Source organism: Streptomyces sp. NPDC048639 (genome assembly GCF_043199075.1).
GTDB lineage: Bacteria > Actinomycetota > Actinomycetes > Streptomycetales > Streptomycetaceae > Streptomyces.
The window spans coordinates 1-114,849 of the sequence record NZ_JBICVP010000009.1 but is presented as its reverse complement, the minus strand read 5'-3'; the positions used below and the strand labels follow the sequence as shown (position 1 = coordinate 114,849).

Below are 114,849 nucleotides of genomic sequence, written 5' to 3'. Positions count from 1 at the left end.
ATCCACGAAAGTTATCCACAGGCCCCGTTCCCGAGCTGGGGATAAGTCGACACTGCGAACCGACATCATCGACAAATCGCCCTACAACTCACAAGACCGCCCACAGGGCGCCGGATCACCCTTCGTCACCCCAATTCGCTTTGCCCATCCCTGCGGGTGAGCACTTCGGCATCATTGCCACCCGAACGAGGGTGTGGCCAAGGTTTGGAAGGGGAATTCTTCGCCCTGCACCACGACGCACGGAATGATCAATTCCAACTTCCACAGATCTTCCTCACAGCCTGTGGATAAACAGCGGGACCACCGAACCCCCTGTGGACAACCGGGCCGCGACGCGGCCTCAACTCCCGCTCCGCACAAGGGAAGTGAGTCAGCACGCGTGACGGGCGTGCCCCTATTCAGCGAATGCCGACCGAATTATTGACGTCCGGCTCCACCGAATTACGCGAATGACTCCAAAACGGGCAAAATGCCGCGTATGGGAAATGGAAGTCGAGGGGCGCAGCGCACACCGGTAGCCTGGTGGGGTGATTGACCTTCGTCTGCTCCGTGAGGACCCCGACCGTGTCCGCGCGTCCCAGCGCGCCCGTGGAGAGGACGTCGCACTCGTCGACTCACTGCTCTCCGCCGACGAGCGGCGCAGGTCGTCCAGCGTCCGCTTCGACGAACTCCGAGCCGAGCAGAAGTCGCTCGGCAAACTGATCCCCAAGGCCTCGGGCGACGAGAAGGCCGAGCTGCTGAAGAAGGCCGGCGAGCTGTCGGCCGCGGTCAAGGCCGCCGACGCCGAACAGGACGAGGCGGCCGCGGAGACCCAGCGCCTGGTGCAGCAGCTGGGCAACCTCGTGCACCCGGACGTTCCGGTGGGCGGCGAGGAGGACTTCAGCGTCCTGGAGACCGTCGGCACCCCGCGCGACTTCGCTGCCGAAGGGTTCGAGCCGAAGGACCACCTCGAGCTGGGCCAGCTCCTCGGCGCCATCGACGTGGAGCGCGCCGCCAAGGTCTCGGGCTCGCGCTTCTACTACCTGACGGGCATCGGCGCGCTGCTGGAACTCGCCCTGGTCAACGCCGCCATCGCGCAAGCCACGGCGGCCGGCTTCGTGCCCATGCTCACCCCGGCGCTGGTCAAGCCGCGCGCCATGGAGGGCACCGGCTTCCTCGGCCAGGCCGCGGAGAACGTCTACCACCTGGAGAAGGACGACCTCTACCTGGTCGGCACCTCCGAGGTCCCGCTCGCCGCGTACCACATGGAAGAGATCATCGAGGCGGACCGGCTGCCGCTGCGGTACGCGGGCTTCTCCCCCTGCTTCCGCCGCGAGGCCGGCACCTACGGCAAGGACACCCGGGGCATCTTCCGGGTGCACCAGTTCGACAAGGTCGAGATGTTCTCGTACGTCACGCCGGAGGACTCGGAGGCCGAGCACCAGCGGCTCCTGGAGTGGGAGAAGCAGTGGCTGACCGGCCTCGAGCTGCCCTTCCAGGTCATCGATGTGGCCACGGGCGACCTGGGCTCCTCGGCGGCACGCAAGTTCGACTGCGAGGCGTGGATCCCGACGCAGGGGAAGTACCGCGAGCTGACGTCCGCCTCGAACTGCACCGAGTTCCAGGCCCGCCGCCTGTCGGTGCGGATGCGCGACGGCAAGCACGTACGCCCGCTCGCGACGCTCAACGGCACGCTCTGCGCGGTGCCGCGAACGATCGTCGCGCTGCTGGAGAACCACCAGCGGACCGACGGGTCCGTGCGCGTCCCCGAGATGCTGCGCCCGTACCTGGGCGGCCGTGAGGTGCTGGAGCCGGCGGGCAGGTGAAGGCCGACGGCTCTGCCTCGCTCCCGTACCGGCTCATAGCCACCGACCTCGACGGCACGCTGCTGCGCGGCGACGGGACGATCTCACCGCGCTCGCGCGACGCCCTCGCCGCGGTGACGGCAGCGGGCGCGGCGCACATCGTCGTCACGGGGCGAGCCGTGCCGTGGGCCCGGCACATCCTGGACGACCTCGGCTACCGGGGCCTGGCAGTGTGCGGTCAGGGCGGTCAGGTCTACCACGCGGGAGAGCACCGGCTGCTGACGTCCGTGACGCTCGACCGCCGGCTCGCGGAAGTGGCGCTCGCCAAGATCGAGGCGGAGACGGGCCCGCTCGCTCTGGCCGCGAGCCGCGACGGCTTGCAGGGCGAGGTGCTGACGGGCCCCGGCTACCGCGTGCACGAGGGCCCGCTGCCGGTGACGCCGTTCGGTGACCGCGCCGACCTGTGGTCCGCTCCGCTGAACAAGATCTACATCCAGCACCCCGACCTGGACGACGACGAACTGGCCCGCACCGTGGCCGAAGTGGCCGGGAATCTGGTGGGTGTGACGGTGTCGGGCACGGGCATCGTCGAGCTCCTTCCGCTCGGGCTGACCAAGGCCAGGGGCCTCTCCCTCGCGGCCCGCCGCCTCGGCATGAAGCCCGCGGACACCATCGCGTTCGGGGACATGCCCAACGACGTCCCGATGTTCGGATGGGCGGCGTACGGCGTGGCCATGGCCAACGCCCACCCCGATCTCAAAGCGGTCGCCGACGAGGTGACCGCCTCGAACCAGGACGACGGCATCGCCCAGGTCCTGGAACGACTCCTCGCCGACGCGGCCTGAGCCCTCTCCCCGGGCACACCGGCGTGACAGTACGCCTGTCCGATCGTTGTCCACCCTGCGTGGAGGCAACAGGAGTTCGAGGCGTCGAGAGCATGTGAAGTGGCGGATTGCCGGGCGACAGAACCGGTCATGGAGTACGTGGCATACGTGAGCAGCTTCCGCTCCTGGTCCCTGGATACGGGCGTTCCTCAACCCTTTCCAGCATGAGTGGAGGGCATTTCCATGCCACCCGAATCCGCATTGATCGAGTCGCGCGCTCTGCGCGACAGCCTCACGGAACGCACCGACGTCCTCGACAAGGTCAAGGTGCTGGCGATGCTCCCCGACGGGCTGCACGTCACGACGCGCATGGTGGCGACCTACTTCGAGGTCTCGGAGGAGGCCGTCAAGAGTGTGGCCAGGCGCCATCGTCAGGAACTCGACGGCCATGGGATGAGCACCCTCCGGGGCTCTGACCTGCGGTTCTTTGAAAGGGTCAACTTGCACCTTTCAAAAGAGAGTTATCCACAGGGGCGTGCGCACCTCACCGTGTTCAGCCGCCGGGCCGTTCTCAACGTCGCGATGCTGCTGCGCGACAGCGAGGTCGCCCGGCGCGTACGCACCTACCTCCTCGACGTCGAGGAGGCGTCTCGCACGTGCGGAGGTCCCCCCGCCGAATACGTGTCGCTGGACGCGCTCGTCAGTGATGCGGCCTCGAAGGCCGCGGAGCGCATCCTCCAGGGGCCGGTCGGTGACCGGCTGACCGCTGTCGAGGCCCGTGTCGGCGAGGTCGGGTCCTCGCTGCGCGAGCTGGGGCCGGTGATCGCCGCGATCTCCGTCCGCCTGGACCGCATCGACCAGCGGCTCGATGCCACGAACCGCGTGGTGTGCGCCATGAGCGAACGGCTGTCCGGTCTCGGCGCGGACATGCGGGAGGTGCGCCAGGAGGTGTCCGTGCTCAGCCGGGACATGACCAGGCTGAAGCAGCGCTGCGGGCGGCCTGGTCACCGGCGCGGCAAGAGCAGGTGACCTAGGAGGGCCAGAAGGACCCGGAGGACTCCCAGCCTCCGATGAAACAGCGCTGCCCGGGCCTCGTGCAGGCCCGGGCAGCGCCCTTCCGGTTCGGATGGAGGCCGCTTACTCCTCGCCCGCCAAGGTCAGGGCGCGGAGCTTCTGGCCCGCGTAGAGCGTCGCCACCACCGTCACCGCCGCCAGCAGCGTTGCGGCGAGCGGGAGTCCGACGTCCGAGGTGACCAGGGAGCCGCCCGCCGTCTTCTCGGCGAGGGCGAGGGCCCACTGCTGGATGCTGAGGGTGCGGGCGCCCGGGACCAGGTTGCCGAAGAGCGTCTCCCACACCAGGGCGTAGACGAGTCCGACGACCACGGCGTGCCGGGTGAGTGTGCCCAGCAGCAGGAACAGCGCGGCGTACGCCACCGATGCGGCCATCGTGGCGACCGTGTAGGCGAGGGCGATCTGCTGGCTGTTGCCGTTCAGGAGGAAGCCGGCGATGAGGGTCGGGATCGCCGAGAAGGCGATGGTGACCCCGATGGCGACGATCAGCTTGGTGAAGATGATCGTCGGCCGCTTCACCGGCTTGGCGAGCAGATAGACGATCGATCCGTCGTCGATCTCGGGACCGATCGCGCCCGTCCCCGCGATGACACCGATCAAGGGCACCATCGTCGCCAGCGCGAAGCCGCCGAGGACGTTGGCCGCGGTCTGGTCGTCCACGCCGCTGAGCAGCCGTACGAGCAGGGAGATGGCCAGCAGAAGGGCAGGGAGCAGGAAGAGGATCAGCGCCCGGCGGCGGCCGAGCACGGCCCGGTACGTGAGCCGGGCGACCGTGGGGTTGTACATCGGTTCAGGCTCCTTCAGGCCGCGACGAGGTAGGAGAAGACGCTCTCGAGGGACTCGTCGGAGGGCGAGACCGTCAAGAGCCTGATGCCGTGCTCACGGGCGACCCGCGGCAGCAGTTCGGTGAACCGCGGGAAGTCGACGGCCTGGATGCGCAGTGCCTGCTCGGTGACGTCGACCTCGATGCCCGCGGTGGACGGGTCGGCGATCAGCGCGGCGGCGAGCGCACGGTCGTCGCTGGAGCGTACGAGGTAGCGGTGCGGGCGGTCGGTCATCAGACGGCGGATCCTGCGGAAGTCGCCGGATGCCGCGTGCCGCCCGGCGACGACGACCTCGATGTGCGAGGCGAGTTGCTCGACCTCCTCCAGGATGTGGGAGGAGAACAGGACCGTGCGGCCCTCCTCGCCCATGCTGCGCAGCAGGTCCATGAGCTGCATGCGCTGCCGCGGGTCCATGCCGTTGAAGGGTTCGTCGAGCAGCAGCACGGACGGCTCGTGGACCAGCGCGGACGCCATCTTCACGCGCTGCCGCATGCCCTTGCTGTACGTCGCGATCTTGCGCTTCTCGGCGTACTCCATCTCGACGGTGGCCAGCGCCTTGCGCGCGGCGGCCCCCGGGTTGGGCAGGCCGTGCAGTTCGGCGTTGGCGAGGACGAACTCATGGCCCGTGAGGAAGTCGTACATCGCCTCCCGCTCGGGGACGATGCCGATCTGCCGGTAGACCTGCTCGTTGCGCCAGACCGTGGCGCCGTCGAGGGTGACCGAGCCGGTGGAAGGGGCCAGGAAGCCGCCCATCATGTTGATGAGGGTGGACTTTCCGGCGCCGTTGGGGCCGAGCAGCCCGGTGACGCCGGGGCCGATCGTCATGGTGATGTCGTTGACGGCGACGACGTTCCCGAACCAGCGGGACGTGTGATCGATGCTCAGGGTTGTCACAGTCCGACCTTTCGGTAGCGGCGCATCAGCAGCGCGTACGAACCGGCGATCAAGCCGAGGACGACCGCGAGGTAGACGAGTCCGGCGAGGGTGCTCGGCGGGCCGAAGCCGCCGACGAAGCCCGATTCCGCGCCGAGGAACTTCGTCTGCACGCCGTCGATGAGGGTGATCGGCGAGAACAGGCCGAACCAGCCCACCGCGTCGTGGTTGCCCTGCTCGTAGGCGATGGCCTGAATGGTGGAGACGGCTCCGTAGGAGATGGTCAGGACACCGATGACGGCGGCGACGCCGAAGCCGCGGCGCGGGGTGAGCGCGGCGATGACGAGGCCGATGCCGGCGAAGAGGAGGGAGAGCAGAGCCACGGAGACCAGTCCTTGAGCGAACCCCTTGGTCTGGTCGGCGAAGTCGAGCTCGGCGAGCAGCGACCCGACGTAGAGGACGAGGAGGGGCGCCGCGGTCAGCACGAACAGGGCCGATGCCATGGCACCGAGCTTGGCGAGCACGTAGTCGACGCGCTCGATGGGGCGGGAGAAGTAGAGCGGCACGGTCCGGAAGCGCAGGTCGCGCGAGACGGACTGGGGTGCCTGGGAGGCGATGTAGAGGCCGATGACCGCCTGGAGGTAGAGCGCGTACTCGGTGTACCCCAGGGGCAGGTCCTTGGCCTTGGTGAAGACGGCGACCGCGACGATGATCGCCGCGGGCAGGCACATCACGGCGAACAGCAGCATCGGCAGGACCTTGGACTTCGCCGAACGCCCGAGGCCGTACGCGCCGCGCAGGCTCTGGGCGAACAGCGAGCGGCGCGCGTAGGCGCGGCCGAGGCGCTGCCCGTCGTAGCTGCGGTACCCGATGTTGTGGATGCGCGTGGGGTCCCCGGCCTGGGCCGGAACGGCGGCCGGGGTGGTGGTCTCATGCGCCACGGCGGCCTCCTCCAATCTCGTCCTCCGGGCGGAAGACTTCGGCGATGTGGTGGCGGCGCTGTTCCATGCGCACCAGTCCGAGTCCGAGGTCCGCGACGGTGTCGCGGACCGTGTCGTACGTGCTGTCGTCGGTCACGTCGAGCACCAGGACGTGGCCCGCGCCGGGCGCCCGCCCGCCCGTGTGCGTCTCGATGCCCGCGGCGGCGAGGGCGTCGCGGAGGGCCTGGGTGCCGTCGGCGTGCCGGTCGGTGTCGGTGACCTCGACCGCGATGGTCGCGGTGGTCTGGGTGAAGTCCTTGGTGGAGCTGGAGCGGAGCAGCGCGCCGCCGTCGATGACGACGACGTGGTCGCAAGTGCGCTCCAGTTCGCCGAGCAGGTGGGAGGTGACCAGGACCGAGATGCCGAAGTCGGTGTGGACACGGCGGATCAGGCCCAGCATCTCGTCGCGGCCGACCGGGTCCAGGCCGTTGGTCGGCTCGTCGAGGAGGACGAGCTGCGGGTCGTGGACGAGGGCCTGCGCGAGCTTGACGCGCTGCTTCATGCCGGTCGAGTAGCCGCCCATGGGGCGGTACCGCTCCTCGTAGAGGCCGACGTGGCGCAGGGTGTCCGCGGTGCGCTCCCGGGCGGCGGTCGGGGGCAGCCCCGACATGCGCGCCATGTGGACGACGAACTCGGTGGCCGAGACGTCGGGCGGGAGGCAGTCGTGCTCGGGCATGTAGCCCACGCGCTCACGGATGGCGCCGCCCTGGGTGGCGACGTCGAGGCCGAGCACGGCGGCACGTCCCTCGCTGGCGGGGGACAGGCCGAGCAGAATCTTGATCAAGGTCGACTTGCCGGCCCCGTTGGCACCCACCAGGCCGGTGACGCCCGGCGTGATGTCCACGGTGAGCCGGTCGAGGGCGGTCACCCGTGGGAACCGCTTGCTGAGGCTTTCGGTCGCGATCACAGTCACGTCCTCGACGGTAGTGGCGGGCGTCACCGGTCTCGTCAGCCTGGGAGGCTGGATCGGTATCAGCCTGGAGGGGGACGTGCCCGTAGGGGTTCGTCAACCTTCGTCGTTACCGCCGGTATCCACAGGCGGTGCAGAACCCTTGACGCAGCCGCCCGGCATTGTCACATTCATCGGTGTCACATTCGGCGAACGGGCGCTCAGGGACGGACGGTTGACCGATGGCCTCAGCAGTCGCGCGTGCACGGACAGCGGAGCTCCAGGGGTACAGAGACGTTCAGCGGCTCGCGTACGACTGCGCGGAGGCCGTGGCCGCGCAGCTCAGGCCCGGTGTCACCGAGCGGGAGGCGGCGCGGATGCAGCGGGAGTGGCTGCGCGGGCGCGGGGTGCGGGACTGGTTCCACCTGCCTTTCGCCTGGTTCGGTGACCGCACCGCCTTCGCCGGCTTCCGCATACCGCTGCAGTTCTTCCCGACGAACCGGCGGCTGGAGCCGGGGATGCCCTTCATCCTCGATCTCGCGCCGGTGCACGCGGGATACACCGCGGACATCGGCTACTCCGGCTGCCTGGGGCTCAGTCCGCTCCACGACCGGCTGCTCGCCGATCTGGTGGTGCACCGCGACCTGATCCTGCGCGAGGTGCGCGAGCGGCGCTCGCTGCGGGAGATCTACGCCGACGTGGACCGGCTCATGCTGAAGCAGGGCTATGCCAACCGCCATCGCGCGTATCCGTTCGGAGTGATCGCGCACAAGGTGGACCGGGTCAAGGAGCGCCGCTGGTCGCCGCATGTGCTCGGGTTCGGCACACAGAGCCTCAAGGGGCTGCTCTCGGACGCGCTCCACGGGCACCGCGAGGGCTGGTCGCCGCTGTGGAGCCCGTACCGCTTCTCCGACCATCCCCCGCGGCCGGGCGTATGGGCGGTCGAGCCGCACCTCGGCTTCCGGGGCACGGGCGCGAAGTTCGAGGAACTGCTCGTGGTCACCGACTCCCGGGACCCGGAGGAGAGCGCGTTCTGGCTGGATGACGATCTGCCGCATGTGCGGCGCCGACTGGAGGGAGCCGCATGACCGGGAATGCGACGGGACTGCCCGGGGCACGGGAGCGTCGGGTCCGCTCGGGCGGGGTCGACCTGTGCGTCGCCGAGCTGGGCGATGCGGCGGCGCCGACCGTGGTGCTGGTGCACGGCTATCCGGACAGCAAGGAGGTGTGGACCGAGGTCGCCCGCCGACTCGCCGACCGCTTCCATGTGGTCCTCTACGACGTGCGCGGGCACGGCCGGTCGACGGCGCCGAAGCCCCTGCGCGGAGGCTTCACGCTGGAGAATCTGACCGACGACTTCCTGGCCGTCGCGGACGCGGTGAGCCCGGACCGGCCGGTGCATCTGGTCGGCCACGACTGGGGTTCGGTGCAGGGCTGGGAGTTCGTCACGGTCCCGCGCACCGAGGGCCGGATCGCCTCCTTCACCTCGATGTCCGGCCCGTCCCTCGACCACTTCGCGCACTGGCTCAACAAGCGGATGGCGCGGCCCACCCCGCGCGCGGTCGCCCAACTGCTCGGCCAGACGGCCAAGTCCTGGTATGTGTACCTGCTGCACACGCCCGTACTGCCCGAGCTGGCCTGGCGCGGACCGCTCGGCAAGCAGTGGCCGAAGCTGCTGGAGCGGTTCGAGAAGGTGCCGGGCGACGGCTACCCGACGCCCTCCCTGCCGAACGACGCGGCGCACGGCGCCTGGCTGTACCGCGACAACGTCCGCCCCCGGATGCGCCACCCCCGTACGGACGCCTACGCGCATGTGCCCGTCCAGCTCATCACCCCCACCGGGGACGTCTTCCTTTCCGAGCAGCTCTACGACGATCTGGAGCGGTGGGCCCCGAAGCTGGTGCGGCGTACGCTGCCCGCCAAGCACTGGGTGCCACGCACCCGGCCGGACCAACTGGCCGCCTGGATCGGGGAGTTCGTGACCGCTCAGGAGGAGGGCGACCCCGCCCGCGAGGATCCCGCCAAGGGGCCGTACGCGGACCGCTTCGCCGGACAGCTCGTGCTCGTCACGGGCGCGGCAAGCGGCATCGGCCGCGCCACGGCGTTCGCCTTCGCCGAATCGGGCGCCCGGGTCGTCGCCGTGGACCGGGACGGGGACGGGGCGGCCAGGACGGCCGAGATGGCGCGGCTCATCGGATCGCCGGAGGCGTGGGCCGAGGCGGTCGACGTCTCCGACGAGCAAGCCATGGAGAAGCTCGCGGTGAAGGTCGCCGCGGAGTACGGCGTGGTGGACGTCCTGGTCAACAACGCGGGCATAGGGATGGCCGGGTCCTTCTTCGACACCACGACCGACGACTGGCGTGCCGTGCTAGACGTCAACCTGTGGGGCGTCATCCACGGCTGCCGGCTCTTCGGCAAGCAGATGTCCGAGCGCGGGCAGGGCGGCCACATCGTCAACACCGCCTCCGCCGCCGCGTACCAGCCGTCCAGGATGCTGCCCGCGTACAGCACCTCGAAGGCGGCCGTCCTGATGCTGAGCGAGTGCCTGCGGGCCGAGCTCGCCGGACAGGGCATCGGGGTGTCCGCGATATGCCCCGGCATCGTCAACACCTCCATCACGTCCACCGCCCGCTTCGCCGGAGCGTCGGAGGAGGAGCAGAAGCGCCGCCAGGACCGGACCTCCCGGCTCTACGGGATGCGCAACTACCCGCCGGAGAAGGTCGCGGACGCGGTGCTGCGCGCGGTCGCCACGAACCGGGCCGTCGTCCCGGTGACGCCCGAGGCGCGCGGCGCACGCTTCCTCTCGCGCTTCATGCCGCGTGCCCTGCGCGCGATAGCCCGCGTGGAACCGCGGATACGGTGAGGCCCTCGTGACGCGCCGACCGTCGCCCCGGCCGCAGCGGCCATCGCAACCGCCCCGGCCGGCCCGGCCGCGCCCGGGGGCCGAGGACGGTCGGTCGACCCAGCCGTCCGCGGGGGCCGAGGACGCGGTGCCGCCGCCCGGACCGGCGTACCGGATCGAGGACCTGGCGCACCACAGCGGTGCGTCGGTCCGGACGATCCGCGCCTATCAGGACCGCGGGCTGCTCCCGAAACCCGAGCGGCGCGGCCGGGCCAATGTGTACGGCGAGGAGCACCTCGCCCGACTGCGGCAGGTCGCCGCCCTGCTCGACCGCGGCTACACGCTCGCCAGCATCAAGGAGCTGCTGGAGGCGTGGGACGCCGGGCGCGGGCTGGCCGGTGTGCTGGGCCTGGTGGCGGAGGTGGACGGTCCGTGGACGGACGAGGAGCCGTCCCGTATCACCCGTGACGAGCTGTACGCGCGGTTCGGCGGGACGCAGGACGACGCGGCGGTGGCGGAGGCGGTCGAACTGGGCGTGCTGGAGCGCGTCCCCGGGCGGGACGACGAGTTCCGGGTGCCCAGCCCGCAGGAGCTGGCGGTCGCGGCCGAACTGCACGCGGCAGGCGTGCCGCTCCCCGCACTCTCCGAGCACCTGCGGGAGCTGCGCGGGCAGATGGAGCACATCGCCGCCCGGTTCCTGGAGTTCACGACCGAGCACGTCTTCATCCGCTACCTCGGCCATCCGCCCTCGGACACCGCGGCGACGGAGGCGGCGGAGCTCGTACGGCGACTGCGGCCGCTCGCCCGGCAGACGGTCGAGGCGGAACTCGCGCGGGCGATGCGGGAGTTGGCGACTGTGGAGCTCCGGCGACATCTGGGCGACCCGTCGGCGGGGACCTCGGGCGCCGACGACGCGGTGCACCATCCGGTGGCACATCCGGTGCCGCATCCGGTGCCGCATCCGGTGTCACTCCCCGCCTCCACGGTCCGCGCCGTCCAGGACCTGGTCGGCACACGGAACACCCCGGCCTTCATCGCGGCGGCCACCGAACGCGAGCTGGCGGCCCGCACCTTGGACGCGCTGACGGGGCGTGGAGCCAGGGACGCGCTGACAGGGGTTGTGGCCAAAGACGCGCTGACGGGGCGTGGCGGCTCACCGGGACCGGGCACCGGAGGAATCCCGGACACAGGGGGATTCCCGGGCGCCGGACGGGGCGCGGGGACCGACGGAGGCGCTGGGACCGACGGCGCGGGGGCCGGAGGGGGCTCCATGCCGGAGAGCCACTGTCCGTAGGGGCTTCACAGAGGCGCCTGCCCGCGCCGACCTCCACGGACCCGGTGGCGTGGCATCCCGTCACGCCGTCCGCGGACCGGATATCCACGCGACTGCGGCCGGAATGCCGGGCAAGCTGGGGCCCATGGACGACAGACGGACCGTCAAGGTCTCCAAGTACCTCGCCCGGCATCTGAGGCACCAGCCGGAGCGGATCGGGCTCGCCCTGGAGCCGGGTGGCTGGGTCGACATCGCGACCCTGCTGGCCGCCACCGAGGCGCACCGGTTCCCGATCACGCGAGCCGAACTCGATCACGTCGTCGCCGCCAACGACAAGCAGCGGTTCGCCGTCGACGGCGAACGGATCCGGGCCAACCAGGGACACACGGTGGAGGTGGATCTCGGCCACCCCGTCGCCACCCCGCCCGCGGAACTCTTCCACGGAACGGTCGCGCGCAGCCTGACGGCCATCCGGGCCGAGGGGCTGCTCCCGATGAACCGGCACCATGTGCACCTCTCGCCGGACCGGGAGACCGCGACCCGCGTCGGCGCGCGACGCGGCAGGCCCGTGGTCCTGAGGGTGGACGCCGGGGGGATGCACCGCGACGGGCACGCGTTCCGCGTGAGCGCCAACGGGGTCTGGCTGGTGGACGCCGTACCGCCCCCGTTCCTGCGCTTCCCCTGCTGACCGACCCGGCGGTCGACGAGCGCGAGCGCCCCCGGCACCTCCACTCGCCGCCGCCACCCGCCCCCCATCGCCGTGGCGGCGGGTGACTCAGTCCACCATCCCCGGCGCTCCCCAGACGGGGAACCAGCGCGCCAGGTCCTCCTCCACCCGAAGATCGTCCACGAGCAGTGCTCTGACCTGAAGCTCCATGGCGTTGTCCCGTTTCTCGGCGAAGCCGGGAAGGGGCGCGAAGGGGTAGAACGTGCCGCGCTTGTAGAGGTAGACGAGGGCCAGCGGGCGGCCCCCCACCGTCTCGCGGAAGCCGATGAGCGAGCACAGGAGCTGGGGCCCGAAGCCTCCGTCCTCGAGGAGCGTATTGACCGCGTGCAGATCGTTGACCAGGGAAGCGGTGTCGTCGGCCGGCTGCCGCACCAGCAGCCAGGTGTAGCCGTATGTGTCCTGGCTGAATTCGATCGGTACGCCGCCGCGGTCCGTATCGGCGTCGAGCAGGTCCCGTACGTCCCGCTGGAGTTGGGCGAAGGCGCCGCCCTCGACGCTGGCGAAGCACACCGATCCCAGGCCGGTCGGAGTGAACCCGGCCCCCGCCTGGAGCGTGATCGCCGCGGCGGGCACACCGAAGAGCTGGTCGAGGTCCGGGCGTACCGGCTTGCTGCGGCCGAGGATCGTGTCGAGAAGCCCCATGAACATCAGCCCCTTGTCTTGTCGGTGTCCCTCATGAGGGCCTCACAGCCCCTGGGCGTCCGCACCTGCTCCAGGGGAGCGCGCCCGGCGATGCGGGAAGCGATGCGGGAAGAGATGCCGGAAGCGCGCCGGTCCTGACGTTCGAGGCCCCGAGGCAACGGACGGCCGAGGCCCCCGGGCACGGACGGCCGAGGCGGCCGGGTGTGTGTGCGGGGCGGCCTCACGGGCGGCCCAGCTGCGCGGAGATCCGGCCCAGTTGGTCCAGCCGCTGCTCCAGCGTCGGGTGCGACGACAGCAGCCGGCCGAGGCTCTCCTTGGAGGAGAAGGCCGGTGCGAACCAGAAGGCGTTGTACGGCTCCGCCTTCCGCAGGTCCTCAGTGGGGATCCGGGACATCTGTCCGGTCACCTTCGTGAGGGCGGAGGCGAGGGCGGACGGTCGCCCGGTCAGCAGCGCGGCGGCCCGGTCCGCGGAGAGTTCTCGGTAACGGGAGAGCAGCCGGGTGAGCAGGAAGCTGATCACGTAGACGATCGCGCTGACCACGGGTATCAGCAGCATCGCGATCGCGGTGTTGCTGTCCCGGTTGCTGCTCGCGCGGCTGAGGCCGCCCCAGAGCGCGACGCGGGTCATCACGCCCGCCAGCACCCCGAGGAACGACGCGATGGTCATCACCGCGACGTCGCGGTGCGCGACGTGCGACAGCTCGTGCGCGAGGACGCCTTCGAGCTCCTCCGGTTCCAGCCGCCTGAGGAGGCCGGTGGTGGCGCAGACCAGGGCGGTGCGCTCGCTGCGGCCGGTGGCGAACGCGTTGGGCACATCGCTGTCCGCGATCGCCACCCGCGGCTTGCGCATGTCCGCGAGCGCGCAGATGCGGTCGACCGCCCCGTGCAGCTCGGGCGCCTGCTCGGGCGTCACCTCACGGGCGCCCATGCTGTACGCGGCGATCCGGTCGCTGAACCAGAACTGCACGATGAACAGGCCGCCCGCGACGGCGAGGATGATCGGCCACGCTCCCCTGAGGACGGCCAGCAGCACGCCCACGAAGACGACATAGAGCAGCCCGATCAGGAACATCGTCGTCACCATGCGTGCGGTGAGTCCCTGATCCGGGACATATCGGGAACGCGTCCGGGTCCCTGGCATCCGACACCCTCCCGTCTGCCGCACCTGTACCTCTGTCTAGATTGTGCTCCTTCCTGCGTTTACGCGGGATAAGTGCGGGCGGGCGACCGTACGGGAACGGATTCAGCTGCCCGCTCCCCGCGCTCCCCGCGCTCCCCGCGCTCCCGGCGCGCCCGGCGCGCCCGGCTTCCGCGCCTCGTACGGGTCAGGAGTCCCCGCCGGTGCCCAGCTCCTCCGCGGGCTCAGCTCACCCCCGGGTCGGCACACCGGGGCCGGCTCACCCGCGCGCTCGGCTCGCCCCGGCGGTCCGCCCACCCGGCTTCAGCTCACCTGGGCCAGGCTCTCCGTCGCGATGCGCTCGAAGACCGTCTCGTCCGCCGCGAAGATCGAATCGCGCACCGGCCAGTGCACCACGATCTCCGTGAAGCCGAGCTGCGCGTATGTGCCCGCGAAGTCCACGAACGCGTCCACGGAGTCCAGCAGCCGGTCCGGCGTGAACCCCGTGAGCAGGATCTTCTTCACCTCGCCGGGGTCGCGGCCGATCTCCTCGCAGGCGGCCGACAGCCGCTTCAGCTGGTGCCGGATCGCGTCCAGCGACTGCTCCGGAGTGTCGCGCCGCTTCGGATCGCCGGTGGTGACCCAGGCCTGGCCGTGGCGGGCCGCGAGCGCCAGCCCGCGCGGACCGGTCGCCGCGATCGCGAGGGGAAGGCGGGGCCGCTGGACGCAGCCCGGGATGTTGCGGACCTCGTTCGCGGAGTAGAACGCGCCGTCGTGGCTCACCACGTCCTCGGTGAGGAGGCGGTCGAGCAGCGGTACGAACTCGCCGAACCGGTCGGCGCGCTCGCGCGGCGTCCACGCCTCCTGCCCCAGCGCCGTCGCGTCGAAGCCGTTGCCCCCCGCGCCGATGCCCAGGGTGACGCGGCCCGCGCTGACGTCGTCGAGCGTGATCAGCTCCTTGGCGAGCGTGACGGGGTGGCGGAAGTTCGGGGAGGTGACGAGGGCGCCGAGCCGTATGCGGTCGGTGGCGGAGGCGGCGGCCATGAGGGTCGGCAGCGCGCCGAACCACGGGCCGTCGCGGAACGGGGCGCGCCAGGAGAGGTGGTCATAGGTGAAAGCGGTCCGGAAACCCAGCTCCTCGGCTCGCCGCCACACCTGCCGCCCGCCGTCGTGCCAGCGGTGGATGGGCAGGATCACGGTGCTCAGGCGCAGAGAGGACTCCATGGCGAAGAGCCTAAGCGGCACCTCCGACAGACCGGGATCCGGCCACCGGCCCTCCGCCACCCCCCGGGGTTCCGCCCACCAGGTCCTCCCGCGGTTCCGCCCACGAGATCCTCCCGCGGTTCCGCCCACGGTTCTCCCACGTGCTCCCTCAGGACCCTCACCCGCTGTCCCCCTCCGGCCCCGCCACGTGAGCTCTTCTGTGCACCCCATCGCACGCCTGTGCGCGCACATGCGGGAAGATGGGCGCGTGACCTCAGCTACCGAGCGGCCAGAGCCGCAGACGCCGGACTCCGACCGCTCGGCGCCCTCACCCCGGCGCGTACGGCTGATCGCCACCGACCTCGACGGAACGCTTCTGCGGGACGACAAGTCCGTCTCCGACCGTACGGTCGCGGCCCTCGCCGCCGCGGAGCGCGCCGGGATCGAGGTCTTCTTCGTGACCGGCCGCCCGGCGCGCTGGATGGATGTGGTCAGCGACCATGTGCACGGCCACGGCCTGGCCATCTGCGCCAACGGCGCGGCCGTCGTCGACCTGCACCGCGAGGGACTCGTGCTCGAGGTGCGGCCCCTGGAGCGGGCCACCGCGCTCACCGTCGTCCGCGCGCTCCGCTCCGCCGCTCCCGGTGTCTCCTTCGCCGTCGAAACGGTGAACGGCATCCACTACGAGCCGGAGTACCCCCCGTTCCACCTCGACCCCGGTGCGGACGTCGCCGCCGCCGAGAAGCTGCTCTCGCCGGAGCGCGAGGCCGCCGACCTGCCCGTGATCAAGCTGCTCGCGCACCATCCGGGCCTGGGTCCCGACGAGTTCCTCACCCTGGCCCGCTCGGTCGCGGGCGGGCACGCCTCCTTCACCCGCTCCAGCCCCACCGCCCTCCTGGAGATCAGCGGCCCGGGCGTGAGCAAGGCGTCCACCCTGGAGCGCTGTTGCGCCCAGCGCGGCATCACGCGCGAGGAGGTCGTGGCCTTCGGGGACATGCCCAACGATGTGGAGATGCTGACCTGGGCCGGTACGTCGTACGCCATGGCCAACGCGCATCCGGACGTGCTGGCCGCCACCTCGGCCCGAACCGTCGCCAACAACGAGGACGGCGTCGCGGTCGTCATCGAGCAGATCGTGGCGGCCCAGCAGGACGACGCCCCCCGCGGCTGACGTCGCGGCCGACGTCCGCGGCCCTCGCGGGGGCGAGCGGCGCTAGACCGGTCGGTCCGGCTGCAGCGGCGCCTCCCACATCACCGCCGTCCCCCCGCCCTCCTCGCCGATGCCGGGCCCGTGGGAGCTGGAGCCGCCGAGCGCCTCCGCCCGCTTCTCCAGGTTCCGCAGCCCGCTGCGCCGCCCGCCCGGCGCGATGCCGACGCCGTCGTCCGCCACCATCAGCCGTACGCCGTCCTGTCCGTCCGGCAGCTTCACCATCGCATCGACGACGACCTCGATGCGGGTCGCGGACGCGTGCCGGAAGGCGTTCGAGAGTGCCTCGCGCAGCGCGGCCACGAGGTTCTTGCCGGTCAGCTCCCCCACCCGCGCGTCGACCGCCCCGATCCAGCGCACCGAGGGCCGGAAGCCGAGCGGCACCGCCGCCATGCCGATCTCCCGCTGGATACGGGTCCGCAGGCCGGACGGGGCCTCGGCCGGTCCCTGCTGGAGAGCGAAGATCGCGGTACGGATCTCCTGCACGGTGAGGTCCAGCTCGTCCACCGCACGGTCGATCCCCACCCGCAGCTCCGGCACCGCCTCTCTGCTCCTGGCCGCCTCGAGCATCATCCCCGTCGCGAACAGCCGCTGGATGACCAGGTCGTGGAGGTCGCGGGCGATACGGTCGCGCTCCTCGTAGACCGCGAGGCGCTCCCGGTCGCGCTGCGCCTCGGCGAGGACCAGCGCCAGCGCCGCCTGGGCCGCGAACCGCGTCGCAAGGGTGCGGTCGATGTCGGTGAACGGGCGGCCGCCGCGCAGCCGCGGCAGGGCGAGAGTGCCGAGCACCCGGCCGCCGCTCCCCAGCGGCAGCATCATGCTGGGCCCGAAGAGGTGGGAGATCGCCGTGGTCATGCGGGGGTCGGCGGCCGAATCGTCGACGAACACCGGTTCCCCGGCCAGGAGTTGCCCGTACACGGGGCTGCTCGGGGCGATCACCATGCCCAGTCCTTCGAACGGCTCGGGCAGTTCCGAGGCCACCCGTACGATCTCCAGGCCCCCGTGCTCGTACGGCAGCAGGACGACGCCCGCCGCGGCGTCGGCGAGGCGGCGGCCCTGCTCCGCGACGACGGTGAGCGCGTCGTCGCCGTCGCCGGAGAGCAGGGCGGTGGTCAGGGCCGCGGCACCGTCGATCCAGTGCTCGCGGCGCCGGGCGGCCTCCCGCAGCCGGGCGTTCGCGATACGGATCCCGGCCTGGGTGGCGAACACCTCCAGCAGATGCAGCTCGTGCGGTCCGAACTCCGGTCCGCCCCCGGGCTCCCCGCCGCTCCCGGTCACGCGGACGACGCCGAGCGCCTCGCCGCCCACCTCTACGGGGATCTCCAGGCGGGACTGCGGGGCGGTGCCGCTCCGCTCCTCCGGCGGGGTGCCGTAGGCGACCGACTCGACCGGTCCGCCGCCCTGTTCGTCGAGGACGGCGATCTCCACGCAGCGGGCGCCGGTGAGACGGGCCGCGGATGCGGCGATGGGGGCGAGCGCCGCTCGGAGGTCGGGGTCCGGGCCGACGGAGACCATCGCTTCGAGGAGCCGGGGGAGGCGGGCGGTCACCGCGTCGGGCAGATCCTGGAGCTCCCGCACGGCCCGGGCCGCGCCGTCCGGCTCCGGGAGGGAGGGCCCGGAGCCTGCGGAGCCCTGGGGATCCGTGACGGCACCCATGATCCCGAGCGTAATCAGTCCCTCGGGCCGGAGAAAGCCGGAGAAGGCGGAGCCGACGACTGACCGGCGTCCGCCGCCTCCTCCCGGTCGAGCATCCGCCGGAACGGTCCGTCCACCGCGGCCAGCTCCTCGTACGTCCCCCGCTGCACCGCCCGGCCCCGGTCCAGCACCACCACCTCGTCCACCGCCGTGAGCCCGGCGAGCCGGTGGGTGATCAGAAGGGTCGTCCGGCCCACGGTGGCGGCGAGGAGATCCGCCGTGAGCGCGTCGGCGGTGGCCAGGTCGAGATGCTCGGCCGGCTCGTCCAGGACGAGGACGGGGAAGTCGGCGAGCAGCGCGCGGGCGAGTGCGAGCCGCTGCCGCTGGCCGCCGGACATCCGCGCGCCGTGCTCGCCGACGAGGGTGTCGAGGCCGTCGGGGAGCATGTCGACCCAGTCGAGCAGCCGCGCCCGGGCCAGGGCGTCCCGAAGGTCGGGGACGGTCGCCGAGGGCCTGGCCAGGCGCAGGTTCTCGCGGAGGGAGCTGTCGAAGATGTGGGCGTCCTGGGCGCAGAGTCCGGCCAGGCGCCGCACGGCGTCGCCGTCGAGCGCCGCGGCCTCCGTGCCGGCCAGGGTGTACGTACCGGACTCGGCGTCCAGGAACCGCAGAAGCACCTGCGCCAGCGTCGTCTTGCCCGATCCCGACGGGCCCACGACGGCGACCCGGCGCCCGGCGACGAGCTCCAGGTCGAGGCCGCTGAGGGCGGGCACACGCTGCCCGGGGTGGCGGGCGGTCAGGTTCCGCACGGCCAGCGGGAAGGGCGAGGCCGGCGGAACGGCCGGACGTACGGGCTCCCGTACGGGTGCCGGCGCGTCCAGCACCTCCCGTACGCGCTCGGCGGCGCGTCGGCTGCGGTGCCGGTACTGGACCGCGAGGGGAAGGCCCGTCACCGCCTCGAACGCGGCGAGCGGCGTCAGCACGACGACGGCCAGTGCCACCCCCGCCAGACGGCCGTCGTGCACGGCCTGCACCCCGGCCCAGGCGGCCGCCGCCACCGTGAGTCCGCAGACCAGCGCGGACAGTCCGGCGCCCGATCCCGCGGCGGCCGCGGACCGCGCCGCGGACCGGGTCAGCTCGCGGTCAGCCGCGCGCACCTGGTCTGTACGGGCGGGAAGCGCGCCGGCGACGGTCAGCTCGGCGGCGCCCGTGAGCAGGTCGACGATCCGGGTCGCGAGGGCGCCGCGGCCGGGGGCGAGCCGGCGCTCGGCGCGGCGCGCGACGGCGCCGGAGAGCAGCGGCACGCCGACTCCGGCAGCCAGCAGTCCGGCGGCGAGGACCGCACCGGCCTCAGGGAGCAGCCACGCCGTGAACCCGACCGACCCGGCGCCGACGAGTGCGGCCGCACCGGCGGGGAGCAGCCAGCGCAGGACATGGTCCTGGAGGGCGTCGACATCGGCGACGAGCCGGGAGAGGAGGTCGCCGCGGCGGGTCGTTCCAAGACCGGCCGGGGCGAGGCGCTCCAGGCGCCGGTAGACCGCCACGCGCAGGTCCGCGAGCATGCGGAAGACCGCGTCGTGGGCGACGAGGCGCTCGGCGTAGCGGAAGACGGAACGGCCGATGCCGAAGGTGCGGGTGGCCGTCACCGCGACCATCAGATAGAGCACGGGCGGCTGTTCGGAGGCGCGGGAGATCAGCCAGCCGGAGGTCGCCATCAGGCCGACGGCGCTCCCGAGTGCGAGGGCACCGAGCAGCAGGGCGAGCGCGAACCGGCCGCGGCGGGCCCGCGCCATCGACCGCACCCACGCCAGCGCATCGCCGCCGCTCCCGGGGCCGGCGTCCTCAGTGAGCTCCGCCCGGGCCGTCGCGGCCTGCCGCGCCCCCGCGCCCGCGGCCTCGGCGACGGTCCGCGCTTCGGCCTCCCCGCGTGCGGAGCGCAGGCCGTCACGCTCGCCGTGCTCACGGCCGCCGGTGTCGGCGGCGTCCGTGACCACGGCCCCCGCCGGCCCGGAGAGCACCGGCGACCCGGAGAACGCCGCCGGCCCGGAGAACGCCGCCGGCCCGGAGAACGCAGTCGGTCGTGCTCGCCGCTCGCCCTCCGGCGCGTGCGTCGGCAGCGCCCCGGGCACCCTCGCCCCCGGCAGCGTGATCACGCGGTCCGCCAGCGGCAGCAGGGCGGGCCTGTGGGCCACCAGCAGGACCGTACGTCCCTGGGTGAGGCGGCGGATCGCGTCGAGGACCGACGCCTCCGTCCCACCGTCGAGATGCGCCGTGGGCTCGTCGAGCAGCACTACCGGCCGGTCGGCGAGGAACGCCCGTGCCAGAGCGATCCGTTGGCGCTGCCCGGCCGAGAGTCCTGCCCCGCCCTCGCCGAGCACGGTGTGCATCCCGTCCGGCAGTGCGGCGGTGAAGTCCAGGGCGTCCGCCGCCCGCAGAGCCTCCCGTACGGCGGTGTCGTCGGCGTCAGGCCGCGCCGGCCGGACGTTCTCCGCGATCGTCCCGGCGAAGAGATACGGCCGCTGCGGAAGCCAGGTGACCTGGCGCCACCAGCTCTCCCGCGAGACCGACGCCAGGTCGGTGTCGCCGACGAGGACGCGCCCCGACGCGGGCTCGGAGAACCCGAGGAGCGCCCCGATCAGGGTCGACTTGCCGGCCCCGCTCGGACCCACGAGCGCAACCGTCTCGCCCGGCGCCACAGTGAACGACGTGGCGGGGAGCGAGGGTTCGGTCCGGCCGGGGTGGCATACGACGAGGTCCTCGACACGGACGGCGGCGAACCGCGCGTCCGGTGCCGCCGTGGACGGATCCTTCCGCGGCGGCGTCTCCAGCACCGCGAACACCTCGTCCGCCGCCGCGAGCCCCTCCGCCGCCGCGTGGTACTGCGCGCCCACCTGACGCAGCGGCAGATAGGCCTCGGGCGCGAGGACGAGGACGACCAGGCCGGTGTAGAGGTCGAGGTCGCCGTGGACCAGGCGCATTCCGACCCCGACCGCCACCAGCGCCACCGACAGGGTCGACAGCAGCTCCAGCGCGAAGGAGGAGAGGAAGGCGATCCGCAGGGTACGGAGGGTGGCCCGGCGGTAGTCGCCGGTGATCGCCCGGATCGACTCCGCCTGGACCCGCGCCCGCCCGAACACCTTGAGGGTCGGCAGTCCGGCGACGACATCGAGGAAGTGGCCGGACAGCCGCGACAGCAGCCGCCATTGACGGTCCATCCGGGCCTGGGTCGCCCAGCCGATCAGCACCATGAAGAGGGGGATCAGCGGGAGGGTGACGACGATGACCGCCGCCGACACCCAGTCCGCGGTCACGATCCGCGCGAGCACAGCGACCGGGACGACCACGGCGAGCCCCAACTGCGGGAGATAGCGCGCGAAGTAGCCGTCCAGCGCGTCGATACCGCGCGTGGCGAGCGCGGTCAGTTCACCGGTGCGCTGTGTGCCGAGCCACCCGGGCCCGAGCCGTAGGGCATGGTCCAGCAGGCGCCCCCTCAGCTCGGACTTCACGGACGCGGCCGCCCGGTGGGCAGCCAGCTCCGTCAGCCAGGAGACGAGTCCACGGCCGCCGGACACCGCAGCGAGGAGCAGCAGCGGGGTGCGCAGTTCGGCCACCGACAGGTCCCGCTGGAACGCCCCGACGACCACCTCGGCGATGAGCATCGCCTGCGCGACCACCAGCCCCGCTCCGGCGAGCCCCAGCGCCACGGCCGCGGCCAGGAAGACGCGGGTGGTGCGGGCGTAGCGGAGCAGGCGCGGGTCTACAGGTTTCACGTGAAACGTCCCAGGTCCATGGCGGCTGTCTCCGTGGTCCGCGACCGCGGCTCAGTGGGCGGGGTCGGCGATGTGCTGCGTACCGATGCGCTTGCGGAAGACCCAGTAGGTCCAGCCCTGGTAGAGCATCACCAGCGGGAGCGCGATGGCGCCGCACCAAGTCATGATCCTCAGCGTGTACGGGGTGGACGAGGCGTTCTCGACGGTCAGACTCCACCGCGGGTCCAGCGACGACGGCATGACGTCCGGGAAGAGGGTCAGGAACAGCATGCTGACCGCGGCCGCGATGGCCGCCCCGGACAGGGCGAACGACCAGCCCTCACGGCCCGCGAGATTGAAGCCGATCGCCGCGACGAGGGCCACCGCAGCGATGATCATCGCGATCAGGCTGCTGCCGTCACCGCCGTCGATCTGGGTCCAGGTCAGGAAGCCGAGCGCCAGCACCGCCGCCACCACCCCGAGCCCCGTGGCCGTCCGCCGGGCCCGCAGCCGGATGTCGCCGAGCGTCTTGAGCGCCGTGAACACCGCCCCGTGGAAGGTGAAGAGCGTCAGCGTCACCAGTCCGCCGAGCACGGCGTAGGGGTTGATCAGGTCGCCCAGCGTGCCGACGTACTCCTTGTTCGCGTCGATCTTCACGCCGTGCACGATGTTGCCGAAGGCGACGCCCCACAGGAGCGCGGGCAGCAGCGAGGCCCAGAAGATCGCATGTTCCCAATTGGTCTGCCAGCGCTCGCCGCTGCGCTTCGCCCGGTACTCGAAGGCCACGCCCCGGACGATGAGGCAGACCAGGATGAGCAGCAGCGGGAGGTAGAAGCCGGAGAAGAGAGTGGCGTACCACTCGGGGAAGGCGGCGAAGGTGGCCGCACCCGCGGTGATCAGCCAGACCTCGTTGCCGTCCCAGACCGGCCCGATGGTGTTGATGAGGACCCGCCGTTCCTTGCGGTCGCGAGCCAGCAGCTTGGTGAGGATGCCGACTCCGAAGTCGAAGCCCTCGAGGAAGAAGTAGCCGACCCACAGGACGGCGATGGCGACGAACCAGACGTCGTGGAGTTCCATGCCTCGCTCCTTGCGTTCTCCGGCCTCAGTACGAGAAGGCCATCGGCCGGTCGGCGTCCGTGTCGCCGCCGATCTTCGTGGGCGGGTTGAGATCGGAGTCGGTGAGCTCCGGCGGTCCTGCCTTGACGTACTTCACCAGCAGCCTGACCTCGACGACGGCGAGGAGCGCGTAGAGGGCGGTGAAGACGATCATGGAGGTGAGGACCTCGCCCTGCGAGACACCGGGGGATACGGCGTCCGTGGTGCGCAGCACGCCGTAGACCACCCAGGGCTGGCGTCCCATCTCGGTGAAGATCCATCCCCAGGAACTCGCGATCAGCGGGAACACGATGGTGAGCAGCGCGATCCGCCAGTACCAGGAGGTGAGTTTCGCGCCGAGCGTCCGGCTCGGGGTGAGGGCCAGCCGGGGCACCTCGTCCTCGCCTGTCCGGAGCTCGGGTGCCAGCCAGCGCTTCCGGCGGGTCAGCCAGAGCCCGACGGCGCCGATCGCGAACGACGCCATGCCGAAGCCGATCATCCAGCGGAAACTCCAGTACGCGACCGGGATGTTGGGCCGGTAGTCGCCCGGGCCGTACTTCTCCTGCTCGGCGCGGTTGACGTCGTTGATGCCCGGGACCTCGGAGTGGAAGTCGTCGTACGCGAGGAAGGACAGGAGGGCGGGGATCTCCAGGGCCACGTCGTTGTGGCCCTTGTCGACGTCGCCGTAGGCGAAGACCGAGAACGGCGCCGGCGCCTCGCTGTCCCACATGGCCTCGGCGGCCGCCATCTTCATGGGCTGCTGCTCGAACATGACCTTGCCCAGGCGGTCGCCGCTGATCGCGGTGAGCAGACCGGCGACGATCAGGGTCACCAGGCCGAGCCGGAGCGAGGTACGCATGACCGGGATGTGCTTGCCGCGCATCAGGTGGTACGCGGCGATGCCGACCATGAAGGCGCCTCCGGCGAGGAAGGCCGCGGTCAGCGTGTGGAAGACGACGACGAGGGTGGTGTTCTGGGTGATCACCTGCCAGAAGTCGGTGAGTTCGGCGCGGCCGGCCTCCTTGTTGAAGCGCCAGCCGACGGGGTGCTGCATCCAGGAGTTGGCGGCGAGGATGAAGTACGCGGAGAGCGAGCTGCCGACCGCCACGGTCCAGATGCAGGCGCAGTGGATCTTCTTCGGCAGCCGGTCCCAGCCGAAGATCCACAGGCCGATGAAGGTGGACTCGAAGAAGAAGGCGATCAGCGCCTCGAAGGCGAGGGGGGCACCGAAGACGTCCCCGACGAAGCGCGAGTAGTCCGACCAGTTCATGCCGAACTGGAACTCCTGCACGATGCCGGTGACGACACCCATGGCGATGTTGATCAGGAAGAGCTTGCCCCAGAACTTGGTCGCCCGGAGGTACTTCTCCTTGCCCGTCCGCACCCATGCCGTCTCCAGCCCGGCGGTGAGTGCCGCGAGCGAAATGGTCAGGGGAACGAAGAGGAAGTGGTAGACGGTGGTGATCCCGAACTGCCAGCGGGACAGCGTCTCCGGCGCCAACGCCAGGTCCATGACGCCCTCTCCTTACGTTGTTGCGGTCACGCTTGCACGACGCCCTTCGAAACGCAGCTTGTGAAAGCGTTCACATTCACAAGCCATTATGGCGCACAGGTGAGCGAGACCGATGACGGGGGTCCCCTACCAGCGGAAAAGGGGTCCCCCGCGACGACATCGCGGGGGACCCCCAGGTCGGAAGGCGTTGGGCGGGCCGGAAGGTCTAACGCCCCGAGCGAAACTCCTCGGCCACACGCAGTAGCAGGTCATTGGCCTCGGTCTCACCGATCGTGGCCCGTACGCCCTCCCCCGGGAACGGCCGCACGATCACGCCCGCCTTCTCGCACGCCTCGGCGAAGTCCACCGTCCGCTCGCCGAGTCGCAGCCAGACGAAGTTGGCCTGCGAGTCCGGGATGTTCCAGCCCTGCCCGGCGAGGCCCTCCAGCACGCGCTTGCGCTCGCAGACCAGCGAGCCGACCCGCCCCAGCAACTCGTCCTCGCTGCGCAGCGAGGCCACCGCCGCGTCCTGCGCGAGCTGGCTCACCCCGAAGGGCACCGCGGTCTTGCGCAGCGCCGCAGCCACCGGGGGGTGCGCCACGGCGAAGCCGACGCGCAGTCCCGCCAGGCCGTACGCCTTGGAGAAGGTGCGCAGCACGCAGACGTTCGGCCGCTGCCGGTAGAGGTCGAGGCCGTCGGGCACCTCGGGGTCGCGGACGAACTCCTTGTAGGCCTCGTCCAGCACGATCAGTACGTCGGAGGGCACCCGGTCGAGGAAGCGCTCGAGCTCGGCACGGCGCACGGCGGTGCCGGTCGGGTTGTTCGGATTGCAGACGAAGATCAGCCGGGTCCTGTCGGTGATCGCGTCCGCCATCGCGTCCAGGTCGTGCACATCGCCCTCGGTCAGCGGCACCTGCACCGGCTGCGCGCCCGCGATCCGCGTGATGATCGGGTACGCCTCGAAGGACCGCCAGGCGTAGATCACCTCGTCGCCCTCACCTGCGGTGGACTGGACGAGCGACTGGGCGATGCCGACCGAGCCCGTGCCCGTCGCCACGTGGTCCAGGGGCACGCCGAAGCGCTCGGACAGCTCCGCCATCAGCTCCGTGCAGGCCATGTCCGGGTAGCGGTTGAAGTTGCCGGCGGCGGCCAGCGTCTGCTCCATGACCCCCGGCAGCGGCGGGTAGGGGTTCTCGTTGGAGGACAGCTTGTACGTCGTACGCCCGGCTTCGGCAGCGGCGGGCCGGCCCGGCTTGTACGTCGGGATTCCGTCCAGCACATCGCGCAGCTTCGGGGTCTTGTCAGTCACCGCGGGGTCCTCCTCGACCATCCGGCACAGCAGCAATACTGCACACCTTATGAGGATTGAGTCCACCGGCGTACAGAGCCCTGGGGGCGCCCCTTGTAACAGCGTGCGCCCCTGGCGCGCGCCTTGGCGCGCGTCACCCGTGCAGGTGACTTGAGACCTCTTCGAGACATTGGCACATGCGCAGGCGAATGCCCGACAGGACCCGCCATCTCTCGCAGCTCGCCCCCAACTCTCTTGCTTTTCAAGGCAGTTGAGGCAGAATAGCCATGCAGAAACGTGACTGTGATCAGCGGATCAGGGGGTCCCGCTAATGGACCACCCGAGCCCTACTATCGGCTCGCCATGACAGCAGCAGGGAAGCACCAGGTGAGCCGGTCGTCCGGTCGTCGACTGGGGCGTGCAGGGATTCGGGACGTCGCCGCAGCCGCCGGCGTCTCGATCACCACGGTCTCGGACGCGCTCAACGGCAAGGGCCGGCTCCCGGACGCCACACGTCGCCATGTTCGCGAGGTCGCCGACCGACTGGGCTATCGCCCGTCGGCCGCGGCCCGCACCCTCAGGACCGGCCGCTCCGGTCTCATCGGTCTCACCGTCACCACGTACGGGAATGAACCTTTCACCTTCACCGAGTTCGCGTACTTCGCCGAGATGGCACGCGCCGCGACATCAGCCGCCCTGGACCGCGGCTACGCCCTCGTCATCCTTCCGGCGACCTCGCGCCACGACGTCTGGTCGAACGTCGCCCTCGACGGCACGGTCGTCATCGACCCGTCCGACCACGACCCCGTGGTGACCGAACTCGTACGCCAGGGGCTCCCCGTCGTCTCCGACGGCCGCCCCGCCGGCTCGCTTCCCGTCACCGCCTGGGTAGACAACGACCACCAAGCCGCCGTGATCGGACTGCTCGACCACCTCGCGGAGGCCGGCGCCCGGCGCATCGGCCTGCTCACCGGGACGAGTACCGACACCTACACGCGGCTGTCCACCACCGCGTACCTCTCCTGGTGCGAGCGCGTGGGCCAGGACCCGGTGTACGAGGAATACCCGGCCCACGATCCGCGTGCCGGGGCCGTCGCCGCCGACCGGTTACTCGCACGGCCGGACCGCCCCGACGCCGTGTACGGGCTGTTCGACCCCAACGGCACCGATCTGCTCGCCGCCGCGCGCCACTACGGTCTGCGCGTCCCCGACGACCTGCTGCTCGTCTGCTGCAGCGAGTCCACCGTCTACGCGACGACCGAACCACCCATCACCACGCTGTCCCTCAAGCCCCGCAGGATCGGCACCGCGGTCGTCCAACTCCTCATCGACGCCATCGAGGGCCTGGACGGCGGAGGTCCGGTCGAACAGGTCATACCGACCGAACTGATCGTGCGCACCTCCTCCCAACGGCGCCCCCCGCGCACGACGGTGAGTGCGCCACGATCGGCCCCGCAGAGCTGATTCGGCCGACGTGCGCTCCCTGGCGTAGTCTCCACGAGTCGCTACCAGGCAATTTCGGGAGAAATAGCCGACGTCTGCGGGAGCCGTTGTGATTGAGAGCCCCCTGGTGCGTCACAAGCCGCGAGCGGCATTCCTATGATGGGCGCACGACACTGCGGACCACCCGCCGACCAGGGGTTCTCCTGCTCGCTTCGCCGGGTGCCCCGGCACGGGGCAGGGGAAGGGGTCCGACGGGTGCACGGCGGCGCAAAGGTGGAGGGGTCGATGACTCAGGGGGCCGGTCAGGGACCCGCAGCAGGGGCCACGGCGGGGATGTCACTCGCGTCCGCGCACGGCGCGTATCCCGCGGTTCCACATCCGGCTGCCGTGTACCCGAACACCGCACCCCCCGCTCCGTATGCGGTGGGCTCGACGGACTCGACGGACCTCCCGCCGGAGTACACCCCGACCGAGCGCGACCTGCCGGTCATCGGCAGCGGCGTGCACGACGGGGCGACGCTCACCCTCAGCGGGGACACCTCGCCCGAGGCGGGCGGCGCCGTGGCACCGGAGGCGGGCCCAGGACCGCTGTTCGTGGTGGGCGACGTTCACGGGTACCTCGACGAACTGCGCACGGAACTGCACGCCCAGGGCCTCATCGACGACGAGGACCACTGGGCGGCCGGCACCGCCCGGCTCTGGTTCCTCGGCGACTTCACCGACCGCGGCCCGGACGGCATCGGCGTCATCGACCTGGTGATGCGGCTCTCGGCGGAGGCCGCGGCCGCCGGCGGCTACTGCAAGGCGCTGATGGGCAATCACGAACTGCTGCTCATCGGCGCCAAGCGGTTCGCCGACACCCCCGTCAACTCCGGTGCCGGGACTGCCTCGTTCCAGGCCGCCTGGCTCCTCAACGGTGGCCAGCGCAGCGACATGGAGCGCCTTGAGGACCACCACCTGCAGTGGATGTCCCGGCTGGACGCCATCGCCGAGGAGGACGGGCATCTGCTCGTCCACTCCGACACCACCGCCTATCTGGAGTTCGGCGACTCGATCGAGGCCGTCAACGACCGGGTCACCGAGATCATTCACCGCAACGACGCGGACGAATGCTGGGATCTCTTCCGCAAGTTCACCAAGCGCTTCGCCTTCCGCGACGACTCCGGGCCGCAGGCCGTCCACGAACTGCTGTCGCGGTACGGCGGGCGGCGCATCGTCCACGGCCACAGCCCCATCCCGTATCTGCTCGGCGAGGTCGGCTCGGAGGACGAGGAGGACGGTGACCGTCCCGAGATCCAGGGACCGCACGTGTACGCCGACGGACTCGCCATCGCCATGGACGGCGGCGTGACGATGGCCGGAAAGCTGCTGGTTGTTCAACTTCCGCTGACCGACTGAGGATTACGGACGCGGACATACGGGCACAGGTTGCCTCCGCGAAGCGGGCATTTTCCGGAAACCCCCTGTCACGGTGTGCCGGAACCGCTCTACCATCGGCATATCCGTAGCAGGCTCTCCTCCGTTTCCGCCCAACTGCCCGGTGAGAGCCGGCACACAGGCCTACGGAGCACCGGGGGATGCACATGAACAGCGCTCCGCATCTGCTTCCCGAGGACCGTCCGGAGTTCGAGCGGATCCTCGGTGAGGCGCTGCGCACGAGCCGGGAGCCGGATCCGGCCGAAGTCGGTCGGATCCGGCTCAACACCGAGCAGTTGCGCACGATGGCTCTCGCCGCATCGGCCGCCATATCCTCCTGCGCCGCGGCCGAGTACCAGGACTACGTCAAGCTGCGCGATCAGCTCCGCGCCCCGTCGTCCGACGCCGCCCACGACACGGAGCCGGAGGACGGCGCAGGGCAGGGCGACAGCGACTCAGTGGGACTGGCCGCCGCCATGGCCGGACCGACCGAGGCCACCGGCGCGGGCCTCGTCGCCATCGTCTGCGTCCTCGCTCCCCTGCTGGCGGCCATCGCCGCCGCGATCTTCCTGCTCCTCGGGTACACGCTGCGCGCCGTCGACGGGGACGAGCCCGCCGCCGCCTCTCTGATCAACACGGGCTGGGTGTTCGTGGCCCTGACCGCCGGGGGCATCGTCCTCGCCATGGCGGGGCTGCTGCTCACCGCCCTGCGCAACGGCTCCAGTTCGCTCCGCGCCTCGGCGCTGGACGAACAGGCGGTGGAGCTCGGCCGCGCGAGAGACGCATGGCGGCAGGCCCTGCTGGAACGCGGCGTACTGCCCTTCCTCCGCGAGGCCCTGGCCGATCCGGCCGCCCCGTCCCGCAGGAGCGGAGATGGCGCGTACGGCGGTGGGCAGAGCGCGTACGGGGGTGAGGCGGAGGTGCAGCACCGTACGCCGCAACTGGGCTACTCGCGGCCGTCGTTCAGCACGGAGGGCGGACCGGAGGAGACATCGGCCCGCCCGTCGTTCGAGAGTCCGGGCTACACGAGCCCGGACTACGGCGGGCCGGAGCACGAGCCGACATAGCGGCCGGGGAAGGCGCCCGGAAGCGGGGATCCGCGCAGGACCCCGGCGACGCGGGCCGGAGTTCGCAGGGACTCTCCATGAACGTCGCAGGGGACCCTCCATGAACAGGGAGGCCACCAGGCCGTCGTGGTCCGGATGCCCGGCACGTCTGTTCGTGGCCGGATTCGTATGGCAACCTCATGGGGTCGCACCCCCACGACTGAAGAGAACGCCGCTGTGCCGTCTCTGCATCTGATGCTGGCCGCCCGGCTCCTGCCGGTCGCCGTGCTCGCCACGGCAGGCTGGGCCATGGCCCGCCCCGCCGAAGAGGCCCGCTCCGGCGCCCCCGCCTCCGGTCCTGAGCGGACGGCCGCCGCGGCCCCCGAGATCGCCAAGCCGCCCTCGGCCTGCCCGGCCATTCCCGCGGCGACGGTGAAGGATCTGGTCCCCGGCGCGAAGACGGCGGGCAAGGAACTCGGCACCAGCGACCCCCAGCGTCGTACGGGCTGCGCCTGGAACGCGCTGAAGGGGTTCGACTACCGCTGGCTCGATGTGACCTTCGAGGTCACCGACGACAAGGCGGCCCGCACGATCTACGGCAACCGGGAGCTGGCGAGCGTCACCTCCGGCCTCGGCGACGAGGCCTCGGTCGGCTCGAAGCTCACCGAGGACGAAGGGCAGGAGACGCGCGAGGTCACGGTCATCGTGCGCAAGGCCAATGCCCTGGTCACCGTGACCTACAACGGCGCCGACTTCGACAACAAGAAGGCGCCGGGGGCCGGGGAGATGGAGAAGGGCGCGATCAGCGCGGCGAAGACGGCACTCGCCGCGCTGAAGTCCTGACCCTCTGATCCTCCTGCGTCCTCCCGGATCCTCCCGGATCCTGGACTGGGGACCTGCCGACTCCGTTGCTCTGCGGGCCGGTTGACCCGTCGGACGGACGGCGAGCGGCCAGGCGGCGAGTTCGGCCGGGCGGTCCGCATGGCCGGCTGCCCCGGAAGGGCACCGGAATCGGCAGCGTCCCCCGTACGCGTATGACCGGGGGCGGCGGGACACCGGAGGAGCAGTCCGTGATCGCTGCCGTTGCCATAGCCATAGCCAAAGCCGTGTCGACGCGATACGTCTCTGAAGCAGCGTGCTGCAAGCATTCCGCGGCGAGTCGCGACGTGCCCCGTGCGGATCTACCGTGAATGAGTGCCGCAGACGTGTTCTCGTCCCGGACGATGCCGCCACGATGCCCGGCCGATGGTGCCCGCGTCCTCTGAAGGCTGCTTGGAGCACCCATGAGCGCGACGATTCTCCCCGAGTGGTGGCCCCTGGTGGGGAGGGACGCGGAGCTGCGGGCGGCGATCGACGGCCTGCGGGCGCCCGGCGTCTCGGGGGTCGTCCTGTGGGGCGCTCCGAGCTCGGGCAAGACCCGGCTGGGCAGGGCCTGTCTTCAACGCATGCGCGGCCATGGCGTACCGGTCGCCGGCATCACCGCGACAGTCGCGTCACAGGACGTCCCCATGGGCGCTGTCGCGCCGCTGCTCTCTCCGCGCGCCGACGACGGATCCGCTACCCGGGCGGGCCCGACCGGTGTGCCCTTGAACCCCGCTCTGCGCCGCCGGCGGGGGCGCCCGGCGGCTGTGGTGCTCGTGGACAATCTGCATCTCCTCGACGAGGCGTCGCGCAAGGTGCTCCTCTCCCTCATGCGCGTGGGTGAGCTGAAGGTCGTCGGGACGGTCAGCGGGAACGGCGCGAAAGCCCCGTCCGCGTGGTTGCAGGACGGCGTCTGCTCCGTGCGAGCGGTACATGTGCCACCGCTGGATGAACCCACGGTGACGGCGCTTCTGGAGCGGGTTCTGGACGGGGTTGTCGAGGAGCGGTCCAGTCGACTTCTGCACAAGATCAGCAGTGGGCTGCCTCTCTATCTCGTCGAGTTGGTCTCCCATGCAGTCGCCACCGGTGCGCTGAACCGGGAGAGCGGCGTCTGGCGTCTCGCGCACGAGCTCACCCCGCCGGACCGCCTGGCCTCCATGGTCACGCATGAGTTCACCCTGCTCACGGAAGGTGAGCGGGATGTGCTGGACGACCTCGCGCTCGGTGGTCCGGAGACCCGGCAGAATCTTGATCCGGAGGTACTGGATTCCCTCATCCGCCAGGGCCTGGTGCACACGCTTCGCGAGCCGGGAGGCGAGACGGTGGCACTGGCGGACCCCGTGCACGGTCTGGTGATCCGGTCGACCACCTCTGCATTCCGGGCTCGCCGGCTGCTGCTCGATCGTGCCGAACGGGCCGAGCGGGACTCCAGCACCCCGTCGCTCACCGCCACCCTCTGGCGTTTGCAGGCCTCCGATCCCGTTCCGGTCGACCGCCTGGAGCAGTCGATAGGCCAGGCCCGCGCGGCATCGGACTTCTCCGCCGCTCACACGCTGGCGCAAGCCCTGATCCAACGGCACCCCGACGGGGTCTCCCACCTCCTGGCCGGTGAGTTCGGCTTCGAGTGCGGCGAACACCTCCAGGCCGAGGAGGCGCTGCAGAAACTCATGGGCCTGGAGACGGACGGGGAGATAAGGCTTCGCGGGGTAGTGGTCCGAGCGCAGAACCTGGCGCTGGGCATGATGCGCATCGACGACGCGCTCGCCGCCAACTCCGAGGCGCGGGAAGCCTTCAGCAGCGGTCCGGCCAAGGACGTACTGGACGCGAACGAAGCCGCTCTCTGGAGCACCGCCGGCCATATGCGCAACTCGCAACGTCTCATCGACGAACTGGACAGCGGTGAGGCGAACGTTCTCGCCCACATCATCGCCGCTGCACCACGCGTGTACATCCGGTCCGAGAGCGGCCGCGCTCCTGAACCCGAACCGTCCGCCCTGCAGCAGCGACCGGACGAAGAGCTGCTGATCGAGGGGGAGTACGGGACCCCCCAGATCGTCCTGGACAGCACCCGCGCCCGGGCACTGGCCGAGGCCGGTGAGTTCGCCACTGCCATGCCCCTGGCCCGCAGCGCCTACGAGCGAGCCGTAGCGGCCCGGGCGCACACGGCTCAGTACTGGCCGGCCATGCACCTCGGGTGGATCTGCTATCTGCGGGGAGACCTCAGCGGGGCCCGCTTCTGGTTCGCCACGCTCGTGGCCCTCAGCAGAGAACGGAGCTTTCTGCTGGGCCTGTGGTCCGGACTCCACGGGCAGGCGCTCGTGGCCGCGGTCACGGGAGAGCTGTCCGAAGCACAGAAGGCACTCCATGCCGCGGAGTCCTTGCAGTCGCACCAACCGTGGCGACCGGAAGCTCCCCTGGTACGAGCCTGGGTGTCGGCGGCGGAAGGCAGACTGTCCGATGCCCGGGAGGAATTGCTCAAAGGCGCACGGAATGCGGAGTCGTCAGGCCTTGAAGTGTCGCGTACCCACTTCTTGTTCGACGTCATGCGGCTGGGTGGTGTCGACCAGGCCTATGAGGAGCTCGCCCGAATCCTGAAGGACTCGGACAACCCCTTCGTTCAGCTCAGACTGCGAGCAGCTACGGCCCGGGCCCGCAACAATGCGGCGTCGCTGGAGAAATGCGCGGAGGAACTGGCCAGGACGGGCGCCTTCCTGCTCGCCGCGGAGGTGGCCACCTGGGGCGCCACGGTCTTCACCGAACAGGGCGAGACGCAGAACGCGACGCGGATGACGGCTCGCGTACAGGAGTTCGTGCAGGAGTGCGGACCGGTGGTGCGCACTCCGGGTCTGGCTCCGCCCCGCGTCCTGGCCCTTCTGACGACCAGAGAGCTCGAAATCGCCCTGCTCGCGGCCGACGGCCGGAAGAACGCCCAGATCGCGGAGGACCTGGGCATCTCCATCCGTACCGCGGGCAACCACCTGCAACGGGTGTACATGAAGTTCGGGATCAGCGATCGCAGGAACTTGCGCGCGGCGCTCGACATGACGCCGGGCGATCAGCTCTACGACGACGCCGGCTGAGCTGGTTCCATCACCGGACCGCCTTCCATGGGCCCGGACTCGCGCACACGGGACTCCTGCCGTACCCGATGACGGCGGCCACCGCACCGAAGCCCTGCTGCTTCATGCGTTGGTGAGGGACGCGCCACTGATGTAAGAGCAGCGATCAGCCTCCAGCCGCCCATCCTGAGCAATACATGGCTTAGGCAGTCCCTGGCTGATGGAGGCACACGTGACGGGTGCTCATTCAGCGCACACTTCGTCGTTGCTGACTTTCGGTGGCTCAGGTCAGCACTCTCTAGGTCAACAGCGTTGAGCCTGGGTTGCAACAGACCCGCATCCGAGCACGCCAACAGCATCGGTCCACCAGCACCGGGGTACCTATCAGAGGTTCTGTGGCCGGACCACCCGGAAGCTGTCCAATCTGAAGGGCGCTCGGCTTCTTACGTTGCAATGGCGCTTCGGGTCAGCTCAGGGCCTTGCGCACCTCGTGGATGGTCGGTCGATCCGCCGGAGTGTGGCTGAGCATGGCGTCGATCAGTTCACCCAGTTCACCGGGCGCTTCCACGGGACGACGCTTCCCGTTCGCCACGGCCTTTCTCTGCACGGGGCGTGGAGCGTCGTCCGGATACGCGACCGCCCGCCAGCCCGTGGCGGAGATGAGCAGGGACGCGCCGAGCGCGTAGATGTCGGCTTCCTGCGTCGGCTCGGCTTCTCCTGTCGCGAGCACGCTGAGGGCAATCTCAGGCGCTTCGTAGTGAACGAGGCAGCCACGGAATGGGAAGTCGTACCCCTCAGGTACGTGTCCGCCCCGGGCAAGGGCGAGGTCGATGAGGTGCGTCCGCTCGGACCCGATGATGAAGTGGGCGGGTTGTACGTCACCGTGGGCCCAGCCCTTGGCGTGCAGTTCAGCCAGAGCCTCCGCACACCCCAACGCCACGCTGGCCCGCGGTGCGACGGGCGAGCCTTGTCCACGGCAGGGCTCCCACAGTTGGTACAGGTCCGGCCCTTCATGCCACGGCTGGAAGTTCCACCACCCGTGTTCCCACTCGCCGTACGCAGAGTCATCCAAGCCGAGGCGATGCAGCACGGCCCCCTCGCGTGCGGGGGCGAGGGCCGTCCAGGGCTGGGCCGGCCAGTCGGCAGTGGCCTCGATGGGATAACCGAGCTTCACGGCGTAGTGGCCCAGATGGCTGTCCACCTCCCAGACCATCGAACCGCGGCGGTCCACGACCAACCGCTGAGACATGGGCATGAGCGCGTCGAGCAGCACCATCGGCAGTTCAGAGGGTGACCCGGGCAAATTGAGTTCTCCTTCCGGGCGAACGCGGCCGACCACGAGCGAGGCCGGCCGCGTCGCTACGGCTGCGTACTACGCCTGACCGTACGGACGGCCGCAGTCCGAGTCACACTGAGCGAGGTTCCTGCCGTCCACAGTCCACAGGTCATCGAAGACCATGAACCCGGCAGCCTTCATCGCCTGGGCCGAAGCAGCAACCATCTCCGAGTCACGCGCTCCCCCGCCAGGCTTCGGGTTGTGGTGCAGGAAGCGACCCGCGTACTTCTCACAGAGCTCCGCATACTCCCTCGTGTGCAGGATCAGCGCGTGAAGCCCGAGATCCACGTCGTCGGACGGGACCATGGGAACAGTGGCCGTTGCTGCCGTGACCAGAAATGCCACGGCCTGGTCCGCGATCCGCTCGGCACGCTCGGGTGACTGCCCGTTGTGGACGACCACGAAGCGGGCCAGGCTTTCGTGCAACTCCTCGCCAGCCACTGCGCGGCCGGTCCTCTGATCGTTCGCTGTTGCCGTCATGCCAATTCTCCTTGTTGTAGGGGTGCGTGGCACTTGCCGCCCGCATCCGTCGCTAGCCATGGCTCATGGACGACCAAGACGCGGGCCTTGAGGCTCGCCCCGAACGGGGACGGGGAGCCGGGGAACTGACACCCGTTCGGGGCAGCCGGTCTACTGGCCCATAGCGAGTGCCACGCCGATCACCAGGCCGCACGACCCGCTGATCATGACGATGAACAGGACTCCCGCATACCGGCCGATGACGCGCATCACAGCCCGGTCCGGCTGTTGCCGTTCCTGATTGCCAGGCGGGCGCTCAGTTCGTCGCGCGCCCGGAGTGCAACGACCTTGTCCGGCTTCGCATCCCATTCCGTGCCGCCGTTGATCGGTCGCAGTTGCACCCGTCCGCCGATCATGGCCATGACGACACCGATACGTCCGTTGGTCGTGTCCTTGGCCAGGTTCCCGATGCCTGGTCCGGCCTGCTGATTGCTCGCCATACCTAGGAGGATCGCTATGCGTGGGCCAGGTCAGAAAGGTCCGGCTGATTACCCAACTTGGGTAACATCACGGGAAGTAGAGATCGAGCGACGTTGCGTAGTCCTCACGTGTGGGAGCCTGCCCAATGCCCGAGTCGTGCCGCTCACGGGAACTGCCTGCCAGTCTGCTAACGAATCCTGAGATGGTCCGGGCCTGCCGGGCCAGGGACTTCGCGAGGGTCTTCAGGCTGGTCAAGGTGTACGCGGGCATCTATCCGTCCATGATCGCTCGGCGATGCGAGCTGACGCCCAGTCGTGTCGGTGAAGTGATGTCCGGTAGGCGCCAGTTACAACACATGGACGTGATCGAGCGCATTGCGGACGGCTTGCGCATCCCCGGTCACATGCTCGGTCTGGCCCGGCGGACGTGGGAGACACCGCTCGCTCTCGCTACGGATGGAAGGACTACGCCGCAATCCGTAGCGTCAGATCCTGTGGCTCCTGCCTCCCTGCCGGGGGCCGAAGTGGACAGCATCCTCACTCTCACGTCGCGGACCGACCCGAGCCCGTCAATGCTTCAGGCACTTCGGTCTTCGATCGAGGACTACTGGAGACGGGACGACCAGCACGGCGGCGAGGCCCTGAGGCCGGCCGTGCTCGGCCAGCTTCGATACGTCGTCGGCCTCCTCAAAGAGAACCGCCCGGCCGCCATACGGCACGGCTTGTACGGCGTAGCGGCAGAGCTCGCTCGCCTCACCGGGTGGACGTACTTCGATGCGCTCCAGTACAACCAGGCCCGCGCGTACTTCACCGAGGCGTTGCAACTCTCCAAGGAGATCGACGACCGGCAGTTCATGGCCAATGTGTTGGCCTGCATGAGCTTGCAGGCTACGTACCAGGAAAAGCCCGCGGATGCGCTCGCACTTGTCAACGCCGCCCAAGATGAAGCCCGGGCCGCTCCGGGTACGACACCTCGTGTTCTGTCGATGTTGTCTCTCAGGGAAGCCTTCGCGCACGCGAGTCTCGGCAACCGATACGCCACCCACGCGTCGATCGGCGAAGCACATCGCCACTTCGACCAGATCCAGCGAGGTGACACCGACCCAGCCTGGGTGACCTACTTCGATGAGCCAAAGCTCATTGTCGATACAGGCATCGCGCATGGGCGCTTGGGCGAAGCCGCCACGGCTGAACCATTGATCGCCGAAGCCTTACGCAGAGAGAACAGCACGAACCAGCGTGGCCGCGCGTTCCACGCGTTCTGGCTCGCTCGCACGCAGCTTGGCCTCGGTAAGCTGGATCAGGCGTGCCAGACCGCTACCGACGCGCTGGAACCCGCAGCCTCGGTGGCCTCTGAGCGCGTAGCCGGGCATCTCCGCGAGTTCTACGACGAGCTGGCTCCGCATCGTGAGGAGCCCGTAGCCACCGCCTTCGAGTCACGTCTGCGGGTAGCCCTCCCGATGCGGGTCAGCGGCTCGCCTCGTCCATGAGCACATACATCAGGCCGACGAGAGAACCGCTGCTGACGATCTCACGGCGGTCGATCATCTCTCGGACCTGCGCCAGCGGAACCCACTCGACGCGGTCAGACTCGTTCTGCTCGGTCGGCGGAGCCTCGTACGTGGCCCCGTCAGCACGGAACACATGGTGCTGCGAGTCCGTAATACCGTTGGCCGGTTCAGCGTAGATCAGGGGTTTCATCGGCCCCGGCCGCCAGCCCGTCTCCTCAAGCACCTCACGAGCGGCCGCCCCCATCGGGGTCTCATCGGCCTCTACCAGACCCATGGGGAGCTCCCAGGCCCAGGCGTCCGTAATGAACCGATGGCGCCACATCATCAGAACCTCATCACGGGCATTCACGACCACAGCGACAGCCAAGTGGCGGAGCTTGACGACGTGGTACTCCCACCGACGCCCATCCGGCTGCTCAACGTCAGTCAGCCACAAGTTCACCCAAGGGTTCTCGTAGATCGGACGTTCCCCATGGATCTTCCACTGCATTGCGGCAGCCCCTCTCGAAGTACCTCCAAGCATTCCAGAGCAGCGCCACCACGTGGCCGCCTTCCCCCAATTCACGTCACACTGACGAATATCGCTGCAGTGAAGACGGCAGCGTCCCCCGACACTTGCGCCGGGGGACGCGGAGATGCTAGAAGATCACTCCACAACGGGCAGGTAGACCCGGTTGCCCTGAGCCGCGAACTCGGCGGACTTGGCCATCATCCCCGCCGCAATCTCATCTTCGCTGGTCACAGGCGCGTCAGGGCCGAACTGCTCTGTGATGCTTCTACTGATCTTCATCGAGACGATCACTCCGCACCAGGAGGGCGGACTCGGTGCCCCTCTTCGGGGGGGGCTGGGCGTGCCCACAGGTCGTGCAGTACGGCTCAGCCGACCGGCCCGGATTGCGCCGGTACGAGAGAAGCTTCTGCGGGTGACGGGGCTCCCGGCCCGGCGGAGCGTGCCCGCTGGAATGCGCGCCGGCACGTGCGTGCCAGGAACGTGTAGAAGCGGTCCGGGAGGAAGACGGCATCCGCGACGATCATCGCGCCGGAGAAGAGCGGGAGCCCCAAGAGGATCGCGATACCGATGTGCATACCGAGCAGCACAGCCAGGACGGGGTACTTGAACCGGCCGAACTGGGTGAACGGGAAGGCCACCTGGAGAAGAACCGTCAGATATCCGACGGCGACGAGCATCATCGGATACCCGTCCGCCATGTGCGACAACGCGGGCCACGGCCGGAACAGGTCGAGGTTCAGGACGTAGTGGAGAGCCGTCCCGTTCGCCCAGGTTTCCCCCTGCACCTTGTACAAGCCCGTCGACGCGTAGAGGAGGCAGACCTGGACCGCGATGACGAACATGCCGCAGTTGTGCAGCGTCGTGACGAGGATGCGGCGTGCGGAGCCGAGTTGGGACCTGATCTCGGTCGCACTCGATCGGGACGGTAGCTGTACTGCGCTTTCCGAGGGGACGCCGAGCCGGGCCCTGCGGGCGTCGAGGGACCAGCGTCGACCGCAGGCGGTGAAGCAGAGGTACACGGCCATGAGGAGCATCAGGTTGTCTCCTCCGTCCGCCATGTAGATGGCCCTCGCGTGGAAGCAGGCCACCACGGCTGCGAACAGCACGGACACCGCCCTGGTGCGCCAGCCGAGCGCGAAGAGCGCGGAGATGACGAGGGCCGACGCGTAGCAGAACTCGAAGTACGCCCGGCTGTCGGACAGCGTGAGGAAGCTGAACCAGCCCGTCTGGTCGAACAGCTGGGTGGCCAGTTCGGGAGTCCACGGTGAACCGGGGCCCCAGATCTCGTCACGGTGCCCGAACTCCCGCAGGAGGAAAGCGAAATAGAGCAGGCCGTATCCGATGCGCAGCACTGCTGCCGCGTACAAGGAGATCGGTTGTTCTGTGAGCTTGGTGCGGAGCGCCACATGGAGGTCGTGCAGTCGCTGGGTGGCGTCGTCGGTCCGCGATGCCGTCGGGCGCGGCGAGGGTGTCATATCTGGTGCCTGCTCAGTTCGCATGGGATGGCGTCTTCCACCACGGCAGATACCGCGTGTCGACAGGGGCTGGTGCTGTCCGCTGAGGACTGCTCACTGAGCCGGTCGACGTGATCGGCAGCGTGATGACCCGGAGTTGAATGCTGTCAAATGCCTGGTGCCGGTGGGCGGCGACGCGCTCCGCCGCGATGTTGCGCAGATACTTCTTCAGCATCAGAGCCCGCTCTGTGCGTGACTGATCTTCACTGCCGTGCAATTCGAGATACGTGGTCCAGGCCCGGCGCAGCGTGTTCTGCGCGGTATGACTCGGGAACGGGTTGTGCCTGACCGCTGCATTGTCGACGGCTGTCAGGTCGAACCAGTCGCCGACCTCGACCGTGCCGTCAGCGGCAGTCAGCCTGGTCCTCACCGAGATGTGCCGATTGACCGACTCCGGTTCCGGAGCGAAGAGTCGCCAGTTCTGTTCGAACAGGGGATAGACCCACGCGTTGATCGGCTTGCTGTAAGACTTTGAAATCCTGTTCGAGGGGGCCACGTGCAGAAACAGCAGAAGCACGTGGACGACTGAGATTGCCAAGCACAGCGCGACCGCGAGGCTGATCGCCGTCCTGAGCGGTTGCGGTAGTCCGGAGAGCCCCTGGGAGGGACCACTCTGCCCGCCGGAGGACGGTGGCGCCGGTGGTGCACCGTTCGCGCCCCCCTCTTCCCCCCGTTCACGGGGTTCCTTCACATGAACTGACTCAATGCCACCCAGCACGGCCGCACCCGGTCCTTCCCCATCCTGACTGCACGCATCTGCTTCTCCCGAGCTTCCTGCGCACATCCGCGCCCCCGCCGACATGTTCGCGGCCCCTCGTTCAGAACGGGGCTGCGTTGCGGACCGGGGTGACGAGGGGCGTCATCCGTCTTCCCCGGTGCCTGATCCGGGGCGGGCACGCGGCGGAATCCGAGAGGATCCGCCGCGTGCCGCCCATTCATCCACTGCGAGCCGTCGCGTCGGAGGGCTCGCGCCCTCGTTGGAGCCGTCGTGTCGGACCGGCCCCCATAGGAAGCGAGAGGGCTGTCCGGCTTGCTGATTCGCCACCCTGTGGCTCGCGAATCAGCAAGGCCGTCCCGGTCCCGCTGTCCGTGCGACGAGGCTCGTCATCCCTGGTGTTTCGGCCGCTCTCCGTTGTTGCCGGAGTGCTGCCGGTGTCTCTTGGTCACCAGGAGAGTTGCTTCTGCGCTTCCTCGTAGCTGTCGCGCGCTTCCTTGTCACCCTTGTCACCGTGGTGCTCACCCGCGTCGCCAGGCTTCTGGCCCTTGCCGCCGTGGTGCTCACCCTTGTCACCGGGCTTCTGGCCCTTACCGCCGTGGTGCTCACCCTCGCCGCCCGGCTTCTGACCCTTGCCGCCGTGGTGCTCACCCTCGCCACCGGGATACTGGCCATGGCCACCGCCACCGCCCGGCCGACCGTGGTGGTCACCCTGGTCACCGTGATCACGGCCATGGCGGCCGTGGTGTCGTCCGTGGTCGCCGCCGCCGTTGCCGCCGGTGATGGAACCGGTAGTCGCGCCCGTGGTCGCGCCGGTCGTGTCACCACCCGTCGTGGCACCTGTTGTGGCACCGCCCGTCGTCGCACCGGTTGTCGCACCAGTGGTGGCGCCGGTGGTCTCTCCGGTGGTGGCGCCTGTGGTCGCTCCGGTGGTGTTGCCGGCGATGGTGCCGCCGGTGGTGACCCCGCCGGTCGTGAGTCCGCCCGAGGTGACCCCGCCGTTGGTGACACCGCCGGTGGTGATGCCGCCGATCAGTCCGCCGTCGGTGCCACCCGTCGTCGTGGTGGCGCCCGTTGTTGTCGCACCCGTGGTGGCGCCGGTCGTCGCACTGCCACACTGCGGGCGAGTGATCACATTGTTGATCATCGTGACGGAACCGTTCCGTGCCAGCGCCCGGCCGTTGATGGTCGCTGCGTCGTTCAAGGTGATCGACTGCAGCGCCATGATGGTGCCCACGAACCTGGTCCCCGAGCCGATGGTGGCGGAGGTTCCGATCTGCCAGAAGACATTGCACGGCGAGGCCCCGTTGATGAGGGACACCGAGCTGCCCGTGGCCGTCGTCAGCGCCTCTGGGATCTGGAACACCCAGACGGCGTTGGGGTCGCCTTGCGCGTCCAGCGTGAGCGTGCCGGTGAGGCCCATCCCTGCGGCGGCGGGGCGGCTGTAGACGCCCGGAACGAGCGTCAGACCACCGGCGTCCGGCGGGAGGGTGCCATCCGATGCCTGACCGGCGGCGTTGTTGTAGGCAGCGACCAGGTCGGTCTGGGCATCCGCGGGGACGGTACTCGGGGGTTGGTAAATGACCCCGTTCACGATGCCGGGCGGGAAAAAGCCGGTGATCGACGTCCCGGGACTCACTCCGAGATCGCCGTTGACCACGGAGGGACCAGTGTTGGTCACCGACTGGCCACCCAGAACCGCGAATGAGGTCGCCGTACCCAGGGGGACAGCGGTCGCAATGGCGTGGGCCTGCGTCTGTACGAAGCCCACGGCGCCTGCGATCATCACGGCGACCGCCGCGAACCAGGTCGCAAGTGTGCGCCGCTTGGGCGCTCCAAAGTATTTCAGCGTCATCGAGAGGCCCACTCCTGTGAGGAAACGCGGCGAATTCTTTTCTGCGACTCGTTTCGATGCCCGGTGAATCGCTCAACTCTTGCCGTTGCAATGCTAGCCCGCCGAAAACATGCACACGGGATTCATATGGGTGAATCCTGGAGCTAATCATCAACCGCGATACAGATAATCGAATAGTTACATCGGCGAGTTGCTGTCGGAGAAATCCTGTCCCCTTCACGGGGTCGGCCGGCCAGGAATCCCAACCAATTCGGAGCATGATTCGTCAACGCTCGTTATCCGGACGCGCGTTACGTGAACCGACCGAGCTTGGTGGTACAACCGCGGCGCGAGCGGCAGGAATCCCGCGTCTCAGCACTACCTTCGCCGGGTTGGGGCGCAACGCTGACGGGACTCTCGCGATGGCCTTCGCTTTCGCGGAGTGCTTCAGCGCTCTCAACTCCGGGCGCGTTTCCATGCATGCGTGAAGCGTGGAAGCTCCTCGTGCAGCAGACGCCCGGCCAGTGCACCGCCGAATACGACGACTCCCACGCCCACCAGCCAGGACTGGAGGACAAGGACGGTTCCGAAGGGACCGTAGGTGACGGCATTGGATGCGATCAGGGGCGAGAAGATGAGCCGGGAGAAGACCCTGAGGCCGACCAGGCCGATGACGGTGGCCAACGCACCGGGCAGCAGAGCCCGCCAGCGAACCCGCCCGCCGAGCAGAATGCGCTGCGACCACCAGAACAACAGGAGAGCGCTCAGCGCTGCGGCGAACCCGCCAGTCAGGGAGCCCCGCCACAGCCTGGTGGTGGCGGAAACGAAGAGATATGCGACGAGTACACAGAGCCACAGCACGTGCCGCCACCTCGCGTACCAGCGGGCCGAGGGCAGACCCCAGACCTTCTCGTAGCCGGTCTGCACCGCCGCCCCGAAGGTCAGACCGAATACGGCGAGGGCAGCAATACCGAAGGCAGTCGTGGTCCGCAGAGCCTGGCCGGGCCGGGCGAACAGCTCCTCGACCTGCTCTTTGGAGGCCATCGATACGCCGAGCCCGTCCCCGAGCCACTGCGCGAACCCCCGCCCGCGCTCCGGATCGGCCGCGGAGACAACGAGCAGCAACGGCACCAACGTGAGGAGTCCGAGCGCAGCGAACCCCAGCGAACGCGACCCCAGTTCAAGATCTGTGGAGCGCCGCCACCCCCGGCCGACAGGCGAGTCGCGGAATGCCCGGCGCAGCCGTCCGAAAAGGGATGTGCCGGCATGTGGAGACTTCTTCGGCATGCACGTGGACTATCACGGTCGACGACGTCCCGCGGTCTCACCTGTTGTCGGAAGTTGCCCTGCGCACTGCACATGCCTCACTGGGCGGGCAGAGCAGTGTCCCCCAACCCACTTTCCGAACGCGCCTGTTGGGGGACACCGAGAAAACGCTGGAAGATCAATCCGCAATGGGCAGATAGACCCGGTTGCCCTGCGCGGCGAACTCGGCCGACTTGGCCATCATCCCCGCCGCGATCTCTTCTTCGCTGGTCCCGGCAAGATCCGGGGCGAACTGCTCGGTGATGCTTCTGCTGATCTTCATCGAGCAGAACTTCGGGCCGCACATCGAGCAGAAGTGCGCGGTCTTCGCCGGCTCCGCCGGGAGTGTCTGGTCGTGGAAGGCGCGGGCCGTGTCCGGGTCGAGGGCCAGATTGAACTGGTCCTCCCAGCGGAACTCGAACCGCGCGTCCGACAGCGCGTCGTCCCACTCCTGCGCGCCCGGGTGTCCCTTCGCCAGGTCGGCCGCGTGGGCGGCGATCTTGTACGTGATGACGCCCGTCTTCACGTCGTCCCGGTCCGGCAGCCCCAGGTGCTCCTTGGGCGTGACGTAGCAGAGCATCGCCGTGCCCCACCAGGCGATCATCGCGGCGCCGATGCCCGAGGTGATGTGGTCGTAGGCGGGGGCGACGTCGGTCGTCAGCGGGCCGAGTGTGTAGAAGGGCGCCTCCTCGCAGATGTCCTGCTGGAGGTCGATGTTCTCCTTGATCTTGTGCATCGGGACGTGGCCCGGGCCCTCGATCATCGTCTGCACACCACGGGACTTGGCGATGCGGTTCAGCTCGCCCAGCGTCTCCAGCTCCGCGAACTGCGCCTCGTCGTTGGCATCCGCGATCGAGCCTGGCCGCAGGCCGTCGCCGAGCGAGTACGTGACGTCGTAGGCGGCGAGGATGTCGCAGAGCTCCTCGAAGTGCTCGTAGAGGAACGACTCCTTGTGGTGGGCCAGGCACCACGCCGCCATGATCGAGCCGCCGCGGGAGACGATGCCGGTCTTGCGGCGGGCGGTCAGCGGGACGTACGGGAGGCGGACGCCGGCGTGGACCGTCATGTAGTCGACGCCCTGCTCGGCCTGCTCGATGACGGTGTCCTTGTAGATCTCCCAGGTCAGTTCCTCGGCCTTGCCGTCGACCTTCTCCAGCGCCTGGTAGAGGGGGACGGTGCCGATGGGGACGGGGGAGTTGCGCAGTACCCACTCGCGGGTGGTGTGGATGTTGCGGCCGGTGGAGAGGTCCATGACCGTGTCGGCGCCCCATTGGGTGGCCCAGGTCATCTTGTCCACCTCCTCCTCGATGGAGGAAGTGACCGCGGAATTGCCGATGTTGGCGTTGACCTTCACCAGGAACCGCTTGCCGATGATCATCGGCTCGATCTCCGGGTGGTTGACGTTCGCCGGGAGTACGGCGCGGCCCGCCGCGATCTCCTCGCGGACGACCTCGGGCGCGACGTTCTCGCGGAGCGCCACGTACTCCATCTCCGCCGTGATCTCGCCCCGGCGGGCGTACGCGAGCTGGGTCACGGCCCGCCCGTCGCGCCCGCGCCGGGGCAGGCGCGGGCGGCCGGGGAAGACCGCGTCCAGGTTGCGCAGGCCGCCGCGCGGCGAGGTGTGCTTGATGCCGTCGTCCTCGGGGCGCACCGGACGGCCGGCGTACTCCTCCGTGTCGCCGCGGGTGATGATCCAGTTCTCCCGCAGCGGCGCGAGGCCGCGGCGGACATCGGTTTCGACATTGGGGTCGGTGTACGGGCCGGAGGTGTCGTAGAGCGTGACGTCCTGCCCGTTGGTGAGGTGCACTCGCCGCACCGGGACCCTCAAGTCCGGGCGCGAACCGGTCACGTGGTCCTTGTGCCAGCCGATCTCGGTCGAGTCGCCGCTGGCAGGCGTGCGTGCGTCCTGAATGGTCATGAGACCTACTCCCTACGCCGGCATTACCCGGTAACAGGTTCGGCGGTCGACGCAGCGGCTTCCGTGACGGTCCCCGGCATCGGCCGGACACCCCCTACGGAGGTCAGCGCCCTCTCAGCCCGGTGCTCCGAGCTCCCGCGTGTGCAGAAAGGCGCCACCACGGTAACGGGTCGTTCCGGTACGGGAAAAGGGGGTCTCCCGGAGCGGACGTCGCGCCGGGCCCCGGACCGGTCCCGTCGTCGGGACCGACGCCGGTGCGCAGGCGCGTGCGGATGCGGATGCGGATGCGGTCATGTTGCCGTCCGACCGCGGACCGGACGGCGGGCATCACGCCGCACACCGTCCTTGCGATGATCGGGCGGTGACGCCAACGCCCGAGCCCCACTCGCACAGCCACTCCCACAGTCACGGCCCTGCCGCGCCCGTCTCCCAGCATCTGCGCAAGATCATCGCCGCGGTGCTGATCCCGTTCGCCGTGGCCGTGGTCGCCGGCCTGATCGTGCTCTGGCCGGGCGGGGTGCCCGATCACGAACGGTCCGGGGTCGGCTTCGACCGGCAGACGGAGTCCGGCCGGGTCGTGAAGGTCGAGGAGGTCGACTGCAAGGACGTCAACGTCCAGCCGCAGCAGCCCCCGTCCGCCGACGGTTCGCGGACGCAGCCCCCGGGCGGCGCGGAGAAGTCTCCCGGCACCTGCAAGCGGGCGACGGTCGAGGTGACCTCGGGCAAGGACTCGGGCCGGAGGTTCGAGGAGATCGTGCAGCCCGACGCGCCGCGTCAACTGACCACCGGGCAGGGCGTCGTGGTGGCGTACGCGCCCGGCGCCCCCCGCGAACTGCAGTACTCCGTCACCGACGTGGACCGCGGATTCCCCATGGCGCTGCTCGCGGGGATCTTCGCGCTCGCCGTCGTGCTGGTGGGCCGGATGCGGGGGCTGATGGCGCTGATCGCCCTGGCCGTCAGTTTCGCCGTCCTGTCGTTCTTCATCCTTCCGGCGATCCTGCACGGTTCGAACCCGCTGATCGTGGCCATGGTCGGCAGCAGCGCGATCATGCTGATCGCCCTCTACACCTGCCACGGCCTCAACGCACGGACGTCCGTGGCGGCCCTCGGCACGCTGGTCTCCCTGCTGCTGATCGGGCTGCTGGGTTCGGTGTTCATCGGCTGGGCTCAGCTCACCGGGAACACCTCGGACGAGACCGGGCTGATCCACGGCCTCTATCCCGGCATCGACCTCAGTGGTCTGCTGCTGGCCGGTGTCGTCATCGGCTCGCTGGGCGTCCTGGACGACGTGACGGTCACGCAGACGTCGGTGGTGTGGGAGCTGAAGCAGGCCGACGAGGCGATGACGGCGCGTCAGCTCTACCGTGCGGGCCTGCGCATCGGCCGGGACCACATCGCCTCGGTGGTGAACACGCTCGTCCTGGCGTACGCGGGCGCTGCCCTGCCGCTGCTGCTTCTGTTCTCGGTCGCGCAGAGCGATGTGGGGACCGTGGCGAACAGCGAGCTCGTCGCGGAGGAGATCGTACGGACCCTGGTCGGCAGCATCGGGCTGGTGGCGTCGGTGCCGGTGACCACGGGCCTGGCCGCGCTGGTCGTCTCCGCGGACCGGCCGGCGCCGGGGGCGGAGAGCCGCCCCCGGGCCGCTAGCGGTCGCCGGAGGAGGAAGAAGTGAACTTCCGCACCACGTAGATGAGTCCGGCGACGAGAGCGACGAGCACCAGCGCCTTGAAGAGCAGCGCGATGACGACGCCGACCACCTTGAGGATGATGCCGCCGAAGACGAGGAGCGCGAGCAAGGGCACCGCGACCCACTTCACCCACCACGGCAGACCCGCGTAGATCTCCTTGACCGCCACGTCCGTCCCCTGCTTCCGCTTCTCGCTCCCGGTCCTTCCGGAAGGGTCGTTGCTGCGTTCGATGCTAGGCGGGCGGGGAGTCCCGCGGAGGGCCGCGGGCCCCCGTCCTTCCCTGACCGGTCCCCTAGGGACAGGGAGCCCGCGTCTCAGCTCTCAGGGGGAGAGAAGACGACCAGGACGCGCAGGTCCTCGGTGATGTGGTGGAACTTGTGGGCGACGCCGGCCGGTACGAAGACGACGCTGCCGCGCGCGACCTGGGTGGTCTCCATCCCGACGGTGACCGAGGCACGGCCGCTCACCACGAAGTACACCTCGTCCTGGCGGTGCGGCTGCTGAGGGTCGGCGGACCCGGCATCGAGCGCGTACAGCCCGACCGACATGTTCCTTTCGCGAAGAAACTGAAGGTATGCACCATCGTTGGCGGCGCGCTCCGCCTCCAGTTCATCCAGCCGGAACGCCTTCATCCCTGTCCCACCCTTAAGCATCGCCGATCAGGTCTGTCACGATCTCACCATGAAGCAATTCCTCGTCAAGACGATCGCGAACGCGGCGGCCCTGGCCGTGGCCATCTGGCTGCTCAAGGACATCACGCTCACAGGCGACAACACGGGCCGCGAGGTCCTCACCCTGATACTCGTGGCCCTGCTCTTCGGGCTCGTGAACTTCTTCGTCAAGCCGGTCGTCAAGCTGCTCGCGCTCCCGCTCTACATCTTCACCCTCGGCCTGATCTCGCTGGTGATCAACGCCCTGATGCTGCTGCTCACCTCCTGGCTGGCGGGTGAGTTCGATCTCTCCTTCCATGTGGAGGGCTTCTGGACGGCAGTCCTCGGCGGCCTGATCGTCGCGATCGTGTCCTGGGCGATGCACATGGTTCTCCCGGACGACGACGACTGAACCCGGTGACGGATGATGGGCCCATGAGCCCGTCCCCCCGTCCCCCGTACCGCGTGTGCTTCGTGTGCACCGGCAACATCTGCCGCTCGCCCATGGCCGCGGCCGTCTTCCGTGCCCGCGTGGAGGAGGCCGGGCTCGACGCGCTGATCGAGGTGGACTCCGCGGGCACGGGCGGCTGGTTCGAGGGCGAGGAGGCGGACGGAAGGACCATCGAGGTCCTGCTGGGTTCCGGCTACGCCTCCGGGCACGCGGCCCGGCAGTTCCGTGAGCAGTGGTTCACCGAGCGCGATCTGGTCATCGCGCTCGACCGCGGACACCTCCGGGAGCTGCGGGCCCTGGCCCCCACCCCCGAGGACGCGGCCAAGGTGCGGCTGCTGCTGTCGTATGTCGACGACACCGGCGACGGCTCCGACGTTCCCGACCCCTACTACGGCGACCGCGAGGGCTTCGAGCACTGCCTCGCCCTCATCGAGCCCGCCGCGGAGGCGCTGCTCGACGCGGTGCGCCCGTCCCTCGGCGACCACCAGGAGGCGGCACATGACCGGTGACGGAACCCGCGTCGTACGCGCCGGCCTGCCCGAGCCCGCGGCATACGAACCGGCGCTGCCCGGCCCGGTCTTCGCCGCCCACTACCACCTGCCCGGCGACGCCGTCGGCCCGTACACCTACGGCCGCGACGGCAACCCGACCTGGACCGGGCTGGAGCGGGCCATCGGCGAGCTGGAGGCCCCCGGCGCGGACGACGTGCAGACCGTGGCGTTCCCCTCCGGCATGGGGGCGATCTCCGCCGTGCTGCTCTCCCAGGTGCGCTCCGGCGACGCGGTGGTGCTCCCCGACGACGGCTACCAGGCGCTGCCGCTGGTGCGCGAGCGCCTGGAGGCGTACGGGGTCGAGGTACGCACCGCGCCGACCGCGGGCGACGCGCAGATCGAGCGGGTACGGGGCGCGAAGCTGCTGTGGATCGAGACGCCGTCCAACCCCGGCCTGGATGTGTGCGACATCCGGCGCCTCGCGGACGCCGCGCACGCGGCGGGCGCGCTGGTCGCCGTCGACAACACCCTTGCCACTCCGCTCGGTCAGCGCCCGCTCGGCCTGGGTGCCGACTTCTCGGTGGCCAGCGGCACCAAGGCGCTGACCGGCCACGGCGATCTGCTGCTCGGCTACGTCTCATGCCGCGACCCCGAACGCGCCGCCGCCGTACGACTGTGGCGCAAGACCGCCGGTGCCGTCCCCGGCCCGATGGAGGCCTGGCTCGCCCATCGCTCGCTGGCCACCCTCCACCTGCGGGTCGACCGGCAGGCGGCGAACGCCCTCGCCCTCGCCGAGGCGCTGCGCGACCGCCCGGAGATCACCGGCCTGCGCCACCCCGGCCTGCCCTCCGATCCCGCGCATGCCCTCGCGGCGCGGCAGATGCGCGGCGGCCGGTTCGGCTGCGTGGTGTCCTTCGCCCTGCCGGACCGGGCGCACGCGGAGCGATTTCTGGCCGCCCTGCGTCTGGCCGACGACGCGACGAGCTTCGGCGGCGTACGGTCCACGGCCGAGCGGCGCGGGCGGTGGGGCGGGGACGCGGTACCGGAGGGTTTCATCCGCTTCTCGGTGGGCGTCGAGGACGCGGAGGACCTGGTCGCGGACGTGCTGCGGGCCCTGGACGAGGCGGCGGGCGCGTAGCGGGGGGAGCGTGCGGAATGCGGACGGTCGCCCCGTTTCGGGCGGCTCGAGCCTCCCCCCTCGTGGCTCGAACCGCCCCGGTTCAACGCGCAACGAACCGTTGATTCCAGGCTAGTTGACTCTGCGTCAGTGTCCAATCACAGTAGCGACACATGCCTATCGACAAATTTATAGTTGGCAGCTGTCCGCGCGCCGTCGATCATGAGGAGTGGGCATGGATCTGGCCCTGCTCCGTACCTTCGTCGCCGTGCACCGAGCCGGGTCCTTCACCCGCGCCGCCGCCCTCCTCGGGCTCTCCCAGCCCGCCGTCACGAGCCAGATCCGGTCGCTGGAACGGCAGTTGGGGCGCCCCCTCTTCCTCCGGCAGGCCCGCGGCGTCACCCCCACCACCACCGGCGACGAACTGGCCCACAAGGTCGCCCCGCACCTCGACGCCCTGCTGGAGATCACCGAAGCGGGCCTCGACGAGGGCTCCGCGGAGCGCACGCTCCATCTGGCGGGCCCGCCGGAGTTCACCGCGCAGCGTGCGCTGCCCGCGCTCACCCCGCTCATCGGCCAGGGCCTGGACCTCCGCACCGCGTTCGGCAGTGCGGAGGACACCCTCGACGGACTGGCCGCGGGCCACCACGACCTCGTGATCACCACGGCCCGTCCCCGGGGCGGGCTGCTCACTTCCACACCGCTGTGCGACGAGGAGCACGTCCTGGTCGCCTCCCCCCGGTGGGCGGCGCGGATCGGCGCGACGGGCGGGGTGCAGGTGCACGGGGCGCGGGCGCTGGACGAGTTGCCCGTGGTGGAGGTCCACGAAAGCATGCCGCTGGTCTCCCGCTACTGGGCGGCCGTCTTCGACGCCAAGCCGGCCGCCCCGGCGACAGTCGTCGCACCCGATCTGCGGGCCGTCCTCGGCTGTGCCGTCTCCGGCGTGGGACTGGCCGTACTGCCTCGCTATCTGTGCGAGGACGCGCTGGACACCGGGGAACTCGTCGCCCTCCTCGATCCGCCGGTGCCGCCGCTGCGCACCTACTTCCTGGCCGTGCGGGCCGGGACGCTGGCGCTGCCGCACCTGGCCCGGGCGTACGAATGGCTGCTGCGTGCGGCCGCGGACTGGTGACGGGGCGGCGCCTCGGGGGGCGTGGCGGTCACGGAGCACCGAGGATGCGGGGGCGCGGGGCGCGGGGCGCGGGGCGCGGGGCGCGGCGACTGCCGACACGACTTTGCCCCGCGGCGGTTTCGGCGGGCCGGACCTGGGCCACATCTTCTCCATGACCGTTCGCCCCGTGGTCAAACGCACCGCTCGCGCCATCCTGCTCGACGGCGACCAGATGATCCTTATCAAGCGGACCAAGCCCGGCTACGCGCCGTACTGGATCACGCCGGGCGGCGGCGTCGAGCCCGGGGACGCGACCGTCGTGGACGCGCTGCACCGCGAGGTCGATGAGGAGCTGGGCGCGAAAGTCACCGACGTCGTACCGGTCTTCGTCGACACCGTCGAGCACATCAGCGACGGCGGGGTGACGGGCGTCAAGGTCCAGCACTTCTTCGTCTGCCGGCTGGAGTCGATGGACCCCTCGCGGCGGCACGGCCCGGAAGTGGACGAGCCCTGCGGGCAGTACGAGATCGTGCGCATCCCGTTCACGCGGGTCGGGATCGCCTCGGTGGAGGTGGTGCCGCTGTCGCTGCGGCACTACCTGGACGGCAACATCGAGGGCGTACGCGCGTTGCACGCGCCCGACCTCGGTTGAGGTTCGCCGTCCCACCCTGCCCAAGCCATGGCCCTCACGCCCTGACGCCCCGGCGCCCTGGGATCAGCGCCAGTGAGCGGGACGGTCGAGCCCCTTGGGCAGACGGGTCGCCGCGTCCCCCCTGGCCGCATTGGCCTGGGGCTGGGTGAGGAAAAGGCTCCCGGTCAGATCGGCACCGCACAGATCGGCGTCCCTGAAGTCCGCCCCGAGGAGATCGGCACCGCGGAGATCGGCGGTGCGGAGACGGGCCGCGATGAGGAGCGCGCCGCGGAGGTCGGCTCCCCGCAGATCGGCCCTGTCGAGGCGGGCACCGACGAGATCGGCTCCCCTGCGCTTCCTGCGCGGGCCGGGGACGGTGGCCCTGACCAGTTCGCTGGCCCGCTCCAGCAGGGCGCCCACGTCCCGGCGGACGGCGGCGACGTCCAGATCCACCAGGTCCTCCGGGCTGCCGTGGGTGAGGCGTTCGGTCGTGTCGAGCGCCCGGCGCAGGTCGTCGTGGACGGGGCGGGCCTGCGGCCAGGCGAGCGCCTCGGTGAGGTAGCGGAGCAGTTCCTGGAGCTGCCGCATCACGGGGAAGACCGCGAACATCCGCCGCGCAGTCTCCGGCGCCTTCCGCCAGTCCTCCCCGCCGAAGGTGATCTTCGAGACCTTCTGGCCCGCGCCGAAGCAGTCGAAGACCGTACAGCCGGAGAAGCCCCGCTCCCGCAGGTCGGCGTGGATACCGCAGCGGAAGTCCGTTCGCAGGTGGGTACAGGGCTCACCCGCGGCCTTGTCGGCCGCGAAGTCCGCGGAGCGGGCGAAGGGAAGCGCCGCACAGCACAGCCCGAAGCAGTTCGCGCAGTCCGCCCGCAGAGCGCCGGGGGCCGTACCGTCTCCGCCGTCTCCGTGCGCGGGAGCGGCCTGGTCCTTCGGGGCCAACGTGCGTGACCTCCTGCCGTGGGACGAGACGCCCGTACGTGATCGCGGGACGTCGTCCCATTGTCCCCGACGTCCCGCACCAGCCTGTCCGCCGGAGCGAGCGGGCGGCCTCGGGTCTAGACGAACCAGCCGGTGAACGGCTGCTGCTCGGGCTCCTCGGCCCGCCGCTTCCGCGCATCGGCCAGCACCTGCTCCGCAGCCGCGACGAACGAATGACCCGGCGCCGCCTGCCGCTTCTGGGGCTCCCGCTCCTTCGCCTCGGCGGCCGCACCGAAGAAGTCGCCGCCCTTGCGCTTGACGTCGTCCGTGCCCCAGGCCCGGCGCCCGCGCTCCTGCGGCGGGATCTTCTGCAGATGCGGGATGTGCTTGGCGCAGTGGATGTACGCCTCCTCGACCGTGACTTCGACCCAGAGCTGGGCGCGGCGGCCGGGGACCGGGTCCACCGGCAGGTCCGGGTGCGCCGCGCGCATGTCGGTGTCGGGCACGATGCGGGCGCGGCCGTTGACGTGCAGACCGATCCGGTCCCGCAGGAAGTCGACCATGAGGATGCCCAGATGGGGGTTCTCCTCGATGTTGCCGAGGCTGGCGAGCACGCCGTTGCCCCGGTACTCGGGGTAGACGAGCGTCTTCTCGTCCACGACCTGGAGGAAGCCGGGCGGGCCGGCGCGGAAGGTGGAGTCGCACTCGCCGTGCCGGTCGGCCGTGGCGAGGAAGAACATCTCCTGGCGCCCGACGAACTCCCGCATCCGGTCGTTCAGCCGGTCGAGCACCTGCTCCTCGTAGAAGCGGTCCGCTCGTCGGCTGGTGTCCATCCGCTCCTGGAGCGCGTGTTCGCCGTCGCTGCCCGGTCGTACGGCGGTACGCACCGTGACCGGAGTCGGGCCGTCGCCGACTGGTTCCGCCCCCACCAGAATCCTCCCTATGCGCCCTGACCGGGCGCGGACGCGACCAGCTCTTCTATGGAGTCGTGACGGATCCGGTGGGGCGGAATGCCGATCCCGACAAGGGTGTCGATGCCGTTGCGGACCATCCCGGCAGGTCCGGAGAGATAGGCGTCGTAGGTGTCCCAGGGGCCGAACTGGCGCACCACCTCGGGCAGCGGGCCGCTCAGAACCCCGGCCGGGGCACGGCCGTCGGCGACGACCGGGCGGACGCGGAGCCACGGGTGCGTCTGCTCGAGCCGCTGCATGGTGTCGATGTCGTACAGGTCGTGGTCGCTGCGCGCGCCGTAGAAGACGTCGACCGCGCGCTTGCGGCCGTGCTCGGCAACGTCCTCGACGAGCGCCTTGATGGGCGCGATCCCGGTGCCGCCGCCCAGGCACAGCAGACCGTTGTCGTTGTTGTGGTCGACGGTCATGGATCCGACGGGCGGACCGAGGCGGATGACGTCGCCGGGACGTGCGCGGTGGACGAGGGCGTTGGAGACCCAGCCCGCCGGGACCGCCCTGATGTGGAAGGAGAGCAGGCCGTCGGGGCGGGGCGCGGAGGAGAAGGAGAAGTGGCGCCAGACGCGCGGCCACCACGGGGTCTCCAGCGTCGTGTACTGGCCGGCGCGGAAGGCGTAGGGCTGGCTCGGCCGCACCGTGATGACCGCGATGTCGGAGGTGCGCAGGTCGTGGGAGACGACCTCGGCGTCCCACCAGGCGGGGGCGGTGCGCTCGTCCACCGCCGCGGCGTCGATCATGATCTGGGAGATCGCGGTGTAGGCGCGCACCCAGGCGGCCTCCGTCTCCGCGTCCCAGCTCTTCGTGGCGTAGCGCCCGAGCGCGAGGAGCAGGCACTCGCCGACGGCCGGGTAGTGCTCGGGCTGCGTGCCGTACTTCCGGTGGCCGCGGCCGAGACCGACGAGGTACTCGGTGAGCGTTCCGGCGTCGTCGACATGCTCGGCGGCGGTGAGCAGCGCGCGGAACAGCCGGTCGCGCTGGGTGTCCATGGCGGCGGGGAAGAGCTCGCGCAGATCGGGATGGCGGACGAAGAGCATCGCGTAGAAGTACGAGGTGACCTTGTCCGCCACGGGGTCGATCTCGGCCATGGTGCGGCGGATGAGAATCGCGTCGGGCGAAGGGGACCCGCTGTCCGTGTCTGCGGTGGCCCGGGCGCCGGCGGTGTCGGCGACCGTGCTGTCGGCGACGGCGGCGGCGTTCGTGCCGGGGCCGGGGGTCGCGGTGGGCGGGACGGCGGTTCCGGTGGCGGGGGTCCCGGCACTCGGGGTCCCGGCGTCCGGGGTCCCGGTGCGGTCCCGTCCGGCGTCCGCGGGCGGAGCGGTCGGGCGGTCGCTGCCCGGCCCGGGGCCCGGCGCGGGCTGCGGGACCGACTGGGGAGCGGGGGCCTGCGGGGGGACGGGCGCCTGCGGGGCCGCCTGTGCGGGTGCCTGTGGTGCGGACGAGCCGCCGAAGAAGGAGAAGCCCCCCGAGCGGTTGTCCGGCTGCGCGGAATCGTTCCGCCTGGACTCGGCCGGTCCGGCTCCCGCGGGCCCTGCCCCGTTCTGCCCCGGCACGGGCCCGGATCCGGGTCTCGGCCCGTAGAACGAGGAGGCGGGAGCGGTCTCCGCCGGGCGAGGGCCGTCATGGGTGGGCCCCTGGGGCACGGGATAAGGCGGCGGGGTGGCGAAGTACGAGCTGTGGGGCGGCTCTCCGGGTACCGGACCGCCGTTCCGCCCCGGCTCGGCGCCGTTCTGTCCTGGTTCCCCGTCGGATGTCCGCTGGTGTTCGTCCGCCCGCTGCCGCCCCGGGTACGCGCCCTGCGCGGTGTGCGGAGCCGGTTCCGGGCGACGGTCCGTGCCGGGCGTGCCCACCGGCCGTATCGCGCTCACCGGGCGGCTGGGTATCCGGTCTTCCCCCTGCTCCTGGTCCCCGCCCTCGGGAGCACTCTGCTTCCGACTCGGGGTCGGGGTGAACCAGCCCCTGTCGCCGCCGGAGCCATTGTTGTCGGCCGGCGTCGTGGTCGGAGCATCCATGGTCTGCCTCGCCTCGAACGTCTTTCGGTCGTCATTCCGTCGGTCTTGGCCGGTCATTGCACTTGCGGGCACTTCCGAACTCGGAATGTGCCGGCAAATTCACCGCTCCTTCTGGATCACTGCCTCACGAGTGTTGACCACAGGCACCAACCTCAGCAAGACCCCATGAAGCGGACAGAGGCCCCGTGCAGTGACATTGGCCGCGACTTCCCTCCCGTGCAGCGTGCCACCCCCACCCTCTCCGGCGGACAAAATGCCGGAAGTCCGGGCAACGGCGGCCCCGTTCCCGTTAGGCTGTCGCTTCCCCACGCCTTGTTGTCGCACGGCCTCACGGCAGAACCGGACTCGACCATACCGGGCCAGGTTGAATCCACAAGCCCCGATCTCGCGCCCCGACGAAATCGGTTGCGCACCCGGTGATCTCGCCCACATTCCACTGAATTCTCTTGTCACCTGACGAGTAGTGAATTACCCGCGGTTACGCAACAGTTCGTACGCCTCGCGCAGATCCCGCCCCGTGTACGCATACGAGGCGAGCCCGCTGACATGGTGGTCCGCGTTCACGGCGACCGACGACGGCAGCGCCGCGAACAGCTCCGCGTCCGACATCGAGTCGCCGTAGGCCACGCAGTCCGCGCGGCGCACACCGAACCGCTCGCACAACGCGTCGGCGACGGTCACTTTCGCGCCCGCGGACAGGATCCCCGCGGGATCGACCGGCTCGCGGAACGGCACCGCCGGGAAGCGCGACCCGTGCGTGGCGTGTGCGCCCCAGTCCCTCAGCCGGTCGACGAAGAAGCCGGGCGACAGCGAGATCACCGCGCAGTAGTCCCCGCCCGCGCGGATGTCCGCCCACACCTCGCGGATGCCCGAGAGCCACGGCGCACCCTCGAAGGCCGCCGTCACATGCGCCTCCGTGAGATCCGCCCACAACTCGCGCACGCGCAGCGCGAATTCCGGCGGTTCGATCCGCCGGGTCGCGAAGTCGCGCTCGAGTGCCGCGATCTCCTCGGCCAGGCCGAGCTGCCGGGATATCTCGACGGGGGCGGCCGAGCCGTACAGCAGCGTGCCGTCGAGGTCGAAGAGGTGGAGGCGGGGCATGCGGCGAGCCTAGGGGAGCGGCCGGACGGCGGGCGAGGTCGGGCATCGCCGCCGGGCAGGGGCCGAGGTGCGCGAACGACGGGCAACACGGTCCCGGCAACGACGCCATCGCCAACCCGAGGGCACGGGCCTCCTACGGTGGGAGGCCCCGCGAATACTCCCGCCGTGCGACGACCGACGGCGCCGGGCCCGCGACCGTGGGAGCCATGAAGCAGCTCTCCCGCCCGGCCCGCCGGGCCCTCCTCGTCGTCCACGTCGGCGTGTCCGTCGGCTGGCTCGGCCTGACCGTCGGACTGCTCGCCCTCGGCATCACGGCCGCGATCACGGGTTCGGCGGAGACCGCCGAGGCCTCGTACCGCTCGATGCAGGTCTTCGGCGATTGGCTGATCCTTCCGATCGCGGTGCTGTCCCTCGTCAGCGGGCTCGTGCTGTCGCTGGGCACCCGGTGGGGCCTGGCCCGGTACCGCTGGGTGTGCACCAAGTTCTGGCTCACGCTCGTCGCGACCGCCGCCACGGCCTTCTCCCTCCGCCCCGCGATCGACGACGCCGCGCGAGCCGTGGCGTCCGCGGAGCCCGTCGGGGCCGCGGCGACCGATCTGGTCGTCGCGCCGTCCGTCGCCACGGCGCTGTATGTGTTCGTCACCGCGATCTCGGTGCTCAAGCCCTGGGGGCTCACCCGGCGCGGGCGTCGCGCACGCGACACCGGCCGTTCCTCCGGCGTTGACGCAGCCGGTCGGCGGAGGAAGGCCACGTCGGACAGCCTGGCGTCATGACGTTGCTGAGGACCGCACCGATCCGCCGTCTGTCCCGCGCCGACCTCCCCCGCTGCCTCGACCTCTCCGCCGGTCGCGGCCGGCCGAGCGACGACCGCACCTGGCAGCTTCTGCTGTCCGCCGGTGAGGGCTTCGGCATCGACGACCCGGACGGTGACGGTCTGATCGGATCGTTCGTCCTCACCCGCTACGGCCCCGAACTGGCGTGTCTGAGCACGGTGCTGGTCGCGGAGCGCCATGCGCGGCGCGGCCTCGGCCGCCGGCTGGTGGCCCGTGCGCTGGAGGAGGCGGGCGGCACACCGGTCTTCCTCTTCGCCACCGACCCCGGCCCCGGCGACTCCGACCGCCGCTGCGCCCTGTACGAGCGGTTCGCCTTCCGTACGGTCGGCCGCGCGACGGCGTACACCGGCCGCTTCCGGCCCGCGCCCGCCGCTCCCGGAGCGCCGGAGGGAACCCGCCGTGCGACCGGGGCCGATCTCCCGGCGATCCTCGGGCTCGATGCCGAGGTCTTCGGCTCGGACCGGATGCATCTGCTGACGCGGATGCCCGCGTTCGTCGATCAGGTCCGCGTCACCGAGGGGCCGGGCGGCCTGACCGGGTTCGCGGCCGCCCGGCGCTGGGCCGGTGCCACCGTGATCGGACCGGTCGTCGCCGAGGACGACCCGTCCGCGCGCCGGCTGATCGCGGACTTGGCCGTCCGTACGGAGGGAGAGATCCGGCTGGATCCCGACGCCCGCCACCGCGCGCTCGGGAAGTGGCTCGACGCCCGCGGTCTGGCGCCGCGCACGTCCAGCGCCGTGATGCTCCGCGGCGCCCTGGACCTGCCCGGGGATCATCGCCGTCGCTTCGCGCCGATGGCTGTGACGCTGGGCTGACGCCGCCCCGCCCCCTCCGTCGGGTAGGGGAAGCCTCAGCCACGAGCCGATGCGGCGTGCCTGGAGTCGTTCGTGCTCCCCGCCACGATGCGGCTGTCAGCGGCGGCGTCCTTGCTGTCGCCGCTGTTCCTGCGCTCCAGCGCCCCGGAGAGGAAGGCGAGCACAAGGGCGGAGGCGGCGAGTGCGGCACCCACCCAGTTCGGGGCCGTGTAGCCGAAGCCGGCCGCGATGACCATGCCACCCAGCCAGGCCGCCAGCGCGTTGCCGAGGTTGAACGCACCGATGTTGACGGCGGAGGCGAGGGTGGGGGCGCCCGCCGCCTGGTCCAGCACCCGCTTCTGCAGCGGCGGCACGGTGGCGAAGCCCAGGGCGCCGATCAGGGCGATGCTGACGGCGGCCGCGATCTTGTGGTGCGCGGTCACGGTGAACAGCGCCAGTACCAGGGCGAGGGCGCCCAGCGTCACGTACAGCATGGGCATCAGCGCCCGGTCGGCGAACCTCCCGCCGATCAGATTGCCGCCGACCATGCCGAGGCCGAAGAGGACGAGAAGCCAGGTGACGGAGGCGTCCGCGAAGCCCGCGGCCTCGGTCATCATCGGCGTGATGTAGGTGATGGCCGCGAAGACGCCGCCGAAGCCGAGGACCGTCATCGCCATCGCGAGCAGGACCTGGACGTTGCGGAACGCGGCCAGTTCGTGGCGGAGCCGTACGCCCTCGGGACGCGGCTGCCGGGGGACGAGCCGGGCGATACCTGCCAGGCCGAGGACACCGAGCCCCGCGACGATCGCGAAGGTGACGCGCCAGCCGAGGTTCTGGCCGACCAGAGTGCCGAGCGGGACGCCTACGACGTTGGCGACGGTGAGACCGGTGAACATCATCGCGATGGCTCCGGCCCGCTTGTGCGGGGCGACCAGGTCGGCGGCGACCACCGAGCCGATGCCGAAGAACGCGCCGTGCGCGAGCGAGGCGAGCACCCGGCCCGCGAGCATCACGCCGAAGGCGGGGGCGAGCGCCGAGAGCACGTTGCCCGCGATGAACAGTCCCATCAGGAGCATCAGCATCCGCTTCCGCTCCACTCGGGTGCCGAGCACCGTCATCAGCGGCGCACCGATGACGACTCCGAGGGCGTAGCCGGTGACCAGGAAACCTGCGGTGGGGATCGAGACGCCGTAATCGGCGGCGACCTCCGGCAGAAGCCCCATGATCACGAATTCCGTGGTGCCGATACCGAAGGCGCCGATGGCCAGCGCCAGGAGTGCGAGCGGCATGAGTAGCGCCCTTCCTGCATGGTGTGATGCGCGTGCTTGTTTCCGGCGTTGACAATAATTGCAGACGCTGCCTATTTGCAAGCGCGGGATATTGTGAAGCTGGCCTATCCTGGTCGCAGGGAGCGCGAGCGCCGGGAGAGAGCGGTACCGGCCCGTCGCGTGCCGGCCCCGGGACGAACACGGGCCCGCGCCCGGCCGCGGACAGGACAAGACACCCAGGAGGGCACCGGATGACCGAACCGGAGCGGGACGGGCAGACAGCGCCCGAGCGGTACCTCGCCCAGAACTGGTGCGCCCTGTCCCTGCTGCACGGCAGGATCGAGGCGCACATCGAGCGCGCCCTGCAGGCCGCGCACGAACTGAGCGTCCGCGAGTTCTCCGTCCTGGACGTGCTCAGCGGACAGCACTCCGGCGAGGGCGGCCATCTGCGGATGAACCAGCTCGCCGACTCGGTGGTGCTCAGTCAGAGCGCGACGACCCGCCTGGTCAACCGCCTCGAGGACCGCGGACTGCTGACGCGCTACCTCTGCCCCACCGACCGGCGCGGCATCTATACGGAGGTCACCACCGCGGGCCGGAAGCTGCTGGATGCCGCCCGCCCGACGAACGACCATGCGCTGCGCGAGGCACTGGACCAGGCCGCGAAGTCACCGGAGCTGGCTCCGCTCGTGGCGGCGGTGGAGGGACTCGGACCGGGGTCGGTTCCGGTCCGGCGGGTACCAGGCCACGATGCGGAACCGGAGCCGCATGGACGGTCCGGCCGGATCGAGCCCGCCCCCGCGTAGGGCACGTACGGGGGGCTGCCGAGGGCCACGGCCACCTCACGCATCCGTCCTGCCGCCCCACAGGCCGCACCGCGGGAAGCCGTCCGGGCGACGCCCCGTAGCCTGCCCGCATGAGCGACCTCACCATCCGTCCGGCGGTCCCGGCCGACGTACCCGCCATCGTCGCGATGCTGGCCGACGACCCGCTCGGCGCGCAGCGCGAGTCCCTGGACGAACTCGCCCCGTACCACCGGGCCTTCGAGCGGCTGACGGACGACCCCAACCAGCGGCTGGTGGTCGCGACCCGCGACGGCCGTACGGTCGGCACGCTCCAGCTCACCCTGATCCCCGGCCTGTCCCGGCGCGGTGCCACGCGTTCGATCATCGAAGCCGTACGCATCCACGCCGACGAGCGCGGGAGCGGCCTCGGAAGCCGTCTCATCGAGTGGGCCGTCGAGGAATCACGGCGCCAGGACTGCCAGTTGGTGCAACTCACCTCGGACGCCAGCCGGACCGATGCCCACCGTTTCTACGAGCGCCTCGGCTTCACGGCCTCCCACGTCGGCTTCAAGCTCGTCCTCTGACAGCTCTCGCCTCACAGCGCTCACTGCCGGAGTGCCCTGCCGCGCTCGTGCTCCGGCGTACGGTGAGCGGAGGTGGGCCCGGCGGGGATCACGGAGGCAGGCGATGAGCGGTGGGCGGTGGATCGGCGCCGAGGAGCGCCGCGCCAGGATCGGCGTCCGGCACCGCCTCGCCGCGTCCCACCGTGCCGCCACCGCCGAGGAGACCGCGGACGCGGTCGTCGGCCTGCACGCCACCGATGCCGCGACGGTCTTCCTCTCCGCCGGTGCCCGGCTGACCTCCCCCGCGGTGACGGAGGTGGAGCGCGCGCTCTACGAGGACGTGACCCTGGTGCGGCTGCTGTGCATGCGTCGCACCATGTTCGCCGTCAGCGGGGACCTGGCTCCGGTGGTCGAGGCATCCCACGGCCGCGCCATCGCCGCGAAGGAACGGGCCACCCTCGTACGGCACTTGACGGAGTGGAACACCTCCCTCGACGCCGCCTGGCTCGCCGACGCGGAACGGGCCACGCTCAGCGCCCTCGACGGCCTCGGTGAGGCGACCGGCAGCGAACTCTCCGCGACCGTCCCCGCCCTCCGGCAGAAGATCACCGTCTTCCCCGGCACGTCATCCGAGACCATGCAGGGCGTCGCCACCCGTGTGCTGCGCTGCCTCGCGGCCGACGGCCGGATCCGCCGCTCACGGCCGCGCGGGGCATGGACGTCGAGTCAGTTCCGGTGGGTGCCGGCCGAGCCCCTGCCCGCGCTCCCCGAGGACGAGGCCAAGGCCGAACTCGCCCGTCGGTGGCTCGCCTCGTACGGTCCGGCGACCGAGGCCGACCTCGCGTGGTGGACCGGCTGGACGCTCGGCGCGACGCGCGAGGTGCTCAACGCAGTGGGCACCGAGGAGGTCCGTATCGACGAGGGGACCGGTCTGGTTCTGCCCGGCGACGACGCGCCCGCTCCGGAGGTCGAGCCGTGGGCCGCGCTGCTCCCGGGGCTGGATCCGACCGCCATGGGCCGGCGCCACCGCGCCTGGTTCCTCGCGGACGAGCACCGCCCTCCTCTCTTCGACCGCAGCGGCAACGTCGGGCCGACGGTGTGGTGGAACGGCGAGGTCATCGGCGGCTGGGCACAGCGCCCGGACGGCGAGATCGTGTGGCGGCTGTTCACCGATCGGGGGCGGGCAGCGGCGGAGGCGGTGGAGCGGGAGGCCGCGCGCCTGGCCGACTGGACCGCCACGGCCCGGATCACCCCGAGATTCCGCACTCCGCTGGAGCGCGAACTCGCGGCCTGATGGTCGATACGGCGACCTGTTTCACGTGAAACATGGCGTGACGACCGCGTGCTGATGGCGTGCGTCCTCCGCGCTCGGCCGACCGCCCCTCGTTACGACGCGGACGGGGCGGGCCGCCACCCCTCCGGGTCGACACCCCCGGGCACCACGGCCCCCGGGTCGTACGGCCGGCGCGTGAACACGAAGGACCCCAGGTCGAGATGGGTCACGGCGCCCGCATCCCCACCGTCCGCACCACGCACCGCGCGCAGCGTCTCCCCCGCGTAGTAGCCGTCCAGCCCCGTCCAGGTGTCACCCTCCTCGGCGCGGAAACGGGATGCACGGCCCGCGCCCGACAGGGGCACCAACTCCAGCCCGCGCCCTGCCGTCAGACGCACCAGAAACGGAGCCGGACCCCAGTACCAAGGGCCGGTGAGCTCCAGCAGCCCGTGATCGACGTCGGGCAGCGGCACCCACGGCGCGGGAATCCGGGGTTCGTGCTCGGCGGTGATCCGTACGAGGTCGGAGGCGAGCCCGCCGACGAGGGGACCGGAGGTGGAGTTGGCCATCGCGATCCCGGCCAGGCCGTCCTCGACACTCACCCACAGCGTGGCGAGGAATCCGGGCAGGGAACCGGTGTGCCCGACGAGCGTGCGCCCGTTCCTTCGGACGAGCTGCAGCCCCAGACCGTAACCGGCGTCCAGGCTGTCGGCATCCGGCGCGGACGCGGGCCTCCGCATCTCGGCCACGGTCGCCGGGCTCAGCACCCGCGCGTCGCCCTCGGCGAGGAAGCGCGCCCAGCGGCCGAGGTCCGCGGCGGTGGACCACAACTGCCCGGCGGGAGCCATCAGTCCGAGGTCCTCGGCCGGTTCGGGCAGCAGGACGTCCGCCCACGGGTGCACGGCCCAGCCCTCGGCGTACGGCGACCGGGGCTGTGCGGACGTACGATCCATGCCGAGCGGCGCGAGCACCTCGCGCCGGAGTACCGCCTCCCAGGGTTCTTCACGCAGCCTCTCGACGAGCGAACCGAGCACCGTGTAGCCGGGGTTGGAGTAGTGGTGCACCCGCCCGGAGGGGTGCAGCAGCGGATCCTCGCCGAGGACGTCGGCGAGGTCGGGGCGCAGCGAGCCGGGGGTCCGTTCCCACCAGGGGCCGGGTGTCTCGGCAGCGAGGCCGGAGGTGTGCGCGAGGAGTTGAGCGATCGTCACCTCGCCCACGCCGACGGTGTGGGCGGCGTCGGGGAGGTGCTTCTCCAGGGGGTCGGCGAGGTCGAGCACTCCCTCGTCGCGGAGCCGCAGGACGAGAACAGCCGTGAAGGTCTTGGTGAGGGAACCGATGCGGTACTGCGTATCGGCGTCCGGCTCGGGGCCCGCCGGACTGCCGTCGACCGAACCGCGGACTCCCGTCCAGACCGTCCGCCCCTCCCGGACGACGGCCCCGACGACCGACGGCGCACGCCCCTCGGCCTGGGCGGTCGCGATCCGGTGCTCCAGAGCCCGGCGGGTGGACGGCAGCAGTTCTTCGAAGGGTTCGCTCATGGAGCCCACTTCTACCGCCACGTCCTGTCCCGCGCACCTCCGTTCCGCTGTCCAGGACGCCGTGTTGGCGCTCATACGTCCTCGCATACGCTGCGGGACACGGACGGATGTGATCGGAGGCGGAGCTGCCATGACGGGAACGGACCCCCGACGGGACCCGGACGAGGACGCCAGGCGGCTGTCGGCCGAGTCGCTCGCCGACGACGATCCCACCGGCTGGTTCGAGCGTCTCTACGCTGCTGCGGAAGGGGGCGGGGCGATCGTGCCGTGGGACCGCGGCGGGCCTCACCCGATGCTCGTGGAGTGGCTGCGGGACCGGCCGCGCCCGGCCACCCGGAAGCGGGCCCTCGTCGTCGGCTGTGGCCCGGGCTTCGATGCCGAACTGCTGGCGGGGTACGGGTTCGACACGACCGCCTTCGACATCTCGGCCTCCGCGATCGCCGCCGCCCACCGCCGGTTCCCCGGCTCGGCCGTCCGCTACCGGGCCGCGGATCTGCTGGATCCGCCCGCGGAGTGGCGGGGGGCCTTCGACCTCGTCGTCGAGATCCTCACGGTGCAGGCCCTTCCGGATCCGGTCCGGCGAGCGGCAATCGACCGTGTCGCGGAGATGACCGGTCCCGGCGGGACCCTCCTCGCCATCGCAGCCGCCCGCGACGAGGACGGCGCCCCGGAGGGCGGGCCTCCATGGCCGCTCACGCGGCGAGAGATCGATGCCTTCGCCGCCGGGCCTCTGGAGGCGGTACGGGTCGAGGACGTCCGCCTGTCCGGTGAGCCCGGCCGGCGACGCTGGCGGGCGGAGTTCCACCGCCCGCGCCCCGCCGCGTAGTTCGGACGCGGGACCGCCCGCGGCAGCGGGTTCGTGAACTGCTTCCGCACACGCCGACGGGCGGCCCCCTCCCCAAAGGGGGTCGCCCGTACGGTCAGTGCTGTGCGTGGTCCTCCGCCGGAAGGAACCTCTGAGGCGTCAGTCGCGCTCAGGCAGTGAAGCCGCCGAGGGAGGGCGCGGCCGGAACGGCGGCGAACGAGGGCAGGTCCGCCGGAACACCGGGGGTGGCAGGCACGGCCGGGACGGCCGGGACCGCACCGAAGGCCGGCAGGGCCGGGATGTTGGCGGCGTCGGTCAGGTCGGCCGGAACGGCGGTCGGGGCCAGGGTCTGAACACCGGAGGCGGCGTTGCCCGCGACACCCTGCGCGTCGGTGGCGATGGTGATGACCAGGCCCTGCGCGTACGGGCTCACGTCGGCCACGACACCCTGGGCGAACGGGGTCACGTCACCGGCGACACCCTGCGCGAACGGGGTCACATCGGCCACAACGCTCTGGGCGAAGGGGGTCACGTCGCCCGCGATGCCCTGCGCCAGCGGGGTCACGTCACCGGTGACACCCTGGGCGAACGGCACCGTGCGGCCCGTGGCGTTGCCCGCCAGCTCGCCGACACCGCCGACGGCCTCCGCGGCGACCGGAACGACCTTGATGACGATCTTGTGGGCGACGGGGGGCAGCACGTCGGTGGCGACCTGGTCCACGGACGGGCGGACCGTGGCCACGGCGCCCTGGGCGGTGGCGGTGAGCTGCTCGGGGCGCACGCCCGCGGCGGCGAGACCGCTGAGCAGGTCATCGGTGTTGGGGGCGGAGGGCACGGCCGGGGTGGTGGGCAGACCCTCGGGCAGCTCCGGGGTGACCGGAACAGCCGGGACGGCGGGAACCGCGGGCACGGCGGGAACCGCGGGGACGGCCGGGGCGGCGGGCAGCTTGCCGGTCACGTCGCCGGCGGCGGGCAGCTTGCCCTTGGTCGCCTTGCGGGCCTCCTTGGAAACCTTGTCCGTGACCTGCTGGTGGTCCGCGACGTCGCCGAGGCCGCCACCGGTGACGGTGCCCAGCGTCTCCTGGACCGTGCCGGTCACGCCGTCGGCGGAGGGCAGGCCGCCGCGCAGCGTGCCGGTGACCTTGTCGGTGGTGCCCCGGACGGTCTCCTGGGCGGTGCCGGCCGCGTCACCCGCGGGCAGCTTCTTCGTCACGGTGCCGGTGGCGTCGCCGGTCAGGCCGGACGTGGTGCTCTTCACCGTGTCGGTGACGGAGCCGGTGTCGGGAACCTCGGGCAGCTCGGCCGCGGAGGCGGCGGCGGTACCGAGGGCCCACAGACCGGAGGCGGCAGCGGCGACAAGGATGGAACGGCGGATGTTCTTACGCATGAGGGGGGATCCTTCGAACTCGGACTCACGGGCTTCAGGGATGGGCAGACCTGTTCCGCCCCCGCGCGGCAGGTCCTATAGCGGGGGAACGGCCTGCCCTAGCCCGGGAATTCGAGAATTTCGGAGGATCGGTCGCGCGTCGGCGTCGTGCTCGCCGCGCGGATCGCGCCGGCCACGAGGCCGATGCGCGGGGCGCCGGACGCGGTGGCGGCGTTCGCGTCCCCACCACGGGGACCGTTGCCGTCTCCGGCGTGCTGGGACGCCTGCCCGCCGACGGGAGCGGGCGCCGAGGGCAGCTGCATCGGCAGCCCGCCCCGGTTCTCGTCCCCACCCGTACGGGCCTGCTCCGTCGCACCGGTGCCGTTGCCGGACACAGCGGTGGGACCGGTGAGCCCGGTGCCGGAGGTGTGGGTTCCGGCGCCGGTGGTGCCGTCCTGGCCGGCCGGGGCGTGCCCGGTCTGGCGTCCGGTACCCGGCCCGCTGTCGCCACCCCGGTCGTTCTCGGGGAGGTCGACCGGAAGACCGGCGGCGTCGGTGGTGTCCTCGACGAGGTCACGGACGGGGCGGGTGATGCGCTCCGTCCGGTCGGTGATCGGGCGCACCGTCTCGGCGACGGCGTCCTTCACGGCCTCCCGGCGCTCCGCGGACTTCTCCGCTTCGCGCTCGGCAGCCTCGGAGAAGTGCTTCTTCGCCTTCTCGTGCATCTCGGAGGCGGGTGCGAGCAGCTTCTCGGCGCCCGGCGAACCGTCGGACTCCGCGGCGTGCGCGCTGCCTCCGAAGAGGAAGGCCAGCCCCATCAGACCCCCGAGGAAGAGGGTCACGAGCAGCGCACGCCGCGCCATCGCCGTGCGCGGCAGGCGCACAGCTCCAGGCAGGGCGAACGATGCAGACACGGGGTGGGACCTTCCCTTACGGAAACCACTCGTTCCGGATGACGGGAGGATCCTTGCACGATCGGCAGGGGTCGGCGCAAGCCCCCTGTTACCGATGCGTCGTCATGTCCGGTATCTGAGGGGGGCATCGGGTGTTCGTACACGTCTTCTGATTCCGATTCAGGTTCCGCTTCCGGTCCGTGCTCCGGATTACCGACCCGACACCCCGGTGACACAGCGGTGAAACGTATCTGTGCACGGTGTGGACGAGACCCTCAGCACGTTCCGGATCCGCTCCCGTAAGGAGGCCGGAATACAGTGGAAGGCGCGGTCGCGGACGGGGGCGAGGACAGGATCGAAGACGGTGTCGAGGCACCGACGACGAGATCGCAGAGGTCCCGGAGGACGAAGCCACCCTCGCGTTCGGCCCGCTCGAACCGGCGCTCCCCGACTACGCCCGCGCGTAGGGCCGGTGGAGCGTGGCGCCGAACCAGGTGCCGTACGGAGCTCCCAAGCGGCAGGTCTTCCGCGCTGCCGAACGCGGCGCGGGCCTCAGGCCAGCTCGCGCAGCGCCTCGCCCAGCGCCGCCACGCCTTCGGCGACGACGCCGGGCGGGCAGGCCGCGTACCCGAGCACGAGGCCGGCCGGACCGGGCAGTTGCCGGTGCCACGACAGCGGCTGGCACTTGACGCCGCGCGCCAGCGCCGCGGCGGCGAGGTCGGTGTCGGGCACGTCCTGCCTGTACGTGACGGTCAAGTGCAGGCCGGCCGCCGCACCGTGCACCACAGCACCGGGCACATGCTCGGCGATCGCTCGGATCATCGCGTCACGGCGCCGGCGATGGCGGCCCCGCAGCATCCGTAGATGCCTCTCCAGGTCGCCCGACTCCATCAGCCGGGCGAGGACCAACTGCGGCAGCACAGCGTTGCCCAGATCGGTGAAGCGCTTGGCATCGGTCAGCGCATCGCGGTAGGCGGGCGGTGGTACCACCCAGCCGATGCGCAGTGCGGGCGCGAGCAGCTTGGAGACGCTGCCCATGTAACACACGCGGTCGGCGAGCAGCGCGCGCAGGGCGGGGACGGGCGGCCGGTCGTAACGATGCTCCGCGTCGTAGTCGTCCTCCACGATCAACCCGCCGTCCGCCACCCAGCGCAGGAGTTCACGACGGCGCTCGCCGCTCGTCACCACACCCGTGGGGAACTGATGGGCCGGCGTGAGCAGCACAGCGCGGGCGCCGGTGGCACGCAGTGCGTCGACCCGTACGCCGTCGTCGTCCACCGGTACCGGCGGAGTCACCAGCCCTCCGTGCTGCAGGTGCCGGCGGGTGCCGAACGACCCGGGTTCCTCGACCGCGACGGTGTCGATGCCGTCCGCCCGCAGAACGGGGTGGACCAGGGTGAGCGCCTGCGCGATACCGGCGACCACCAGCACCTCGTCCGCCTCCACCCGGATACCGCGACTGCGTGCCAGCCAGTCGGCGACGGCGCGGCGCAGGGGTGCGGCGCCGCGCGGGTCGCCGTAGCCGAGTTGCTCGGCGGACATCTCGGTGAGGACGGCCCGCTCGGCACGGAGCCAGGCCGCGCGGGGGAAGGCCGCGAGATCGGGCTGTCCGGGAGTGAGGTCGACGCGGGCGCGGGCGGATCGCAGCGCGTCGAAGACGCCGTCGTCGGGTTCGCCCGTGAACAGCACACCGGGCACGGTCCGTTGGCGGGCATGCGCGGCCGGGCCGGGCGATGGCTCGGATGCGGCAGGAGCGGCGGGTGGCCCGAGGGGCACCGCGACCACCACCGTGCCACCACGTCCGTGCCCCTCGACATGACCGTCCTCGGTCAGTCGCCGGTACGCCTCGGTGATCACCCCGCGGGACACGCGCAGTTCGGCGGCGAGTACGCGAGTGGGAGGCATCCTGCTGCCGACCGGCAGCCGGCCGTCCGCCATCGCCTGCCGCAGTCGCCCGGCAAGCCAGTCCGCCTTGCCGGCAGCGGGCACATCGGCGGCGTCGAGCTGCAGGAAGTCCGAGCCGTACGCCGCGGCTCCGCCGCCTCCCGCCCGTGCTTCCCTGCTCACCGGGCCCATGGTGTCACGCGACGCTACGGCGCCGGCGCTCCGGAAGCGGACGGGGCGTGGAGCACGAACTCCGGTGCGGACCGGGTGAGGACGGCTGCCTCGGGGGCGGTAACCCCATGTGCGGCCAGTTCGTCCGAGACGCTCGTCAGCAGTTCCCGCACCACCTCCGCCCCGCCGTGGTGCATGGCCTCGGCCACCACGAGGACCCGGCGAGTGCGGGTGGCAACGGCGGAGTGTGCGCTCTGCCGGTTGGTCCAGCGCCGCGCGTGCGCCTGTCCGGCGGTGTCGGCGAAGATCACCTCGCCGGGTGCGGGGTGCTCGCTGCCGCCGCCGAAAGGCACGTAGTCCTCGTCGCCGCGGGCGTAGCGCACTTCGAGCGACGGGCCGGCGACCCGGTCGGCGTCGAGAACCGCGACCGGGACGGCGTACGCGGCCGAGATCGCGTTGCACAGGTCGACCACCGGATGGATGCGCGGCAGTGATCCCTCCCTGCGCAACCGACGCAGCAGCGCCTCCGCGGCGCACCGGTACTGCGTCGGCTTCAAGCCCATCCGGGCGAAGGCCCTCCGCCAGGCCTGCACTTCGGGCAGATCGCTCTCGGTGGCGCCGCCGAGCCGGGCCGTGGCGCGTGCGGTGTAGGCGTCGACGCGGGAGCTGACACCGGCGGATGCGTCGACGTCGGCGCGGAGCACATCGACGTCGGCAACGAGCACGCCGGCGGAGAGCTCGGGGTGATCGGACCAGATGACGTCCGCGTGCCGAAATCGCATGCTCACGCCACCGCCAGCCGCACACCCAGGCCCACGAACCCGGCAGCGAACACCCGGCGCATGACGGTCATCACCCGCGGCCGGGCCAGCACACGGTCGCGCACAGCGGCGGCGCACCACCCGTACCCGACGAAGACGACGAGGGTCAGCGCCATGAAGACCGCGCCCAGCCGGAGCATCGCCGCGGAGGAACCCGACTGGCCTGTGGGGACGAACTGCGGGAGGAACGCGACGAAGAACATCGTGAGCTTCGGGTTGAGGACGTTGACCAGGACCCCGGAAGTGATCACGCGGACCGGGGAGCGTGGCCCTTCCTCGGCGGCGACCGCCAACGCCTCCTTGTCGCGCAGCGTCGCCCATGCCATGTACAGCAGGTATCCGGCGCCGAGGTACTTCACGATGTCGTAGGCCAGGTCACTGGTGCGCAGCAGTGCGGAGAGCCCGGTCACCGCCGCGGCCAGATGGGGAACGATGCCGAGGGTGCAGCCGAGAGCGGCGACCGCACTCGCGCGCCGGCCGTGGGACAGCCCGGCGGCGAGGGTGTACACCACACCGGTGCCGGGAGTGATGACCACGACCAGGGTGGTCAGCAGGAACGCGATACTCACGGGAACCTCCGCAGACGTCAGATCCCCTCACCCTGCCGCGGTCACGGCCCTGCCCACAGAGCCAAAGTGCCCAGGGTTGAGTGGTCCATAACTGGTCCGGAGGTGGTCCGGAGGTGGTCCGGAGGTGGTCGAGGGAGTGGCTTGGCGGGATGAGGCCGAGCAGTCGGGACAGGCAGACTCCGCTGCCCGCTGCCCGCTGCCCGCTGCCCGCTGCCCGCTGCCCGCTGCCCGCTGCCCGCTGCCCGCTGCCCGCTGCCCGCTGCCAGCGAACGACCGCGTCCCCCTGAACGGAGCCAGCCCCTCGACGTCACGTCCCTCAGGTCTGGGCCATGTCGACGAAGCGCGAGTAGTGGCCCTGGAACGCGACGGTGATCGTGGCCGTCGGGCCGTTGCGGTGCTTCGCGACGATCAGGTCGGCCTCACCCGCGCGCGGCGACTCCTTCTCGTACGCGTCCTCGCGGTGCAGCAGGATGACCATGTCGGCGTCCTGCTCGATCGAACCCGACTCACGCAGGTCCGACACCATCGGCTTCTTGTCCGTCCGCTGCTCCGGGCCACGGTTGAGCTGCGAGAGCGCGATGACCGGAACCTCGAGCTCCTTGGCGAGCAGCTTGAGGTTACGGGACATGTCCGAGACCTCCTGCTGGCGGCTCTCGGGACGGCGGGAGTTGCCCGACTGCATGAGCTGCAGATAGTCGATGATCACCAGCTGCAGATCGTTGCGCTGCTTCAGACGGCGGCACTTGGCGCGGATCTCCATCATCGACAGGTTCGGCGAATCGTCGATGTAGAGCGGCGCCTGGGACACGTCCGGCATACGGCGGGCGAGCCGGGTCCAGTCCTCGTCGGTCATGCTGCCCGAGCGCATGTGGTGCAGGGCTACGCGTGCTTCGGCGGACAGCAGGCGCATCGCGATCTCGTTGCGCCCCATTTCGAGGGAGAAGATCACGCTGGGCAGATTGGCCTTGATCGAGCACGACCGCGCGAAGTCCAGCGCCAGCGTCGACTTACCCATCGCGGGGCGGGCCGCGATGACGATCATCTGGCCGGGATGCAGACCGTTCGTCAGCGAATCCAGATCGGTGAACCCCGTCGGCACACCGGACATCTGGCCGCTGCGCGAGCCGATGGCCTCGATCTCGTCGAGAGCGCCTTCCATGATGTCGCCGAGCGGGAGGTAGTCCTCGCTGGTGCGCTGCTCGGTGACGGCGTAGATCTCGGCCTGGGCCGTGTTGACGATGTCATCGACGTCGCCGTCGGCCGCATACCCCATCTGTGTAATACGGGTGCCCGCCTCCACGAGGCGGCGCAGCACCGCGCGCTCATGGACGATCTCGGCGTAGTACTCGGCGTTGGCGGCGGTGGGGACCGACTGGACCAGCGTGTGGAGGTACGAGGCCCCCCCGACGCGGGCGATCTCGCCGCGCTTGGTCAGCTCGGCGGCAAGGGTGATCGGGTCGGCAGGCTCGCCCTTGGCGTAGAGGTCGAGGATCGCCTGGTAGATCGTCTCGTGCGCCGGGCGGTAGAAGTCGCTGCCCTTGAGGACCTCGACCACATCGGCGATGGCGTCCTTGGAGAGGAGCATGCCGCCGAGCACCGACTGCTCGGCGTCGAGGTCCTGGGGCGGCACGCGCTCGAAGGTCGTGCCGCCGCCTCCACCCGACCATCCGTCGGAACCGCGGTCGTGCCGCTCGCCGGATCGGCCGCCGCGCTCGTCGCCGCGTGAACGGGAGGCGGGGAGGCGGTCGCTGGGTCCCATGTCAGCCGCCCATGGGTCTTCCGTCTCCTGCTGGCTCACCCCGACACCTCCTCCCGTACGCGACGCGGGTCGTTCCGCCCCCGTGCACCCCTGAACGTCGTGCCTCTTTTCTTAGGGCACGCCTCTGACAAACAAGATGGCCCGGCTCCGGTTACGGCTCCACGGTCCGAGGGTCCGGAGAAAGCCCCCGGACGGGCACTACGAGGCCGGAACAGGCGGCGGGCGCCGCACTACGGTAGGGCTGTCGCCACCGTCAGCCAAGATGGTTATCCACAGGCCATGTGGACGACGGGGCCCATCCTGTGGAGAAGGCCGCCGATCCTGTGCACAGCACGGGGGACGACGCTGTGGACAAAGACACGATCACCTTTCACCTACTGCCCTGAGCTGCGGTTTTACCGTCCACTGGCTGTGCAGAAGAAAAACTTTCCCGAGCGGGGCAAGATCGCGACAAACGGCGCACACAAGATCGGCACAGATGAACTCAGGTAAGGAGTGCCAGCCGATTGCATCTCTTACCTGTGGAAGATTACATTGACGCCCATGACCTTGGCTCCCTCGACCGAGAAGCGCAGCCCGCGCCGCCACGACCGCGAGATCGTCTCCCTCGCCCTGCCCGCCTTCGGGGCCCTCGTGGCGGAACCGCTCTTCGTCATGGTCGACAGCGCCATCGTCGGGCACCTCGGCACCCCGCAGCTCGCAGGTCTGGGCATCGCCGCCGCGCTGCTGCTGACCGCCGTGAACGTGTTCGTCTTCCTCGCCTACGCCACAACGGCCGCCGTGGCACGGCGCGTCGGCGCGGGCGACCTCCCCTCCGCGATCCGGCAGGGCATGGACGGGATCTGGCTCGCCCTGCTCCTCGGTGCCGTCCTCGTCGCCGCGGCCCTCCCCACAGCACCGGCACTGGTCGACCTCTTCGGCGCCTCCAGCACCGCGGCACCGCACGCGGTCACCTATCTGCGCATCAGCGCGCTCGGCATCCCCGCGATGCTCATGGTGCTCGCGGCCACCGGCGTCCTGCGCGGCCTGCAGGACACCCGCACCCCGCTGTACGTCGCCCTCGGCGGCTTCACCGCGAACGCCGCCCTCAACGCCCTCCTGGTCTACGGCGCCGGACTCGGCATCGCCGGCTCCGCGTGGGGCACGGTCATCGCCCAATGGGCCATGGCCGCGGCCTACCTTGCCGTCGTCGTGCGCGGTGCCCGGCGGCACGGCGCCTCGCTGCGCCCCGACGCCGCGGGGATACGGGCTTCGGCGCAGGCCGGAGCTCCGCTGCTGGTCCGTACGCTCTCGCTGCGCGCGATCCTGATGATCGCCACCGCGGTCGCGACCCGGCTCGGTGACGCCGACATCGCCGCACACCAGATCATCCTCACCCTCTGGTCGCTGCTCGCCTTCGCGCTGGACGCCATCGCCATCGCCGGACAGGCCATCATCGGCCGCTACTTGGGCGCGGGGGACGTGGCGGGGGCGAAGGCGGTCTGCCGCCGCATGGTGTGGTGGGGCATCTGGTCGGGCGTCATCCTCGGCCTTCTGGTCGCCGCGGGCAGGCCGTTGCTGCTGCCGGTGTTCACCAGCGACTCCGCCGTGCACGAACTCCTGCTGCCCGCCCTGCTGGTCGTCGCTGTCACCCAGCCCGTCTCCGGTGTGGTCTTCGTCCTCGACGGGGTGCTCATGGGCGCGGGCGACGGGCCGTACCTCGCCTGGGCGATGATCGTGACCCTGGTTGTCTTCGCTCCGGTGGCGCTCGCCGTGCCGAGCCTGGGGGGTGGCCTGACCGCGCTGTGGTGGGTGATGGGCCTGATGATGCTCGTCCGGATGCTCACCCTGGCCTTCCGTACCCGTTCGGGCCGCTGGCTCGTCACGGGCGCCGTCCGCGGCTGAGGCTCCAAGGCCCCCGCCCGGGGGACGGCAGCACTTCGCCCAGCCGGGCGGGCAGGGCGGCCCCGTCTGCCGCCGGGCGGGGCAGCCCTGAACCGGGCACCCTGAACAGGGCGCATTCCACGGTGCGTTGGCGCATTGCGCGCGTTGGCCCGCGTTGGCCCGCGTTGGCCCGCGTTGGCCCCTATCGGCTCAGGTGCTCGTAGGTCCGGGCCGACGGGAGAACGACTCGGACCGCCCGGAGCAGCCGCGCAGGGAGCACGGAGCACGGAGCACGGAGCACGGAGCACGGAGCACGGAGCACGGAGCACGGAGCACGGGGCACGGGGCACGGGGCACGGGGCACGGACCAGCCACGCATGACCGGCCCCGGCGGAGCGCCATGCCAAGCCTTCCGTGACCGTGCTGCTGGAAGGGCCGCACCATAAGGGACCGAAGAGCACGGTTCGAAGAGGGCGACAGCGACCGGGAGTCCCAGCGGCTCGTCCCAGGCCGGTCGGGTGCCGGTCAATCGGCCGGTCGACCTACCGGCACCGGCTTCAGCGGTGTGCGCCGCGCACCGTGGCGGCGTGGCGTACGGCGCAGCGACCGCGGTCCGGCTCGACGCCACCCTCCGCCCTGGACCACAAACGAAGGGCCGCACCCAACGGGTGCGGCCCTTCGTCGCGTTGTACCGAACGCAGCGGTTACGCCGTGACGACCTCGACCGGGACCGTCGCGGAGACGTCTGCGTGCAGACGCACCGACACCTGGTGCGCGCCCAGGGTCTTGATCGGCGAACCGACCTCGATGCGACGCTTGTCCACGTCCGGACCACCCGCGTCCTTGATCGCCGAAGCGATGTCGGCCGGGGTGACGGAGCCGAAGAGACGACCGGCCTCACCCGAGCGGGTGGCCAGGCGGACCTTCACGGCCTCGAGCTGCGCCTTGACCGCGTTGGCCTGCTCGATCGTGGCGATCTCGCGGATCTTGCGACCGCGGCGGATCTGCTCGACGTCCTTCTCGCCACCCTTGGTCCAGCGGAGCGCGAACCCGCGCGGGACCAGGTAGTTGCGAGCGTAGCCGTCCTTGACGTCCACGACGTCGCCGGCGGCACCGAGGCCGGAGACCTCGTGAGTGAGGATGATCTTCATGATTCGGTCACCCTCCCTTAGCGAACAGTCGAGGTGTAGGGCAGCAACGCCATCTCACGGCTGTTCTTCACGGCCGTGGCGACGTCACGCTGGTGCTGGGTGCAGTTGCCGGTCACCCGGCGGGCACGGATCTTGCCGCGGTCGGAAATGAACTTCCGCAGCAGGTTCGTGTCCTTGTAGTCGACGTAGGAGATCTTCTCCTTGCAGAACACGCAAACCTTCTTCTTCGGCTTGCGAGCAGGCGGCTTCGCCATTGTCTCTCTCCAGTGTGATCAAGAAGTTTGTGCTGGTCGCCCTGACCAGGCCGCACGGGCCTAGAAGGGCGGCTCGTCCGAGTAGCCGCCACCGGAGCCGCCGGAGCCACCGGGGCTACCGCCCCAGCCGCCACCGCCGCCGCCCTGCTGGCCGCCGGCCGGTGCGCTGGTCGCCCAGGGGTCGTCGGCGGGAGCCCCGCCGCCGCCCTGCTGGCCGCCACCGGGGCCGCCGCCCCAGCCGCCGCCACCCTGGCCGCCACCGCCACCGCTACCGCCGCCGAAGCCGCCGCCCTGTCCGCCGCGGCCGGTGGTCTTGGTGACCTTGGCCGTGGCGTTGCGCAGGCTGGCGCCGACCTCGTCGACATCGAGCTCATAGACCGTGCGCTTGACGCCCTCGCGGTCCTCGTACGACCGCTGCTTGAGGCGGCCCTGCACGATCACGCGAGTACCTCGTGTGAGGGACTCGGCGACGTTCTCCGCCGCCTGACGCCACACCGAGCACGTGAGGAAGAGGCTCTCGCCGTCCTTCCACTCGTTGGTCTGGCGGTCGAAGGTGCGGGGAGTGGACGCGACGCGAAACTTCGCGACCGCCGCACCGGACGGGGTGAAGCGCAGCTCTGGGTCGTCGACGAGATTGCCGACGACGGTGATGACGGTCTCGCCTGCCATGGGTGAACCTCTCGGCGGGTGTTGCTGGCTGCTGTGCTACTCGAACCCGACTGACGCTGAGCTTCTGCTCAGTGGGTGTCGGGGCGGAGGACCTTGGTCCGGAGGACCGACTCGTTCAGGTTCATCTGACGGTCGAGCTCCTTGACGGCCGCAGGCTCGGCCTGCAGGTCGATGACCGAGTAGATGCCCTCGGGCTTCTTGTTGATCTCGTACGAGAGACGACGACGGCCCCAGGTGTCGACCTTCTCCACCTTTCCGTTGGCCTCACGGACCACGGAAAGGAAGTTCTCGATCAGCGGGGAGACAGCGCGCTCCTCGAGATCGGGGTCGAGGATGACCATCACCTCGTAGTGACGCATGTGGAACCCACCTCCTCTGGACTCAGCGGCCACGGTCTTTCCGTGGCAGGAGGGTCGTAATGCGTAGCACGGTATCGGCTGCCACTGACAGCGCGGTCCGTCCCGTGTAGGGGACCTCCGGCGGCCAGGACAGACACCTGTGCAGACGGTACACAGTACCTGCACCGAGCCTTCCGGTTGAAATCCGGCCTGGGGTGGCCGCAATCTGTACACATCGGGTGTGTGCGGCGCTACAGTGCGCCGCCCTTCGCCAGGAGGTGCCCCATGGCGCAGCCAGTTCGTCAACACCACGGCCCCCTATCCGCAGTCAGTTCGGTGCTCAACAGCGACGGCAAGGCCCACCCCGTCGAGAACACCCTCGTAGCGGCGACGCTGGTGCTGGGCGTGGTGGCGTTTGTCACCGCGCAGTTCAGCAGCCTCCACATGATCGCGTCCTGGACCGGTCTGGTCGGGGTGCTCACCGGCGCATGGGGCCAGATGATCTCTGCGACCACGAGCGAGCGCTTCCTGCTCATCATCGGCCTCGGCGCTGCCGCGGTCGGCTTCTACCTGGGCATGTCCCGGGGCGGGTTGTTCGGCTAGTACGGCCGGCAGGAACAGCGGGGAGCAGTCCGATCCATCGGGGGACGGCACCCGGACTGCTGGACCGTCCCCAGGGGGGCACAGGCCCTGGCGCAGTAGGCTTCCCGGCGAGAGCCGGAGCCCCGACCCTGGGGACACACCTGCCGAGGAGCGCCCCGCATGAGCCTGACCCTGAGGACCATCAGCCGCGAGCAGCATCTGGCGTACATCCAGAGCCTGCCCTCGGCCAGCCACATGCAGGTCCCGGCATGGGCCGACGTGAAGGCTGAGTGGCGCTCGGAGAGCCTCGGTTGGTTCGACCAGTCCGGCCAGCTCGTCGGCGCCGGGCTGGTCCTCTACCGGCAGCTCCCCAAGATCAAGCGGTACCTCGCCTATCTGCCCGAGGGCCCGGTGATCAACTGGTTCTCGCCGAACCTCGAGGACTGGCTCCAGCCGATGCTCGCGCACCTGAAGCAGCAGGGTGCCTTCTCCGTGAAGATGGGCCCCCCGGTCGTCATCCGCCGCTGGGACGCCGCGGCGGTCAAGTCGGGGATCCAGGACCCTGATGTGAAGCGACTGCGCGACGTCGAGGCGACGTTCATCGAACCGCGCGCCTTCGAGGTCTCCGACCGGCTGCGCCGCATGGGCTGGCAGCAGGGCGAGGACGGCGGCGCCGGATTCGGTGACGTCCAGCCCCGGTACGTCTTCCAGGTCCCGCTGGAGAACCGCTCCCTGGAAGATGTCCTCAAGAGCTTCAACCAGCTCTGGCGCCGCAACATCAAGAAGGCCGAGAAGGCGGGCGTCGAGGTCGTCCAGGGCGGTTACGACGACCTCCCCGAGTGGCAGCGCCTCTACGAGATCACCGCTGAGCGCGACCACTTCCGCCCCCGCCCCCTCGGCTACTTCCAGCGCATGTGGACGGCCCTCAACTCCGAGGACCCCAACCGGATGCGGCTCTACTTCGCCACGCACGAGGGCGAGGCCGTCGCAGCCGCGACCATGCTGATCGTGGGCGGCCACGTCTGGTACTCCTACGGAGCCTCCGCCAACCACAAGCGCGAGGTCCGGCCCTCCAACGCCATGCAGTGGCGGATGCTGCGCGACGCCTACGCACTCGGGGCCACCGTCTACGACCTGCGCGGCATCAGCGACTCCCTCGACGAGAGCGACCACCTCTTCGGGCTGATCCAGTTCAAGGTCGGCACCGGCGGCGAGGCGGCCGAATACCTCGGTGAATGGGACTTCCCGCTCAATAAGCTGCTGCACAAGGCGCTCGACATCTACATGTCCCGCCGCTGATCCCACTGACCCCGACGACCTCGCTGCCGGCCCGCCCGGCAGCACCGCCGCCGAGGCAACCATCCCCCACGCTCTCCGCTTCATATCTTCTATACACCGCAGCCACGAGAGAGGTTCCGTACCGGCTATGGCGCTCACCCTCTACGTCGACACCGCACGCTGGCGGGCGCATCAGCAGAAGGTGATCCAGCAGTTCCCCGGCATCGTCCCGGTCTGCAAGGGCAACGGCTACGGCTTCGGTCACGAGCGCCTGGCCGACGAGGTCGGCCGGTTCGGCTCCGACATGATCGCCGTCGGCACCACCTACGAAGCCGCCCGCATGAAGGACTACTTCAGCGGCGACGTGCTCGTCCTCACACCCTTTCGGCGCGGCGAGGAGCCCGTCCCGCTGCCCGACCGCGTCATCCGCTCGGTCTCCTCCGTCGAGGGCGTCCACGGCCTCGTCGGGGCGCGCGTCGTCATCGAGGTCATGAGCAGCATGAAGCGGCACGGGGTCAGCGAGCAGGACCTCCCGATGCTGCACGCCGCGATCGAGGACGTACGGCTGGAGGGCTTCGCCATCCACCTGCCCCTGGACCGCACCGACGGCTCCGACGCCGTCGAGGAGGTCATCGGCTGGATGGACCGGCTGCGCACCGCCCGGCTGCCGCTGCACACCATGTACGTCAGCCATCTGGCCGCCGACGAACTCGCCCGCCTCCAGCAGCAGTTCCCGCAGACCCGCTTCCGGGCCCGTATCGGCACCCGCCTCTGGCTGGGCGACCACGATGCCACCGCATACCGCGGAGCCGTCCTGGACGTCATCCGGGTCGTCAAGGGCGACCGCTTCGGCTATCGCCAGCAGAAGGCCGCCGCCGACGGCTACCTCGTCGTCGTCGCCGGGGGCACCTCCCACGGCGTGGGCCTGGAGGCCCCCAAGGCGCTCCATGGTGTGATGCCGCGTGCCAAGGGTGTGGCCCGGGCCGGTCTGGCGACCGTCAACCGCAATCTCTCGCCGTTCATGTGGGCGGGCAAGCAACGATGGTTCGCGGAACCGCCGCACATGCAGGTCTCCCTGCTGTTCGTGCCGCTCGAGGCGCCCGAGCCCAAGGTCGGCGAGGAACTGGTGGCACACCTGCGGCACACCACGACGCAGTTCGACCGGGTCGTGGACCACTGAGGCCGTTCCTCCGGCGCCATGCAACCGAGGCCGTGCAGCCCTCGGCCCGTTCATCGACCCCGAGGCCGTACGCCGACCCGCTGGGGCCGTTCAGGGACCGCTGAGGCGGTTCCCCGGCATGCTGGGCTCCCGGCCGCCCCGCACGCAGCGGGGCCCGCGCTCAGACCGAGCCGCCTCGCTGCGCCGTGCCCCACTGCACGTGCGTGCCCTCGTGGTGCGCCGCGTGCCGCGCGTGCCGGCGGTGGCCGAGGACCACGGCGTCCGGCGCCCCGTCGAGCACACCGCCCGAGGGGTCGTCGGAGCCGTCACGGCGTACGGGGTCCCGCTCGGGCATCAGCACGTCCCGGATCACCACGAGGCACAGGTACAGCGTCCCCAGCAGGTGCAGCAGGACCGCGAACTGGTAGCCCTCCAAGGGCAGTCCGTGGTGCTTGTCACCGCTGGAGGTGTACGCCAGGTACATCCAGATCCCGGTGAAGTAGAGGACCTCGCAGGTCTGCCAGATCAGGAAGTCGCGCCACCGCGGCCGGGCCAGCGCCGCCAGGGGGATGAGCCACAGCACGTACTGCGGTGAGTAGACCTTGTTGAGGAGAATGAAGACCGCGACGACCAGGAAGGCGAGCTGCGCGAAGCGGGGGCGCCGCGGGGCGTACAGCGCGAGGGCGCCGATGGCGGCGCACAGCAACAGGGTGAGCGCCGTCGCCCAGGTGTTCGCGCCGTCCAGCGGGCTCCCCGTGCGCTGGGAGATGATCAACCAGAACGAGCCGAAGTCGACCGGCCGCTCCTGGCTGAAGGTGTAGAACTTCTGCCACCCCTCGGGCGCGATCGCCATCACCGGCAGGTTGACGACCAGCCACGCGCCGGCCGCGCCGACCGCAGCCGTGCCCCACGCGCGCAGGCGCCCCGCACGCAGGCACAGCACGAGCAGCGGCCCGAGCAGCAGTACCGGATACAGCTTGGCGGCCGTCGCCAGCCCGATCAGGATCCCGGCGGCCAGCGGCCGGCTACGGGACCACATCAGCATCGCGGCGGCGGCGAGGGCGACCGCGAAGAGGTCCCAGTTGATCGTGGCGGTCAGCGCGAAAGAGGGCGCCAGGGCGACGAGCAGGGCATCCCAGGGGCGCCTGCGGTGCGTACGGGCCACGCAGACGGCGATCACCGCGGCGCAGGCCATCAGCATGCCCGCATTGACCAGCCAGTAGATCTGCTCGCGGTCCACGATGGACCCGCCTCCGGGCGTGAGCCATGAGGCCACCTCCATGAAGAACCCGGTCAGGACCGGGTACTCCAGGTACTCCATGTCCCCCGGCAGCCGGTCGAGGTACGGGGTCAGGCCGGAGGCGAACCCGCGGGCGTTGTAGAGGTGCGGGATGTCGGAGTAGCAGGCGTGGGTGTACTGGCTGGTGGCGCCGAAGAACCAGCCGCCGTTGTAGCAGGGCAGCTTCTGCACCATGCCCAGCGCGAACATGCCGATCGCGATGAGCGCGATGACCCGTACCGGTGTCCACCAGCCGGTGCCCGGCAGCATCCGCCGCCCGGCAGGGCCGCCGATCAGCTCGCTTCCGGCAGCGGCCACCGGATCCTCCGCTGTGGGCCGTACGGGCTGCCGGCGCCGGTCCTCGTGCACGCTCGTCATGCGCCACATATTGCCGCACGCGCGCCGACGACGAAGCCCCCGCCCGGTCGGACCGGGCGGGGGCGATGTCGTACGGCGGTCGGCCGCGGCGGTCACTCCCGGCGCGTACCTGTCGGGCCGCCGAAGATTCCGCCGCTGTCGTTCCCACCGGACGGTGGCGTCGGCGTGCCCGAGGGCCCGCCGTCGTTGCCTCCGTTGTTGCCGTTCCCGCCGTTGTTGTTGTTGCCGCCGTTGGGCTGGCACGCCGGGTCGAAGACGCTGCAGCTGTCCGAAGGGCTCGGCGACGTCGACGGCGTCCCGCTGGGCGACTCCGTGGGCTCCTCGGACGGAGAGGCCGTGGGCGTGTCCGACGGCGTCGGGGTCGGCGACGGGGCGCCGGCCTGGTCGACCGCCGGACCGATGGGCTCCGGCTCCGGGAAGGGAAGGTTCTCCTTGCCCTTGAGCGCCGCCTTCATGTAGTCGGTCCAGATCTCGGTCGGGATGGCACCACCGTGGATGGAGTCGAAGCCACCCGTGCCGTTCATGGAGAGCAGCTTCTTGCTCTCCGGATCGTTGCGGAACATGGCGACCGAGGTCGAGAGCTGCTTGGTGTAGCCCACGAACCACGCCGACTTGTTCTCATCGGTGGTACCGGTCTTGCCGGCCGCGGAGCGCCCGAGCGCCTTGGCCTTCTGCGCGGTGCCGTTCTCGATGACGTTCTCCAGAACCTTGGTCACGTTGTTCGCGATGTTGTTCTCGAGAGCCTGCTTCGGCTTGGGCGCGTCGAATCCTTCGAGCTCCTGACCCTCCTTCTCCACCTTGGTCACCGAGTACGGCTCGATGTGCTTGCCGGAGGTGGCGAAGGTGCCGTAGGAGTCGGCCATGCGGATCGCGCTGGGGGTGGACGTACCGAGCGAGTAGGACACGTTCAGCTTGTCCATGCTCGCCTCGAGGATGCCGGTGTCCATGGCGACCTGCTTGACGTTGCCCAGGCCGACGTCCACGCCGAGCTGCGCGAACGGGGCGTTGACGGACTGCTCCATCGCCTTGTTGAGCGAGATGTAGCCCCAGGGCCGCTCGCTCTCGTTCTTCTGGCGGAAGGGCTGGCCGTCCGGGCCGGGGATGGCATCGCCGTTGCGGTCCTTGATGACGAGCCGGTCGTTGCCGTTGTACTTGCTCGTGGCCGGGATGCCCTGACCGTCGCTGTCGTATTTGCCGTACTTCATCGCCGCGGCCAGCACATACGGCTTCCAGGTCGAGCCCACCGGGACACCGGAGCTGTCCGCGTTGTTGCTGAAGTGGTTCTCGTCGTACCCCTCGCCGCCGTAGAGCGCGACGATCTTGCCGTTGTTGGGATCGACCGACGCCCCGCCGAACTGCACGAACTTGTCCCGCGCGCGCTTCTTGTTGTCGAGGTAGGTCTTGCGTGAGGCGTTGACCGACTTCTCGAGCAGCTCGGTCTTCTTCTTGTCGAAGGTCGTGTGGATCTGGTAGCCGCCCTTGGACAGGTCGTCCGGGCTGAGGTTCGTCTGCTTGACGACGTACTTCTGCGCCGTCTCGACCAGGTACCCGTTCTGGCCGGACAGGCCCTTGGCCAGCTTCGGGTCCTTCGGCGTCGGGAAGCCGTCGGCGAGGATGCGGCTGCGCTCGGCGGCGCTCATCCTCTTGACCTGGACCTCACGTCCGAGCGTCCAGGCCCACCGCTCCTCGGCGCGCTGGGTGTTGAGCGCCTTGGTGGCGTTGTCGCCGATGCCGCCCGCCGGGTCGTAGAAGTTCGGGCCATTGAGGACAGCCGAGAGGAAGGCGCTCTCGCTGGCGGTCAGATCGTCGCAGTCCTTGTTGTAGTACGCCTGCGCGGCCGCCTGGATGCCGTAGGCGCCGCGGCCGTAGTAGGCGGTGTTCAGGTAGCCCTTGAGGATCTGGTCCTTGGTGAGATCCGAGTCCGCCTTGATGGAGATGAAGAGTTCCTTGACCTTGCGCGTGAGCGTCTGCTCCTGGGAGAGCATGGCGTTCTTCACGTACTGCTGCGTGATCGTGGAACCGCTCTGGGTGTCGCCGCCCCGGGCCATGTTGAACACGGCGCGCGCGATACCGATGGGACTCACACCGGAGTCTTCATAGAACGTGGCGTTCTCGGCGGAGATCACCGCGTTCTGCATCGACTTGGGGATCGAGGTGATCGGGACGATCTGGCGGTTGACGTCGCCACCGGTGGCGGCCATCTGGGAGCCGTCGGACCAGTAGTAGACGTTGCTCTCGGACGTTGCCGCCTGACTGGGGTCGGGCACCTTGACCACGAAGGCCAGGGCCAGACCGGCAGCGCCGATGATCAGCGCGAAGAAGCCGAAGGCCGAGCCGGCGATGAGCTTCCAGGACGGCACCCAGCGCCGCATCCCGGTCTTCCCGGCGCGCGGGTAGTCGATGAAACGCTTCGTCTGCGGCTCGCGGGCCATTGCTCGGCGTGCGGCTGCCCGTCCGCCCGCCTCGGCGGCCGCGCCGTCCGCGGCCCGACGCCTGCCGCCGCCGGTTCTCTGGGCGGCACGCCGGGCCTCCGCGCGCCCGCCGTAGGAATGCGTATCGCCGACCGGGCCCGCGCCGGACCGGTTGGCGCCGCGCTGAGGTGCGGCTCGGCGGCCGGACGGAGGCTGCCCGGCCCCGCGCCGGGCCGCGGCGCGTCCACCGCCATGCGACTGCGGCGGCTTGCGACGGTGCTCGCTCATGGAACTGTGACTCCTCGGGCAGGCGCTATCGCCTGAAAGCGACAGATGACTTCCGATTCCCCCGGCGCACGGACGCCGACATTCCGGTCAGCGACCGCACTGCACCAAGGACGAGGACGCTTCGCGGTGCTCCGTGGTTCCCGGTGGTCTGCATGGCGCACAGACTACGCACGTCCAAAACCCACCCAGGGCCCATGTTCACCCCAAATCAGGCAAGTTGATTCCTACGAATCAGTGATGTGACGCCGTTCACGGCTTCCCCACTTGTCGCAGCCGGGGGAGCGTTCTATCGTCTGGATGTATCGTTTCGATACATCACAGCGTCATAGGGACAGCAGGACCACAGGAGGCGAAGGATGAGCAGGCGCTCCGGCATCCTCGAATTCGCCGTTCTGGGCCTGCTCCGGGAGTCCCCTATGCACGGCTACGAGCTGCGAAAGCGGCTCAACACTTCACTGGGCGTCTTCCGGGCGTTCAGTTACGGCAGCCTCTACCCCTGCCTGAAGACTCTGGTCGGCCAGGGATGGTTGATCGAGGAGCCGGGCAGTGCACCGGAGGACGCGCTTGCTGCTTCTCTCGCCGGCCGCCGGGCCAAGATCGTCTACCGGCTGACGGCAGAGGGGAAGGAGCGCTTCGAAGAGCTGCTCGCCCAGACCGGTCCCGACGCGTACGAGGACGAGCACTTCGGCGTCCGCTTCGCTTTCTTCGGACAGACGTCACGCGACGTACGGATGCGGGTGCTGGAAGGGCGCCGCAGCAGGCTCGAGGAGCGCCTCGAGAAGATGCGCGCGTCCCTGGCCCGTACCCGCGAGCGCTTGGACGACTACACCCTCGAGCTGCAGCGACACGGTTTGGAGTCGGTGGAGCGCGAGGTCCGCTGGCTCAACGAGCTCATCGAGAGCGAGCGCGCGGGGCGTGATCATCAACGGTCCACCCCGGAATCTCAGGACCAGTCAGGGAGCACGGGCGGCCTGCCCCGGGACCGGGGTAGCGCCCGGCCGGATCCGTCCGACGACACCGCCAATTGAGTCCTGCATCCCGCAGGGCTTCGTCGAGAAACACAGGGAGCAACCGGAATGGGTTCGGTTCGTGTAGCCATCGTCGGCGTGGGCAACTGCGCCGCCTCGCTGGTGCAGGGCGTCGAGTACTACAAGGACGCCGACCCGGACAGCCGCGTGCCCGGTCTGATGCACGTGCAGTTCGGCGAGTACCACGTGCGTGACGTCGAGTTCGTGGCCGCCTTCGATGTGGACGCGAAGAAGGTCGGCCTCGACCTCGCGGACGCCATCGGTGCCAGCGAGAACAACACCATCAAGATCTGCGACGTGCCCTCCAGCGGCGTCACGGTGCAGCGCGGCCACACCCTCGACGGCCTGGGCAAGTACTACCTCCAGACCATCGAGCAGTCCGACGAGGAGCCGGTCGACGTCGTCAAGGTCCTCAAGGACAAGCAGGTCGACGTCCTGGTCTGCTACCTGCCGGTCGGCTCCGAGGACGCCGCCAAGTTCTACGCCCAGTGCGCGATCGACGCCAAGGTGGCCTTCGTCAACGCTCTGCCGGTCTTCATCGCCGGCACCAAGCAGTGGGCGGACAAGTTCACCGAGGCCGGTGTGCCGATCGTCGGTGACGACATCAAGTCGCAGGTCGGCGCCACGATCACGCACCGCGTGATGGCCAAGCTGTTCGAGGACCGGGGCGTCATCCTGGACCGCACGATGCAGCTCAACGTCGGCGGCAACATGGACTTCAAGAACATGCTCGAGCGCGAGCGCCTGGAGTCCAAGAAGATCTCCAAGACGCAGGCCGTCACCTCGCAGATCCCGGACCGCGACATGGGCGAGAACAACGTCCACATCGGCCCGTCCGACTACGTGGCCTGGCTGGACGACCGCAAGTGGGCCTACGTCCGTCTCGAGGGCCGTGCCTTCGGCGACGTTCCGCTGAACCTGGAGTACAAGCTCGAGGTGTGGGACTCCCCCAACTCGGCCGGTGTCATCATCGACGCCCTGCGTGCCGCGAAGATCGCCAAGGACCGCGGCATCGGCGGTCCGATCCTCTCGGCGTCCTCGTACTTCATGAAGTCGCCGCCGGTGCAGTACTTCGACGACGTGGCACGCGAGAACGTCGAGAAGTTCATCAAGGGCGAGGTCGAGCGCTAAAGGCCATACGGCGAGCCAGCATTGGCTCGTTGACCGCGGACCCCCGGGCAATACGCCCGGGGGTCCGCGTGCTGTGTGAGGCTGTGCGGCATGCCTGTTCTGCGTGATCTGCGCGTACTGCTGGGACTGCGCGGCTTCCGGCAGTTGCTGGCCGTCCGCATCCTGTCGCAGCTCGCCGACGGCGTGTACCAGGTCGCGCTCGCCACGTACGTCGTCTTCTCGCCGGAGCGGCAGACCTCACCGGCCGCCATCGCCTCGGCGATGGCCGTCCTGCTGCTGCCCTACTCCCTCATCGGTCCGTTCGCGGGCGTTCTCCTGGACCGCTGGCGGCGCCGCCAGGTCCTGCTGTACGGCAATCTACTCCGGGCCGTCCTCGCGTCCGGCACGGCAGTCCTGATCGTGGCCTCCGTACCCGACTGGCTCTTCTATGCCTCTGCGCTGTCGGTGACAGCCGTCAATCGCTTCGTTCTCGCCGGACTCTCCGCCGCACTGCCCCGCGTCGTCGACCGGGACCGGCTCGTCATGGCCAACTCCCTGTCTCCGACGGCCGGGACGCTTGCGGCCACAGCCGGCGGCGGGCTCGCCTTCGCCGTACGGCTCGCCGGCTCGGAGTCGGACGCCGTGACCGTACTGCTGGGGGCCGGACTGTATCTGTGCGCCGGACTCGCTGCGCTGCGGATGGGCCGCGAACTGCTCGGTCCGGATGGGGAGTTGGTGCAGCCCGGGCTCCGGAAGGCTCTGAGGAGCACGGCCGAGGGCCTGGCCCTCGGGCTGCAGCACCTCGGCCGGCGCCCTCTGGCCGCGCGTGCCCTGACCGCAATGAGCCTGATGCGCTTCTGCTACGGCGCTCTGACGGTGATGGTGCTGATGCTCTGCCGCTACACGTGGTCCGAGACGGAGTCGGATGGGCTCGCGCTCCTGGGCCTGGCAGTGGTGGTCTCGGGAGCAGGGTTCTTCGCGGCGGCCGTGGTCACCCCGTGGGCGATCGAACGGCTCGCCACCGTCAGCTGGCTGGGACCCGACGCACATGTGCGCTGGATCGTCACGTGCTCGGCCGCGGCCGCCGCTCTCGAACCCGCACTGAGCCTCCCCTTCGAGCCGGGACCGATACTGGCTGCCGCCTTCGTCCTGGCGCTGGCGACACAGGGCGCGAAGATCGCGACGGACACCATCATCCAGTCGTCCGTCGATGACGCCTACCGCGGCCGCATCTTCTCCCTCTACGACATGCTCTTCAACGTCGCCTTCGTCGCGGCGGCGGGGGTGGCCGCGCTCATGCTGCCCCCTGACGGCCGCTCGGCGGTCCTGGTCATCCTCATCGCAGTGATCTACGCGGCCGTCGTCTCGGTCGGCAGACCCATTCGGCCCAATCGGGAGTCCATGTTTCACGTGAAACACGGCTCATGAACCACGGTCACGCCGACCGGCGCTCCTCGGTCGCCGTTTCACGTGAAACGAGACCTGAGCGCACGATGCGGTGAGCGCTCCGCGGCCCTGGAGCGAGAAAGGGGCGCCGTGGGGAACGACGCCCCTGTTTCACGTGAAACACACGACCTCGACCGGCATCAGCGCTCGGCGCTCCACCACTCCTTGAGAGCGGCAACGGCGTCGTCCCGGCCCATGGGGCCGTGCTCCAGCCTCAGCTCCAGCAGATGCTTGTAGGCCTTGCCGACGACCGGCCCGGGCTTCACATCGAGAATCTCCATGATCTCGTTGCCGTCCAGGTCGGGCCGGATCGCGTCCAGCTCCTCCTGTTCCTGCAACCGCTCGATGCGCTCCTCCAGACCGTCGTACGCCCGGGAGAGGGCCGCGGCCTTGCGCTTGTTCCGCGTCGTGCAGTCCGAGCGGGTCAGCTTGTGTAGCCGGTCGAGCAGAGGTCCGGCGTCCCGTACGTACCGGCGGACCGCGGAGTCGGTCCACTCGCCGGTCCCGTAGCCGTGGAACCGCAGATGCAGCTCCACAAGACGGGAGACCTCCTTCACGAGCTCGTTCGGATACTTCAGTTTGATCATCCTCGACTTCGACTGCTTCGCACCCACCACCTCGTGATGGTGGAAGGAGACACGGCCGTCGCTCTCGAAGCGCCGCGTCTTCGGCTTGCCGATGTCGTGCAGCAGAGCGGCCAGGCGCAGGACGAGGTCCGGCTCGCCCTCCTCGAGGCCGATGGCCTGCTCCAGAACGGTCAAGGAGTGCTCGTAGACGTCCTTGTGCCGGTGGTGCTCGTCACGCTCCAGCTTCAGCGCCGGAAGCTCGGGCAGGAAGTGGTCCGCCAGCCCGGTGTCGACGAGCAGCTTCAGACCCTTGCGCGGGTGGGGGGAGAGGATCAGCTTGTTCAGCTCGTCCCTTACGCGCTCGGCGGAGACGATCCCGATACGGTCCGACATCGCCGTCATCGCCCTCACCACCTCGGGCGCCACGACGAAGTCCAGCTGGGCGGCGAAGCGGGCGGCGCGCATCATCCGCAGCGGATCGTCCGAGAAAGAGTCCTCCGGGGCTCCGGGCGTCCGCAGCACGCGGGCCGCGAGGTCCTCGAGGCCGCCGTGAGGGTCGATGAACTCTTTCTCCGGCAGAGCAACAGCCATCGCATTGACGGTGAAGTCACGACGGACGAGGTCCTCTTCGATCGAGTCGCCGTACGACACCTCGGGCTTCCGCGACGTCCTGTCGTACGCCTCGGACCGGTACGTCGTGATCTCGATCTGGTACTCGCGGTCCTCGCCACCGCTCCGGGACCTGCGGATGCAGCCGACGGTGCCGAAGGCGATGCCGACCTCCCACACGCTGTCGGCCCAGGGCCGGACGATCTTCAGCACGTCCTCGGGGCGGGCATCCGTCGTAAAGTCGAGATCGTTGCCGAGCCGTCCCAGCAATGCGTCCCGTACGGATCCGCCGACCAGAGCGAGAGTGTGACCCGCGTCCCGGAAGCGGCGGGCGAGGTCGTCGGCGACGGGCGACACCCGTAGCAGCTCGCTCACTGCCCGGCGTTGCGCCTCACTGAGAGGGCTCACCGGCGGAGCGGTCTGCGGGGTCTGCTGGGTCTGGCTGTCATGGTTGGCGTTCGGCACAACAGAACAGGGTACGTGGCCCGGCTTCTCGGAGCGTCCTCGATTCCCCGGGGACCGCTCAGGGGGCGATCCGATCATGTGGAGCACTCCCCAGCACTTCGCCCCGACGGGTCTCGTTACCATGCGGGGACGCACATCCGACGACCACCACTGACGACAGCGAGGGACGGGCAAACGCGTGGCCGAAGCGGCACAGTTCCAGGGAACGCGATCCGCTCCCGCCCGCCAGTGGCTGCGGCGGACGGTCGCCGGGCTGCTGGGAGCTCCGCTCCTCGTCGGCCTGCTGCAGATTCCCGCCGCCTCCCCCTCGCAGGCCGCACCGGCAGCCTCCACTGCGAGCGCCGTGGACGTCTCGATCGACTCGATGACGCCCACGACCCCCACTGACGACGACACGCTCACCGTCAAGGGCACCGTCACCAACAAGAGCAAGTCCACGATCACGGATGCCCACGTCGGTCTGCGCCTCGGCCAGACGCTCGACAGCCGCAGTGCCATCGACACCGCCTCCCAGCGCACCGGATACGCCTACGGCGCGGACGGCACGGAGGTCCCCGGCAAGTACCAGGCCGAGATCGACAAGCTCCCGTCCGGCATCACGGAGAACTTCAGCCTCAGCATCCCCGTCGAGGATCTCGATCTCCGTGGCGACGGGATCTACCAGCTCGGCGTCTCCCTCTCCGGCCAGACCCCGGGCAGGTCCTACGACCAGGTGCTCGGCATCGAGCGGACCTTCCTCCCCTGGCAGCCCGATACGGCCGACGGGAAGACCGGGATCAGCTATCTCTGGCCGCTGATCTCCACCTCTCACCTCGCCGCCCGGACCGATTCCGATGCGGAGCAGACGCGGACGCTCCGCGACGACTCCCTCGCCGCCGAGATCGCCCCGGGCGGGCGGCTCCAGCAGATGGTCTCCCTCGGGAAGAACCTCCCGGTGACATGGGTGGTGGACCCGGACCTCCTGGCGACGGTCGACGCCATGACGAAGAACTACAAGATCGCCAACCCCGACGGCACGACCACCGCGGGCAAGCACCAGGCCGTCGCCAAGCAGTGGCTCAAGGACTTCCAGGAGGCGACGGAGGACCGTGAGGTCGTGGCGCTCCCGTTCGCCGACCCCGACCTCGCCTCCCTGGCGCACCGGGGCAAGGACGTCGGAGGAGCCCTGGGCCAGCTCAAGTCCGCCACCGACCTTGCCTCCAGCACCGTGGAGACGGTCCTCGGCCGGAAGCCCCGTACCGACTTCGCCTGGCCTGCCGAGGGCGCCATCGACTCGTCGGTGGTGGATGTGGCCACCTCGGCCGGCGCGCACAATGTGATCACCCGCAGCGACAGCCTCCGGGAGCGTGGCGGCCTCCCGTACAGCCCGACCGCGGCGCGCCCCATCGGCCGCGGCAACACGGCAGTGTCCGCGGACGCCCGCCTCTCCACGGCCTTCCGCGGCGACCTCTCGCGCGCCGAGGACTCCACGCTCGCCGTCCAGCAGTTCCTCGCCCAGACCCTCATGGTCACCATGCAGGCGCCCGGGAAGCAGCGCAGCATCGTCGTCGCCCCGCAGCGCATGCCCACCGCGACCCAGGCACGGGCGATGGCCGAGGCGATCACCGGCCTCGAAGAGGAGCGGTGGTCGCAGGCAAAGGACCTGAGCGACGCGGCGAAGGCAAAACCCGACCCCGGCGCGACCACGCAGGTGCCCGGCGCCGGCGCCTACCCCCGTTCGCTGCGCAAGCAGGAACTGCCGACGGAGGCCTTCCGCGACGCCCGGACGACGCAGAGCTCCCTCGACCGGTTCCAGGTGATCCTCTCCCAGCCGGACCGCGTGGTGACGCCCGTCGGCAACGCGATCATGCGCGAGATGTCCAATTCCTGGCGCGGGAGCGCTCGTGACGCCACCAACTACCGGCGGTCGGTGCAGGACTATCTCACCGACCTCAGCCAGAGCATCCAGCTCGTCCAGAAGTCGACGCAGACCCTCTCCGGCCGCAGCGCCACGATCCCGGTGACCGTGCAGAACAACCTGGTCCAGGGAATCGAGGGCATGAAACTGGTCCTCACCTCGGGCCAGCCGAACCGGCTCGAGGTCAAGCAGGAGCAGGCCGTCCAGATCGAGGGCGGGCACAGCCAGTCGGTGAAGTTCGACACCACCGCTCACGCCAACGGCACAGCCTGGGTGACCGCCCGCCTCTACACCAAGGACGGCATGCCCTACGGCGCGCCGATGACGTTCCGTGTGAAGGTCACCGAGATCACGTCCACTGTGATGCTCGTCATCGCCGGTGGCGTGCTGCTTCTCGTGCTCGCAGGCATCAGGATGTACACCCAGCGCAAGCGGGCCGCGGCCCGCGGGGCCACGGACAGTCCGGATTCCCCCGAATCGTCGGAGCCCGGTGAATCTCCGCACCCCGAACAGCCCGAGGAGCCCGCGCCGGACGCGGAGTCCACGGAAGAATCCGCACAGGAATCCCCTCAGGAAGAACCCCCGGCCGAGGCGCCGGCGTCTCAGGACACAGAGCCCGACGCGTCGGACTCCCGCCCGGAGCAGCAGGGTGACGCGACGCCGGACACCGGTCCGGAAAGCGGCGAGGCATCCGGCATGGGTGAGAAAGTGGACCGTTGAGCGATGTCAGGGCCGGTCGGCCGGCGACGATGAGGTGGGGTAGCGATGAACGCGCCGTACGACGGTGAGCGCGGCCAGGGCCAGGGCGACGACCCGGCCGGCCATGCCCCGGCGCCCCCTCCCACGGACCCTTACGTCCAGGACGCCTACGCCCACGACCCGTACAGCTCCCAGGACCCCGGGGCGCAGGATCCGGTCGCCGAGGCGCTCTACGACCGCTCCGCACACCCGCCGCCGCCTCCGGGGACCTACCCGGACCAGCAGCCGCTCTACCAGCAGCCTCCGGCGCCCCCCCACGCTCCGGACCCGCGGCTCTGGGCCCCGACCCCGCCTCCGGAGCCGGACGGCCCGTCCCGCCACCTGCCCTACGGCGACAACAGTGCGGCGACCCAGTACGTGGGCGTGGACGACCTGGTCGGCAGCGCGGCGCCCGCGAACCAGCCCCCCGCGCCTCCGCAGGATGCCTTCGCGCATCTCTACCGCGACCAGCAGCAGCCCTACCAAGCCCCGCAGTCCCCACAGCCTCCCGCGGCCCAGCAGCCTCTCGTAGCCCCGCCGCCGTCCCAGCCGGCGGTGCAGGCTTCCATGGAGGCACCGCAGCCGCCGCCACCCCCGAGCCCCCCTCCTGCCCCCGCTCCGCAGCGCCCGGGCGGACGGGCCACGAGCATCCTCAGGTCGAGTGCCCTGATGGCTGCCGGGACGATCGTCTCCCGCATCACCGGTTTTCTGCGCACGCTGGTCATCGCGGCGGCGATCGGCGTCGGCACCTTCAACGACACCTACCAGATCGCCAACACCCTGCCGACGATGATCTACATCCTGGTGGGCGGCGGTGCGCTCAACGCGGTCTTCATCCCCCAATTGGTCCGGGCGATGAAGAACGACGACGACGGCGGCGAGGCATACGCCAACCGCCTGCTCACGCTGGTCGTGGCTCTTCTCGCCGGCGTCACCACCGTCTGTGTGCTGGCCGCCCCGGTCTTCATCCGCGTGATGTCCCCGAAGATCGCCTCCGATCCGGCGCAGATGGAGGTGGCGGTCGCCTTCGCCCGCTACTGCCTGCCGACCATGTTCTTCATGGGCGTCCACGTCGTGCTCGGGCAGATCCTCAATGCCCGGGAGCGCTTCGGCGCCATGATGTGGACCCCGGTGCTCAACAACATCGTCGTCATCGCCACCTTCGGCGCCTTCATCTGGGCCTTCGGCGGCTACACCTCGACCGGAGTCAGCGCCGCCACCGTCACGCCCGAGGGCATCCGCCTGTTGGGCATCGGCACTCTGCTCGGCCTCACCGTGCAGGCCCTGGCGATGATCCCGTACCTGCGCGACGCCGGATTCCACATCCGTCCCCGCTTCGACTGGCGCGGCCACGGGCTCGGCAAGACCCTCGCGCTCGCCAAGTGGACGTTCTTCTTCGTCCTCGCCAACCAACTCGGCATGGTGGTCGTGACCCAGCTCGCCACCTGGGCCGGATCGGTGGCCGAAGGCGAGGGGTACACGGGCACAGGCATCACGGCCTACAACTACGCACTGCTGCTCTGGCAGATGCCGCAGGCCATCATCACCGTCTCCGTCATGACCGCCGTGCTGCCCCGCATTTCGCGCGCTGCCCACGACCAGGACGCCGCCGCGGTGCGCGACGACATCTCGTACGGGCTCCGCACCTCGGCCGTCGCGATCGTGCCGTGCGCGTTCGCCTTCCTGGCGCTCGGCGTCCCCATCTCCACGCTGCTGTACGCAGGTTCGGGCGCGGAGGGCGCCCGCAACATCGGCTTCGTGCTGATGGCCTTCGGCCTCGGCCTGATCCCGTACTCGGTCCAGTACGTCGTCCTGCGCGGCTTCTACGTCTACGAGGACACCAGGACGCCGTTCTACAACACCGTCATTGTGGCGGCGGTCAACGCAGCGGCGTCCGGTCTGTGCTTCGTCGTCCTGCCGTCCCGGTGGGCGGTCACGGGCATGGCCGCCTCCTACGGGCTCGCGTACGCGATCGGCGTGGGTGTCGCCTGGAGCAGGCTCCGCAAGCGCCTGGGAGGCGATCTTGACGGGGCCCACGTCCTGCGCACCTACGCCCGCCTGGCCGGTGCGTGCATCCCCGCCGCCCTCGCGGCCGGAGGCGCGGCGTACGGCATCACCCAGGCCCTCGGCAGTGGTGCCCTCGGGTCGCTCACGTCCCTGGTCGCCGGCGGAATTCTGCTCATCGGGGTTTTCTATGCCGCTGCCCGGCGTATGCGCATCGAAGAGCTGACCGCCATGGTCGGAATGGTTCGCGGACGACTCGGACGCTGACCGAGCACAACCATTGGCCGCCATTGTGTGTCGTGCATAGCGGCGGACTGTGGGCACAATTGTCTTTGCTGTGGTGCGATAGCGTGCAACGGATGGGGAGGCAGGAACGACGGTGGCGGAACGGAGTACGGCTGCCGTCGACGTGGCAGACACCGGCGGCGAGGAGCCGCTGACCGCCCAGGCGGGCAAGGCCACGGCCGACGGGGCGGACGCGCAGGAAAAGACCGGTGCGGATGCGGAGACCGCTGCCGCCGACGCGACTGGGAGCGCGGGCGAACATCCGAGCCCCCCGCCCGAGGTGGAACCCCCCGAACTGCACAGCGGCCACAAACTCGCCAAACGCTACCGGCTCGAAGAATGCGTCACCCGGCTGGACGGATTCAGCAGTTGGCGTGCCGTGGACGAGAAACTCCGTCGCGCCGTCGGCGTACACCTCCTCCCCGCCGAGCATCCGCGGGCCCGTCCGGTTCTCGCCGCTGCACGTTCTTCCGCGCTTCTCGGCGATCCCCGGTTCGTGCAAGTCCTCGACGCCGTCGAGGACAACGACCTCGTCTACGTCGTGCACGAGTGGCTCCCCGACGCCACCGAGCTCACCGCCGTCCTCGCCGCCGGGTCTCTGGAGGCCCATGAGGCGTACCAGCTCGTCAGCCAGGTCTCCCAGGCAATGTCCGCGGCGCACCGTGAGGGGCTCTCCCACCTCCGGCTCACGCCCAGCTCCGTGCTGCGCACCGATTCCGGGCAGTACCGCATCCGCGGCCTCGCCGTCATGGCCGCGCTGCGGGGCATCCGCTCCGAGCACCCGCAGCGCAGCGACACCGAGGCGATCGGCGCACTGCTGTACTCCGCCCTCACCCAGCGCTGGCCGTACGAGGAGGACGCCTACGGTCTGTCCGGTCTGCCGAAGGGCGTCGGACTGATCCGTCCCGACCAGGTGCGTGCCGGCGTTCATCGCGGCTTGGCGGACCTCGCCATGCGCGCACTGGTGAACGACGGAGCCACCGCATCCCGCCAGGAACAGCCCTGCACCACGCCAGAGGAGCTGGCGAAGGCGGTCGCGGCGATGCCGCGCATCCGCCCGCCTGAACCGTCCTTCGTCTCGTCCGCGTACCAACCCACGGCGTACCAGCAGGGCGCCTACCGGCAGCCGCCGAACCACGGCCGCCCTGCGGCCCCCTCGCGCCCTGTCCCAGTGCCGCCCCCGCCTCTCCAGACTCGTACCGGCCAGGTGCTCAAGTGGACGGTCGCGGCGCTGCTCATCGCTGCGCTCGGGCTCGGAAGCTGGCAACTCGCCGACACGTTGATGGATCGCGAACACCGGAGCGACGACTCGGGCTCATCTCAGTCCACCGGTGACGACGGCAAAAAGAACGCGGGAAGTCCTCTCCGCATCGAGGACGCCACCGAGTTCTCCCCGCTGGCCGCCCCGACCGCACCGGAGAAGGTCGGAGACGCCGTGGACGGCGCCCCCGGCACGGCCTGGGTCACGCCCCGGTACGAGGGCTACGCCAACTTCGGCAATCTCCCCCAGCGCCGGCAGGGCAGCGGTCTGATCCTCGACCTGGGCAGCGTCAAGGACGTGTCCGGGCTCGACATCCGCATGTACCGCCCCGGCCACACGGTGGAGGTGCTCGCGGCCGACAGCTCGGCAACAGCGCCCAGTTCGCTGGACGACTTCTCCCAGCGTCTGACGAAGCCGGAGAGCGTCGGCGAAAGCCTCCGGACTACTCTCGACAAGTCGGTGCGAACGCGATACGTACTGATCCACATCACTGAGCTCCCCTCGGAGGGAACGGGCGGATTCCGCGGCGGGATCTCGGAAATCAAGATCACCGGTTGACCAACCGGGGATCACCGGCCGGTCGGCTGACCGGACCGAGGCGAAGGGGAGGGCCCGACGGTGGACGACGCCATACGCGGCGCCGCGAGCGACCAGGACCTCCTCGCTCGTCACGTGGTGGGCGATCCGGAGGCCTTCGGGGAAATAGTCCGTCGGCATCGTGACCGGCTCTGGGCGGTCGCTCTGCGCACCCTGGGAGACCGCGAGGAGGCCGCCGATGCTGTCCAGGACGCGCTCGTATCGGCCTACCGGGCCGCCCACACCTTCCGCGGCCAGTCGGCTGTCACCACCTGGCTGCACCGGATCACCGTCAATGCCTGCCTCGACAGGGCACGTAAGGCGTCCTCCCGCCGCACCTCGCCGATCGCGGAGACCGAGCGGCTCGAGCAGCTCCTCGAACCGCATGAGTCCGCTGCGGCACCAGCGGAGCGCGGCGATCTCCACCGGGAACTGATCGGAGCTCTCGCCACACTCCCCACCGAACAACGTGCGGCCCTGGTCCTGGTCGACATGCAGGGCTACCCCGTGGCTGAGGCCGCGGACGTCCTCGGAGTCCCCACCGGCACCGTGAAGAGCCGCTGCGCGCGCGGACGGGCCAGACTCCTGCCGATGCTCAAGCATCTCCGCCCGGACGACGGGGGTAATCCGAATTCGGGCGGGGGAGGGAACCGGACGCAGGGGACGTCCGTCCCAACGGCAGGACCGAGGGATACAGATGCCGTGAAGGGCGGAGGTGGACGGGCGTGACTTCCTCGACCGGCACGGACCAGCACCCCGATGTCGCGGATATCTCCGCTCTGGCCGAAGGCATCCTTCCGCCGGACCGTACGTCCGAGGTGCGCGAGCATCTCGCCGACTGCGAGCTGTGTGCGGACATCCGCGATTCACTCGAAGAGATCCGCGGGCTCCTCGGCACGCTGCCGGGTCCGGTGACCATGCCCGCCGACGTCGCTCGGCGCATTGATGCTGCCCTCGCGGCGGAAGCCCTTCTCGACGCGACGGCGCCGGCGGTTTCACGTGAAACCGACAGCGACGCGGCCGGAGAGGCCGCTCTGTCCAGAGACGCCGGCAGGGCCGAGGGGGCGGATGCTGTTTCACGTGAAACAGCGCCGTCCACGCGCCCGCCTCGCTCCGCAGACCGCCCTCAGGGACGTCCGCATGCCGCCACCGGTCCGGGCCGCAAGGCCCGCGGGCGCCGCACATGGCGTACTGCTGTTTTCGGTGCGGCCTGCGCCCTCGCGGCCGTCGGGCTCGGAGGCGTCGTGGTGAACTCCATCAACGACTCGGGAAGCGACGCCGCGACCAGCCCGGCCCTGGCGGACCGCTCCGAGACGGAGAAGAGCGACCTCGCTGGGAGCGGCCTCGGCCCCAAGGTTCAGCGGTTGCTCGAGAGCGCGGACACCAAGGCACCTCCGTCTGCAAGCAGCAAGGACCTCGGCTCCGACTCCAGCCCCGATCACACGATGCGCGGGGACGACGCCGTCGTGCCCTCGTGTGTGCAGGCCGGTATCGGACGCACCGATGACCCCATCGCCTCCCAGGAGATCACCTACCGCGGCACCGAGTCCTACCTCGTGCTGCTGCCCCGCCCCTCGGACTCCTCACACGTCGACGTGTACGTCGTGGATGCCGCGTGCACCGGAAAGTCGCCGCAGGGACCTGGCGAGGTTCTCCTCAAGGACGTCTACCAGCGCGGCTGAGCCGTGCCGAGTGCGCCGTACCGCTCCGGGAATGCTGGCCCCGTAGGATCCGTTGGGTGGGATAAGAGTCCCGCTTGGACCAGCCAGCAGTCTGCAGAGACGAGGAAGACACCCGTGAGCGACGTCCGTAACGTGATCATCATCGGGTCCGGGCCGGCGGGCTACACCGCGGCGCTGTACACCGCACGTGCCTCCCTGAAGCCCCTCGTTTTCGAGGGTTCCGTCACCGCCGGCGGCGCGCTGATGAACACCACCGATGTGGAGAACTTCCCCGGCTTCCGGGACGGCATCATGGGGCCGGACCTGATGGACAACATGCGGGCCCAGTCGGAGCGTTTCGGCGCGGAGCTCATCCCGGACGACGTCGTCGCCGTGGATCTGTCCGGTGAGATCAAGACGGTCACGGACTCGGCCGGTACGGTCCACCGTGCTCACGCGGTAATCGTCAGCACCGGATCCCAGCACCGCAAGCTGGGCCTGCCGCGGGAGGACGAGCTGTCCGGACGCGGCGTCTCCTGGTGCGCCACCTGTGACGGCTTCTTCTTCAAGGACCAGGACATCGCCGTGGTCGGTGGTGGTGACACCGCGATGGAGGAGGCAACGTTCCTCTCGCGCTTCGCCAAGTCGGTCACCGTGGTGCACCGCAGGGATGCCCTGCGTGCCTCCAAGGCGATGCAGGACCGTGCCTTCGCCGACCCGAAGATCTCCTTCGCCTGGCACAGCGAGGTCGCCGAGATCCACGGGGACCCGAAGCTCTCCGGCCTGACCCTGCGCAACACCAAGACCGGCGAACGGTCCGAACTTCCCGTGACAGGGCTCTTCATCGCGGTCGGCCACGACCCGCGGACCGAACTCTTCAAGGGACAGCTCGACCTCGACGTCGACGGCTACCTCAAGGTCGACGCTCCCTCGACACGCACCAACGTCACCGGGGTCTTTGCGGCCGGCGACGTCGTGGACCACACCTACCGCCAGGCGATCACCGCGGCGGGCACCGGGTGTGCCGCGGCGCTCGACGCCGAGCGGTACCTGGCAGCTCTCACCGACTCCCGGCCCGCGGAGCCCGAGAAGGCCGCCGCCGCTCTCTGATCCTGCTTTCTCTCACGCAACGACCAACAAGGAGACCGCCATGGCCGGCGCCCTGAAGAACGTGACCGACGCATCCTTCGATGAGGATGTCCTGAAGAGCGACAAGCCTGTGCTGGTCGACTTCTGGGCAGCCTGGTGCGGTCCGTGCCGCCAGATCGCCCCTTCGCTGGAGGCCATCGCCGCCGAGCACGGCGACAAGATCGAGATCGTCAAGCTCAACATCGACGAGAACCCGGCCACGGCTGCCAAGTACGGCGTCATGTCCATCCCGACGCTGAACGTCTACCAGAACGGCGAGGTTGCCAAGACCATCGTCGGCGCCAAGCCGAAGGCTGCGATCGAGCGCGACCTGGGGGACTTCATCTCCTGACCGCCCCCGGTTTCACGTGAAACAGGCCCGCCCCGTCTGAGGGGCGGGCCTGTTTGCGTGCCGCGATGCCTCTGGGACGCACCTGTCGGTTGGTGCGGCTGTGGGCAGCTATAGAGGTCGCAGGGCCGGTTCCTTCTGTACGGCGCCCAGCAGCCGGTCCAGCGCCAGCTCGACGTCCTCCTTCCAGGAGATCGTCGTTCGCAGCTCCAGCCTTAGGCGTGGGAAGCGGTGGTGCGGCCGCACGGTTTTGAACCCGACCGCCAGGAGATGCTCAGCGGGCAGCACACACGCCGGTTCCTTCCACCGGGCGTCACCGAAGGCCTCGATGGCTTTGAATCCTCGCCGCAGAAGGTCCTTGGCGACGGTCTGCACAATGACCCGCCCGAGTCCCTGCCCCTGGTATCCGGGCATGATCCAGCCCGTCATCAGTTGTACGGCGTCAGGCGACACCGGGCTGGTGGGAAATGCTGTGGAGCGTGGTACATAGGCCGGGGGAGCGTACAGAACGAAGCCCACCGGCACCTCGTCGACATAGACGACCCGGCCGCAGGAGCCCCACTCCAGAAGAACCGCCGAAATCCAGGCTTCCTTCTCCAGCTCCGGGCGACCGGCCTTTAGTGCGGCTTCGCCGCTGACCGGGTCGAGCTCCCAGAAGACGCAGGACCGGCAGCGTTTGGGGATGTCCGGAAGATTGTCCAGTGTGAGCGGTACGAGCCGACGCCCCATGAAGCCTGTTCCTCACTTCCATCGACGGCCGCTCCACGAGCAGCCGCAAGCGCTCCACGCTCTCTGATGAGGCTGCCGACGAACCCACCGACCGCCCCCAGGCTCAATCCTGCTGCCACGAGTCCCGCGCGGCTCACCGATCGCATGGCCCGCTCCTCCAAATGAGGTATCTCCACGTGGATGCGCCATACCCGAACGCATCGTACCCACGTCGCGATTGCGCCGATACTGCGGAAAAGGAAAGGGCGGGCCGTGTCCCGGTGACAGGGCTTCTCCAGAAGTCCCGTGTGTCACTGTCGGTACCGTGGCCCGCCCCATCGGTTCACGAGGAACCGGAGACTCAGTCTTCGTCGTCCTGGACGCCCTGCTCGGCCTCCTCCGCCAGCCCCTGCTCCAGCACCCGGCCCTCACCGGGAGCCAGCGTGCCCAGGATTCGCTCAAGATCGTCTATCGAGGCGAACTCGACGACGATCTTTCCCTTCTTCTGACCCAGGTCGACCTTCACCCGTGTTTCGAAGCGATCCGACAGCCGGGAGGCGAGGTCAGTGAGCGCCGGCGACACCCGTGCGCCCGCCCGGGGCCCCTTGGCCTTCGGCGAGCTGCTCGGCCGCGTCCCCATCAGGGTGACGATCTCCTCGATCGCACGGACCGACAGCCCTTCGGCCACGATCCGGTGCGCCAGACGATCCTGCTCCTCCGAATCCTCGACCGACAGCAGTGCACGAGCGTGCCCTGCCGAGAGCACCCCCGCAGCAACCCGGCGCTGAACGGACGGAGAGAGCTTCAGCAGCCGCAGCGTGTTGGAGACCTGCGGGCGCGACCGCCCGATGCGGTCCGCAAGCTGATCGTGGGTGCAGTTGAAGTCCTTGAGGAGTTGGTCGTAGGCGGCCGCCTCTTCAAGCGGGTTGAGCTGTGCCCGGTGGAGGTTCTCCAGGAGGGCATCGAGAAGAAGTTTCTCGTCATCCGTCGCCCGGACGATCGCGGGGATCCGCTCCAGGCCGGCCTCACGGCAGGCCCTCCAACGGCGCTCACCCATGATGAGCTCATAGCGCTCGGCCCCAAGCTGCCGTACGACAACTGGCTGGAGGAGGCCGACTTCTTGGATGGAGGTAACGAGTTCCGCCAGGGCGTCCTCGTCGAAGACCTCACGAGGCTGCCGCGGGTTCGGCGTGATCGCGTCGAGCGGCAACTCGGCGAAGTGGACTCCCTCTGGCTGGCCCACACTCGCGTCTACGGATGCTTCGTCCGCAACAGGAGCTTCCGTTTCACGTGAAACTCCGTTCGACGGAAGCGCGGTCACCTTGGCTGCCGCAACTCCACGTTCCGGTGCGATGGTCGGTACCGCCGTCGGCGAGGTGGCCCCCACGCCGACCGCAGGCGCAACCGCGCCCGAGCCCTGCGGAGCCGCGGGGATCAGCGCGCCAAGACCCCGGCCCAGTCCTCTACGTCGATCACTCACTGCGTCCCCTCCGACATGCTGTGCTGGTCCTGCTGAGCGTTCTGGCCCGCCGCATGTGCGAACTGCGGGTCATAGTTCACGCCAACGCCCCGCAAGGCGATCTCGCGCGCCGCTTCGAGGTACGAGAGCGAGCCGCTCGAGCCTGGATCATAGGTGAGCACGGTCTGGCCATAGCTGGGGGCCTCCGAGATTCTCACCGACCGCGGAATGCTGGTCCGCAGCACCTCATTGCCGAAGTGGCTCCGCACTTCCTCCGCGACCTGCGAAGCAAGTCGCGTCCGGCCGTCGTACATGGTGAGCAGGATCGTCGACACATGAAGCTGAGGGTTGAGGTGGCCCCGCACCAGATCGACGTTTCGCAGCAGCTGCCCCAAGCCCTCCAGCGCGTAGTACTCGCACTGGATCGGGATCAGCACCTCCGCGCCGGCCACGAGGGCGTTCACCGTGAGGAGTCCCAGCGACGGCGGGCAGTCGATGAGGATGTAGTCCAGGGGCTGCTCATAGCCCTGGATCGCCCGCTGCAGTCGGCTCTCCCTCGCTACGAGCGAGACGAGTTCGATCTCAGCACCGGCCAGATCGATGGTGGCGGGGGCACAGAACAGCCCCTCCACGTCCGGCACGGGCTGAACGACCTCCGAGAGCGGCCTACTCTCGATGAGGACGTCGTAGACCGAGGGGACCTCGGCGTGATGGTCGACCCCCAGAGCAGTGGAGGCGTTCCCCTGCGGATCGAGGTCGATCACCAGCACTCGCGCGCCATGCAGCGCAAGCGAGGCGGCGAGGTTGACCGTGGTGGTGGTCTTACCCACGCCGCCCTTTTGGTTGGCGACCACGATCACACGTGTCTGCTCAGGGCGCGGCAGACCTTCGCCCGCGCGGCCCAGCGCTTCCACCGCAAGCTGGGCGGCGCGGCCGATGGGGGTGTCGTCCATCGGGGGTGGCGTTTCACGTGAAACGCCGTCCCCCACCGATTCGGTACGGGGACCGGGGACCGGGTCGGTCATCGGTCCCGCGATGTTGGCGTCGGACCGCAAGGATTCACTCTCCTCGACATCAGGCTCGCAATGAACAGAGCCTGCCATGCTTTCGGGGTTGTGAACCAGCGCGGTCCGTTCACCTGTGGATGAATCCACATCGACAGCGCCATCTGATGGCGCAGAATCCGGTCTTCGGGTCGGTAGAGGATGGTCGCGAGTCGCGGCAGCCGCGCGACCACGGCTGATGATTCCCTGCAGCAGTGAGCGGCGTTTCACGTGAAACACGATGCACGGGTCGGCACCCTAGATCGTCGCGACACTCCGATTCGAGTCGTCTTGGCAGCTTGTATGGAGCATTGTCCCGATCGGTGACACACCTAACGGCGGCGTCGAGTCCGGCTGGTGCGGGCCGCCTTGGCCCTCTTGGCCGCGAAGCGCACACCGCCCGGACTCTCACCCACCTCAGCGCGGACGACAGTTGACGACGGGTCCACCACGCCCTCCCCGACGTGAAGAATCGACGACTCCACGACACCGAGCTTACTGAGGGCGGCACGTGCACCCTTCAGCTCTTCCTCAGCCGTGTCGCCCTTGAGCGCCAGCATTTCGCCGTAGGGGCGCAGCAGCGGTACACCCCAGCCTGCGAGCCGGTCCAGTGGCGCCACCGCGCGCGCAGTCACGACATGAACCGGCGGCAGCGTCCCCAGCACCTCTTCGGCCCGGCCCCGAACCACCGTGACGTGATCGAGGCCCAGCAGCTCGACGACTTCCTCCAGGAACGTCGTACGCCTCAGGAGTGGCTCGAGCAGCGTGATCCGCAGATCAGGACGCACCAGCGCGAGCGGGATTCCGGGCAGGCCGGCACCCGAGCCCACATCGCACACGGAAACGCCCTCGGGCACCGCCTCGGACAGCACCGCGCAATTCAGCAGGTGCCGCTCCCACAGCCGCGGTACCTCGCGCGGTCCGATGAGCCCTCGCCTGACCCCCGCATCCGCGAGCAATTCGGCGTACCGCACTGCCTCTGGGAGGCGCTCACCGAAAATCACCTCTGCCGCTTTGGGCGCCGGGGGGAGCTCCGCTGCCTCCGTCACGGTGACCGTCCTTCCATACAGGCTTGTTGTGCATCTGAATGTCCAGGCTGACAAAACGCGGCCCCGCCTGGCGATCAGGCGGGGCCGCGACGCTACGGGACCGGGTGGGTCCGGTCAGGCAGGGAGTACGACAACGCAGCGCTCGGGCTCCTCGCCCTCGGACTCGCTGCGCAGGCCCGCACCCGCCACCGCGTCGTGGACCACCTTGCGCTCGAACGGTGTCATCGGCTTCAGCTTCACCGGTTCACCGGAGCCCTTCGCCTCCTCGACCGCCTTGACGCCCAGCGCGGTGAGCTCCTCCCGCTTGCGAGCCCGGAAGCCGGCGACGTCCAGCATCAGGCGGCTGCGGTCGCCCGTCTCCCGGTGCACCGCGAGCCGCGTCAGCTCCTGGAGCGCCTCCAGCACCTCGCCTTCACGGCCCACCAGCTTCTGCAGGTCACGGCCGGTCGAGTCGCTGATGATCGAGACCGAGGCCCGGTCGGCCTCGACATCCATGTCGATGTCACCGTCGAGGTCCGCAATGTCCAGCAGCCCCTCGAGGTAGTCGGCCGCGATCTCCCCCTCCTGCTCGAGGCGGGTGAGGGTGTCGCCACCCTCGGTGGCAGAGGTCGTGCCTTCCGTCACTGGAGGCTCCTTACTTCTTGGACGGGTGCTTGGGCCGCTGTGAGCCCTTGCGCTGACCGGCCTTGGATCGGGCCGAGCCACCTGCCGGCTTCGGCTTGGTGTCTTCCGGCTGGTCCTGCTTCTCCAGAGACAGCTTCTCGGACGAGTCCGTGGACGAGTCCGTGCCCTTGGCCGCCTGGCCGGAGCCCGGGCCCGAGTGCTGGCGCTTGGACTTGCTCTGGCGCTTGGGCTGCTGCCGCGACGCTCGTGCGGACTCCGCGGCCTTCTTGGCCTCGACCTCCGCCGGGTCCTCCTTCAGCTTGCCCTGGGCGCGCAGACGCTCCTGGCGCGCCTTGAAGGCCACGCTGCCAGGAGTGGGGTTCCGGTGGATCACGAACATCTGCTGGCCCATGGTCCACACGTTGGTGGTCAGCCAGTAGACGAGGACACCGACCGGGAAGTTGATGCCGAACACGGCAAACATGATCGGGAAGATGTACATCAGCATCTTCTGCTGCTGCATGAACGGCGTCTTCACCGTGAGGTCGACGTTCTTGGTCATCAGCTGGCGCTGCGTGTAGAACTGCGACGCCGACATCATGACGATCATGATGACCGTGACCACGCGGACATCCGTCAGCGTCGCGCCCAGCGACTCGATCTTGCTCGCGCTGTCCAGGAACTTCGACGCGATCGGGGCGCCGAAGATGTGGGCGCTCCGCGCGCTGTCCACCAGCTGCTGGTCCATGACACCGACGGCATGGTCACCGGCGATCTTGTTCAGCACCTGGTAGAGGGCGATGAAGAACGGCGACTGCGCCAGGATCGGGAGGCAGCTCGAGAGGGGGTTGGTACCCGTCTCCCGATAGAGCTTCATCATCTCCTCGGACTGGCGCTGCTTGTCGTTCTTGTAGCGCTCCTGGATCGCCTTCATCTTCGGCTGGAGCGCCTGCATGTTCCGCGTCGCCTTGATCTGCTTCACGAAGAGCGGGATCAGGCAGATACGGATCAGCACCACCAGGGAAACGATGGACAGACCCCAGGCCCAACCGCTGTCCTCGTTGAAGACGAGGCTGTACAGCGAGTGGAACTGGACGATGATCCAGGAAACTGCGGTATAGAGAGGACCGAGGATCGTGTCCACGAATCAGACTCCTTGGGCGTTGGGCTGAGTCTCGGGCTGTTCCGCCGGCGCTTCCGCGGAGCTACCGCTCCACCGGCTCCGCAGCCGTTGGTGCCAGACCGGATGCTTCCGGGGTGGGACGTGGTCGACGCCGCCGAGCGACCACGGGTTGCAGCGCAAGATGCGCCAGGCGGTCAGGGCAGTGCCCTTGACCGCGCCGTGCACGTCTATCGCTTTGTACCCGTAGTGCGAGCACGACGGGTAGTACTTGCAGACCGGCCCGAGGAGCGGGCTGATGGTCCACTGGTACAGCTTGATCAACCACAGCAGCGGGTACTTCATCGCTGCACCCTCCCCTGGGCTTCGCCATGGGTGGCCCCACCGAGCAGCCGCTGCAGCGCAGTGTCCAGGTCACGGGCCAGCGCGTCGTGGTCCGCCTCGCCGGCACCGGGCAGCGCCCGTACGACAACCAGGCTACCTGCGGGCAGCAGGGACAGCCGATCCCGCATGAGATGCCGGAGCCGCCGCTTCACCAGGTTGCGGACGACCGCACCGCCGACCGCCCTGCTCACGACGAAACCCGCACGTGCCGGGGGAGCGTTTTCCCCAGACGCATGCGGGTCCGTACTCCTCGTTTCCGAGGGAGGGGCGCTGCGAAGGTGGACGACGAGGAGAGGGCGCCCGGCCCTGCGTCCTCGGCGTACCGCGGCCGCAAAGTCCTCGCGCCGCCTCAGCCGATGCTCGGTAGGCAGCACTACAGGGACCTTGAGGTCAGGCTGCTCAGGCCGACAGGCGTGCGCGACCCTTGCCACGGCGGGACGCGAGAATCGCGCGACCGGCACGGGTGCGCATGCGCAGCCGGAAGCCGTGGGTCTTCGCGCGGCGACGGTTGTTCGGCTGGAAGGTGCGCTTGCTCACTCGGGGGCTCCAGAAATGAATCGTTGGTGGCGGGACATCGCCTGGCTGTCACCGTGCGCCCACGAGTAGCTCGCAATACGCCCGAGTGCACCGCTTCTTGATCACGAAATGTGATCCATGCCCATCGGAGGCAGGCGGCAGCAGCCATCGACAACTCGACCTGGTTACGGTACGCGCGGCTACGCCATCCGGTCAAACCAGCAGTGCCCTGGCGACACGCGCCGTGAGGACACCCTCGGGCACAACCCGCGTCCAACACCTGGCACATTTGTACACACCCTGTGGACAACGACTTGAACCGCGTGCGCTGCCCTGACTACCGTTGCTGAGCTTCGATTCCTTCCCGCCCGTCCCGAGAACCACACATTGGTGGGACCTGTCGGCGCCACCCCACCCAGCGAGTGAGAGAGCGTGCCTTGTGGCTGATGTACCTGCCGATCTTGCCGCAGTGTGGCCACACGTACTGGAGCAGCTCCTGAGCGAGGGGCAGGGCATCGAACCGAAGGATCAGCGCTGGCTCAAGGACTGCCAGCCTCTGGTCCTCGTCGCCGGCACCGCCGTGCTCGCCGTACCCAACGAGTACGCGAAGGGCGTCCTGGAAGGCCGCCTCTCCCCGCTGATCAGCGACGCGCTGAGCCGCGAGTGCGGCCAGTCCATCCGCTTGGCGATCACCGTCAGCGCCACCGAGACCGCCCCTTCCTCGCCCGCCCCGCCGCAGAGCCCTGCGCCGCAGCCGCCGCAGCGGTACGAGGAGCCACCGCGCCAGGGACCGCCGCACGACCTTGAGCTCGACCGTGGCGAGGACCGGGAGCGGGGCCGCGACCGGGACCGCGAGCCCGAGCGGGGCGCGTACGACGGCTACGACCGCTACGACGCCTACAGGCGCGGCGCGGACCAGCTTCCGAACGCCCGGCCTGCCTATCCCGAGTACCAGCAGGGCCGCCCCGAGCCGGGATCCTGGCCGCGCCCGCCCGGCGGCATGCCGGGTCCCCGGGACGACTACGGCTGGCAGCAGCAGCGGCTCGGCGGCTTTCCCGAGCACGATCCGTACGCGGCCCCGCGCCCCGGCCCGCAGCAGGAGCGGCCGCCGCTCTACGAGCAGCCGCGCCCGCAGTCCCCGCAGAACGACTACCGCCCGCCGGGCGGCGACCGGCCACCGTACGACGGCCAGCACCGCGACCTGCCCGAGCAAAGCGGACCCGGCGGGAGGTCCCACACAGGCGGCCCGGCCCACGGGAACCCGACTCACGGGAACCCGGCCCGCGGCAACCCTGCCCACAGCCGCCCCCCTGCGCCCAGTGGCGCTCCCGGCCCACTCGCCGCGCAGCCCGCGCCCGCAACCGGCCCCGGTGAGCCGACCGCGCGACTGAACCCCAAGTACCTCTTCGACACCTTCGTCATCGGCGCGTCCAACCGCTTCGCGCATGCCGCAGCGGTCGCCGTCGCCGAGGCGCCGGCCAAGGCGTACAACCCTCTCTTCATCTACGGGGAGTCGGGCCTGGGCAAGACGCACCTGCTGCACGCGATCGGGCACTACGCGCGCAGCCTCTACCCCGGCACGCGCGTGCGCTATGTGAGCTCCGAGGAGTTCACCAACGAGTTCATCAACTCCATCCGCGACGGCAAGGCGGACGCGTTCCGCAAGCGCTACCGCGACATGGACATCCTTCTCGTCGACGACATCCAGTTCCTGGCCAGCAAGGAGTCGACGCAGGAGGAGTTCTTCCACACGTTCAATACGCTCCACAACGCGAACAAGCAGATCGTGCTGTCCTCGGACCGGCCGCCCAAGCAGCTCGTCACGCTCGAGGACCGGTTGCGCAACCGCTTCGAGTGGGGCTTGATCACGGACGTCCAGCCGCCGGAGCTGGAGACCCGGATCGCGATCCTCCGCAAGAAGGCCGTACAGGAGCAGCTCAACGCCCCTCCGGAAGTCCTGGAGTTCATCGCCTCCCGGATCTCGCGGAACATCCGCGAGCTCGAAGGGGCGCTGATCCGGGTCACGGCCTTCGCCAGTCTCAACCGTCAGCCGGTGGACCTCGGACTCACCGAGATCGTGCTCAAGGACCTGATCCCCGGCGGTGAGGACGCGGCTCCGGAGATCACGGCGACCGCCATCATGGCGGAGACCGCCCAGTACTTCGGGCTCACGGTGGACGATCTGTGCGGCTCCTCGCGCAGCCGCGTGCTGGTGACGGCGCGGCAGATCGCCATGTACCTGTGCCGCGAGCTGACCGACCTCTCTCTGCCGAAGATCGGCGCGCAGTTCGGCGGCCGCGACCACACGACCGTCATGCACGCGGACCGCAAGATCCGGGCGCTCATGGCGGAGCGGCGCTCCATCTACAACCAGGTCACGGAGCTCACCAACCGCATCAAGAACGGCTGAGCGGGGCCGGCGGGAGCCGTACGACGCGTCCGAGGGGCGCTCCGGGGATATTCGCGGAGCGCCCCTCAGTGCTTCTCTGAGACACATTCTCCGCGTCCGGGGCCAAGCTCTCACTCGCTTCCGAAACGGCCTCCGAACCGCTCCCGCATCACTTACCGGCCGCTTCCGGAGGTACGTGCGCGCCGCTTCAGGGCCACCCGCTGTTCGAATCCAACGGCACTCGCGTGTCTTCTCCACAGCAATCGGCCGGATCGCCCGTCCACACCCTGGGGACTGCCGAGTTGTCCAGATCGCGTCCACAGGGGGCAGTCGCCGGATGCCGTCACAGGAGGTCAGCCACGTGTGGAAATGTGGTCAACCACGTTCCACAGACTGTGGACGGCGAGGCGGCCCCCGGAGTCCACATCCCGTTGTCCACTGCCCGCCCACAGGCTAGGGCGAGTTGCCCACAGCTTCTCCACACCCTTGTCCACTGTTCGGCAACTCAACACCCGTGCTCACTGGGGCGAGTGAAAGGCGTCACACCAACGTGGCCGGTTGGGCTGGGGAGAAGGTGGGTATTCCTGGGGATGGCACTGGGGAGAACCCGCCGTGGCCTGTGCACCGCGTGTGCAGAACTTTCGCGTGTCCACAGCGCAAGCCACTTTTCCACGAGCTGCGCCCACAGGCCCCGTGGACAAAAAATCCGCTCTGACCTGCGCCGACGCGGTTATCCACGGTATCCACAGGGCCTACTACTACGACCAAGTAGATCTACCGGGAAACTCATCCGGAAACGGGGCCTGTGCACAACTCGCCTCCGGGCCGCCCGACACCCGAGCCGCTGACTTGACCCCGACGGGCAACGACTGTCGGCGGCGTACGTCAGACTGGTCTCCGGCATCGGCCCTGCCTTCGGCTGGGAGACTCCGTGCCGACGAAGACGAAGAAGGCCAGCAGGGCGAGCCAGACACAGCAGGAGGCGGTTCCGGTGAAGATCCGGGTGGAGCGCGATGTACTCGCGGAGGCGGTGGCCTGGGCAGCCCGCAGTCTCCCGGCCCGTCCGCCGGTGCCCGTTCTCGCGGGCCTGCTCCTGAAGGCCGAGGACAGCAGCCTGAGCCTGTCCGGCTTCGACTACGAGGTCTCGGCCCGCGTCTCCGTCGAGGCGGATGTGGAGGAGGACGGCACCGTCCTCGTCTCCGGCCGCCTCCTCGCCGACATCTGCCGTGCGCTTCCCAACAGGCCTGTGGAGATCTCCACCGACGGCGTCCGGGTCACCGTGGTCTGCGGCTCCTCGCGATTCACACTCCACACGCTGCCTGTGGAGGAGTACCCGGCCCTGCCGCAGATGCCGACCGCCACGGGCACTGTCCCGGGTGAGGTCTTCGCCGCTGCCGCTTCCCAGGTGGCCATCGCCGCCGGGCGGGACGACACCCTGCCGGTGCTCACCGGTGTCCGGATCGAGATCGAGGGCGACACGGTCACGCTGGCCGCGACCGACCGCTACCGCTTCGCCGTCCGCGAGTTCCTGTGGAAGCCGGAGACTCCGGACGTGTCCGCCGTCGCCCTGGTGCCCGCCAAGACCCTCCTGGACACCGCCAAGTCGCTGACCAGTGGTGACACCGTCAGCATCGCGCTCGCAGGCTCGGGCGCGGGCGAGGGCCTGATCGGCTTCGAGGGCGCCGGGCGCCGCACGACCACGCGTCTGCTCGAGGGCGACCTGCCGAAGTACCGCACGCTCTTCCCGACCGAGTTCAACTCCGTCGCCGTGATCGAGACCGCGCCGTTCGTCGACGCCGTCAAGCGCGTCGCGTTGGTCGCCGAGCGGAACACCCCGGTCCGGCTCAGCTTCGAGCAGGGTGTCCTCATCCTGGAGGCCGGGTCGAGCGACGATGCGCAGGCTGTGGAGCGGGTCGACGCCCAGCTGGACGGCGACGACATCTCCATCGCGTTCAACCCCGGCTTCCTGCTGGAGGGTCTGAGCGCCATCGACTCCCCGGTCGCCCAGCTCTCCTTCACGACCTCCACCAAGCCCGCGCTGCTGAGCGGCAAGCCGGCGATGGATGCCGAGGCGGACGAGGCGTACAAGTACCTGATCATGCCGGTCCGACTGAGCGGCTGACCAGGCCGGATGCTCCGGGCTCCCCGTCGTATGAGCGCGGGGAGCCCACAGCTGAGCGTCGGGGTGCGGGCGTAGGCTCGACCGCAGGTACGCACGTCGGCACTACGTCACAAAGGATCACTGATGCAGCTCGGTCTCGTCGGTCTCGGCAAGATGGGCGGCAACATGCGCGAGCGGATCCGCCGCGCAGGCCACACCGTCGTCGGATATGACCGCAACCCGGACCTCGCCGATGTCCACAGCCTCAAGGAACTTGTGGACACGCTCGAGGCACCGCGGGTCGTCTGGATCATGGTCCCGGCCGGCAGCCCGACCCAGAGCACCATTGACGACCTGGCCGAGCTTCTCTCGCCCGGAGATGTCGTCGTCGACGGCGGGAACTCCCGCTGGACGGACGATGAGAAGCACGCCGAGCAACTCGGCGCGAAGGGCATCGGTTTCGTCGACTGCGGCGTCTCCGGCGGCGTCTGGGGACTGGAGTACGGCTACGCGCTGATGTACGGCGGCGAGCCCGAGCACATAGCCGCTGTCCAGCCGATCTTCGACGCGCTCAAGCCCGAGGGCGACCGCGGCGCCGTCCACGCCGGCAAGGCCGGTGCGGGCCACTTCGCGAAGATGGTCCACAACGGCATCGAGTACGCGATGATGCAGGCCTTCGCCGAGGGCTGGGAGCTGCTGGAGGCGGCCGGTTCCGTCACCGATGTCCGCGAGGTCTTCCGCAGCTGGCAGGAGGGCACGGTCATTCGTTCCTGGCTGCTCGATCTGGCCGTCAATGCCCTGGACGACGACGAGCACCTCCAGAAGCTCCGCGGCATCGCCCAGGATTCCGGCGAGGGGCGCTGGACCGTCGAGGCGGCGATCGACCACGCGGTGCCGCTGCCCGCTATCACGGCGTCGCTGTTCGCCCGCTTCGCGTCCCGCCAGGACGACTCGCCGCAGATGAAGATGATCGCCGCGCTCCGGAACCAGTTCGGCGGGCACGCGGTCGAACAGGCGTAGGACGCACGAGCCCTACGAGCATCGAGGGGAGGCCGGCGGCGCAGGCCGCAGCGCGCCATGCACGTATCGCATCTGTCGCTCGCCGACTTCCGCTCGTACGCCCGGGCCGAAGTGCCGCTGGAGCCGGGGGTCTCGGCCTTCGTGGGTCCCAATGGCCAGGGCAAGACCAACCTCGTCGAGGCGGTCGGCTATCTGGCCACCCTGAGCAGTCATCGGGTCTCCTCCGACGCACCGCTGGTGCGGATGGGCGCCGACCGGGCGGTCATCCGGGCCTCGGTTGTGCAGGGCGAACGGCAGCAGCTCGTCGAGCTGGAACTGAACCCGGGCAAGGCCAACCGCGCCCGTATCAACCGCTCTTCGCCGGGCCGACCGCGCGACATCCTCGGCATCGTCCGGACCGTCCTCTTCGCACCGGAGGACCTCGCCCTGGTCAAGGGCGACCCGGGGGAACGCCGGCGCTTCCTCGACGAGCTGATCACCGCCCGTTCGCCGCGGATGGCGGGGGTCCGCTCCGACTACGAGCGGGTCCTCAAGCAGCGCAACACCCTGCTCAAGAGCGCCGCCATGGCACGGCGCCACGGCGGCCGTTCCATGGACCTGTCCACCCTCGATGTCTGGGATCAGCACCTGGCGCGGGCCGGTGCGGAGTTGCTCGCCCAGCGTCTGGACCTCATTGCGGCGCTGCAGCCGCTCGCCGACAAGGCGTACGACCAACTGGCGCCCGGCGGCGGCCCGTTGGCGCTCGACTACCGCAGCTCGGCCGGCGAGGGGCTCGCCGCCGCGAACAACCGCGAGGACCTCTACGCGCTGCTGATGACCGCCCTCGGTGAGGCCCGCAAGCAGGAGATCGAGCGCGGGGTGACCCTCGTCGGACCGCACCGGGACGATCTGCTGCTGGCACTCGGGCGCCTTCCGGCGAAGGGGTACGCGAGCCACGGCGAATCCTGGTCGTATGCGCTGGCTCTGCGCCTGGCCTCGTACGACCTGCTGCGTGCGGAGAGCCCGCTGGCGCACGACACCTCGTCGGAGAGCGGGCGGCGGGTGGGTGAGCCGGTGCTCGTTCTGGACGATGTGTTCGCCGAGCTGGACGAGCGTCGCCGCGAGCGGCTTGCCGAGCTGGTCGCCCCGGGTGAGCAGGTGCTGGTGACGGCGGCGGTGGACGACGATGTGCCCGGTCTGCTGGCGGGCGCACGCTTCACGGTGGCCGACGGCAGGGTGGCACGGGCATGAGCGGTCCCGCGGAGCCCACCCCCGACGGGCCGGAGCCCCGTCCACAGCCGGAGACCTCGGGTGTGGATCTGGCGCGGGTCGCGTTGCGGGCCGCCAAGGAACAGGCCCGGGCCCGCGGTGCCGCCGTACAGCAGAAGAAGCAGGCCCGGCGTGGAGGCCTGCGCTCCGGTGCGCGGGCCGACGGCCGTGATCCGCTGCCGCTGGGCGCGGCGATCAACCGCCTCATCACCGAGCGGGGCTGGGAGGCGCCGGCCGCGGTCGGCGGGGTGATGGGCCGCTGGCCGCAGATCGTGGGGCCCGAGGTGGCGCAGCACTGCGAGCCGATGAAATACGACGAGGACGCGCGGGTGCTGACCGTGCAATGCGATTCGACGGCCTGGGCGACCCAGCTCCGCCTGCTCGCTACGCAGCTCGTCGCCCGTCTGAACGGCGATCTCGGGCAGGGCACCGTCAAGTTGATCAAGGTACTGGGCCCCGGCGGGCCCCCGCAGCGCTACGGGCGGCTGCGCGCTCCCGGCAGCAAGGGTCCGGGCGACACCTACGGGTGATGGGGCGCACAGAAGCCGGGGGTCCCTCACGGTAGTGGAGGGTTGACAGTCGGAAGCGCTGAGCGCCTCTGTGAGCCTCTTGGTCCCCTGGGGCGCATATGGGGAGTCGGCGGATGGCGGTTCAGGGCGGCACATGCGGACTCAGGCGCCCGCAAACCCCCATTCATGTCCGCGCTACCGGTAGACTAGAGAGCAATCCCGCCCAATCGCGGAACATACCGAACGACGCAGCCGCTCCCGTATGCCCTGGAGACGGCTCGTGCTGTGCCAGAAAGGGCGCTTCGTGGCCGAGTCCGGCGATCTCAACGAGAACAACACCGCATCCACCCCCGGCAAGCCGTCGTACGACGCGAGCGCGATCACGGTCCTCGAGGGCCTGGACGCGGTGCGCAAGCGACCTGGCATGTACATCGGGTCGACGGGTGAGCGGGGCTTGCACCACCTTGTGTACGAGGTCGTCGACAACTCCGTCGACGAGGCATTGGCCGGGCATGCCGACACCATCGATGTCACGATCCTCCCCGACGGCGGGGTGCGGGTCGTGGACAACGGCCGCGGTATCCCGGTGGGCATCATCCCGTCCGAGGGGAAGCCGGCCGTCGAGGTCGTGCTGACCGTGCTCCACGCCGGCGGCAAGTTCGGCGGCGGCGGTTATGCCGTCTCCGGCGGTCTGCACGGTGTGGGTGTCTCGGTGGTCAACGCCCTGTCCAGCAAGGTGTCGGTCGAGGTCTGCACTGACGGCCACCGGTGGACGCAGGACTACAAGCTCGGTGTGCCGACGGCGCCGCTGGCGAAGAACGAGTCGGTGGATATCACCGGAACTTCCGTTATCTTCTGGGCAGATCCGGACATTTTCGAGACAACCGACTACTCCTTCGAGACGCTGTCCCGGCGCTTCCAGGAGATGGCGTTCCTCAACAAGGGCCTGACCATCTCTCTGACCGACGAGCGCCCCGACCACGTCGACGAGGACGGCAAGCCGCTCGCGGTCCGGTACTACTACGAGGGCGGCATCGTCGACTTCGTGAAGTACCTCAACTCCCGCAAGGGCGACCTCGTCCACCCCTCGGTGATCTCGATCGAGGCCGAGGACAAGGAGCGGATGCTCTCGATCGAGGTCGCGATGCAGTGGAACTCGCAGTACAGCGAGGGTGTCTACAGCTTCGCCAACACCATCCACACTCACGAGGGCGGTACGCACGAAGAGGGCTTCCGCGCCGCGCTCACGGGTCTGATCAACCGCTACGCGCGGGACAAGAAGCTGCTGCGGGAGAAGGACGACAACCTCACGGGTGAGGACATCCGCGAGGGTCTGACGGCGATCATCTCGGTCAAGCTGGGCGAGCCGCAGTTCGAGGGTCAGACGAAGACGAAGCTGGGCAACACCGAGGCGAAGACCTTCGTTCAGAAGATCGCCCATGAGCACCTGACGGACTGGCTCGACCGGAACCCCAACGAGGCCGCGGACATCATCCGCAAGGGCATCCAGGCCGCCACGGCCCGTGTCGCCGCCCGCAAGGCCCGGGACCTGACACGACGCAAGGGCCTGCTGGAGAGCGCGTCGCTCCCCGGCAAGCTCAGCGACTGCCAGTCCAACGACCCGGCGAAGTGCGAGATCTTCATCGTCGAGGGTGACTCCGCCGGCGGCTCGGCCAAGTCCGGCCGTAACCCGGAGTACCAGGCGATCCTTCCGATCCGCGGCAAGATCCTCAACGTCGAGAAGGCGCGCGTCGACAAGATCCTCCAGAACCAGGAGATTCAGGCGCTGATCTCGGCCTTCGGTACCGGAGTCCACGAGGACTTCGACATCGAGAAGCTGCGCTATCACAAGATCATTCTGATGGCGGACGCCGATGTCGACGGCCAGCACATCTCCACCCTGCTGCTGACCTTCCTCTTCCGCTTTATGCGTCCGCTGGTCGAGGCGGGCCACGTCTACCTCTCCCGCCCGCCGCTGTACAAGATCAAGTGGGGTCGTGACGACTTCGAGTACGCGTACTCGGACCGTGAGCGCGACGCCCTCCTCGAGCTCGGCCGGCAGAACGGCAAGCGGATCAGGGACGACTCGATCCAGCGCTTCAAGGGTCTTGGCGAGATGAACGCCGAAGAGCTGCGCGTCACCACGATGGACGTCGATCACCGCGTCCTCGGCCAGGTCACCCTGGACGACGCGGCTCAGGCGGACGACCTCTTCTCGGTGCTGATGAGCGAGGACGTCGAGGCCCGGCGCTCGTTCATCCAGCGCAACGCCAAGGACGTCCGCTTCCTCGACATCTGAGTCGGCCTGCTTCTCCCCGGCCCGCCCGCCGCCAGGGACCGAACTGCGAAAGGACGTTGACCAGCAATGGCCGACGACACCCCTACTCCTGACATCCCGGAGACCACCGTCACGCCCGAAGGCACGCCCGCTGCCGTCGAGGGCGTGGGCATGCGCGTCGAGCCCGTGGGGCTCGAGACGGAGATGCAGCGCAGCTATCTCGACTACGCGATGTCGGTCATCGTCTCGCGTGCGCTGCCCGACGTCCGTGAC

98 protein-coding genes, 1 pseudogene and 1 riboswitch are annotated in these 114,849 nt (G+C 69.9%); of the genes and pseudogenes, 47 read left to right on the top strand and 52 right to left on the bottom strand.

All coding sequences use genetic code 11. The features are described 5' to 3' along the window. Positions 1-527 precede the first annotated feature (527 nt). The 3 genes from serS (at position 528) to ACGFNH_RS24450 (ending at position 3,637) form a co-directional block, all read left to right on the top strand. The gene (serS, locus tag ACGFNH_RS24460) at positions 528-1,805 is read left to right on the top strand and encodes a serine--tRNA ligase (RefSeq protein WP_393657067.1); all 1,278 of its coding nucleotides are present in this window, start codon (positions 528-530) and stop codon (positions 1,803-1,805) included. Further along, on the top strand, positions 1,802-2,629 hold the full coding sequence (locus ACGFNH_RS24455; protein ID WP_393657065.1) for an HAD family hydrolase: 828 nt from the start codon (positions 1,802-1,804) through the stop codon (positions 2,627-2,629). Before serS ends, ACGFNH_RS24455 begins: the two co-directional genes overlap by 4 nt. A gap of 222 nt (positions 2,630-2,851) precedes the next feature. Beyond that, positions 2,852-3,637, top strand: a complete 786-nt coding sequence (locus ACGFNH_RS24450; protein WP_393657063.1) for a hypothetical protein — start codon at positions 2,852-2,854, stop codon at positions 3,635-3,637. Positions 3,638-3,745: 108 nt separating this feature from the next. Here ACGFNH_RS24450 and ACGFNH_RS24445 read toward each other — a convergent pair whose 3' ends face one another. Genes ACGFNH_RS24445 through ACGFNH_RS24430 form a run of 4 tightly spaced genes read right to left on the bottom strand, consistent with a single transcriptional unit; the run spans position 3,746 to position 7,269 of the window. Beyond that, positions 3,746-4,465 carry an ABC transporter permease gene (locus tag ACGFNH_RS24445; RefSeq protein ID WP_393657062.1) on the bottom strand — a complete coding sequence of 240 codons (720 nt, stop codon included), beginning with the start codon at positions 4,463-4,465 and terminating at the stop codon, positions 3,746-3,748. 14 nt (positions 4,466-4,479) lie between these two features. Continuing rightward, positions 4,480-5,397: an ABC transporter ATP-binding protein gene (locus ACGFNH_RS24440; protein ID WP_393657060.1), complete on the bottom strand. Its 918-nt coding sequence runs from the start codon at positions 5,395-5,397 to the stop codon at positions 4,480-4,482. Then, positions 5,394-6,317, bottom strand: coding sequence for an ABC transporter permease subunit (locus ACGFNH_RS24435; protein ID WP_393657058.1), 924 nt, complete (start codon positions 6,315-6,317; stop codon positions 5,394-5,396). The genes ACGFNH_RS24440 and ACGFNH_RS24435 overlap by 4 nt, the downstream gene beginning before the upstream one ends. Continuing rightward, positions 6,307-7,269, bottom strand: a complete 963-nt coding sequence (locus ACGFNH_RS24430; RefSeq protein WP_393657056.1) for an ATP-binding cassette domain-containing protein — start codon at positions 7,267-7,269, stop codon at positions 6,307-6,309. The genes ACGFNH_RS24435 and ACGFNH_RS24430 overlap by 11 nt, the downstream gene beginning before the upstream one ends. A 218-nt stretch (positions 7,270-7,487) precedes the next feature. Between ACGFNH_RS24430 and ACGFNH_RS24425 the strand changes: the two genes are divergently transcribed. The 4 genes from ACGFNH_RS24425 to ACGFNH_RS24410 all read left to right on the top strand — a co-directional run bounded on the left by ACGFNH_RS24425 (position 7,488) and on the right by ACGFNH_RS24410 (position 12,048). After that, entirely contained in the window at positions 7,488-8,333 is an 846-nt protein-coding gene (locus tag ACGFNH_RS24425) for a M24 family metallopeptidase (protein WP_393657054.1), read from the top strand. After that, the gene (locus ACGFNH_RS24420; RefSeq protein ID WP_393657052.1) at positions 8,330-10,108 is read left to right on the top strand and encodes an SDR family oxidoreductase; all 1,779 of its coding nucleotides are present in this window, start codon (positions 8,330-8,332) and stop codon (positions 10,106-10,108) included. Before ACGFNH_RS24425 ends, ACGFNH_RS24420 begins: the two co-directional genes overlap by 4 nt. A 127-nt stretch (positions 10,109-10,235) precedes the next feature. After that, the gene (locus tag ACGFNH_RS24415; protein ID WP_393657050.1) at positions 10,236-11,381 is read left to right on the top strand and encodes a MerR family transcriptional regulator; all 1,146 of its coding nucleotides are present in this window, start codon (positions 10,236-10,238) and stop codon (positions 11,379-11,381) included. A 124-nt stretch (positions 11,382-11,505) separates the two neighbouring features. Beyond that, a complete protein-coding gene (locus ACGFNH_RS24410; protein WP_393657048.1) occupies positions 11,506-12,048 on the top strand; it encodes an RNA 2'-phosphotransferase in 543 nt (180 codons plus the stop codon). 87 nt (positions 12,049-12,135) lie between these two features. Here the strand turns inward: ACGFNH_RS24410 and ACGFNH_RS24405 are convergent, their stop codons facing one another. The 3 genes from ACGFNH_RS24405 to ACGFNH_RS24395 form a co-directional block, all read right to left on the bottom strand. Next, positions 12,136-12,729 carry a hypothetical protein gene (locus tag ACGFNH_RS24405; RefSeq protein ID WP_393657046.1) on the bottom strand — a complete coding sequence of 198 codons (594 nt, stop codon included), beginning with the start codon at positions 12,727-12,729 and terminating at the stop codon, positions 12,136-12,138. A 220-nt stretch (positions 12,730-12,949) separates the two neighbouring features. After that, positions 12,950-13,870, bottom strand: coding sequence for a zinc metalloprotease HtpX (gene htpX / locus ACGFNH_RS24400; RefSeq protein WP_393657044.1), 921 nt, complete (start codon positions 13,868-13,870; stop codon positions 12,950-12,952). 300 nt (positions 13,871-14,170) lie between these two features. Further along, a complete protein-coding gene (locus tag ACGFNH_RS24395) occupies positions 14,171-15,070 on the bottom strand; it encodes an LLM class flavin-dependent oxidoreductase (RefSeq protein WP_393657042.1) in 900 nt (299 codons plus the stop codon). 229 nt (positions 15,071-15,299) lie between these two features. On the opposite strand from ACGFNH_RS24395, the gene ACGFNH_RS24390 reads away from it, so the two are divergent. Beyond that, positions 15,300-16,220 (top strand): Cof-type HAD-IIB family hydrolase, encoded by a 921-nt coding sequence (locus ACGFNH_RS24390; RefSeq protein WP_393657568.1) that lies wholly within the window; start codon positions 15,300-15,302, stop codon positions 16,218-16,220. Between the two features lie 42 nt (positions 16,221-16,262). Here the strand turns inward: ACGFNH_RS24390 and ACGFNH_RS24385 are convergent, their stop codons facing one another. The 5 genes from ACGFNH_RS24385 to hisC form a co-directional block, all read right to left on the bottom strand. Next, positions 16,263-17,912, bottom strand: coding sequence for a GAF domain-containing sensor histidine kinase (locus ACGFNH_RS24385; RefSeq protein WP_393657040.1), 1,650 nt, complete (start codon positions 17,910-17,912; stop codon positions 16,263-16,265). Positions 17,913-17,926: 14 nt separating this feature from the next. Beyond that, on the bottom strand, positions 17,927-21,658 hold the full coding sequence (gene cydD / locus ACGFNH_RS24380; RefSeq protein ID WP_393657038.1) for a thiol reductant ABC exporter subunit CydD: 3,732 nt from the start codon (positions 21,656-21,658) through the stop codon (positions 17,927-17,929). A 51-nt stretch (positions 21,659-21,709) separates the two neighbouring features. Further along, positions 21,710-22,714, bottom strand: coding sequence for a cytochrome d ubiquinol oxidase subunit II (gene cydB, locus ACGFNH_RS24375; RefSeq protein WP_393657036.1), 1,005 nt, complete (start codon positions 22,712-22,714; stop codon positions 21,710-21,712). 25 nt (positions 22,715-22,739) lie between these two features. Then, positions 22,740-24,245 carry a cytochrome ubiquinol oxidase subunit I gene (locus ACGFNH_RS24370; RefSeq protein WP_393657034.1) on the bottom strand — a complete coding sequence of 502 codons (1,506 nt, stop codon included), beginning with the start codon at positions 24,243-24,245 and terminating at the stop codon, positions 22,740-22,742. Between the two features lie 205 nt (positions 24,246-24,450). Then, positions 24,451-25,533 carry a histidinol-phosphate transaminase gene (hisC, locus tag ACGFNH_RS24365; protein ID WP_393657032.1) on the bottom strand — a complete coding sequence of 361 codons (1,083 nt, stop codon included), beginning with the start codon at positions 25,531-25,533 and terminating at the stop codon, positions 24,451-24,453. Positions 25,534-25,875: 342 nt separating this feature from the next. On the opposite strand from hisC, the gene ACGFNH_RS24360 reads away from it, so the two are divergent. The 5 genes from ACGFNH_RS24360 to ACGFNH_RS24340 all read left to right on the top strand — a co-directional run bounded on the left by ACGFNH_RS24360 (position 25,876) and on the right by ACGFNH_RS24340 (position 33,358). After that, entirely contained in the window at positions 25,876-26,976 is a 1,101-nt protein-coding gene (locus ACGFNH_RS24360) for a LacI family DNA-binding transcriptional regulator (RefSeq protein ID WP_393657030.1), read from the top strand. A gap of 264 nt (positions 26,977-27,240) precedes the next feature. Then, positions 27,241-28,353 (top strand): metallophosphoesterase, encoded by a 1,113-nt coding sequence (locus ACGFNH_RS24355; protein WP_393657029.1) that lies wholly within the window; start codon positions 27,241-27,243, stop codon positions 28,351-28,353. Positions 28,354-28,538: 185 nt separating this feature from the next. After that, positions 28,539-29,438 carry a hypothetical protein gene (locus ACGFNH_RS24350; protein WP_393657027.1) on the top strand — a complete coding sequence of 300 codons (900 nt, stop codon included), beginning with the start codon at positions 28,539-28,541 and terminating at the stop codon, positions 29,436-29,438. 216 nt (positions 29,439-29,654) lie between these two features. Beyond that, positions 29,655-30,260, top strand: a complete 606-nt coding sequence (locus ACGFNH_RS24345; RefSeq protein WP_393657026.1) for a hypothetical protein — start codon at positions 29,655-29,657, stop codon at positions 30,258-30,260. A gap of 440 nt (positions 30,261-30,700) precedes the next feature. Beyond that, entirely contained in the window at positions 30,701-33,358 is a 2,658-nt protein-coding gene (locus ACGFNH_RS24340) for a LuxR C-terminal-related transcriptional regulator (protein WP_393657024.1), read from the top strand. A gap of 445 nt (positions 33,359-33,803) precedes the next feature. Here the strand turns inward: ACGFNH_RS24340 and ACGFNH_RS24335 are convergent, their stop codons facing one another. From ACGFNH_RS24335 to ACGFNH_RS24325, 3 genes are all read right to left on the bottom strand, one after another. Continuing rightward, positions 33,804-34,613 carry a protein kinase gene (locus ACGFNH_RS24335; protein WP_393657566.1) on the bottom strand — a complete coding sequence of 270 codons (810 nt, stop codon included), beginning with the start codon at positions 34,611-34,613 and terminating at the stop codon, positions 33,804-33,806. Between the two features lie 96 nt (positions 34,614-34,709). Then, complete coding sequence (locus ACGFNH_RS24330) at positions 34,710-35,153, bottom strand: glycine-rich domain-containing protein (RefSeq protein ID WP_393657022.1); 444 nt, start codon at positions 35,151-35,153, stop codon at positions 34,710-34,712. Between the two features lie 248 nt (positions 35,154-35,401). Beyond that, positions 35,402-35,632, bottom strand: a complete 231-nt coding sequence (locus ACGFNH_RS24325; RefSeq protein WP_393657020.1) for a hypothetical protein — start codon at positions 35,630-35,632, stop codon at positions 35,402-35,404. Positions 35,633-35,757: 125 nt separating this feature from the next. Between ACGFNH_RS24325 and ACGFNH_RS24320 the strand changes: the two genes are divergently transcribed. Further along, on the top strand, positions 35,758-37,101 hold the full coding sequence (locus ACGFNH_RS24320; protein ID WP_393657018.1) for a helix-turn-helix domain-containing protein: 1,344 nt from the start codon (positions 35,758-35,760) through the stop codon (positions 37,099-37,101). On the opposite strand, the gene ACGFNH_RS24315 is transcribed toward ACGFNH_RS24320, so the two are convergent. The 7 genes from ACGFNH_RS24315 to thiC form a co-directional block, all read right to left on the bottom strand. Then, positions 37,079-37,612 (bottom strand): NUDIX hydrolase, encoded by a 534-nt coding sequence (locus ACGFNH_RS24315; protein ID WP_393657016.1) that lies wholly within the window; start codon positions 37,610-37,612, stop codon positions 37,079-37,081. The genes ACGFNH_RS24320 and ACGFNH_RS24315 overlap by 23 nt on opposite strands. A 156-nt stretch (positions 37,613-37,768) precedes the next feature. Then, entirely contained in the window at positions 37,769-37,912 is a 144-nt protein-coding gene (locus ACGFNH_RS24310; RefSeq protein WP_393657589.1) for a hypothetical protein, read from the bottom strand. An 86-nt stretch (positions 37,913-37,998) separates the two neighbouring features. Next, positions 37,999-39,108 carry an HTTM domain-containing protein gene (locus ACGFNH_RS24305; protein ID WP_393657014.1) on the bottom strand — a complete coding sequence of 370 codons (1,110 nt, stop codon included), beginning with the start codon at positions 39,106-39,108 and terminating at the stop codon, positions 37,999-38,001. A 13-nt stretch (positions 39,109-39,121) separates the two neighbouring features. Further along, positions 39,122-39,664, bottom strand: a complete 543-nt coding sequence (locus tag ACGFNH_RS24300) for a DUF5819 family protein (RefSeq protein ID WP_393657012.1) — start codon at positions 39,662-39,664, stop codon at positions 39,122-39,124. 646 nt (positions 39,665-40,310) lie between these two features. Then, a complete protein-coding gene (locus tag ACGFNH_RS24295; RefSeq protein ID WP_393657010.1) occupies positions 40,311-41,717 on the bottom strand; it encodes an ice-binding family protein in 1,407 nt (468 codons plus the stop codon). Positions 41,718-42,152: 435 nt separating this feature from the next. Further along, the gene (locus tag ACGFNH_RS24290) at positions 42,153-42,983 is read right to left on the bottom strand and encodes a YhjD/YihY/BrkB family envelope integrity protein (protein ID WP_393657008.1); all 831 of its coding nucleotides are present in this window, start codon (positions 42,981-42,983) and stop codon (positions 42,153-42,155) included. A 157-nt stretch (positions 42,984-43,140) separates the two neighbouring features. Further along, positions 43,141-44,919, bottom strand: a complete 1,779-nt coding sequence (gene thiC, locus ACGFNH_RS24285) for a phosphomethylpyrimidine synthase ThiC (RefSeq protein WP_393657006.1) — start codon at positions 44,917-44,919, stop codon at positions 43,141-43,143. After that, positions 44,912-45,068, bottom strand: a riboswitch (TPP riboswitch). It overlaps the preceding gene by 8 nt. Positions 45,069-45,211: 143 nt before the next feature. Between thiC and ACGFNH_RS24280 the strand changes: the two genes are divergently transcribed. Continuing rightward, positions 45,212-46,591, top strand: coding sequence for a YibE/F family protein (locus ACGFNH_RS24280; RefSeq protein ID WP_393657004.1), 1,380 nt, complete (start codon positions 45,212-45,214; stop codon positions 46,589-46,591). Here ACGFNH_RS24280 and ACGFNH_RS24275 read toward each other — a convergent pair. Both ACGFNH_RS24275 and ACGFNH_RS24270 read right to left on the bottom strand, forming a co-directional pair. After that, a complete protein-coding gene (locus ACGFNH_RS24275) occupies positions 46,563-46,775 on the bottom strand; it encodes a DUF5326 family protein (protein ID WP_393657002.1) in 213 nt (70 codons plus the stop codon). The two genes, ACGFNH_RS24280 and ACGFNH_RS24275, sit on opposite strands and share 29 nt — an antisense overlap. 146 nt (positions 46,776-46,921) lie before the next feature. Then, the gene (locus tag ACGFNH_RS24270; protein ID WP_393657000.1) at positions 46,922-47,239 is read right to left on the bottom strand and encodes a cupin domain-containing protein; all 318 of its coding nucleotides are present in this window, start codon (positions 47,237-47,239) and stop codon (positions 46,922-46,924) included. A gap of 49 nt (positions 47,240-47,288) precedes the next feature. On the opposite strand from ACGFNH_RS24270, the gene ACGFNH_RS24265 reads away from it, so the two are divergent. From ACGFNH_RS24265 to ACGFNH_RS24245, 5 genes are all read left to right on the top strand, one after another. After that, positions 47,289-47,669: a phage holin family protein gene (locus ACGFNH_RS24265; protein WP_393656999.1), complete on the top strand. Its 381-nt coding sequence runs from the start codon at positions 47,289-47,291 to the stop codon at positions 47,667-47,669. Between the two features lie 23 nt (positions 47,670-47,692). After that, a complete protein-coding gene (locus tag ACGFNH_RS24260) occupies positions 47,693-48,217 on the top strand; it encodes a low molecular weight protein-tyrosine-phosphatase (protein ID WP_393656997.1) in 525 nt (174 codons plus the stop codon). Next, entirely contained in the window at positions 48,207-49,337 is a 1,131-nt protein-coding gene (locus ACGFNH_RS24255; RefSeq protein ID WP_393656995.1) for a cystathionine gamma-lyase, read from the top strand. The genes ACGFNH_RS24260 and ACGFNH_RS24255 overlap by 11 nt, the downstream gene beginning before the upstream one ends. Before the next feature lie 214 nt (positions 49,338-49,551). Continuing rightward, positions 49,552-50,448, top strand: coding sequence for a LysR family transcriptional regulator (locus ACGFNH_RS24250; protein ID WP_393656993.1), 897 nt, complete (start codon positions 49,552-49,554; stop codon positions 50,446-50,448). A gap of 151 nt (positions 50,449-50,599) precedes the next feature. Further along, the gene (locus ACGFNH_RS24245) at positions 50,600-51,079 is read left to right on the top strand and encodes an NUDIX domain-containing protein (protein WP_393656991.1); all 480 of its coding nucleotides are present in this window, start codon (positions 50,600-50,602) and stop codon (positions 51,077-51,079) included. A gap of 63 nt (positions 51,080-51,142) precedes the next feature. Here ACGFNH_RS24245 and ACGFNH_RS24240 read toward each other — a convergent pair whose 3' ends face one another. The 4 genes from ACGFNH_RS24240 to ACGFNH_RS24225 all read right to left on the bottom strand — a co-directional run bounded on the left by ACGFNH_RS24240 (position 51,143) and on the right by ACGFNH_RS24225 (position 56,054). Further along, positions 51,143-51,997 (bottom strand): pentapeptide repeat-containing protein, encoded by an 855-nt coding sequence (locus ACGFNH_RS24240; RefSeq protein WP_393656989.1) that lies wholly within the window; start codon positions 51,995-51,997, stop codon positions 51,143-51,145. Positions 51,998-52,113: 116 nt separating this feature from the next. Further along, positions 52,114-52,809, bottom strand: a complete 696-nt coding sequence (locus ACGFNH_RS24235) for a pyridoxamine 5'-phosphate oxidase family protein (RefSeq protein WP_393657565.1) — start codon at positions 52,807-52,809, stop codon at positions 52,114-52,116. Between the two features lie 107 nt (positions 52,810-52,916). Continuing rightward, positions 52,917-54,953: a globin domain-containing protein gene (locus ACGFNH_RS24230; protein WP_393656987.1), complete on the bottom strand. Its 2,037-nt coding sequence runs from the start codon at positions 54,951-54,953 to the stop codon at positions 52,917-52,919. Positions 54,954-55,421: 468 nt separating this feature from the next. Next, positions 55,422-56,054: an HAD family hydrolase gene (locus tag ACGFNH_RS24225; protein WP_393656985.1), complete on the bottom strand. Its 633-nt coding sequence runs from the start codon at positions 56,052-56,054 to the stop codon at positions 55,422-55,424. 206 nt (positions 56,055-56,260) lie between these two features. Between ACGFNH_RS24225 and ACGFNH_RS24220 the strand changes: the two genes are divergently transcribed. Continuing rightward, positions 56,261-56,827: a DUF2269 domain-containing protein gene (locus tag ACGFNH_RS24220; protein WP_393656983.1), complete on the top strand. Its 567-nt coding sequence runs from the start codon at positions 56,261-56,263 to the stop codon at positions 56,825-56,827. Further along, positions 56,824-57,702 (top strand): GNAT family N-acetyltransferase, encoded by an 879-nt coding sequence (locus tag ACGFNH_RS24215; RefSeq protein WP_393656981.1) that lies wholly within the window; start codon positions 56,824-56,826, stop codon positions 57,700-57,702. The genes ACGFNH_RS24220 and ACGFNH_RS24215 overlap by 4 nt, the downstream gene beginning before the upstream one ends. Positions 57,703-57,737: 35 nt before the next feature. Here the strand turns inward: ACGFNH_RS24215 and ACGFNH_RS24210 are convergent, their stop codons facing one another. After that, positions 57,738-58,970, bottom strand: a complete 1,233-nt coding sequence (locus ACGFNH_RS24210; RefSeq protein ID WP_393656979.1) for an MFS transporter — start codon at positions 58,968-58,970, stop codon at positions 57,738-57,740. A gap of 230 nt (positions 58,971-59,200) precedes the next feature. On the opposite strand from ACGFNH_RS24210, the pseudogene ACGFNH_RS24205 reads away from it, so the two are divergent. The 3 genes and pseudogenes from ACGFNH_RS24205 to ACGFNH_RS24195 all read left to right on the top strand — a co-directional run. After that, positions 59,201-59,659: pseudogene (locus ACGFNH_RS24205) on the top strand (MarR family winged helix-turn-helix transcriptional regulator); the annotation flags it as partial. A 206-nt stretch (positions 59,660-59,865) separates the two neighbouring features. After that, positions 59,866-60,318 (top strand): GNAT family N-acetyltransferase, encoded by a 453-nt coding sequence (locus ACGFNH_RS24200; RefSeq protein WP_393656977.1) that lies wholly within the window; start codon positions 59,866-59,868, stop codon positions 60,316-60,318. Between the two features lie 103 nt (positions 60,319-60,421). Beyond that, a complete protein-coding gene (locus ACGFNH_RS24195) occupies positions 60,422-61,591 on the top strand; it encodes a winged helix DNA-binding domain-containing protein (RefSeq protein ID WP_393656975.1) in 1,170 nt (389 codons plus the stop codon). Positions 61,592-61,683: 92 nt separating this feature from the next. On the opposite strand, the gene ACGFNH_RS24190 is transcribed toward ACGFNH_RS24195, so the two are convergent. Next, a complete protein-coding gene (locus tag ACGFNH_RS24190) occupies positions 61,684-63,108 on the bottom strand; it encodes a serine hydrolase domain-containing protein (protein WP_393656973.1) in 1,425 nt (474 codons plus the stop codon). Between the two features lie 130 nt (positions 63,109-63,238). Here ACGFNH_RS24190 and ACGFNH_RS24185 point away from each other — a divergent pair, with 130 nt between their 5' ends. Continuing rightward, the gene (locus tag ACGFNH_RS24185) at positions 63,239-63,934 is read left to right on the top strand and encodes a class I SAM-dependent methyltransferase (protein WP_393656972.1); all 696 of its coding nucleotides are present in this window, start codon (positions 63,239-63,241) and stop codon (positions 63,932-63,934) included. A gap of 148 nt (positions 63,935-64,082) precedes the next feature. Here ACGFNH_RS24185 and ACGFNH_RS24180 read toward each other — a convergent pair whose 3' ends face one another. The 6 genes from ACGFNH_RS24180 to dnaB all read right to left on the bottom strand — a co-directional run bounded on the left by ACGFNH_RS24180 (position 64,083) and on the right by dnaB (position 71,376). Further along, positions 64,083-65,300 (bottom strand): hypothetical protein, encoded by a 1,218-nt coding sequence (locus ACGFNH_RS24180; RefSeq protein WP_393656971.1) that lies wholly within the window; start codon positions 65,298-65,300, stop codon positions 64,083-64,085. Between the two features lie 98 nt (positions 65,301-65,398). Then, positions 65,399-66,193, bottom strand: a complete 795-nt coding sequence (locus tag ACGFNH_RS24175) for a hypothetical protein (RefSeq protein WP_393656970.1) — start codon at positions 66,191-66,193, stop codon at positions 65,399-65,401. 531 nt (positions 66,194-66,724) lie between these two features. Continuing rightward, positions 66,725-68,248 carry a PLP-dependent aminotransferase family protein gene (locus tag ACGFNH_RS24170; protein WP_393656969.1) on the bottom strand — a complete coding sequence of 508 codons (1,524 nt, stop codon included), beginning with the start codon at positions 68,246-68,248 and terminating at the stop codon, positions 66,725-66,727. A 14-nt stretch (positions 68,249-68,262) separates the two neighbouring features. Continuing rightward, positions 68,263-69,009: a B3/4 domain-containing protein gene (locus ACGFNH_RS24165; protein WP_393656968.1), complete on the bottom strand. Its 747-nt coding sequence runs from the start codon at positions 69,007-69,009 to the stop codon at positions 68,263-68,265. Between the two features lie 2 nt (positions 69,010-69,011). Further along, positions 69,012-69,617 carry a LysE family translocator gene (locus tag ACGFNH_RS24160; RefSeq protein WP_393656967.1) on the bottom strand — a complete coding sequence of 202 codons (606 nt, stop codon included), beginning with the start codon at positions 69,615-69,617 and terminating at the stop codon, positions 69,012-69,014. 316 nt (positions 69,618-69,933) lie between these two features. Then, complete coding sequence (gene dnaB / locus ACGFNH_RS24155; RefSeq protein ID WP_393657563.1) at positions 69,934-71,376, bottom strand: replicative DNA helicase; 1,443 nt, start codon at positions 71,374-71,376, stop codon at positions 69,934-69,936. Between the two features lie 543 nt (positions 71,377-71,919). Between dnaB and ACGFNH_RS24150 the strand changes: the two genes are divergently transcribed. After that, a complete protein-coding gene (locus ACGFNH_RS24150) occupies positions 71,920-73,260 on the top strand; it encodes an MATE family efflux transporter (RefSeq protein ID WP_393656966.1) in 1,341 nt (446 codons plus the stop codon). 683 nt (positions 73,261-73,943) lie between these two features. Here the strand turns inward: ACGFNH_RS24150 and rplI are convergent. The 4 genes from rplI to rpsF form a co-directional block, all read right to left on the bottom strand. Next, entirely contained in the window at positions 73,944-74,390 is a 447-nt protein-coding gene (gene rplI / locus ACGFNH_RS24145) for a 50S ribosomal protein L9 (RefSeq protein WP_393656965.1), read from the bottom strand. A 17-nt stretch (positions 74,391-74,407) separates the two neighbouring features. Further along, positions 74,408-74,644 (bottom strand): 30S ribosomal protein S18, encoded by a 237-nt coding sequence (gene rpsR / locus ACGFNH_RS24140; RefSeq protein WP_055472526.1) that lies wholly within the window; start codon positions 74,642-74,644, stop codon positions 74,408-74,410. A gap of 60 nt (positions 74,645-74,704) precedes the next feature. After that, positions 74,705-75,313, bottom strand: a complete 609-nt coding sequence (locus ACGFNH_RS24135) for a single-stranded DNA-binding protein (RefSeq protein WP_393656963.1) — start codon at positions 75,311-75,313, stop codon at positions 74,705-74,707. Positions 75,314-75,381: 68 nt separating this feature from the next. Beyond that, positions 75,382-75,672 carry a 30S ribosomal protein S6 gene (gene rpsF, locus ACGFNH_RS24130; protein ID WP_360848225.1) on the bottom strand — a complete coding sequence of 97 codons (291 nt, stop codon included), beginning with the start codon at positions 75,670-75,672 and terminating at the stop codon, positions 75,382-75,384. Between the two features lie 264 nt (positions 75,673-75,936). On the opposite strand from rpsF, the gene ACGFNH_RS24125 reads away from it, so the two are divergent. The 3 genes from ACGFNH_RS24125 to ACGFNH_RS24115 all read left to right on the top strand — a co-directional run bounded on the left by ACGFNH_RS24125 (position 75,937) and on the right by ACGFNH_RS24115 (position 78,691). Next, the gene (locus tag ACGFNH_RS24125; protein ID WP_393656961.1) at positions 75,937-76,254 is read left to right on the top strand and encodes a hypothetical protein; all 318 of its coding nucleotides are present in this window, start codon (positions 75,937-75,939) and stop codon (positions 76,252-76,254) included. Positions 76,255-76,413: 159 nt separating this feature from the next. After that, on the top strand, positions 76,414-77,532 hold the full coding sequence (locus ACGFNH_RS24120) for a lipid II:glycine glycyltransferase FemX (RefSeq protein ID WP_393656959.1): 1,119 nt from the start codon (positions 76,414-76,416) through the stop codon (positions 77,530-77,532). A gap of 127 nt (positions 77,533-77,659) precedes the next feature. Then, entirely contained in the window at positions 77,660-78,691 is a 1,032-nt protein-coding gene (locus ACGFNH_RS24115; RefSeq protein ID WP_393656957.1) for an alanine racemase, read from the top strand. A 160-nt stretch (positions 78,692-78,851) separates the two neighbouring features. Here ACGFNH_RS24115 and ACGFNH_RS24110 read toward each other — a convergent pair whose 3' ends face one another. Together ACGFNH_RS24110 and ACGFNH_RS24105 are read right to left on the bottom strand one after the other, a co-directional pair. Next, entirely contained in the window at positions 78,852-80,327 is a 1,476-nt protein-coding gene (locus ACGFNH_RS24110; RefSeq protein WP_393656955.1) for a glycosyltransferase family 87 protein, read from the bottom strand. 92 nt (positions 80,328-80,419) lie between these two features. Beyond that, positions 80,420-83,026 (bottom strand): transglycosylase domain-containing protein, encoded by a 2,607-nt coding sequence (locus ACGFNH_RS24105; protein WP_393656953.1) that lies wholly within the window; start codon positions 83,024-83,026, stop codon positions 80,420-80,422. Between the two features lie 356 nt (positions 83,027-83,382). On the opposite strand from ACGFNH_RS24105, the gene ACGFNH_RS24100 reads away from it, so the two are divergent. The 3 genes from ACGFNH_RS24100 to ACGFNH_RS24090 all read left to right on the top strand — a co-directional run bounded on the left by ACGFNH_RS24100 (position 83,383) and on the right by ACGFNH_RS24090 (position 86,592). Further along, positions 83,383-84,054 (top strand): helix-turn-helix transcriptional regulator, encoded by a 672-nt coding sequence (locus ACGFNH_RS24100; protein ID WP_393656952.1) that lies wholly within the window; start codon positions 83,383-83,385, stop codon positions 84,052-84,054. Between the two features lie 48 nt (positions 84,055-84,102). Beyond that, positions 84,103-85,185: an inositol-3-phosphate synthase gene (locus ACGFNH_RS24095; protein ID WP_393656950.1), complete on the top strand. Its 1,083-nt coding sequence runs from the start codon at positions 84,103-84,105 to the stop codon at positions 85,183-85,185. Between the two features lie 90 nt (positions 85,186-85,275). Then, complete coding sequence (locus ACGFNH_RS24090) at positions 85,276-86,592, top strand: MFS transporter (protein ID WP_393656948.1); 1,317 nt, start codon at positions 85,276-85,278, stop codon at positions 86,590-86,592. Positions 86,593-86,750: 158 nt separating this feature from the next. Here the strand turns inward: ACGFNH_RS24090 and ACGFNH_RS24085 are convergent, their stop codons facing one another. Beyond that, positions 86,751-88,250, bottom strand: coding sequence for a CCA tRNA nucleotidyltransferase (locus tag ACGFNH_RS24085; protein WP_393656946.1), 1,500 nt, complete (start codon positions 88,248-88,250; stop codon positions 86,751-86,753). Positions 88,251-88,428: 178 nt separating this feature from the next. On the opposite strand from ACGFNH_RS24085, the gene ACGFNH_RS24080 reads away from it, so the two are divergent. From ACGFNH_RS24080 to trxA, 7 genes are all read left to right on the top strand, one after another. Beyond that, the gene (locus ACGFNH_RS24080) at positions 88,429-90,867 is read left to right on the top strand and encodes a DUF6049 family protein (RefSeq protein WP_393656944.1); all 2,439 of its coding nucleotides are present in this window, start codon (positions 88,429-88,431) and stop codon (positions 90,865-90,867) included. 45 nt (positions 90,868-90,912) lie between these two features. Next, complete coding sequence (gene murJ, locus ACGFNH_RS24075) at positions 90,913-93,156, top strand: murein biosynthesis integral membrane protein MurJ (protein ID WP_393656942.1); 2,244 nt, start codon at positions 90,913-90,915, stop codon at positions 93,154-93,156. 112 nt (positions 93,157-93,268) lie between these two features. Continuing rightward, entirely contained in the window at positions 93,269-94,993 is a 1,725-nt protein-coding gene (locus ACGFNH_RS24070; protein ID WP_393656940.1) for a protein kinase family protein, read from the top strand. 60 nt (positions 94,994-95,053) lie between these two features. After that, complete coding sequence (sigM, locus tag ACGFNH_RS24065) at positions 95,054-95,740, top strand: RNA polymerase sigma factor SigM (protein ID WP_393656939.1); 687 nt, start codon at positions 95,054-95,056, stop codon at positions 95,738-95,740. Beyond that, positions 95,737-96,693 (top strand): hypothetical protein, encoded by a 957-nt coding sequence (locus ACGFNH_RS24060; protein ID WP_393656937.1) that lies wholly within the window; start codon positions 95,737-95,739, stop codon positions 96,691-96,693. Before sigM ends, ACGFNH_RS24060 begins: the two co-directional genes overlap by 4 nt. A 114-nt stretch (positions 96,694-96,807) precedes the next feature. Further along, positions 96,808-97,782, top strand: coding sequence for a thioredoxin-disulfide reductase (gene trxB / locus ACGFNH_RS24055; protein WP_393656935.1), 975 nt, complete (start codon positions 96,808-96,810; stop codon positions 97,780-97,782). 40 nt (positions 97,783-97,822) lie between these two features. Continuing rightward, positions 97,823-98,152 (top strand): thioredoxin, encoded by a 330-nt coding sequence (gene trxA, locus ACGFNH_RS24050; RefSeq protein WP_393656933.1) that lies wholly within the window; start codon positions 97,823-97,825, stop codon positions 98,150-98,152. Positions 98,153-98,260: 108 nt separating this feature from the next. Here trxA and ACGFNH_RS24045 read toward each other — a convergent pair whose 3' ends face one another. From ACGFNH_RS24045 to rpmH, 9 genes are all read right to left on the bottom strand, one after another. Beyond that, positions 98,261-98,878 (bottom strand): GNAT family N-acetyltransferase, encoded by a 618-nt coding sequence (locus ACGFNH_RS24045; protein ID WP_393656932.1) that lies wholly within the window; start codon positions 98,876-98,878, stop codon positions 98,261-98,263. Between the two features lie 340 nt (positions 98,879-99,218). Beyond that, the gene (locus tag ACGFNH_RS24040) at positions 99,219-100,337 is read right to left on the bottom strand and encodes a ParB/RepB/Spo0J family partition protein (RefSeq protein ID WP_393656930.1); all 1,119 of its coding nucleotides are present in this window, start codon (positions 100,335-100,337) and stop codon (positions 99,219-99,221) included. Continuing rightward, a complete protein-coding gene (locus ACGFNH_RS24035) occupies positions 100,334-101,419 on the bottom strand; it encodes a ParA family protein (protein ID WP_393657561.1) in 1,086 nt (361 codons plus the stop codon). Before ACGFNH_RS24035 ends, ACGFNH_RS24040 begins: the two co-directional genes overlap by 4 nt. Before the next feature lie 272 nt (positions 101,420-101,691). Further along, positions 101,692-102,408: a 16S rRNA (guanine(527)-N(7))-methyltransferase RsmG gene (rsmG, locus tag ACGFNH_RS24030; RefSeq protein WP_393656928.1), complete on the bottom strand. Its 717-nt coding sequence runs from the start codon at positions 102,406-102,408 to the stop codon at positions 101,692-101,694. A gap of 114 nt (positions 102,409-102,522) precedes the next feature. Further along, positions 102,523-103,032, bottom strand: a complete 510-nt coding sequence (locus tag ACGFNH_RS24025; RefSeq protein ID WP_393656926.1) for a protein jag — start codon at positions 103,030-103,032, stop codon at positions 102,523-102,525. Between the two features lie 10 nt (positions 103,033-103,042). After that, positions 103,043-104,155, bottom strand: coding sequence for a membrane protein insertase YidC (gene yidC / locus ACGFNH_RS24020; protein ID WP_393656924.1), 1,113 nt, complete (start codon positions 104,153-104,155; stop codon positions 103,043-103,045). A gap of 3 nt (positions 104,156-104,158) precedes the next feature. Further along, positions 104,159-104,476, bottom strand: a complete 318-nt coding sequence (gene yidD, locus ACGFNH_RS24015; protein WP_393656922.1) for a membrane protein insertion efficiency factor YidD — start codon at positions 104,474-104,476, stop codon at positions 104,159-104,161. Beyond that, complete coding sequence (gene rnpA / locus ACGFNH_RS24010; RefSeq protein WP_393656920.1) at positions 104,473-104,889, bottom strand: ribonuclease P protein component; 417 nt, start codon at positions 104,887-104,889, stop codon at positions 104,473-104,475. The genes yidD and rnpA overlap by 4 nt, the downstream gene beginning before the upstream one ends. 25 nt (positions 104,890-104,914) lie before the next feature. Further along, positions 104,915-105,052 (bottom strand): 50S ribosomal protein L34, encoded by a 138-nt coding sequence (rpmH, locus tag ACGFNH_RS24005; protein WP_003949374.1) that lies wholly within the window; start codon positions 105,050-105,052, stop codon positions 104,915-104,917. Positions 105,053-105,470: 418 nt separating this feature from the next. On the opposite strand from rpmH, the gene dnaA reads away from it, so the two are divergent. The 7 genes from dnaA to ACGFNH_RS23970 all read left to right on the top strand — a co-directional run. After that, positions 105,471-107,441 (top strand): chromosomal replication initiator protein DnaA, encoded by a 1,971-nt coding sequence (gene dnaA / locus ACGFNH_RS24000; RefSeq protein WP_393656918.1) that lies wholly within the window; start codon positions 105,471-105,473, stop codon positions 107,439-107,441. A gap of 970 nt (positions 107,442-108,411) precedes the next feature. Next, a complete protein-coding gene (gene dnaN, locus ACGFNH_RS23995) occupies positions 108,412-109,542 on the top strand; it encodes a DNA polymerase III subunit beta (RefSeq protein ID WP_393657559.1) in 1,131 nt (376 codons plus the stop codon). Between the two features lie 123 nt (positions 109,543-109,665). Beyond that, the gene (gnd, locus tag ACGFNH_RS23990) at positions 109,666-110,541 is read left to right on the top strand and encodes a phosphogluconate dehydrogenase (NAD(+)-dependent, decarboxylating) (protein WP_393656916.1); all 876 of its coding nucleotides are present in this window, start codon (positions 109,666-109,668) and stop codon (positions 110,539-110,541) included. Positions 110,542-110,598: 57 nt separating this feature from the next. Next, positions 110,599-111,771: a DNA replication/repair protein RecF gene (gene recF, locus ACGFNH_RS23985; RefSeq protein ID WP_393656914.1), complete on the top strand. Its 1,173-nt coding sequence runs from the start codon at positions 110,599-110,601 to the stop codon at positions 111,769-111,771. Continuing rightward, positions 111,768-112,319, top strand: coding sequence for a DUF721 domain-containing protein (locus tag ACGFNH_RS23980; protein ID WP_393656912.1), 552 nt, complete (start codon positions 111,768-111,770; stop codon positions 112,317-112,319). The genes recF and ACGFNH_RS23980 overlap by 4 nt, the downstream gene beginning before the upstream one ends. Positions 112,320-112,578: 259 nt before the next feature. After that, positions 112,579-114,597 (top strand): DNA topoisomerase (ATP-hydrolyzing) subunit B, encoded by a 2,019-nt coding sequence (gyrB, locus tag ACGFNH_RS23975; RefSeq protein ID WP_393656910.1) that lies wholly within the window; start codon positions 112,579-112,581, stop codon positions 114,595-114,597. Positions 114,598-114,663: 66 nt separating this feature from the next. Continuing rightward, positions 114,664-114,849 (top strand): hypothetical protein (locus ACGFNH_RS23970; protein ID WP_393656908.1); only part of this gene is annotated, 186 nt, incomplete at its 3' end.

What these genes read in the sequence shown, in the direction of transcription:
- ACGFNH_RS24450 (WP_393657063.1), top strand. Translation starts at nt 2,852, where the DNA reads ATGCCACCCGAATCCGCATTGATCGAGTCGCGCGCTCTGCGCGACAGC.
- ACGFNH_RS24445 (WP_393657062.1), bottom strand. Translation starts at nt 4,465, where the DNA reads ATGTACAACCCCACGGTCGCCCGGCTCACGTACCGGGCCGTGCTCGGC.
- ACGFNH_RS24425 (WP_393657054.1), top strand. Translation starts at nt 7,488, where the DNA reads ATGGCCTCAGCAGTCGCGCGTGCACGGACAGCGGAGCTCCAGGGGTAC.
- ACGFNH_RS24420 (WP_393657052.1), top strand. Translation starts at nt 8,330, where the DNA reads ATGACCGGGAATGCGACGGGACTGCCCGGGGCACGGGAGCGTCGGGTC.
- ACGFNH_RS24410 (WP_393657048.1), top strand. Translation starts at nt 11,506, where the DNA reads ATGGACGACAGACGGACCGTCAAGGTCTCCAAGTACCTCGCCCGGCAT.
- ACGFNH_RS24405 (WP_393657046.1), bottom strand. Translation starts at nt 12,729, where the DNA reads ATGGGGCTTCTCGACACGATCCTCGGCCGCAGCAAGCCGGTACGCCCG.
- htpX (WP_393657044.1), bottom strand. Translation starts at nt 13,870, where the DNA reads ATGCCAGGGACCCGGACGCGTTCCCGATATGTCCCGGATCAGGGACTC.
- ACGFNH_RS24395 (WP_393657042.1), bottom strand. Translation starts at nt 15,070, where the DNA reads ATGGAGTCCTCTCTGCGCCTGAGCACCGTGATCCTGCCCATCCACCGC.
- ACGFNH_RS24390 (WP_393657568.1), top strand. Translation starts at nt 15,300, where the DNA reads ATGCGGGAAGATGGGCGCGTGACCTCAGCTACCGAGCGGCCAGAGCCG.
- ACGFNH_RS24385 (WP_393657040.1), bottom strand. Translation starts at nt 17,912, where the DNA reads ATGGGTGCCGTCACGGATCCCCAGGGCTCCGCAGGCTCCGGGCCCTCC.
- cydB (WP_393657036.1), bottom strand. Translation starts at nt 22,714, where the DNA reads ATGGAACTCCACGACGTCTGGTTCGTCGCCATCGCCGTCCTGTGGGTC.
- ACGFNH_RS24370 (WP_393657034.1), bottom strand. Translation starts at nt 24,245, where the DNA reads ATGGACCTGGCGTTGGCGCCGGAGACGCTGTCCCGCTGGCAGTTCGGG.
- ACGFNH_RS24360 (WP_393657030.1), top strand. Translation starts at nt 25,876, where the DNA reads ATGACAGCAGCAGGGAAGCACCAGGTGAGCCGGTCGTCCGGTCGTCGA.
- ACGFNH_RS24355 (WP_393657029.1), top strand. Translation starts at nt 27,241, where the DNA reads ATGACTCAGGGGGCCGGTCAGGGACCCGCAGCAGGGGCCACGGCGGGG.
- ACGFNH_RS24350 (WP_393657027.1), top strand. Translation starts at nt 28,539, where the DNA reads ATGAACAGCGCTCCGCATCTGCTTCCCGAGGACCGTCCGGAGTTCGAG.
- ACGFNH_RS24340 (WP_393657024.1), top strand. Translation starts at nt 30,701, where the DNA reads ATGAGCGCGACGATTCTCCCCGAGTGGTGGCCCCTGGTGGGGAGGGAC.
- ACGFNH_RS24335 (WP_393657566.1), bottom strand. Translation starts at nt 34,613, where the DNA reads ATGGTGCTGCTCGACGCGCTCATGCCCATGTCTCAGCGGTTGGTCGTG.
- ACGFNH_RS24330 (WP_393657022.1), bottom strand. Translation starts at nt 35,153, where the DNA reads ATGACGGCAACAGCGAACGATCAGAGGACCGGCCGCGCAGTGGCTGGC.
- ACGFNH_RS24325 (WP_393657020.1), bottom strand. Translation starts at nt 35,632, where the DNA reads ATGGCGAGCAATCAGCAGGCCGGACCAGGCATCGGGAACCTGGCCAAG.
- ACGFNH_RS24320 (WP_393657018.1), top strand. Translation starts at nt 35,758, where the DNA reads ATGCCCGAGTCGTGCCGCTCACGGGAACTGCCTGCCAGTCTGCTAACG.
- ACGFNH_RS24315 (WP_393657016.1), bottom strand. Translation starts at nt 37,612, where the DNA reads ATGCAGTGGAAGATCCATGGGGAACGTCCGATCTACGAGAACCCTTGG.
- ACGFNH_RS24310 (WP_393657589.1), bottom strand. Translation starts at nt 37,912, where the DNA reads ATGAAGATCAGTAGAAGCATCACAGAGCAGTTCGGCCCTGACGCGCCT.
- ACGFNH_RS24305 (WP_393657014.1), bottom strand. Translation starts at nt 39,108, where the DNA reads ATGACACCCTCGCCGCGCCCGACGGCATCGCGGACCGACGACGCCACC.
- ACGFNH_RS24295 (WP_393657010.1), bottom strand. Translation starts at nt 41,717, where the DNA reads ATGACGCTGAAATACTTTGGAGCGCCCAAGCGGCGCACACTTGCGACC.
- ACGFNH_RS24290 (WP_393657008.1), bottom strand. Translation starts at nt 42,983, where the DNA reads ATGCCGAAGAAGTCTCCACATGCCGGCACATCCCTTTTCGGACGGCTG.
- thiC (WP_393657006.1), bottom strand. Translation starts at nt 44,919, where the DNA reads ATGACCATTCAGGACGCACGCACGCCTGCCAGCGGCGACTCGACCGAG.
- ACGFNH_RS24280 (WP_393657004.1), top strand. Translation starts at nt 45,212, where the DNA reads ATGTTGCCGTCCGACCGCGGACCGGACGGCGGGCATCACGCCGCACAC.
- ACGFNH_RS24270 (WP_393657000.1), bottom strand. Translation starts at nt 47,239, where the DNA reads ATGAAGGCGTTCCGGCTGGATGAACTGGAGGCGGAGCGCGCCGCCAAC.
- ACGFNH_RS24265 (WP_393656999.1), top strand. Translation starts at nt 47,289, where the DNA reads ATGAAGCAATTCCTCGTCAAGACGATCGCGAACGCGGCGGCCCTGGCC.
- ACGFNH_RS24260 (WP_393656997.1), top strand. Translation starts at nt 47,693, where the DNA reads ATGAGCCCGTCCCCCCGTCCCCCGTACCGCGTGTGCTTCGTGTGCACC.
- ACGFNH_RS24255 (WP_393656995.1), top strand. Translation starts at nt 48,207, where the DNA reads ATGACCGGTGACGGAACCCGCGTCGTACGCGCCGGCCTGCCCGAGCCC.
- ACGFNH_RS24250 (WP_393656993.1), top strand. Translation starts at nt 49,552, where the DNA reads ATGGATCTGGCCCTGCTCCGTACCTTCGTCGCCGTGCACCGAGCCGGG.
- ACGFNH_RS24245 (WP_393656991.1), top strand. Translation starts at nt 50,600, where the DNA reads ATGACCGTTCGCCCCGTGGTCAAACGCACCGCTCGCGCCATCCTGCTC.
- ACGFNH_RS24235 (WP_393657565.1), bottom strand. Translation starts at nt 52,809, where the DNA reads ATGGACACCAGCCGACGAGCGGACCGCTTCTACGAGGAGCAGGTGCTC.
- ACGFNH_RS24230 (WP_393656987.1), bottom strand. Translation starts at nt 54,953, where the DNA reads ATGGATGCTCCGACCACGACGCCGGCCGACAACAATGGCTCCGGCGGC.
- ACGFNH_RS24225 (WP_393656985.1), bottom strand. Translation starts at nt 56,054, where the DNA reads ATGCCCCGCCTCCACCTCTTCGACCTCGACGGCACGCTGCTGTACGGC.
- ACGFNH_RS24220 (WP_393656983.1), top strand. Translation starts at nt 56,261, where the DNA reads ATGAAGCAGCTCTCCCGCCCGGCCCGCCGGGCCCTCCTCGTCGTCCAC.
- ACGFNH_RS24215 (WP_393656981.1), top strand. Translation starts at nt 56,824, where the DNA reads ATGACGTTGCTGAGGACCGCACCGATCCGCCGTCTGTCCCGCGCCGAC.
- ACGFNH_RS24210 (WP_393656979.1), bottom strand. Translation starts at nt 58,970, where the DNA reads ATGCCGCTCGCACTCCTGGCGCTGGCCATCGGCGCCTTCGGTATCGGC.
- ACGFNH_RS24200 (WP_393656977.1), top strand. Translation starts at nt 59,866, where the DNA reads ATGAGCGACCTCACCATCCGTCCGGCGGTCCCGGCCGACGTACCCGCC.
- ACGFNH_RS24195 (WP_393656975.1), top strand. Translation starts at nt 60,422, where the DNA reads ATGAGCGGTGGGCGGTGGATCGGCGCCGAGGAGCGCCGCGCCAGGATC.
- ACGFNH_RS24190 (WP_393656973.1), bottom strand. Translation starts at nt 63,108, where the DNA reads ATGAGCGAACCCTTCGAAGAACTGCTGCCGTCCACCCGCCGGGCTCTG.
- ACGFNH_RS24185 (WP_393656972.1), top strand. Translation starts at nt 63,239, where the DNA reads ATGACGGGAACGGACCCCCGACGGGACCCGGACGAGGACGCCAGGCGG.
- ACGFNH_RS24180 (WP_393656971.1), bottom strand. Translation starts at nt 65,300, where the DNA reads ATGCGTAAGAACATCCGCCGTTCCATCCTTGTCGCCGCTGCCGCCTCC.
- ACGFNH_RS24170 (WP_393656969.1), bottom strand. Translation starts at nt 68,248, where the DNA reads ATGGGCCCGGTGAGCAGGGAAGCACGGGCGGGAGGCGGCGGAGCCGCG.
- ACGFNH_RS24165 (WP_393656968.1), bottom strand. Translation starts at nt 69,009, where the DNA reads ATGCGATTTCGGCACGCGGACGTCATCTGGTCCGATCACCCCGAGCTC.
- dnaB (WP_393657563.1), bottom strand. Translation starts at nt 71,376, where the DNA reads ATGGGACCCAGCGACCGCCTCCCCGCCTCCCGTTCACGCGGCGACGAG.
- ACGFNH_RS24150 (WP_393656966.1), top strand. Translation starts at nt 71,920, where the DNA reads ATGACCTTGGCTCCCTCGACCGAGAAGCGCAGCCCGCGCCGCCACGAC.
- rplI (WP_393656965.1), bottom strand. Translation starts at nt 74,390, where the DNA reads ATGAAGATCATCCTCACTCACGAGGTCTCCGGCCTCGGTGCCGCCGGC.
- rpsR (WP_055472526.1), bottom strand. Translation starts at nt 74,644, where the DNA reads ATGGCGAAGCCGCCTGCTCGCAAGCCGAAGAAGAAGGTTTGCGTGTTC.
- ACGFNH_RS24135 (WP_393656963.1), bottom strand. Translation starts at nt 75,313, where the DNA reads ATGGCAGGCGAGACCGTCATCACCGTCGTCGGCAATCTCGTCGACGAC.
- rpsF (WP_360848225.1), bottom strand. Translation starts at nt 75,672, where the DNA reads ATGCGTCACTACGAGGTGATGGTCATCCTCGACCCCGATCTCGAGGAG.
- ACGFNH_RS24125 (WP_393656961.1), top strand. Translation starts at nt 75,937, where the DNA reads ATGGCGCAGCCAGTTCGTCAACACCACGGCCCCCTATCCGCAGTCAGT.
- ACGFNH_RS24120 (WP_393656959.1), top strand. Translation starts at nt 76,414, where the DNA reads ATGAGCCTGACCCTGAGGACCATCAGCCGCGAGCAGCATCTGGCGTAC.
- ACGFNH_RS24115 (WP_393656957.1), top strand. Translation starts at nt 77,660, where the DNA reads ATGGCGCTCACCCTCTACGTCGACACCGCACGCTGGCGGGCGCATCAG.
- ACGFNH_RS24110 (WP_393656955.1), bottom strand. Translation starts at nt 80,327, where the DNA reads ATGACGAGCGTGCACGAGGACCGGCGCCGGCAGCCCGTACGGCCCACA.
- ACGFNH_RS24105 (WP_393656953.1), bottom strand. Translation starts at nt 83,026, where the DNA reads ATGAGCGAGCACCGTCGCAAGCCGCCGCAGTCGCATGGCGGTGGACGC.
- ACGFNH_RS24100 (WP_393656952.1), top strand. Translation starts at nt 83,383, where the DNA reads ATGAGCAGGCGCTCCGGCATCCTCGAATTCGCCGTTCTGGGCCTGCTC.
- ACGFNH_RS24095 (WP_393656950.1), top strand. Translation starts at nt 84,103, where the DNA reads ATGGGTTCGGTTCGTGTAGCCATCGTCGGCGTGGGCAACTGCGCCGCC.
- ACGFNH_RS24090 (WP_393656948.1), top strand. Translation starts at nt 85,276, where the DNA reads ATGCCTGTTCTGCGTGATCTGCGCGTACTGCTGGGACTGCGCGGCTTC.
- murJ (WP_393656942.1), top strand. Translation starts at nt 90,913, where the DNA reads ATGAACGCGCCGTACGACGGTGAGCGCGGCCAGGGCCAGGGCGACGAC.
- trxA (WP_393656933.1), top strand. Translation starts at nt 97,823, where the DNA reads ATGGCCGGCGCCCTGAAGAACGTGACCGACGCATCCTTCGATGAGGAT.
- ACGFNH_RS24045 (WP_393656932.1), bottom strand. Translation starts at nt 98,878, where the DNA reads ATGGGGCGTCGGCTCGTACCGCTCACACTGGACAATCTTCCGGACATC.
- ACGFNH_RS24035 (WP_393657561.1), bottom strand. Translation starts at nt 101,419, where the DNA reads ATGGCAGGCTCTGTTCATTGCGAGCCTGATGTCGAGGAGAGTGAATCC.
- yidD (WP_393656922.1), bottom strand. Translation starts at nt 104,476, where the DNA reads ATGAAGTACCCGCTGCTGTGGTTGATCAAGCTGTACCAGTGGACCATC.
- gnd (WP_393656916.1), top strand. Translation starts at nt 109,666, where the DNA reads ATGCAGCTCGGTCTCGTCGGTCTCGGCAAGATGGGCGGCAACATGCGC.
- recF (WP_393656914.1), top strand. Translation starts at nt 110,599, where the DNA reads ATGCACGTATCGCATCTGTCGCTCGCCGACTTCCGCTCGTACGCCCGG.
- ACGFNH_RS23980 (WP_393656912.1), top strand. Translation starts at nt 111,768, where the DNA reads ATGAGCGGTCCCGCGGAGCCCACCCCCGACGGGCCGGAGCCCCGTCCA.